Genomic DNA, 115343 nt, shown 5'->3' on the forward strand with positions numbered 1-115343 from the left:
AGAGACTTCAAGATGACGACTTAACATAAGGATTTCCTACGGTTATACATGTTTTTATAATTCAATAGCTTACAGACTAAATCAGGGCGGCAGATAGATTGTTCAAGGTCTAAAAGACAGTTTTTAACAGACAACAGCTACTTTGCTTAAACAGCGGCTGCACAACAATACACTCACTAGCTACACTTCAATACACTGAGCTCACTATCACGTTTTACGACAGTGCCTATTCATATCAACATGATAGGCGACTATAGTCAATCTATTAAAACGTACTAAAATGTATCAATACATACAAATATGACAAGTTAGGAGGTGTGATTCACCTGCTCTGGCCTTATATTGCATTGCATTGAATTGGTTAATTTAAGAGTAATAATATTGCTAGTAAAAACAGGGTTATTTCATACAAAAAACTTACCGAAACGCAAGGTTTTTGTCGAAATTCAGATAAAGATTAGGAATGAAATGAATACGTAACGACTAGCTATCTAATAGCGACCGATATGGCTGACACTATTTAAAAGAGGGTCATAGCGATTGAGTGCAGTTGTCTGTGTGATGGCTCACGCGATACACTGCAACTCTTCATTATGACACTTTTACAATGGAGTGACTACAATACTAATATGAGGATGTTCTTGATAAATATCAAGTATAAACAATGACATACGGAACATTATGCTTGTTTATCTTATACCATCTCCAAAAGTTAGAGTAGCGCGGGAAACTTATGCAAGTACCACTCCTAGTAGGCTTAGCAAGTTTGACAAATTTAATTGCACTTTTTGGGTTTAGTATTAGACAGTACGAGGAGATGATGAGTATAGACTTAAAGCAGTAGGGTCTTTAATCTTACTCGCCTTGATGAGGTTCTATTTGCGTCAGTAATGGATAGCCTTCACGATGCGCTAGGCTGTTTACTTTTTTGGCTTTAGTTTCGGCGATGTCTTTAGGGTAAATACCAGCAATACCTTTACTACTATTATGAATGGTCAACATAATCTCAACAGCTGTGTCGATATTATGACGAAACTCTGACTGCAGGATATATACCACAAATTCCATTGGCGTGTAGTTGTCATTATACATAACGACCGCATACATGGGCGGTTTTGCTATTTCAGGCTCTGCAACCAATACATCGGCTTGCGGACTGGTATCAGCATCGGTATCACTGTCGTGGGCACGATGATCCATTGGTAAGCTTGCTGGCATACTTGGAAAGTGCCAATCAGAAACCGTAGGTTCGGCATGCGTTAATTTTTGTTTCATGGTCATAGTTAAAATAATTTTAAAAGATAAATAGGAGTATAAAATATAAGATAAGTCGTTAGATTGAAACCAAAGCGCTTAAGGTTAAGTGGTGCTTAAGACTTAGTAGTGCTTAAGATTTAACAGTACTTAATTTTCAATAGCACTTATGGCTGAATCGGACTTTGATCAACTTCGGGCAAATCTAGAATTGACAACGGCATACTATCTACCATATCACCAAGTGTCCAATCATAGAGCTGCTCAACTTCCTGATCATCTGCTTCTAGATTGAGCTTAACTTGCAGCGGTTTGAAGCCAGTAGGCATTACAAAGCGTCCACGAATACGTACGATACCCTCAATGGCATAATATGCAGAATCCAATGGTACCTCTACGAAACTCTCTTTATTTTGCAGAGTCAAAGTCACCTTTAAATTCTTAGCAGCGCCATCCTCACTAAGCATTCCTACATCAAAACCGTATTCAAAGGCGTTTTCAGGTAAAGGTTCAATTTTGGCACCGAGTACTTGTAACTCCATGCCACCTTGCTCAGCAATAATCTTGGCATATAACTCATTGAGCTGTGAGACTTGCTGGCTCTCAACTTTCAGCGCTTGCTGATTGCTACGTAGCTCATCTAAGTTTGCCAAGCCAATCGCCAACTCTTGCTTGGCAGTCTCTACCTGATTGGTCAAAACTTTATTGCTAATACGTAAATCTTTGAGCTCATTAGTGGCTTGCTCATTATTGATGGCTGCTTGCTTGGTCTCTGTTTGTAATGCGTAGTAGCCACGTTGATAGCCAAGCTTGTGCCCTAATGTAATAGCCACTATCGCTGTGACTAACACAGCTACCGCAAACAAGGCGAGTAATAGTGTCGAGGCACCTTGCTGATTATGATAAATAATTGGACTGTTTTTTAAGTGGCTTTTTATGTGGTAGATCCTATCAATGGTTGGCTGCAGCGTATGCTGAGATTCGACTTCAATAAATACAGATGCAAAAGCGTGGCATGACAAACATGCTGGCTGCGAGCGCAAGCGGAGAGCAGTTTTAACACGCATTTATGCAATATCTCTTAACAGTAAAGACAAGATATTATAACGGAATTTAAAGTCAATACCTAGCACGGGGCTGTAAGCAGAATGACTTAACGGTAAAGGTTCTGTAATAACCATATCTATCATAACAATCCCTGTAACCACTATAATAACAATCATAGTCAGCGACACAGTCATGCGTTAAGAGTAAACACTGAGCACTAAGACATTAAGGGACAATCGGCGCAGCATTTAATCCAAGCGTTTCGTCAAGGCCAAACATTACGTTCATGTTTTGTACCGCTTGCCCTGCCGCCCCTTTTACCAAGTTATCCTGTACCACCATGACAGTCAACTCACCGCGCGCATTATCTTGATGCAAAGCTATACGTAAACGATTGCTGGCACGCACACTGCGCGTATCAGGGTAGATGCCTTGCGGTAGAATATCAATAAAAGGCTCTCCCGCATAGCTGGTCTCAAACGCTTGCTGCCAATCAATAGCACTGCCCTCTTCAGTGAGTGCCATATGGATAGAGCTAAACATACCACGAATCATCGGTACTAAGTGCGGTAAAAAACGAATTTTTTGATCGAACTGACTATTGAGTAGCTGCTCAATGCCTTGCTCAATCTCAGGCAAATGGCGATGTCCTTGAACGCCATAAGCTTTGAAATTATCAGTCGTTTCGGCATAGTTGAGTGCCAAACTTGCCTGACGACCAGCGCCCGATACTCCTGACTTGGCATCAATCACGATACGCGATTCAATTAAGCGTGTCGCTTGCTTATTTTGCATCTCAATGATGGGCTTCAATCCGAGTATGGCTGTGGTTGGATAGCAGCCAGGGTTGCCCACGACTAAAGCATCGGCAAGCTGCTCACGATTAACCTCAGTTAGACCGTATACCGCTGTCTTTAGCAGCTCTGGGCAGCTATGTGGCTGCTGATACCACGCTTCAAACTCCGTCAACGATTGCAGGCGAAAATCAGCCGCCAAATCCACTACCTTAACACCCGCTTGGGTTAAAGCTTCCGCTTGCTTCATCGCAACCCCATGCGGTGTGGCAAAAAATACCACGTCACACTTTTGCAGGGCCGATAGCGTCTCATCACCCAAGTCGCTAAACACAATATCTGAGATACCGCGCAAACTGGGGAATATCTCATCAGCACGAGTGCCTGCTTCACTTCGCGACGTTAGTAAATCGATGGACACCTCAGGATGAGCGGAGAGTAGACGAATGAGCTCAATACCCGTATAGCCCGTACCGCCAACGATAGCTGCTGAAATCATAAGATGTCCTTTTACTAATGTGTCATTAAGTGTAGCACTTTAAATATAGCATTAAAGTCTAGTGGTTTTGCAGTGTCTGCCTGGCTATGATCGACAATGTTTAAAGTTGATAATCATGCACAGCATCGATAAATACTTTCGCGCGATCAGGATTGACCCACTGAGTAATACCATGACCCAAGTTTGCCACATAGCCAGTCTTTTGACCGTCAGCATAAGCACCGTCAAGCATCAGTTTCACTTCTGAGCGAATGGTCTCTGGTGAACCATAAAGTGTGGCTGGATCTAAGTTCCCTTGAATGGCTTTATTACGCTGTATCTTTTTATGCTGCTTAGTTAGACTACGCTGACTTTCTGTCAAAACTTGGCGTGCACGATCTAGCGGCATAGTCCAGTCTAGACCCAACGCATCCGCTTCACTGTCTGCTTGAATATCAAGCCAGAGACCACCGCCTTTGGTGAATAAAACCACAGGTATCTCTGGATGACGTACCTTCAGCTCCGCAACGATACGCTTGTTATAAGCATGCGAGAAGTCAACAAACTGACGATGTGCTAACGCCCCACCCCAGCTATCAAATATCTGTAATATTTGAGCGCCAGCAAGCACCTGCGCATCTAGATAATCAATCACAGCAACGGTCAGTTTGTCTAACAACTGATGTAAAAACTCAGGATTGCTATATAAGAAGCCTTTGGTATAACGATAGTCCTTTGAGCTGCCACCTTCAATCATGTAAGTCGCCAGTGTCCATGGACTACCGGAGAAACCGAATAAAGGTACTTGACCGTTCAAAGCTTTACGGATGCTGGTCACCGCGCGCATGACGTAATCAAGAGAGTCATTAACATCGAGCACTGGTAGCCTATCAAGGTCTGCCTGCTCACGGATAGGATACTTGAACTTAGGCCCTTCGCCTGTCTCAAAGTATAACCCCAATCCCATCGCATCAGGAATAGTCAAAATATCACTAAACAAGATAGCCGCGTCTAAATCCATACGACGTAATGGCTGTAACGTCACCTCTGTGGCACGAGCCGTGTCTTTACACAAGCTCATAAAATCACCAGCCTCTGCACGCGTGGCTTTATATTCTGGTAAATAACGCCCAGCTTGGCGCATCATCCACACTGGCGTGGTATCTATCGGCTCAAAACGCAGGGCACGCAACAGTCTATCGTTTTTTAAAGGCGCAAAATTATGCTGGATTGGGGTGGTATTATCTGAAGCGCTCATGCACAAATCTCCAAAATGCTACAATGTTCATTGCTGTCATTGTCAAAAATAAGGATGGATAAAAAGAAATTGAAACAGGTCATAAATATAATAGAACGCTATAGCATTCAAGCTTATAGACGATTACTGCCATTAAAGGAAAGCCCGTTATGACAGTAATATTAAAAGTGAGTGGTACTTATCATAATTAACAATTAAAAACTAACTCAGTACGAACGTATGATTCAGTACAAGCTTAGCCAATCTCACTCATATTTCATAGACTGGCTATGTATCAAAAAACCCATGTATCAAGAAATCTATGCTTCTCGTTACTTAGCTTGCTTCGTACCTGTTCTGCTCGCTGATTTGCAATCAGCTTGCTGTATCAAAGAAAGACTTTATACAGACAATGCCAAGTTATCACGGTGTACCATGACCACGCGTTCTTCATTACCGCCAAGAATCTTATCAAATTGTGCGGTACGCTCACGAGCCACACGGCGAGCATCATGGGATGAAAAGTTCACTTGGCCGATGGCTAACCGCTCACCAGTATCTTGATGGACGATTTCTACCACATCACCTTCATCAAAGTCGCCGCGCACTTCTACTACTCCAACTGGCAATAAGCTCTTATTCAGTTCAGTCAGCGCTTTGGCGGCGCCAGCATCGACTATCAATGTACCAGACATGCGTAAATGTGCGGCAATCCACTGTTTGCGGGCAATGATTTTATCCTGCTCATTTGTGGTTAATAGCGTACCTACCGCTTCTCCAGACACCACACGAGTGATGACGTCATCAATAGCGCCACTGACTATCACCGTCGGACATCCACCCATAGCGGCTAGACGACCTGCACGGATTTTGGTCAACATCCCGCCACGTCCTAACTTGCCGCCATCACCAGCAATATCAAACAAATAGTCTGCCATTGCGCGCTCTTGGCGAATCATTTTTGCATTAGGATTATCACGAGGGTTGTCAGTAAACACACCTTCTTGGTCAGTCAAAATAATATACAAGTCAGCATGGACCATGGCTGCTGCCATTGCGCCTAACGTATCATTATCACCAAATTTAATTTCATCAATCGTAATCGTGTCGTTTTCATTAATAACTGGCAGCACACGCCATTCTAATAACTGTGTCAATGCGCTTGCTGTGTTCAAGTAACGACTACGGTTTGATAAATCATCGTGCGTCAATAGCAACTGAGAGCTTTGGACGCCATGTTGAATCAAAGCTGACCACCACGTCTCAATCAAACCCATCTGTCCGATAGAAGCACAAGCTTGTAGCGCAGCGAGCTTTTTGGGACGCTCTTCTAAATTCATACGCACCACACCTTCAGCGACGGCGCCTGAAGAAACCAACAGCACCTCCATTCCCTGATTGTGTAGTTTTGCGATTTGTTTCGCCCACCCGTAAATGGCAGTTCGATCGAGCCCGCGACCATTATTGGTTAATAACGATGAGCCGATCTTGACAATCACACGCTGAATATCAAAGTTACGGTCTTGCTTAATAAACCTTGCTTCTTCGGTCGTTTGTTCCATGTCACCTGCCATAAAAACTCCTGTCTGTTACGGATTGAGTATTGAGTATTGAGTATAGAAAATAAGTATTTTTAAATAAGCGGCCTATAGTCCTGCTATGAAGGGTTGCTTCTGTTTGCAACTAAGGAACATACACTACTTCGACATCGCTGTCATCATCGTCATCAAAGCTATCATCATCAGCCAAATCTAAACCTTCACGCTGTGCTCTACGGGCTGCGCGGTAAGCTTCGCGCTGGGCTTCAGTATTGCGGCGAACTTCTGCCTCTAGACGCTCAAAACTCTCTTTCTGCGCTTCTGCGAAAATCGGATCTTCTTCTTCACGCTCACGCTCGCGCTCGATCTCATTCATGAGATGGTACTTGACTGCATCGACGCCTTCGCCAGTCAATGTCGAGGTACGAAATACCATACCTGTCCAACCAAGCTCTGCAACGATATGTGTGCATATCGCATTTAAATCTTCATCAACAATTTGATCGATTTTATTCAGCACTAAAATCTGTGGCAAACTGGCCAACTCAGGTGAAAAGCGCTCTAACTCATTTAGGATGACGCGAGCGTTTTCTACTGGATCACTACCATCAATAGGTTTTATATCAACGATATGCAATAGACGACGAGTACGAGCCACGTGTTTTAAAAAGCGGATACCGAGACCTGCGCCTTCAGATGCGCCTTCAATCAAGCCTGGTATATCAGCCATGACAAACGAGCGGTGGACACCGACATCAACCACACCTAGATTGGGCACTAAAGTTGTGAATGGATAATCAGCTACCTTAGGCCTGGCCGCAGAGACTTGGCGGATAAAGGTAGATTTACCAGCATTAGGCAGGCCTATTAAGCCCACATCAGCGACTACTTTTAGCTCAAACTTCAGTACTTTTAGCTCACCTTCAAAGCCTGATGTTGCCTTGCGCGGTGCTTGGTTGGTTGAGCTTTTGAAATGAGTATTACCCAAACCACCATCACCGCCTTTGGCGACTAAGAAGGTCTGGCCTATCTCAGTCAAATCACCGATGACTTCATCTGTTTCGGTATCGATAATAGTGGTACCAATAGGCACGGGTAAAAAGATATCCTCAGAGCCCTTGCCCGAACAGTTTCTGCTTTGTCCGTTTTCGCCGCGGCGCGCGTCATAACGGCGGGTATAGCGATAGTCGACTAAGGTATTGGTATTGTCGTCAGCAATGACATAAACATCACCGCCACTACCACCATCACCGCCATCAGGACCACCACGTGGGACGTATTTTTCTCGGCGAAAACTGGCGATTCCGTTACCACCGTCACCTGCTTTTACCGTTACGACGGCTTCATCAATAAATCGCATGCTACGTTCCTTAATTGACAGTCAATGACTGTTTTCATTTTTTGCGCGTGTAAGTTATTACTAATAAGGTTAAAACTAAAAGTCTCTTCGGGCGTATTAAACACTCGCAAATACGCACTGATAAAGACTGTTTTTTTAATACTCACAAATAGTCTAATACGCTCTATTTCTGACTGCTATTATTATAAAAGCAATGCTCGCTCAATTCTATAACACTCGCTCACTTTTAATAGCTTATACCATTTCCAAAATTAGAGTAACGAGAAAAACCTGCGCAAGTACTACTCCTAGTAGGCTTAGCAAGTTTGACAAAGTTAATCACACTTTTTGGGTTTGGTATTATTGTCATAGATTACTTTTATAGTAATAGTAGCCATCCTTATGTCAACAACACCCGATGACCAAATGGACTATCGGGTGCGGTGTAAGTGACATTCAGTATTCTTAACTGACTTAAACTCAAAGTTAGCTAGGCGGGTATTATGCAGGAATCTGAGTGTAGTTAATACCAGCCATCTGCGCCGCTAAGCGTAGTACTTGAGTACTATAGCCAACTTCATTGTCATACCAGATATAGACAGTGGCATGATTGTCAGTGACGATAGTGGCCTGCGCATCTACGATACCGACGTGCTTGGTGCCAACAAAGTCAGTAGACACGGCTTCCGTAGAGTCCGTGTAAGCAATCTGCGACTGCCAAGTGCTACTATTGGCCATTTTGCGCATGAACTCATTCAACGCATCAGCACTTTCTGGTGCTCTTTTCAGATTCAAGTTCAGAATCGCTAAGCTCACATTTGGCGTTGGCACACGAATCGCATTACCCGTTAGCTTACCGCTCAGCTCAGGCAGTGCTTTACCCACTGCTTTGGCAGCGCCAGTACTGGTGATAACCATGTTTAGTACCGCACTACGACCACGGCGATCGGCTTTATGATAGTTATCAATCAGATTTTGATCGTTGGTAAAGGCATGAATCGTCTCTACATGACCATTTTCGATACCATATTCATCATGCAATACTTTTAGCGACGGCGTGATGGCGTTGGTCGTACAACTAGCAGCACTGACGATGGTATCATCACCAATAGTGTCATTGTTGACACCATATACGACGTTTTTAATCTCGCCACCAGCAGGCGCTGTTAGCAATACTTTCTGTACGCCTTTAGCTTGTAAGTGTTTGCCAAGACCAGCTTCATCTTTCCAGATACCCGTATTATCAACGATCAAGGCATTATCGATGCCATAAGCAGTATAGTCGATTTCGCTTGGGTCATTGGCATAGATAATCTGTACAAAACGGCCGTTAATAATCATGCCGTTATTTTCTTCGTCAATACTGACATCGCCTGTAAAGCTGCCATGAATCGAGTCACGCTCAAGTAACGAGGCACGCTTCGCTAAGTCACCCGCTGCAGCAGGACGTACTACGATGGCTTTTAGTTGTAAACCTTTGGCACTCGACGCTTGTGACAATAGCAGACGGGTCAAAATACGGCCGATACGGCCAAAACCATATAGTACGACATCAGTGGCACCATTGATGGCTTTTTTGTCAGTGTTGATGGCTTGTAAGGCAGCTTGAATATCACTGTCATTAGCAATCAGCTGACCCACATCGACACGCGCCGCCTGAATATCGCTGCTAGCAGCTAAGGCTTTTACCATCGCTAAAGTATCTGCTATCGCGATAGGCTGTGCATCGGTGTCGCGTAAAGCAGCTTTTTGATGCAATGCCAGTACCTGACCGACTGAAGTGGTATCTAATGTTTCACCGAACAAAGTAACTTGGACATCTTGCTCATTATATAGTTTATTCAACAGCCCAATCAGCTCAATCGCTTGTTGTTCTTGATTGTTGTAGTTGCTTAAATGGTCTTGATGCAATTGGCGTAAGGTATCAGCTTGGCTCACGAGAAACATCCTTATGGTCAGTAAAATATAATAAATTGAAGGTGATGACGTATAAAAACAGAAGTATTAAGAACGCTAAATATAAGAAACTTAAACAAGAAACTGAGGTTAATCGCTATTTTTGCAAGGTAACGACTACAATTTAGTGGCACAGTGCTTATCAGGACGATTAATGACTGTCAATTCTAGCTCAAAACGTCCGATTTTGCCAGTGATAACCATTATTACTAACGTTTGCCCCTCATAGATTATCATTTTGAATGAAAAACGACCTTTATAACGATTAAAGGTAGCTTAGTCAGCTTTGAGATTATGTAAGGGCCGTGCATGAATTGAAAAGCCTCGTCTCTTATTAATAGACCAATGCAATGTTAAGGAATCAGTTTCACTGTTTGCTTGGCATGAGTGGTCTGCTTAAATTCTTTTAAACCATAGCCTTGTTGCTGGGCAATTTGACGATATTTTGCATATGTTTTTTGAGAGATATTGGGTGAGCGTGCAAGCAGCCACAAGTAGTCTTTATCAGGCGTACCTACTAATGCTGTTTGATAGCTTGGATCATGCGCTAGCACCCAGTAGTCTGCGCGGCCTACAGGCAACCAACGAATCCACGACGGCAAAAAGGTAACTTTCAATTTACTACCAGTGTCATCAACAGGTTTTGCGAGCCCTTCAGCGTCGATAGCTTTGCCATCTTCTCCCATACATTCATTGAGTACAGTAATGCCTGAACCGTCTGCTTTTTCAGTATAAGTAGCCGTCACATCGCTGGCACATTTACGCTGAAAATACATAGGCAAACGCCCAATCTCATACCAAGTACCTGCGTACTTTTTGAGATCAATGCTATCGACCGTAGTCGGCTCATCGGCTGACTTGTGAATAATCGTTGACGGCTCGACTTCTATCGTCTCTGTCGTTGTTTTATCTGCTTGTGTTTTGTTGATAGGCATAGCTTGCGGGGCAGCATAAGCAGAAATCGCTGCTAGCGGGACGATAATCGCCAAGGCAATCGCAGTATGTTTGACAAGGCTATTCATAAATACACGCTCTGGAATTTCGCTACTTTGCATAGTGGCCATAGATGTCTCTTTTTTAGGGATTGGTTTTTTATGAGTATCCTTACTAATAGCCAAAGTTTGATCCGTTACGGCATCAGATTGAGACAGTTTTTCAGTCAAGGTAGGCTTGTTATCTATGATACTTTTAGGCATTGCGCGCATTTTTTTGTAGCCATTATCAATGGATCCAACTTTCGAATGCACACTGATATCTTCGCTTTCACGACTCTCAGCACTATTGTGTGAGCGCTTATAATCGAGCTCATTATTAGTCATTATTTCGTCGCTTGAGGACATGGACAAAGCCTTATAGCTGTAGTCGGCATCATTACTGGCATAACCTGTGCTTACATAATCTGAGTTACTGGCTGCTTTGTTTTGAGTGCTAGTCACATAATGACTGCTTGATTGATGACTCTTTTTGGTTTGGGAACAGACTGGCTGTAAGTCAGAGTTTCCCAACGTAAATAACTCATTGGGTTTCATATTGGTTTTCATAAGACTACCGTTGATATGTAGATTATTCTTACTAAATAGTTAGAGTTAGCAAATATAGAGCCAGTCATGTTTTAACTTCAACCAAATACAGGCGCTAATATGCACCTTTTAGTTGATACTTGTTTGTATTTAATAAAGCCTATGTATGACTTTTAGCAAGGTACGAATACTCATCTTTTCCTGGTGATTGTTACCGTCCACCGTCCAAAATTTTTGGAAGTTCATCAGATAAACTAAGGTCATGAGTCAATTATAAAAATTACAATGCAAAAGAAGTTGATGGCTTGAGTACTGGCTCATATTGGCTTTGGATTTTCTTACTGTATATTAGTGATATGACTGATATTAGAACAGTGTGGCAATGTAGGAAAACGCAACCGTTTGTAAGTATTGCTCTCTTTATGCATCGAATCAAATACATAGTTACCAAAAGACTAAGTAATGAAGGCTAGCCGACGCGTTATCTTTGCAAAAACTGTCGAATACCTGCAATGCTTGTCGCACCTTTTTGCTTGGCATGCTGCAGCAATTTGGGAGACAAACCGCCTAAACCAATAACAGGAATATCGGCAAGCTCCGCTAACTCTGACCATTGCTGCCAACCAAGTGGCGCAGCGTCTGGATGGGTTTGAGTTGCCAATACGGGGGATAAAAACATGCCCACTACTGGTGGCAATTGCTGTTGTACACGCTCAGCGGCAAGCTGATTGGCGGCATGAATGCTATCTACATCATGACAACTGACTATCATTGGGTGGCTTGATGATAATAATTGCAGATTTTTAGATAGCTCCTGTGACTTGTTTTGAGAACTGTCTTTTACCTCTGCATACCATTGCATCAAAGCGCTGTGCGTCAAATGTCTGGCGACGACTTGAGAATTAGTAATCGAATTAGGCACACCTGACTTATTCAGCAAAGAATCATGAGCCACAGAATGGTTCGGCAATATCATGTGCACATCTGGACGTAACTGCATTAGCTGCTCGGCAATAGCCTCTGAGTCTAACGCCTTCGCTCGAATGTATACCCACGCATCTGTTACTAGGTTCTTTTGATGATACTCAAGCCATGCGGCAGTAGCATCAGAATAGCCATCAAAATGTGCCAGTGGGTAAGTCACGGTTATCAGGGGCGGTAGCTGCAACCATGCAAGAATGGTTTGGTTGGCAGCGGGCAAACGATAGTTCCCTGCCAGTAAGTCAGGTTTGTTTACCCACGTCAGAGCCTGCCCTTCTAGCCCGTACTGACAGTGCCTATGCTGATCATACTGCTCCGCTGTAAGCTCAATATCGTAAACCTGCAATGATACCTGCTTGTCACCATAATCATGATGCAGACGCCCAAGCTTTACGAGGGTATTAGCATGAATATCGATACCTGTCTCTTCTTTCACTTCACGTATGAGTGCTTGTTTTACCGTTTCACCAGCATCAATCTTACCACCGACAAACTCGTAACGATTGCCTTGATGTTGTTCAGTACTACGAAATCCAAGTAAATACTGCTGCTGATAATGAATAACTGCAACCGCGACATTGACGATATTTACTTGTTTATTTGTTTGTTGTTGGTCTGAGCTTCTAAGCATCACAATTCCTCTATTTTTTGTATCCAAGGCACAAGTTTACATAATAGATAATATTTATTTTACAAATTCGCTTGCAAAACCTATCGATGTAAATGATAATTATTATCGTTAATAGCTTATTTACCGTTTCACTCTACTTTAGCAAAAGGATTTTACTATGAGCTTAGTCATTTCTCGATTTCTTAACCAACGTGAAAACCGCCTCCCTACTCTGCAATCGCAGCATCTGTTTGCCCTTACCAAAGAAGTGCGTATCGAGCACGAAGGTGAAGAATATCGCTTGCGTCTCACGCGTAATAATCGCTTAATTTTAACCAAATAGCTTATTTTGGCTAAAATACAAATGGGGCGTGTCACCAATTAGTACATATAAATGATGACACGCCCTAGATATCGTTCGTTAAATGTAAAAATGTTATGGTTTTAAAGGCGCTACTGGTATAAATTTTACTTGCGTGCTGTTATCACAGAGGCTGCGCAACTTCAAAAGAAAGCATCCCAGTAGCGCTATGAAATTTTTAAACTGTATCGATTATATAAAAGCTTATTTTTTAATGGAGACCAATAAAAACGCCTTTATGAAAAGGCGTTTTTTAATAGATGATATTTACTAATCGATACTCATCATTAGAAGCTGTCTTTAGAACTGCCAACTATAGACTACGTCAACTGCATTTTCAGCAGCAGAAGTCGCTTCAACGTAGATGCGGCGTGTGAGCTGATAACGGATAGACAAGCTGTTTTGGGCGTTGAATACACCGACACCATAGCGTATATACAGATCAGGCGTGACGTAACCAGTGACGTTGACATTTGTATCTTCGCTATTACCTGATGCATCAACCGTTAAGCTTTGCAGGCCAAAAACTTGGCCGATTTGATTGGTTAGGCTACGCGTACCACTCAAACCGAAACTCAATCCAGCAGCGGCTAGATTATTGGTGACCTGAGATTTAAAGCCTTGTTCACTGATCTGGGTGGCACCGGTATTGTTAAGACGACCTGTCACCAAAGCGTTCATTGCTTGCTGCTGGGTAAGACCTGCATTATTAAAGACAATGATATTTGGGTTTTCAGTATCGCCTTTGACTCGTAGACCCACGGTTTTACCATCGATGGTTTTGACCGCCTCAATACTGAGATTAGGTTTCATCACGTCGCCATTAAAGCGCACTTGCCCATAATTTAGCTCTAAGTTCTGGCCAAAAGCGTCCACAGTAGTACGACGTGATACCTGTATCACCCCTTTGGCACGCATCACACCAGTACCGTTTTGGGTGATATTTAACGCCCCTGCTAAAGGAAGTACCGCGCCAAAGCCGCGGAAGTTCACATCATCCCCTAAGTCGATACCGATATCAGCATTGATCGACCAAGGCTTTGAGATGGCTAAAACTTCGTCAATATTACCAATCAAACGCCTATCGAGCACGACGGCATCTTCGGTCTGGGTGATAATGTCTTCACTGGCCTCAGGAGGACGTATGGTCGCTGATGGTACGCTGATTGCACCTTCAATATTGACATAACGGTCGCCTGGACGCACGATGATATCAATATCAGGATTGACCTCGGCCAATAATAGTGGCGGCTGAGTTAAGACCAGCCTATCCCCAATGATACTCAGCTTCGCTTGTAGTTTTTGTTGCCAATCAACCGTACCCGTTAGCTTACCGACACCCGAACCACTATTGAACTGACCATCAATGGTCGCTTGCGTGCCGCGAATTTTGGCCGCTATGTTAAGATTTGACAGATTGACTGGCAAATCAAGCATCGCGACGCGCCCCTTAGCAAGATTTACGTCACCATAAAACTGCGGCTTTTCAAGCGTACCACCAAGACCTCCTGCCATGGTGATATTGCCTTCAAGCGCGCGCATACCTGGAAAAAAAGGTTTGAAAACAGCGAGATTGAGCTCATTCAAAACCAAAGCACCTGATATTGGCTTAGGGGTTTTGTACGGATCAACGATGACTTCTGCATAGCCACGAGCACCGCGTCCAGTATTAATGTCTGCACGTAGTTTCAGACCTTCCGGTACTGACAATGCAATGAGAGACACGCGCTCATACGGGAAGGTGACAGGTGCCATATCACCTTCTTGAATCAGACCAATTTTACCATTGTCTGAATACAAGGTGGTATTAATAGTAGGCGGACGACCACGTTGCCAGCCCACAACGGCCTTACCATTAATGGTGCCATGCCAGTCGATATCTTTAGGTAAAAACACTGAAAACAGCGATGTATCTAGCTTTTGTAAAGCGATATCCACTTGACCACTGGCCGCAGAAGCGATGAGGTTCTCACGCAGACAAAGCTTGCCAGTTTGATCAGCCGCTTGCCAACAATGCGCTGCTAGCTGTACCTTTAGATCACTGCTGCCGCTATTTTGCGGTTTTGGTAGATTTACAATCAACTGCGCAGGCTGGAGTTGATTCAAAGTAGCATATTGTGATTTTACGCGGCCTTTGCCGATCACACCTGACCAACTGAGCTGGTCACGATTAAAACCACCTTTTAGCCGTGCTGAGATGTCTAATTGCTTATTGGCCACTTCAAGATCAAGCACATGAGATTGCTCAGTACCATTAAAGGAAGCATTAACATTTTTAAAGCTTTGACCAGCCGCATCCAAGCCTTCGGCGCTGATGATTAACTGACTGGGGCTATTGGCCAAGTTTACTAACTTGCCGCGCACACGACCCTCGCGCAAAATAAACCCAGGTAAAGCTATACGCTCGCCCACTAAATCAATATAGATCGTCGGCAACGCTTGACCTGCGGGCTGCGATAAAGTCGCACCACCTGTCACCTGACCAGCAAGCTTGTCTGAGAGCTGATCGAGACTGGTAATATTGATCTTAGCTTGCAGCTGCTGGGCATTGCCATCAGCAGTCAGATAATTATCTCCCCAACGTAGCACCAGATTGTCAGCATTCAGACTATCGATGAGCGCATTCACTTGTTGATACTGCGCTTCCGCATCTTGAGCCTTTAAACGCTGAAAGTAGCTGGCCAGATCTTCTGGTAAATGTAGCTTGGCTGCCAAACTGCCTTTCGCACTTAACGGCTGACCTTTTAGCGTTCCATTTAGATTGATTTGTTTTAGGTTAATGACTTGCTGCGCTTTACCCCAACGACCATCGGTATTTAAAGTGCCCGTAATCATACTTGGGGTGTCTTTTAGGAAATACCCTAAATTAAAGCGATCCATCACGGCACTGATGTCCCACGCAATGCCTTGACGCACATCAACAGTTCCTTTGGCATCAATACTACCGGCTGTGCCCACATGACGTAAACGCTTGATACGAATCAGCTGCGAGTCGCCACTCGCATCAATGGTCAGTTTACCCGCAGGTAGCTGCTCGGCATCAAGTACACCATCGAAATCCACCGCAAAATGCTGTAACGTGCCAGCCGCATTTGGGCGATCTTTGGGCGCAGGTTGCCATTGACCGCTGGTGTTTAAGTCACCTGTAAGAATGGCTGGGTTGTTCGGTAAAAAATATCCCAAGTCAAATTTGTCAAAGCGCCCTGTTACCGTCCAACCGATGTCTTGACGTAGATCAATCACCCCTTTTGCCGCAACAGCACCTGCCTCGCCGGCATAATCTAGCTTGCGTACGTTAATGAGCTTTGGCGTACCAGCAGCATCGATCGAAAGCCGACCATCAGGGACATCGGCCGTATCAAGCTGACCATTAAAACGTACATCAAATACCGACAGCTCACCCCCGACGATATCCACGCTAGCATCACCGCCACCCGCAATACCAATCTCGCGACCCTCTTGCGTCGCATCAAGCTGTGCCTGTAGATCAGTATTATTTAAATTAATAATATGACGTTGACCTTTGACGCCATTTTTTGTGATATTGAGCAGACGGCCGTTGGCACTGAGACTGCCTGTTAGACGCTCAAGTGGTAAGTCGCTACGGTACTGTTTGGGCAATAAACCATTGGTACGCGCATTGATCTGCCACGTGAGTGGTCGCTGCTTGGTCGCCAGCTGTATCTGACCTTTGCCCGATAGGTCGCCGACAACCCCTTTGTAGTTAAGGGCATTTATGTCGATGACGTTGCCAGCTTTACGCACACGCACATCATAGTTGCCTTTGGGTGCTGCATTTAGCTCATTGATCAGCGCATTGGCATCGACAGACAGGCGCGAGCCACGCACGATGACATCAGCCTGTCCGCGCGGACTATCAATGTTGCCAATATCAGGTACATTGCGGCGAATAAGGTTTTGCCATCTGGCATCAACATACCAAGGCGCAGTTTGGGCAGACTTAGGGGATACCTTGCCACGCACGATATTTGCATTGACGTGCTCGCCATCACGCTGACGTAAGTCAGCATCGATTTGTACGTTGCCAGCAAGGTTTTGCTGTTGATAGTGCAGCGACAGTCTGCCGTTTAGCGTTTGCGGTGCATAAGCCTTAAAATCAGCATAGTCATCAGGAATGGCGCGGCGCACATCAAAGTTACTACCTGTTGCTCGCACTTTGGCATCAAAGCTATCTTGCCAGTCTAAAATACCTTGCAGCAACAAACGTCCAGCAGGAACATCTGCGTTTAAACGATCTATGCGTAGTTGGCTATTGGCAATGATGCCGCGACCTTGATAGTGGCCTGAAGGGATGTCTTTGGCGGTCAGCTCAGTATTGATACGCAGGCGTATCTCAGAGATAACCCCAGTTGCAGTAGCCATGCCATCTTGTAGATGTATATTTTGGTCTTCAGCATAGGGAATGAGGACATCTTTCCACTGCAATTTGGCTTGAAACGGTGCATTTTTATCCAATCCTTGTACGACAAACTCACCACGCACATCGCCTTCATTATAACGACTACGGACTTTACCGACCGTACGCTTCAGACTGCCAGTTGCGGTAATATTGAGTGGATCGACATAGGCTTTTTCTAAGGCGCTGACTTCAACGATGGCTGAAGCATCTAGCGGATAGTCCCCTTGCAGATCTATGTTGCCTTTCAGGGCGCTCACTTTGACAATATCTGCATAGCGCAAATCACCACGGCCAACCGTCACTTTACTACCCACCCACGTTAGATCACGAGCAGCGATATCATGCACGACTACTGGCTCTTTCGTGACTTGCTTATAAACAATACGTTTTATTTTGGCTTGATCAAAACGCAAGTTAACGGGCAGTTGCAGAGTTTTATAATCAAAAGGCTCGCCCGTTGGCGGAGTATTGTTGATGATTTCTATACGTTGGATATCTGCATCACGCAGATGCACTTCTTTGGCAAACACCGCGCGCCAGCCTATTTTGACATACGCTTTGTCCACCAGTATCTGCAGATCTTCGGTCGCCTGAATATCTATGTCACTTACCCAAATACCATCACGCAGGTTGCCCTCACCATATTTGAGCTCAATGCCTGTCTCAGCGCCGACTTTTTCTAAGAGAAACTTGGTACCTGACTCTGTTCCCGCCATATAAAAGAATATGGCAAACATAATCAGCAAAACGATGAGGATCAATACCAATAATTTGAGCACAAAAGACAACGGATACCAACGGCGTACCGCGCGGGCATCTCTTTGAGCAGGATCTTCATCCGATGGATGGTCAGGCGGGGTTTTTTTGGTCAACATGACACTCAACTACGTTAAAAAATCATTACCAGCAATCGGCAAAATTAATAGATACGGCTTACTCATCTTCTTTTTAGGACTGTTTGTTTCGCACTGTCTGTTTGGCTTTATCTTTTGTAGTACTGTATGAAAGCATTATAAAGGCGAGCCGATAAAGAAGTGTAGTCTAACTGGAATACTGTCTTCTGTCACGCCAGCCGCGACATCGACACGTACCACACCTACAGGCGATGCCCAGCGAATACCGACGCCAACGCCGACCTTAGTATCAGCGTTAAAGTCCTTGTCATAGGCGTTACCCACATCAGTAAACACCGCTCCACGAAAACCAGGTATAAATTCATAGTTGTATTCAGCGCTGCCGACGGCCAGTATTTGCCCACCCGTTAGATAACCCTTGTCTAATGGCGATAAACTCTCATAGTCATAACCACGAATACTTTGATCACCACCCGCAAAAAAGCGTAATTTATAAGGCACTTCGTAGAAATCATCTGCCCAAAGATATCCGGTATCTAAACTCCCAAGCACTTGATGTTTATTTGAGTCTCCAAAACTATAAATACCACTGACACCTGCCCGAGCGATCGCCATATCAGTATCACTCAGTGCGCTATCCGTACCCGCTTCAACACCATAATATTGGCGTATACCACGAGTTGGGTTGGTCGCATTGTCAACGTCCGTCTTACTGACACCATAGCCAAATAACAAGGCTTTTTGCTTGGGTCTGGACGAGGTGAAACGCACAGGGAGATCGTCTAGATCAGCTGCATCGACGCCTGTCTCAAGCTCATCTAAGCGATAACGCACAGAGTAGCTACGATTCCAACCACTGTCGCGGCGAATGTTGCGTGCCAATCCTGCTTTTAGCGTCTTGGTAGACAGATCGAAGTTTCCTTCTCCTTGGTCAATCACTTCTTCTTCATAAGTCAAACTGGCATCCAACTTATCATTCAGCGGATGCTTCCATGGACGACTGCCATAGACGGTCACGTTTTTATTAATCCGTGATATGGCTGTTTCTGCTCCAGCTTGATAGCCTTTACGGTTGATGAGATTGTAGTCTATTTTTGCGGTCGCTCGAGTACCAGTATCGGTACCATAACCGATACCGACTTGGGCATCACGTGGCTTTTCAGCTGAGACATAAACATACAGCGGCACTTTTTTATTCTCTTGCACTTGCTGCGGTGTTTTACGTCCCTCTAGTGTTGGCGCGACAAAATCCTCATCATTGATGACACTTTCTTCTTCAGGGAATATTTTTTGCGCCAGATTGCTGATGGAATTACTAATCTTACCTAAGATACTATCTACGGCTTCTGGTGGCTTTTCGTCGAGCACTCGGTCGTTTGGCAAAGTACTTAAACGCTCTGCTTTTGCTTTAACAGCCAGCAGCTTATCCTCTGTCTCCTGATCGACCTCAAACTCAATGGGAGCCACATCTGCTGCATCTACGGTCGCACCACTATTGGCATTGACAGCATCATCAGCACTGTCAATATCACTATCGTTTGACACACTACTGCCGCGCTCATTAGCATTGACTATAGCATCATCTGCATTAGTATCGACATCGTCATCCATTAAATCGCTATCATCAAAATCCACCGAGGTATTATCAAATGCTAAAGTACTGCTTTCGCTACTTTCATCGGGTGGCAATATGGACTCAACGTTGACAGTATTAAAATAACGGGTCGCTGATAAGTCATTACTAAACTTGGTAACAGCCGGACGATAAAACGGATCTCCTGCTTCAAAGCCTATCAACTGCTTTAAGACTGTGGTTTCAACAGGAAGCTTGGCAGGGTCGCGCGTCAATGTGCCCGACTCCTTATCGTAAGTAAAAAACACCACCTCATCAAACTCATAACGATCGCCAGTATTGTAAACCAGTGACACATCAGCTGTATTGTCTGGCAAGATAATATCGACGGATTTGTTTAACCAATATTGATCGAAGTACCCATAAGTATTACTCAGAGACTCTAGCGCAGCTTTACTGTTTTTATAGACACGATGGTTAAATACGTCGCCTTCTTGCGGTGGCAAGTCTTTTTCAAGTGCTTGGAACTCAGGTTGCTCAATACCCTCACCGCGAATATCTAAAATACGACTATCTACACGTACAGGCTCGCCAAGCTCTTCAATAATCACTTCAATGGTATCAGCAGTTGGTTGCCGCAGACGTAAAGTCACATCATAGTATCCCACTGCACGCGCCGCATCTAATGCCGTTTGGCGCAAGCGTGGCAAGGCAGCGGTAAAGTCCTCAACCGCTTGCACACTCGTATCGTCGAGCGCTGCTTTGATATTATTAATCGGCTGAATATCTTTATCAGCTTTGATTAGCTTTGGCTGTGCATTGACTGCATCATCGGCAGGCGCTTGCTGCAAATAAACCGTTGTCTCTACGTTAGGTATCGCCATAACGCCGCCGTTAAACAGACGATTATATAACCCTTCGACTAGTCCACCACCATTACGCGCTACAGATTTGGGTTTCGAGGCTTGCTCTATACTTTCGGTGACAGCCTCGGTCTCGGTAGACGCTTGATATTCAGGTAAATAATCTTCAGGATTTAGAGGGTCAGCATTCTCGCGCTCAATATTTTCTATAGGCAACTTACCAGCATTCGCTTGAGCTTTGATATCAGCGGTACTGTCGTCAGCACCAGTCACCGTATCAGGTTCTTGCTGTGCCAATACTTGTGCAGGCGCTTGGTCTGCATCACCACTGCCCACAGAGTCACTGACGTTAATTGGCCGTGACATAATTTCGGCAGCTTCAGCGCGGTCAGCAGCATCTTGTTCACGCCCCAGGGTCTCAAGGTTGGTCGGCGCTGGTAAATTGGCCGCATCTAATGCTGGATCCAAGCCAATAGGAAGTTGAGTACTGTCTAAAGTGGCAACTGGATTATCAAAGGACTCGTCAAAATCCGAATCCTTGTTATTGCTTTGAGCACTGCTCTGATTATTTTGCGCATCCAATGCCGCAAGCTCACGATCAATCTGCTCAGGCGTCATCATCTGATACCCTTGCTGCTGTACAGTCTCTGCTTGCTCGAGCAAACTGTCATCAGCAGCGTTAGATTGCAGCGTTTCTTTCTCATCTGCGCGGTTCAAATCATTAGCTTTATCAGCAGCAACCTTAACTGATGCAGGAGCCTTTAATAAGCTGCCTAGGCTTTGTTTACTATAGTCATCTAGTACCGATTGATCGACAATGCCTTGTTCTACTGCTTGTTTTAGGCGCAGCGCATCCAACGCGGCATCAAGTTGCGTGTCCTCACCAGCCATCAGCGCATTGTATTTGGATAAGCTAGAAAGCTTGGCAGAGCCATCAGCCGTTGGACTGACTTCTTCAGCCATAGCAGGGAATGCAACGCCAAAACCAACCAAGGTAGTCGCCAGCGCGGTGAAAAGCGCAGAACGGGTAAAATGAGTACGCGGCAACTCTAAGCAGCGGCGCGGGAGCGTTGAGGGCTGATGTTTCATCATACTTATTTCCTATCACCTCACGCGGCATACTCATACTGACGATAGTATCGTCTGGACTTACCGGTGATTATACTTATATATAGTAGTTAAACGAATAGTAGTTAAACGAACGGATCTCACCATACCATATTCATTACCCAACAACTTTGAGGTAATTCAGTGAAAATTGCAAATCATAGCTTAGTTAATTATCGAATCATAGCATCTAGCGCATGTATTTCTAGCGCAGCCTTGCTATTATACGGTCTAAAAACAATAAAACCTATCTTATATTTTGATAAGTTTTTGATAGTATTCATAATTATATATAGATATCAATGAGTTTGATCGCTTATATCTACTCTTGTTATTTTGCATTAGACGCTGGCCAATTGTAGGAGCTCACATGGCAAATCAGTTTCAGTTATTCAAGCGTCGCCGCTTTAGCGCTATGTTTTTCACCCAGTTTTTGGGTGCCTTTAACGACAATATTTTTAAGCAAGCGCTGATTTTAGTATTGACCTATACCGCCGCCAGTCAAATCGGTGTCGAAGTAAGCATCCTCAACAACTTAGCAGCCATGCTGTTTATTTTGCCGTACTTTTTATTTTCAGCATTGGCTGGACAAATCGCCGATAAGTATGAAAAGTCCAAACTGACTCGCCTTACTAAGCTGCTTGAGCTGACGATCATGAGCGTGGCTGCGGTGGGCTTTGTGTTTGAGTGGTATGCGTTATTGTTCGTGGCGTTATTTCTCATGGGCACTCACTCTACCTTTTTTGGTCCCATTAAATATGCCTACCTGCCGCAAGCAATGAAAAAGGATGAGCTGGTCGGTGCGAATGGTTTGTTCCAAATGGGTACATCTTTAGCGATCTTGATAGGTATGATTGTCGCAGGATTATTGACCCAACTACCACAATCTCTATATTGGATCAGCGCAACAGTGGTAATCATCGCTTTGTTAGGCTATGTGGCTACTCGCTATATTCCGATCACGCCAGCGATGCAGCCTGACCTAAAGATCAACTGGAATATTTTTACCACCAGTATGGCCACCGTGCGCTATTTGTATTCTTTGCCGTTTTTGTTTTTTATCATTTTGGGCAATAGCTGGTTCTGGTTTTATGGGGCGACATTTTTGACCCAGACCCCTGAGTTTAGTAAGGTTATTTTAAATGGCGATGAGTCGGTGGTTATTTTCTTATTAACCCTATTTTCTGTTGGGGTTTCTATTGGCTCACTGCTGTGTAAGTCTTTGACCAGAAATAGAGTTAGCTTGCGACTATTGCCCTTCGGTATCGCTGGCTTGAGTATTTTTGCTATTGATCTGTATTTTTCTTTGTCAGGGTTAGACATCGCGATCAATGCCGACGCTTTATTTGGCATAGGCGAATTATTCAAAGTTACTGGCAGCTGGCGAGTGTTTGCGGATTTATTCTTTTTAGGATTCAGTGGTGGCCTGTACATCGTCCCGCTATATGCTTCTATGCAAGCTTATGCACCCAAAAGTCATCGTGCACGTATCGTTGGTGCTAACAATATTTTTAATGCTATTTTTATGGTCACCTCAGCTGTTTTTGCGATTGTGATATTAAATACTCTAAAGCTATCGCTGCCGCAGTTGTTTTTGGTCACTGGCGTACTCAACATTGCTTTTGGTATATTTTTATATATCAAATTGAATAAGCATGTTATGCAAGCTGTGATTCAAACTGATGATGAACCCCATGAAAAACAAAGTTAGGATGTGTTGAGGATTCATAAATAAGTAGCCGTACTGCTAGAGCAGATTTATTCATGCCGACGCGCGGCATTGTTTGCTATAGTAATGAGTGATTATAAAACCTCTATAAACACCTTGAGCAGATAACGTTATATCAGGAGCTAACTTGGGAATGCGTTCCTTATCCAAGATTGATCATTTGTTACTTGGCGTCGACCAGGCGCTACGAGCCGTCGTTCCACACTCAAACCCTAGTACGCGCCCGCTTCCTGTCAGTGATGATACTATCCCTGAGCTGAGTATCACAGAATCTCGACATGTAGCAGGACTGATGCGTATTAACCATACGGGTGAGGTATGCGCGCAGGGCCTATATCATGGGCAGGCATTTACCGCCAAAGGTGACGATGTAAAACAAGCCATGCAACAGTCGGCCGCAGAAGAAGTCGATCATCTAGTCTGGTGTGAGACACGCCTGCAAGAACTAGGCAGCCATCCAAGCATATTCACACCGCTCTGGTATGGGATGTCGTTTGGGCTTGGCGCTGTCGCTGGCGCCATTTCTAATGAATTTAGCTTAGGCTTCGTCGCTGAAACCGAAGCGCAAGTCAGTGAACATTTACAAGATCATATCGGTCAGCTGCCTGCGCAAGATAAACGCTCACGCGAGATACTGGCGCAGATGGATATTGAGGAGCTGCATCACCGCGAGTTGGCACTCGAAAATGGCGGTGCAGAATTGTCACCACTGGTGCGCCACACGATGCGCTGGATGGCCAATCGCATGAAGGCGACGGCTTATCACTTATAAAGCGTATTTGATAAAGAATCATTTATAAAAAAACCATTTATCAATAAATAGTAGCGTATAGAAAAATGATATATTTAATTTACTCTAAGAGTTACTCATTAAAATATGATTTAAGCATATGACCTAAGCCGAGTACTTTCTATGATTTAAGTGGCTGCAAAGTACTGAGACTCTAATAGCTGATGCTAACCCGTAGGGTTTTTAACAATCCTACTACTGAGAAGCCCGATGCTAATTTGCTACGGTATCAAAATTAGGGCGTGTGTGAGACTATCCAACACGTCCTTATAAACGACATACTGTTTGATTGACGCCTATTAACTGAAGTTTTTGCATTCTGTCTATGCAGCACTGATTATATTTTTATACTACTATTTATTTTATTCTATATACCATAACTTATTAATAACCAAGGTAACGACTGCCATGAGCCAACCCAACAACAACCATACTAAGCATTACAAGTCTGCAACTCTGACTGCTCTAGCAGCGGCCTGCGCCATGATGTTCGCCGCACCTGCCATCGCTGCTACGGATACAACTGACGCCTCTAGCGCTAGTGCTCCTAGTGCCATTGACTCAAGCAAGCGTGTCATTCGCCGTGCTCAGCCGACCAGTAGCGTACAACCAGCAGTACAGCAAAATGCTGCATCAGCAACGGCCGAACAGGCTGCTCAAGCGACTGCTAACGCGCCTACCGCATCAGAATCTACCAGAGCAACACGCGTTTATGAGCGTGGCCCTATTACTGCCACTGGTATTGATATTAGCAGCGGCCAGCTGGCCAATATCCCAGCGCCACAAGTACAAGTGTCAAGTGTCAGCTTTGTACCGACGCTACTGATTCCGCAAACAACAGCCGTTGGCACCGACAAACTTGATGTCAGCTTACTAGATGACTTTATCAAAGAAGTTTCACCCAATGCTCGCCATTACCCACCAAACTTCCCTAACCGCTCACAGCGTCATTATGCTCGTGAAAAAATCAAAGTATTAGCAGAGTGGATTGAGCCATATGCCAGTGCACCAAGTGCGTCTTTTGATGTACTTTTACGTGCCGCAAAGCTTAATGGCATGGGTCGTAACTTAGATTTGGGCTCAGACTTTGCAGTGCGCGGCGGCAGTTATGTCGATCGCGCTATCAAACTACAGCCAGACAGCGGCGAAGCAAACTTCTTATACGGTATGATGCTTGCTGAAGGCGGTGGCTTTAAAGAAGGCAAAAAATATCTAGATAAAGCAGCCAGCCTTGGCTATACGGAAGCAGAACAAAGCTTAGCGCAGTCGGACTTATTAAGTGATCGTCGTAACGAAGCCTTAGAGCGTCTCCGTCGTCTAGAGCAGCAAGTACCAGACAATTCGGTTATTCGTCAACAGATTAAGCTTATCGAAGAGGGAAAATATTATATTTGGGATTTACCAGCACCTAATATCAATATCAAACCAACGATCTAGTCTTGATCTTATGACTTATCAGTAAATCGTTCAGTCAAAACTACTTTTAAAAGCGCGTTTATTTTATCGTGATATGACATCAGCGGTAAAACAAACGCGCTTTTTTGTGGCGCTGTTTTATTAACCGTGTCGGTAACGCTTATTTGTGAATCGCTCAATACGACCTAGGGCGTGTCCTCAATTCAATCGATAGTCATCTAAATGGGCTAAAAATGGCTAAATGTTGCCAAACAGCGGCAAATAGCTGGTTAATATCTCGATATTATCTGTGCTATTTTTCTTGTTTGCCTGTCATTTATCTCATTTTTATCACCATTTTTAAAATGAGAACACGCCCTAGTGTAATTCTAAAAGTTACGCTAAACTTACAAACATATAACAATGCAGTATTGGGGTAATTAAAAGGACTTAATGCCATGTTTTACTTGTTAGGTCACTACTCATTTTAAGTGACTTACTATTTTAAGTCATTTTTTGATCCATGCCATTACCTAAATCATTGCTACTTACCGAGGCCACTTATGCTTGCCAAGCACACCGCAGTTGCGGCGATGAATATGAAGAAAAGATCCACGTCCATTGCAGCACTTACAGCATTGGTAGCGACTATGATATTACTCCCTGCTTGTAGCACTGTTTCAGTCAACAAGCAGTCTCAAGCAAAGACCCTTACGGCTCAACGTGGAAACATTGTCACCGAAAACGAACTCAGTAGTGCGACCGCTTCGACATTATTATCTGCAGGGCTTAATGAGCAAGCTTGTATACAGAATTTTGACTTGTGCTTAACCCAATTGACAGACAGCATGCTCAATAAGCACTATAGATCTGCGCTGGCTATTTTTTCTGAGCTGCATTATGCCAAAGCACGCCAGTTAGCAAACTCGCAAGATTGCCAGATAGCATTATTACGCCCGCCTCTTGATCCTTATTATGCCAACGCGCCTTTAAGCGCTGAAGAGGAAGCGGCGCAAAAAGAAAATACCAGTGCTTGCCTTATCAGCTATCAAACCCGACTATTTGATGCCATCAAATCCAGTTATGCCTATCTGTTTTTCAATAGCTTAGCTCATGACTTTGAAGGTGCTGCTACCGACAAAACTGTCGCCCGTCAGACGCATCGTATTCCAACCGATATCGACATTCAAACCCAAGATATCTACAATGCTGCTAGCAATGACATCATCACCCAGTTGTATGAATCTGCAGATCGCTCAGATAAGCTAATGGGAGATACACAAAAGCAGTACTTAGCGATCAATGACCATATTGACGACAGCAATGAAGCAGCCATTACCAATCTAGCACCGCTAAAAGGCAAACTTACTGATCAAATCAAGGTCATGAATATGACCATCGATAATTATGATCTCAATATCTATCTGCCTAATGAAAACAACTACTTGCAAAATGCTCGTAAACAGACCTCTGCCCTCGCTGATTTGACGTCGACATACGAGTTGCGTCTATCAGGCCTAAACTCTGTCAGTAAGCGTCCAGGATTGGGAGTGAGCTTGGTGGCATCACTGAATGATCGCTACACCACTACGATTCGCCAACTTTTGGCCTCATCCTTATCAGGTAGGCTGTCCAAAACATCTCACAACGACAGTATGGATGACCGTGAGCCTAGCACCCGCATCTATCCAACGGGTCATCTACTGATGACTGGACTGGTAAAGCCCGCTGGTGACAGTGTACTGGAGGTGCTCAGTAGCCGTCAGCTTGATGTAAACCTATACAACCCTTATCGTACTGATAATGTGAATATCCTCGGAAACAACTACCCACTCGCTGCTAACTTTTCTGCAGGGTATGGGCTATGGTTGGCAGAAAACCAGCTCGATGGCGCTGGCTATTTAAACTTAATCACGCGCCAGCCAGAAGCCAACCTGCCTAGGCTATTCATGCTTGAGCCTTATGATCCCGACAAGCGCGTGCTGATCATGCTCCATGGACTGGCCTCCAGTCCTGCAACTTGGGTAAACTTGACCAACGATATTCTCAACGATGATACCTTGCGTGATAACTATCAAGTGTGGCAAATATTTTATCCAACCAACCTCCCCATTTTAGAGAACCGCTATCAAATTCAAGGTCTGATTAATAGCGCCTATGAGCAGACTGATCCCAAGGGACAAAATCGCGCCAGTAAAAACAGCGTAATTATCAGTCACAGTATGGGCGCGCTCATTGCCCGCATGATGCTGTCTGACGACAACCTGCTCGATGACCTCGATAGGCTTGATGACCAAAACCTACTCTCGAGTAATGAGAAGTATCAAATTCGTCAAGCGCTCAAACAATCTTTTGGCGAACAACAGCTAAAAGCGCGTTTCGAGCTACAGACCTTACCACAAGTAGATACCGCCGTATTTTTGTCCGCGCCGTTTCGAGGGACAGATTATGCAGATCGTTGGTTCACGCGTGCGCTGCGCCGCATTGTTTACTTACCAGTGGGGCTAGTAAAAACAGTCACTGACAATCTGGCAACCATTGCCACTCAAGGTGAGCTAGCAGCGAGTCCTCTTGGGGCTTTATATCTGCAAAACGGTGCCAGCCAGCTAAGTGATAAGTCGTCATTTATCCAGCTGACTAAAGACATCACCATTAATGATCGCATTATCTATCATTCCATCATTGCGAATAACGACGCAGACATCACCCAAGGGTTAGCACAAATGCAGCCGGGTGGTGCCAAAATCGATTTATCTAGGGCATCTACCGCTACTGAAAGTGCTGCGAATACTACTGCTAGAGAGGACGCAATGAAGAATGAGCCATTGTTTGCAGCAGTATCAGTAGATGATGATATTAGCCAAGCGCTAACCGAAAGCTTATCAGATGGTATCGTACCTTATACTAGTGCTCACCTCGATGGCGCAGCATCTGAGACAGTCATTAATGGCGGACATAGTATTCAAACCAACCCACAAACCATCCTTACTCTGCGCCGCATCTTGCATCAGCAGCTACAGCAATAATCTTGGTAAAATTAATGAAGCTCTCTTCAATGACGGCTACATATCAACAAAAAACCTATCTATCAGCCTCCAATAGTCTCTATTTCCATACATTATTAATACATAATAATGTATGGAATATCTCATGATTTATTCTCGTCTATAGCTCCCAAACGCCCGTCATTATTAACGATTGATGGTCATGAGGCTGTCATGAGCCATTGCTTGCACGTCATTATCTTGAAGCGCATAATATTTAAACAATCAATGAGCTAAGATATTGATTTGATAGACAAATAATAGGTGGTTTGTAAGGATATAAATCACCTTAATAAGATCGAAGCAGTTTTGACGATGGCTTATTTTTAAATAAGATAAGTTTAATTTAAAATCCCTGCCGCTAACTAAAACTTGGCTATTGCCCGCGATATTGGTCTGAACCATTGCGGACAGTTACTTGGGCGTATCATGGAAGTCAGCGCTATTCAGCTAACAGATAAAGGTAAGCGCTTATGTTCGCTACATTTATGATAGACCAGCTCGATGCGTTAATGCTTGCGCGCATCCAGTTCGCTTTTGTTATCTCATGGCATATCATCTTTCCAGCCTTTACTATCGGTCTTGCCAGTTGGCTGACCGTTCTTGAGTTCCGTTGGCTCAAAACAGGCGACGCCATTTATGCCGAAGTATATAAACACTGGGTCAAAATCTTTGCCGTGGCTTTCGGAATGGGCGTCGTATCTGGCATCGTGATGTCCTATCAATTTGGTACCAACTGGGCTGTGTTTTCTGATAAAGCCGGTAACGTCTTAGGCCCGCTACTCGCTTATGAAGTATTGACCGCGTTTTTCTTAGAAGCATCGTTTTTGGGTATTATGCTGTTTGGTTGGGGGCGTGTAAGCAAACGCATGCACTTTGCTTCGACAGCGATCGTCGCTATCGGTACGCTGATATCAGGATTTTGGATTTTAGCGGCCAATAGTTTCATGCAAACACCGCAAGGCTTTATGATTGGTGCTGATGGCCTGCTCTATCCGACCAACTGGCTTGAAATCATCTTTAATCCCTCTTTCCCTTATCGTTATGCACACATGATAACGGCAGCGTTTTTGACCACTGCTTTTGTCATTGGCGGCATTGGTGCTTACTACCTGCAGTCCAAACGACATACTGAACATCGACAGCATGGGCGTGTGATGTTAGGTATGGCGATGATAATGGCAATCTTTGTCGCGCCAGCACAGGTGTTGATTGGTGATGGACATGGTTTAAACACCTTAGAACATCAACCAGCCAAAGTGGCAGCAATGGAAGGCATTTGGGAAGACGAACGCGGTGCCGCGCTACGTCTCTTTGCGGTTCCTGACCAAGACAATCAAACCAATAAATACGAAGTCAGCATCCCCTATGTGTCAGGGTTGATTTTAACTCATTCATTTGATGGTGAGGTAAAAGGTCTCAAAAACTGGGCGCCAGAAGACCAACCACCTGTTGCTATTGTGTTTTGGGCATTTCGTATCATGGTCGGTATTGGCATGCTAATGGTCTTAGTTGGGCTGTTCAGCCTGTATAAATACTTCAAAAAACAACAGTTTAATCCCGAGAGTAAAACCTTTCACCGTACTTGGATGTTGATGACACCGCTTGGCTTTGTCGCTTTATTGGCTGGTTGGTTCGTCACAGAAGTAGGCCGTCAACCCTACACCGTCTATGGTGTGATTCGTACTGCTGAAAGCATATCACCCGTTGCAGCACAGCAGGTGGCAACCACGCTAATCGGTTTTATTGTGCTGTATATCTTCGTCTTTGGTGCAGGGAGCTTTTATATCCTACGTTTGATCGCTCAGGGACCACAGCCATTCGAAGATCCAGCGGATGACAACTTCTATGAGCACTCTGTCACTGAGGGTCAAGGACGTACGCTTAGTGGTGACAGCCTTGCCAGTGAAAAAGTGCAGGAACAAGATGGTTCTGAAGATCTCGATAAGCCTGCAAATGACGTCGAAGATGGAGGGTTGCGCTAATGTTTAACTACGGTGATGTATTAGACTTACCCTTAATTTGGGGCGGACTTATCGCTCTTTCTGTGTTTATTTATGTGCTACTTGATGGCTTTGATTTGGGCTGTGGCATCTTGTTTCCCTTTGCCGGCTCAGATAAAAACCGTAGCCGCATAATGAACTCTATCGCCCCATTTTGGGATGGTAACGAGACTTGGCTTGTATTGGGCGGTGGTGGACTATTCGCCGCTTTTCCAGTCGCTTATGGCATCATTATGAGCGGGCTGTATTTGCCTGTGACTTTCATGCTATTCGGTCTTATCATGCGCGGGGTGGCGTTTGAGTTTCGCTTTAAGTCCTCTGCACGACGTTATGTGTGGGATGGTTTCTTTTTTGTAGGTTCTGTGGTGGCTACTTTTTCTCAAGGCATCATGCTCGGAGCGCTCGTGCAAGGCTTAGAAGCTAGCAATCGCCTTTATACGGGCGGCCCTTTTGATTGGCTCTCTCCATTTGCCATTATGTGCGGGTTTGCTCTAATCATTGGCTACGCGCTGCTTGGCTCTACTTGGCTTATTATCAAAACGGAGCACTCACTACAAGTTTGGGCGCGCAAAGTCTCTGGTTGGATGCTCTCAGCATTAATCGCGGCGATGATTGCTGTCCCGATATCTATGTATTTTTTAGATATCGATGCGCTCGAAGGTTGGTTCAGTCTGCCAGGCCTATTGTATTTAGCCCCCATGCCGCTCATTGTGCTATTACTATTCTTCCTCATGCGTAAAGACCTAACCACTGAGCGTGAATACCGTCCTTTCTTGTTGACCGTTGCTCTGTTTTTGATGGGCTATATTGGGGTTTGTGCCGCTATTTTCCCTTATATCGTACCCTATCAGATGACGATTTATGAGGCTGCTGCTGCTGACACTTCATTGTCCTTTATGCTGATTGGTGCGTTGATTATGCTGCCGATTATCTTAAGTTATACCGCTTTTGCGTATTACACATTCAAGGGTAAAACAGATCATGAGCATATGTATTAAGGATTAGGAAAAAATTAACAAGATTAATAGCTACTTTATATATCGTCAGTAGTGACACTTAGCAAAAGTAAAAAGCGTATTGCTACACAGTAGGAGCGATCATGAAAAAGCTCAGTAAGAAACAATCGCAATGGGCATGGTTCGTTGGCCTATATATAGCAGGATTTCTGGTTGTTTTTATCATCGCACAGTTAATTAAGCTGGCGATGGGGGTCTAATACCCTCTTATACACTGCTATTTATCCATTACCATATAATAAAAAAGCAGCGCCGATTAATCGGCGCTGCTTTTTTTATTAGGCTACGTATATAGATTGATTGAGCTATAGTCAGAGTAAAGTAACATCGATACACTTGTTCATGCTACTGGTATAAATTTTACTTGCGTGCTGTATCCACAGAGGCTGCGCAAAATTTATACCAGTAGTACTTTAACGCTTTTAAAATCTTTCGACTATATTACTTTAACCTAGGCACCCTGATGATTATCAACGCCATTGCTCTTGATAAACTCATTAACCTGCTCTAAACGTTCGGGTGTGCCGACGACTATCCAGTTATCTTTAATCACTTCAGCGGTAATTTGAAATTTCATCATCGCCTGCTTAAGGAGCGGCGCCAAGGCGGCAGGTTGACCTTGTACCAATCCGTCGACTAGTTGTGGTGACATGACGCTGATACCTGCGAAGGTAAATTTATCTGCCTCGGCAACAGCTTGTTCGCTAGCCAAGCCATTATTAATCGCAAAATCGCCACCGCTGTTATGCGTCGGATTATCAATCAATAACAGATGCGCAAGCTGATCGTTACCCAGCTTATAGTTTTGCAGCTTGGTAAAATCATACGTCGTCCAGACATCGGAATTCACTAAGATAAAGGGGGCATCTTTTAGCTTGCCTGTCTGTAAGGCTTGGAATATTCCGCCTGCCGTCTCTAAAGGTTCGTCATCTTCAACTGACCAGTGCAAATTGACACCGTACTGTGTGCCATCGCCCAGTGATGTCATCAGCTTGTCAGCAAGCCATGACGCATTTATCGTAATATCAGTGACACCTGCAACTTGTAACGCTTTGATGTGCCACACAATCAATGGCTGCCCGCCTACTTCTACCAAAGGCTTCGGCGTCTCAAGCGTGAGCGGACGTAAGCGTGTGCCCTTGCCTGCTGCCAAGATCATTGCTTGCGTAATCGTCGATATGGACATGAAGAGACACGCTCCTTTTTAACAGTATTTAGATGGTTTTTAAGTAGTTTTTAAGTAGTTTTTAAGTACTAAGTTCAACTTATCATCATTTATATTGATGAGAATTTATTTTGATAAGCAGGTAACACAGTCTCTTGTAGCCATTGATTGAAGGGTAGCACTGCTTGCTTTATATCTTGACTACCCTGCTCAGCAAGCCAATTTAATTCAAACATCAAATCACGCATGACTTTGGGTATATCGGCCAAATAGCGATCCTTCCCATCACGCTCAGATAAGCGAATAAAAATTCCTAATACCTTTAAATGACGCTGGACACCCATCACATTCATATCGTTTGCAAACTGCTCTACATTATCCACTGTGGCCAAGTCTGCCTGCTTTTGCAGTTGCCAAAACTCACGAGCCCACTCGGAGACTTGGCTTTCAGGCCAATCAACATAGGCATCTCGCACCAATGACACCAAGTCATAAGTATACGCACCTATCACAGCGTCTTGAAAGTCTATCACTCCTAAACGTGAGTTGTCTGCCTGATCTTGCATCAAATTACGACTGTGATAATCACGATGGACGACAACTTGCGGCTGCGCCAAGATAGCATCAATCAGTGCTGACTTCAGATTTTCCCACAGCGAGTCTGCAAATTTGACTCCGATAAAAGGTATGAACCAATCACGGAACAAGTCCATCTCACGATTTAGTATTACCGTATCATAGTCTGGTAGTTGATGCTCTACGCGTGCCAGCTGTACAGGAGTTTTTTGCAGCTCAATCAGGGTCTGCATCGCCAATTGATAGTAGTCATTGACTGCTGCGGCTGGAGCATCGACCAATAAGTGAGCGAACTCTATGGCACCAAAGTCTTGCAGCACTAAAAAACCTTGCGTCACATCTTGGCATATAAGCTCTGGCACATTGACTGCTGGCGCCATCAGCTTAGTGACATTGATAAATTGTTGCATTGCATCTTGTTCATCAGCGGAATCCATGACAATATAGCGCGCCGATGGCTCTATATCTGCGCTATTATCAAACAATTGTATGCGATGATATCTTCGGGCACTGGCATCACCCGGTAGACTATCTAGCTTAAACGTTTGATCTGCAAACTGATGTTGTAACCAGCTCTCTAGCTGCTGCTGGCGAGTATTTACACTGGTATTATCTTGGGACTGTAAGGTAATATTATCTGTCATAAGAGGCATCGCAGGTCAACGGTAAATGAATTTAAAATTCGGTGCTAATAAAAGATAAAGGTAGAATACGGTCATCATAAATCTTAAGCTAATCTAAGCTATCCAAAATAACCTAGATTCATATAACTTAAGCTCATATAACTTAAGTTGACACAGCTTAGGTTTTTATAATTTAGCTTTGTATAACTTAGATCTACATCGTTTTAATTTACATCGTTTTAATTTATATAATAATGACGGCAAATACTTGCTAAAATGCTATCGGGACTTTATCTCCCTTAATAACTTTTATCGACGCCGCTGCGCATGAGCGTACAGAAACATCACGCTAGCGCATAAAAATTGTTCAATAGTGTAGCTGATTTGGTTTTTTTTGACTATGATAAGTCGTCAATATATGTAATATCGACAGATATTTGTGACCATATTATCGTATAGTGGTATTTTAATATCATTCATCATGGCTGACATACATACGAGCAAACCCAATATCGCGAACCAATAGGCTCTACAATCATAGGTGTGCCCTTGTTATATTCTCCGCTTTACCAAAGCATTCGTTTGATTTTATTTGGTGCTTTAAGCTTGACTGGCTTAGCTGTGAGTAATGCTGCGATAGCGGACACTCAATCGCAGACAGCCACGCCTTTAGTCGCTGACAGTCCTGATATCCTAAACAGTACGCCGACCAGTGTTAGTAACACTGACACGAGCAGCATGCCTATTGATCAAACAGCCCTTGCAACTGGTACCACAGATATTCGCATCACACGCTCTGTAACTCCTAGTGTCAATAATACAAATAGAGTCAAAAAGTTAAATTCAAATTCAAGCCGCGATACAGCGTTTGATCAGACAGCTCTCAATCAAGTTGGTATGAATCGAAGCAGAGTTAGCAGTGCTGGTTCTCAGCAAGTCATTAACCGCCCTACCATCACAGATGTAGCAGACAGTACTGATATAGATAGTGCTGATAGCTCTTATACAGACAACACTGAAATAGATCTTTTTGTCCATGACGCAGTTGCAACTTCTGAAACTCCAGTCACCACAATTACTGACAGCGCTGTAAACTCCGAAGCCTTAGTAACTGAAAACCTAATCTCACAATTAGACGATGCTGATGATAAAAACGACTTAACGCGTGCTGAGCAAGGCATAGCAACAGATCCTGCACTTGATAGCAGTCGCCTTGATGTCAGTGATGAAAGTATTCAAGAAAGCTTAATGCTTTTGGCAGAGTTTTACCAGTTGAAACCCGATAGCGATACCTCTCCAGCAAAAGATACTGATGACGTTGTGAGTGATGGACAACTCTCAATAGACAACAGCCTATCACCCGATCTAACACCTATAGATATCCCACAAGCCAGCAACAGACCTATACGCCAGCTTGGCACTGACTTAAATCTATTACCACATAGCGTAGACAGCTCTCAGCGCTGCGAAGGTCAATGGGTTTATCCTCAGCGTAATCCCAACTATCAACGTGCCAGCAATGAAGCAGGCTATCAGACTAAAAGCGGCACTGATAATAGTCAGGCGCCTTTATTTGCAGAGTCTGATTATGGCTATTATGATAATGTAGATTATGCTGAACTTTCAGGTAACGTCATCCTGAATCAGGGTACTCAGCATATCGAGGCTGATAAAATTGTACTGGATTTGACCAATGGCATCGCTGGCGCACAAGGCAAGGTGATGTTTACCGATCAAGCGATTGGCAATAACAACACAGCTGCAATGCAAGGCCAAGGTAATACAGATTCTCTTACCGAAAAAGCTTCACAAGGTGGACTGATTGGCGTCGCTGATAGCTTGGCTTATAGTACTGAGTCTGGACAAACCACAGCTTATGGCGTGGCTTTTGCCAGTGTACCACTGCAGTCGCACGGTTATGCCAAGCGCCTAAACCGTCCTAACGAGAGTCAGTATGAGCTGGACGAAGTGATGTTCAGTACCTGTCCACCGACCAATCGCAAGTGGCAATTTGATGCCAAAAGTATTGATTTAGACACGGACACCGGACGCGGAAAAGCTTACGACACGACTTTCCGTATTGCTGATGTTCCTGTGTTTTACTTACCTTACTTCAACTTCCCAATTGATAGTCGCCGTAGTAGTGGGTTTTTGTTGCCTAGTGCCAGCATCGATAGCGAAAGTGGCCTTGAAGTCGACATCCCTTATTATTTCAACTTGGCACCCAACTATGATGCCACACTGAACACGCATATTTATACCAATCGTAACCCTATGCTTTCAGGGGAGTTCCGCTATTTAACTGAAGAGTACGGTGGCGGTATATTTAATGGTTCATACTTGCCAAATGACAAACAATATAATGATGAAGACCGAAGTAGCTTATTTCATGATCACTATTGGTCATCAAACAGCATCCCGCGCTTAAGTGGTGATGCTAAATATAGCTATGTATCTGATGCCAATTACCTCGATGATTTTGACACGCTTGGCTTATCTGACAGCACACTGAACTTACCCAGACGCGCTCGTCTTAACTATTACAATGATTACATCACTGGTGACTTAAAACTCGAGACCTTCCAAACTCTTGATGGGTTTACCAGTACTGGCGAGGCGCTAAAAGATAAAGACAAGCCTTATTCACGCTTACCTCAATTAGAGTTGAGCTATCGCCTACCTTGGGTAGAAAAATTCGACATCACTGGTGTCCATGATTCTGCTTATTTCAAAAAGTCTATCGACGATGGCTCGGAGGCAGAAAAAAGTGGTGTACGCGTTTATAACAAACTCAGCGCCAGCTACCCTATTGAGTCTTCGTGGGGATATATCAAGCCTAAGGTTGGTTTACAGCATCTATATACCTCATATGATCAAGACAGCTTGGCAGATAACTTGTTGAGTGAAGATGACGGTAGTCAGTCGGTGTTTGTGCCACAAGCCAGTATCGATGCAGGTCTTAACCTCTACAAAGCAGGCTCACCATTTGGCGCATTTGATGACACGATGGGCGGCTATCAGATATTGAGCCCGAGACTTAAATATACTTACTCACCGTTTGAAGACCAAAACGAGCTGCCAAACTTTAACACTCGCATTGCTTCTATCAACTATGAGCAGCTTTTTTCAGACAGCTGGTTCTTAGGTCATGACCGCTTGCAAGACTTACACGCCTTCACTCCGGGCATTAACTATCGTTACATCGACGCAACGGGCGTGACACGTTTTGATGGTAGCATTGCAGAGCAATTTTATATCGATGATGGACGTGTCACCCTTGATGATCAACAATCGATTTTTAATAGCTCATCATCAGGCATGGTATGGGATGCCAGTACTCAACCTTATAATAATGTCTGGGTTGATGTGAGCGGTGCACTCACCAATAGTTACGATTTGAATTATGTCACGACTGAGCTGCGCTATCAGCCGTCAGACAACAGCTTATTTAACGTCGGCTTCGTCAAGCGTATGCGTGATGACAATACCAATCAGTTGCCACTATCTGCGTTTACCGCCTCTGCGATCTTCCCCTTTAACAACAACTGGCGAGTATTAGCACAGGGACAGTACGACTATAATAGTGATAAAATGCTCGATGCACTGGTTGGCATAGATTACGAAGATTGCTGTATTGGTTTTGCCGTATATGGTCGTCGTTACTATAATGACCTCAATACCAGAGACAAGCCAACACAAGCAATAATGGCTGAAATCAGATTAAATGGTCTGGGCAGTAGCAATAGCCGTTTAACCCGACTGCTTGCAGATAAAGTACTCGGTTTTGAACCAGTACAAACCGCATGGAAAGAGTAGTAACAGCTTTGCGAAGATATCTGCTTAAGAGTCAAAAAACGTATTTAGGCTATGTTATCAACGCCTATCGAACAATCACTTAATAACATTATAGGCAAGATTATCCAGTAGCTGATTATTTATACTAAAATCATGCATAATATACTGGATAAAATTGGCCAAACACTATCCGATGCGATGACATTGATGAGGAGCATCATGAGATTTTTTTCTTTACGTCAAACCAGCCGTGCTGTATTAGTTTCTATGGGTATGAGTGCAGGCCTTGCGCTTAGCTTCAACGCTCAAGCGGCAACAACGACAGAGCCTATAACCACACAAGAAATGGGTTCGACCGCTAGCCAAGATAATAGCGCTCGGTTAACACCCGCTAATAGTACCGACGGCATCATCGCACTAGTCAACGATAATGCCATCTTAAAAAGCGATTTAGTTGCTGCTATCACGCAAACTCAAGCACGCGCGCAAGCAGCTGGTGAGCCAATTCCCAATTCAGCTCAACTGCAGTCTGACGTGTTAAATGCACTCGTTTTACGTGAGCTACAACTGTCACTGGTCAATCGGGTGGGACTCAAACCCGATGAAGCGGCTATCAATCAACGCTTAGCACAAATCGCACAAGCTGAAGGGCTCAGTAGCATTGCAGCCCTACAGCAGCGATTGGATAGCGAGCAAACTGGTAGCTATGCCGATTTACGGGCAAAACTGATCGAAGACGCTGCTATTCAGGCACTACAACAACGCCAAATTGCCAATCGTGTGCGCATCAGCGAGCAAGATATTGATGCGTTTTTAGCCTCACCTGAAGCCAAGCGCTTAAACCAAAGTGAATATCAAACCATTCACGTCCGCGTGCCTTATGTAGATGATTACAGTCGTCTATCAGAAGCGCAGCGTACGCAAGCGCTGACAGTCGCTCAAGGGTTACGTACACGCCTACAGGCACCTAACGTAGATGTTGAAGCAGCTATGAATGCCTCTCAAGGTAGCTACCCTATTCCGCTACAAGGCGGCGATATGGGATTTCATAAGGCTGCTGCCCTTCCAACCGAACTATCAAGTGAGATCGTCAAGCTTGATGTGGGCGCTGTGAGTGAACCGCTCATCACTCCTGAAGGCATTGATATCATCAAGCTTGCTAACAAAAAAGCCAGTGATACCATGATCATCCCGCAGTGGCATACACGTCATATCTTGATTAAGGTCGACGAGCTACAAACTGATGCACTCGCCGAACAAAAAGTGAACGACCTATATGAGCAGCTACGTCAAGGTGCTGACTTCGCAGGCTTAGCAGCCACTTACTCTGATGACCCAGGCTCTGCAGGGCGTGGTGGTGATCTTGAGTGGGTCAGTGAAGAAGACATGGTCGGTCCATTTGAAGCAGTCATGAAAAATACCAGCGTAGGGGACTATTCTGCACCGTTTAAGACTCAGTTTGGTTGGCACATCCTCAAAGTTGAAGGCAAGCGTCAACATGATGTCAGCGAACAATATCGCCGTAATATGGCACGTCAGGCGCTGTATCAACGCCTCGCGCCACAAGCGCAAGAAGACTGGTTACAAGAGCTACATGCCGGCGCTTATATCCAAGTACTTGCACCCTAAGCAAACTGTCTAAAAATAACTTATATAAACAATTAGATTAAATGAAGGGGATACGCACTGCGTATCCCCTTTTTAGTTTTGAAAACATAGGAATATTGAACTTTATACCACCCAGAATTGCCTTCTTAATAACCGCCTTATTCCATTTCCAAAAATCAGAGTAACACGGAAAACTTGCGCAAGCACTACAGCTAGTAGGCTTAGAAAGTTTGACAAAGTTAATCGCGCTTTTTGGGTTTTGTATTAGTTACAAACTACTGCTAAGACATTCATATTATAGTTCTTTGCGGTGTAATGGACAAAATTCATGCTAAAAAGTAGAAGGTAGTCGCTAATGGACATAATTCATGCTATTTGCGTGACTTTGAGAGTAAAAAGTCTTTAATAAACCGTAACTTACGGTGCTCATTTAAGCCATGATGACTGTGTAATTGCCGCTTGAGCTTACTAAATAAACCTTCAAGCGTATTGGTTGTATTTGGTATATCTAAGTGCTCATATTCTTGATAAGTAAACAACCAATCACTGTTGGTTCGCAGGCTACGATAAGCACTTCTAAGACGCTTATGCGTGTACCAAGTTCTACCCGTATCCTCATTGGTACTACGTTCACTGAGATAGGCTTCGTAAGTCAGGTACCAGTGATCTAAGCACTTTATGAACGCGGCTTTATCAAGCTGTGTTAGGGTCAAAGTAAGCTGCCTAAGCTCAATGCTAGCGATATTCTTAGGGCGACGAGTCAGGTAGCGAGTCACTATTTGTATCTGATGAAACTGGCACATCTGACAAGGAGTACTGGTAAATAGCGTTCTAAGTCCTCGTCTACCATCACAGGTGATGCTTTGTATATCAATGCCTAGCACCTTTAAGTAATCAATCCCTTGCTTATAGGCACTATTGGTTTCATGACTGACTATAGCGTAATGGAGAACCATTCTAGTGGTGTTGTCCATAAATACCATGAGACCAAACCCACGGCCAAAATAGGTCGTGTCCATGATGATATTAGCACGCTTAGGTCGTTTGATTTGGTACTCAATACTCACTTTGTCTAAGCGTCTTTGAATGGTTTTAAGACTACAGTGGTACTTGTCAGCCAGTTGTTTATACGTCTGTTTCCCTTGCGTATATTCAGTCCAAAGCATTTGGTTATTGAGTCTTGTGCCCCCTAAAAACTGCCGTTTGCAAGATAGGCATTGGTACTGTTGTTTGCCTAGTTTGCGTCCATTCTTTTTAGTGTGTTTATTACTACAAAAAGGGCAGTTTTTTGATTCATAGCGTTGATTCCTTGCAAATATAGACAGTATATAGCGTTAGACCCTACACCAGCATGAATTTTGTCCATTACACCTTCTTTGCTTAATATCATATTTATGGATAAAGAAAAATTATATAGATATATTCGTAAAAACATATATAATACATATAATCATCTTCACTCAACTTTTGGTTGGTTATATTATGAAGTTCAGAAAAGACATTAATGGCATAAGAGCCTTGGCGGTCATTGCTGTTGTATTATTCCATCTCAATACCGCTTGGATGCCAGGTGGTTTTGCTGGTGTTGATGTCTTTTTTGTTATTTCAGGCTTCTTAATGACTGGAATAGTATTTAGAGGAATAGAACAAGAAAATTTCTCTATTTTAAAATTCTATGTCGCTCGTGCTAATAGAATTATTCCTGCCTTAGCACTACTGTGCTTAGTATTATTAGCTTTTGGTTGGTTCTATCTATCACCTTTAGAATATAAGGCCTTAGGAAAACATGCTGCTAGTAGTGTTACTTTTTTATCCAATATTGCATATTGGAGAGAGGCTGGCTACTTTGACGCTGCTTCTCATGAAAAATGGCTTTTACATACTTGGTCACTCTCAGTTGAGTGGCAATTTTACATCCTCTATCCTTTAATTCTTGTCGCTATGCGCAAGTTTATGTCTATCAAGACGATGAAGATGATGCTAGTAATAGGAACAATACTAGGCTTTATTTTCTGTGTTATTGCAACTTATAGATGGCCTAATCCCTCTTACTATCTATTGCCTACTAGAGCTTGGGAGATGATGATTGGCGGTGTCGCTTATCTTTATCCTTTTACATTACAGGAAAACAGAAAAAAGTTGGTAGAAAAGATAGGCTTAGTCTTAATTATTACCTCCTATTTTTTAATATCAGCAAAGAATCCATGGCCAGGTTATTTAGCCATATTTCCTGTCGTGGGTTCGTTCCTGATCATTCAAGCCCATCGTGACGATAGCTTCATTACAGGCAATATCGTTTTTCAAAAGTTAGGGTCTTGGTCTTATTCTATATATCTTTGGCACTGGCCTTTTGTGGTAGCTATCTACACATTCTCACTACCCAAATATTATATTTATCCAGGCATGGCGCTGTGCATATTACTGGGCTTCTTAAGCTATAAATATGTTGAAAAAATAAAATTTAGCAATAATTTTTCTAGTTTCTTTAGCTACTTCAAAAGCAAACCGACTTATATTGCAGGATTTGTAGGATTACTAGGCAGCATGTTATTTATGAAAACTGATGCCATTACCCCTTTGCGTCTAACGGCAGAGCAAATATCAATCATAGAGCAACAACAGCTAGACCCCAGAACTGAAGTATGTGGAAAAGTTGAAAACGGCGTTTCTCCCAGCTGTATCTATGGCGAAGGGCCAGTAAAAGCAATCGTCATTGGGGATAGTCATTCACAAGTTCAGAACGTTGCTATTGGCAATAGAGCTTCTCTTGCGGGTGGAAGCATTTTGAGCCTAGGGCTTTCGGCATGTCCTACAATAAGAGGGCTTTACTGGGTAGATGAAAACGGACAAAACCCAGATTATAATTGTGGACAATTAGTAGAGAACGCTATTAATCTTGTAGCGAAAGACTATCCAGACATTCCTGTCATCATCATTAGCAGAACATCCCTTTATTTTCATAGTTACAATGAGCATAAAGATTTTCATTTAGATCCACCAACCCATTTTGTCGATCAAATATTTCCTGAGCGAAATGAAGAGTACCATAACAATTTAAGTGAACATATGATTAGTAGTGTTTGTGAATTTAAGCAGACTAATCCTGTTTACCTTGTAAGACCTACTCCTGAAATGCTACAAAATGTCCCACTAACGATGCTTAAGTCTTTTATGTTCAGTGATAAAATTGAATCCATAAAAATAAAGCTTGAAGATTATGATCAGCGCCATCAAGTCGCTTATAAAATGCAAGATAAAGCAGCCAAGCAATGTGGTGCTGAAATACTAAATCCCATTCCACACCTCTGTGATAGTGAGTATTGTTATGGTGATAGAAATGGGATCCCACTTTATAATGACGACGATCATCTTAGTAGCTATGGCGCAGAGGTCATCTCTCCTATATATGACGTGGTTTTCGAAACAACATAATCATTAACTTGAATGGTTATAAGGACACTATCTAAAGATAGTGTCCTTTTTTATTGTTCGGAATAAAATAATAGCGCATGAGTGTAGTAGGCATAGTTAGCAATACTTATACCAAACCCAACAATTAAAGTTGCGCCCAGGTACGAGCAGTTAACGACCGAATTCTTTGTGGCTGTTTAAGCAAATTATTCCAAGCCAAGCAAGTGGCATCGACAATAGCCTCATAACTGTCATAACAACGATTAGATAGCTCATTTTGCTTAAGGTCTGCCATACTCTCTCAGAGGGATTGGGCTCAGGTGAATAAGGCGGTAGTTTAAGCATAGTGACATTAGCCTGATTCAAGCTTGGTTGATGCCATAATGCGCCGTCCATCACCACCACCGCATGACGTCCTTTTGGAACGGCTTTACTAATCTCTTGCATATGCAATAACATGGTGTGTTTATTAACGAAAGGCAGTACTAAGCCGACAGCCTTCTTTGTCGCTGGACAAAAGGCACCAAACAGATAAGCGGAATGAAACTGTTGCTGCTTGATCAGTCGAGGTCGCCCACCGCGGTAATGCCAAACTCTGGTCAATGAGCCTTGTTGTCCTATTCGAGTTTCATCTTGAAACCAGATATCCACTTGATCTAGGCTCACATCAGTAGGCAGTGACGCCTTAACCTGTGCTATAAAGTTTTTTAAAAGCGTCTTGAGCTTGTGGGTCGGCTTTTGGATGCTGACTACGAGCACTTATCCAACTCATATCAATACGCTTGAGTAGCTCGTAGATACCGTTAACGGTGTAGTGAGCGTTGTAGTGTTCTTTAGCCAATTGCTGAATGTCTTTGCGGTTAGACGACCGCCAGCGCGCTTTTCTTGTTCAGAGACTATCATGGCTTTAAAAGCGGCTGTGTCTGCTTCTGGCGATTTGCTGCGACGACCTCGACGATGACGATCGTAGAGACTCTCAAGTCCTCGTTCATAATATCGCTTCAATGTCCGTCTGGCAGTTTCAGGATGTATGCAGAGGTCTTTGGCAATATCGTTGGTGGCTTTGCCTATACTATATTGGTATAAGATGAGCAGGCGTAGTCGGGCTCTGGGATTGCGCTCAGTCTTTGAGTGTTTGCCAAAGTCATGGTCTTCTAGGTTATGTATTGGTATAGTCATAAGTGGATTATACTATATATTTTGGGTTTGGTATTACCTATTAATTCACAGCTCAAGAAGACTGTAACTCATTTAACAGACAAATAAAAACCCGAACCTAGGGCGATTGGTTCGGGTTTAGGGCGCTTCGTGTTATTATTATTATCTCTTCCGTGCTGACTTATCCTAAGTCATAAACAATAACCTATAAGACAGTGGGCTGACCTGTGCTTGTATGGTTACTGCCTCAACACTGCATCCATGCCTATCCTTGTGTTGATGATGCTATTGTATGCCGATCATCAGCGGGTAGCTAGACGCCAAAAGCACTATTGTTTGTACGCTTTTGCTTACATTCGTATATATGATTTTAATGGCCACCAAAAGATAATTCCAATGTCCATATTATTCACAAACACTCTGTTCCTCTGCATGCTCTTTTGAGACTTTACGCCCTTCTTCTTTACCTTCTTGGATTTTATTTTCTGTTTCTTTAAAGTCCTCGGATTGCACTGCAGGCGCATTTTGTTCCTGTTTGCTTGCTTCTTCTGGCTCATACTGCAAAGTAGTCAATACAGGAAAGTGATCGGAACCAATGGACGGTAAACGCTCGATATCAACAACGGTAAAACAAGCACTGTGAAAAAGGTGATCCAATGCCCAGCGTAAAAACGGATATTTGACATGAAAAGTATTGATAAAGTGTCTGCCAACACGTGGATCTAACAGTCCTGATATACGTTGAAAGCGGCGGGTAGTCTTCGACCAAGCCACATCATTCAGATCTCCTGCCAGTATCGCCGTTTGCTCATTTTCTTTGATATGCTTTCCCACCATTAATAGCTCAGCATCACGCGTGGTCGATTTATCCGCTTCGGTCGGGCTTGGCGGCATTGGGTGCAAACAATACAACCAAATCACACGGCCATTTTCCAAGCGTAGCTGAGTATGAATCGAAGGTATGTCATCAATCATTAGATTTTTAACAGTAGGATCTATCAACTCAAGTTTTGAATATAAATGCATACCGTAGAGGTTATCCAATGGCACTTTAACCGTATAAGGATAATCTGACTCAATTTCATTCAGCGCATCCTGCCATTTTTCATCTGATTCGAGTGTGATTAGAATATCAGGCTGCTTGTTCTTTACTAACTTGATGAGTTTATGAGTCTCATCATTGGGAGTTAACACATTTGAAACCATTATTTTTAACTGATACGCTTCTCCCTCGGGCATTTTTTTAGCATTCTGAACTTCTTTTTTCCACAGCTTTGTATAAGGCAGCACCATTCTTAGCTGAAACGCTAAAGTGATATTTAGAGCTGCGAACAGCAGCCACTGCCCCATTTGCCATTCTGACCAAAAAGCCAACATACCAATCCAAGCAATAATACCAAGCACCATTATCTGAATACGTGGAAAGTCAACACCGCGTACCCACCAGTGATCAAGAGGCAACCAACCCCAGACGGTCACAAAAGCTATTAACCCTGCCAATAACTGCACACCATAATACAATAGGGAAATACCCATAAGTTTCATTAACCGTTTATTAAATAAATTATGAGCAGATAAGAGTCTTCATCTTCATTTAGGTAAATAAGTTCTATATTATATTACCTCATCCGAAATAACTGTTTACTTTAACATTTCGTAGCGAAGGCGCATACTGTGCACTATAAATCTCCATACATCTCTTCTAAAAAATTACAAACTGAATTCTTAAATTATACTGCCTGCGTTATTTTTATATAAGTCATCACAAAGCATTAGGCTCAATTAACGAAGTAAATAACCAAAAGTTATGCTAAGCATAGGTAATAGTGTGTTAAAAACAGCTAAAATTATCTAAAACACCTTGCTTTTCAAGCATATTCACGGCATTGTTATCGGTTGGCAGTGCTACAAATAATTGTTAAAAGGATTAAATTTCATGAGTAATTTAACGGTAGGCTTGGTAGGTTGGCGCGGAATGGTAGGATCAGTACTAACACAGCGTATGCGCGAAGAAAAAGACTTCGACGGCATCACACCTGTATTTTTTTCAACCAGTAATGCAGGCGGCGATGCACCAAACTTTGATGGTATTAAGCCCAGCCAACTTAAAGACGCTCATGATATAGAAGCGCTCGCTGCTTGTGATGTGATTATTACCTGTCAAGGTGGCGACTATACGTCGAAAGTACACCAACCATTACGTGATGGTGGCTGGGACGGCTACTGGATTGATGCGGCAAGCACCCTACGCATGGAAGATGACAGTATCATCATTCTTGATCCAGTTAATCGTAATGTTATTGATAGCGCCCTTGCCAACGGTAAAAAAGACTTTATCGGCGGTAACTGTACCGTGTCGCTCATGATGATGGCGATTGGTGAGCTGTTTAATAGAGGCTGGGTTGAGTGGGTTAGCGCCATGACTTACCAAGCAGCTAGTGGCTCTGGTGCAAACAATATGCGCGAGCTTATCAATGGCATGGGCGTACTACGTGACGCAGTAGCAGACGAGCTCGCCAATCCAGCCAGTGCGATATTAGATATTGATAAAAAAATCGCCCAGACTCAGCGTTCAGATGACTTTCCTAAGCAGTACTTTGGTGTGCCACTAGCAGGTAGTTTGATCCCTTATATCGACTCACAGCTAGGGAACAAACAGTCGCGTGAAGAGTGGAAAGGTGGCGTTGAAACCAATAAGATTCTTGGTAACTCTGCAGACAATACCATTCCTATCGACGGCATGTGTGTCCGTATCGGTGCGATGCGTTGTCACGCACAAGGCTTAACCATCAAGCTAAAAAAAGATATTCCGCTAGAAGAAATCGAAGCAGCACTAAAAAATAGCGGTAATGAGTGGTTAGACTTGGTCGAAGACGATAAAGAAGCCACTATGAATCGCCTAACGCCAGTGGCCGTGACAGGGACATTAACAATTGCTCTTGGTCGTCTACGTAAGCTTAATATGGGTGGTGAGTACTTAGGTGCGTTTACGGTTGGTGATCAGCTATTGTGGGGCGCTGCTGAGCCGTTACGCCGCATGCTAAACATTATCCGCGCGCAAAACAGCTAAACTTATTCATATAAAATTTAAGCAAAAAAAGACAGCTTAAGCTGTCTTTTTTTTATACATTATTTCTGCTCATATCGAATCATCACCTCATTACGACGCATAAAAGGCAAAGTCCAAGGCGGATTATAACGTGCCAGCTCAGGCATACCTATAATCTTTAAGTTTTGACCTTGCATCCAAGACTGCAGCGCCTCAGTTTTTTCAGCGACCTTATTGCTCCCTGCCAGTCCCGAAAACTTAATCACACCATAAGTCTGCACAGGCAACTCAGTAATCGTGATGTCTGGGTTATTGGGCTTCGGCAGCGATTGCATTGTATATTGACTGGGCATAGTAAATTGTACGCGCCACCTCCCATCGGCTTGTTGCATACTCACTGGTGCAGTCATGGCAATTTTCTCTGACTCGTCACTGTCTTTATTTTCTTCAGAAGACATGGCTTCAGGTTGCATCATTACAGGTGCAGTCATACTGATTTTACTACTCTTGCCACCTGGCGCGGTATTATTACCAAAGATATAGTCCGCTAAGATCTTAAACCCTTTACGACTGGCAGCATCTTGATCGCCTGTGACCCAAGTCTGAGCCACAATCTGTCCATCATAGCGACGCAGCTCAAAATCATCCGTTTGCGACAAAATCGTATAGTTAGGTTCTTCGGTCGCCATAGCAACTCCTGATATTAATAATGAGCTGCCAAGTAATAGATAAACTGCCGTTTTCATAAACCGTCTCCATAGCCAGACAACGTTATTAAATAGTTGGTTATCTTTCAATGATACACATCCTATATACCACTTTCTAGCTTATCAATCCGTAATGCCTTATGTCTGTGTGTTTTAGTGTAGAAATCTCATTATCAGTCAATATAAGATATAAACTGAGTAACATAAGCGCTTATATACAGCATCTATTATTCCGATAGCCATACCTCACCCAATAAAGTCGCAAAAATGCTATAATCAGCAACATTTTCATAGCTCAGATAGCGATTATTATATGCAATTTATCCTCCATAAAACCGCAAGCGGTGAGACACGCGCACGACGCGGTACCGTCCACCTTAATCATGGCGATGTGCAAACCCCTGCTTTTATGCCAGTAGGGACTTACGGAACCGTTAAAGGTATGCTGCCACGTGATATTGAAGACATCGGTGCTGATATCATCTTGGGCAACACTTTCCATTTATGGCTACGTCCAGGCTCTGAAATTATTGATAAATTTGGCGGTCTGCACAAGTTTATGCATTGGGATAAACCAATCTTGACAGATTCAGGTGGCTTTCAGGTGTTTAGCTTGGGCGCAATGCGTAAAATCACTGAAGAAGGAGTGAATTTCAAATCTCCGATTGATGGTGCCAAAGTGTTTTTATCACCCGAAAAATCGATGCAAATTCAGTACAGCCTAAACTCAGATATCGTCATGCAGTTCGATGAGTGTACGCCCTATCCTGCGACACATGACGAGGCCAAAAAATCTTTAGAGCTATCACTACGCTGGGGACAGCGCTGTCTTGATGAGCATCAAAAGCTTGGCAGCAGCAATGCCTTATTTGGCATCATTCAAGGCAGTATGTATGCTGACTTGCGTCAACAGTCGCTTGAGGGTTTACTTGAGATTGGCTTTGATGGTTACGCGATTGGCGGCCTATCAGTCGGCGAACCTAAAGATGAGATGATGGATGTTTTGGATTATATTCCTCACGCCATGCCTGCGGACAAGCCACGCTATTTGATGGGTGTTGGTAAGCCTGAAGACATCATCGAAGCCGTGCGTCGCGGTGTCGATATGTTTGATTGTGTCATGCCAACTCGTAATGCGCGTAACGGCCATTACTTCGTTACTGGTGATGCCGATAATGCGGGTGTAGTACGCATACGCAACAGTCAATACCGAGAAGATGAAGGCCCACTAGATCCAGAGTGCGACTGCTACACTTGCCAAAATTTTAGCCGTGCTTATCTATATCATCTAAATAAGTGTAAAGAAATGCTTGGAGCACAGTTAGCAACCATTCATAACTTGCGCTATTATCAACGTTTGATGCAAGGTATTAGAGACGCTATTGAACAAGATAGGTTCGATGAGTTTGTCAGCGAGTTTTATAGCAAGCGTGGACAAACGGTTCCTGAGTTAAATTTACGTTAGTCGCTTTCAACACTGACTTATAGGTTTAGATACAAGTTAAAGGGAATGCAAAAAGGGCTTAAGAATTATCTTAAGCCCTTTTTATTACCTATCAATTCTTAGAATTGAGCAGTTAGCTGCTATTAATAGGTATCTGTATTAGCTCATCAATGTGGTAATAAAGACGACAATTACTGCGATTGGAGCAACAAACTTAGCGATAATCTGCCAAACCTGCCAAGCGCCGTCAGACAATCCAAGCTCTTCTTGGATGCTACGCTGATCCATTCTCCAAGCAAGGAAAATAATCGCTGCAAGACCCGTCAATGGTAAGATGAACTTACTGGTAATCTTATCTAATGCATCAAAGATACCATTACCCATGATGGTAAAATCGCTCCATAAGTTGAACGATAATAGAGCTGCAATACCCAATAGCCAAATCACAGTACTAGCAGCGATAGTTGAAACCGTACGACTCATCGGGGTACGCTCTTCCAAAAACTCAACGGTTGGCTCCAGTAGAGAGATCGATGACGTTATCGCAGCAAAGGTAATGAGTAAGAAGAATAACGTACCTATAATACTACCCGCTCCCATACTACCAAAGGCAATCGGTAAGCTTACAAAAATGAGACCTGGACCTGAAGCAGGATCAAGACCATTACTAAAGATAATTGGGAAGATGGCCAGACCAGCAGCCAATGCAATGACTGTATCTAAGATAACGACTGTTCGCGCTGTCTTAAGCAGGTTTACTTCACGGCCCAAATACGAGCCATAAGCAACCATGATACCCATACCAATAGACAGCGTAAAGAACGCATGACCCAGTGCAGCAAGCATCACATCAGCCGTGAGCTTGCTAAGGTCTGGAGCGAATAGATAAGCAACGGCTTCACCAAAGCCGCCATTCATAACGTTGTAACCAACAATCACAAATAGAATAATACCTAATAGTGGCATCAAAATTTTGGCTGTTTTTTCAATACCACTAGTCACACCAATACCAACGATGATAGCCGTGATGACCATAAAGACAGTATGCCAGATGGTTAATGTGCCTGCTGATGCTAGCATTGCATCAAAAGTTGCGGCAACAGAGTCGCTACCTTGACCTGAAAAACTACCTGTACCGACTTTTGTAATATAGTTAAGAGCCCAACCGCCAATCACACTATAAAAAGAGAGAATTAAAAAGCCGCCCAATATACCTGAAGCACCAACAATACCCCAACTACGTGATTTACCTTCACTGGCTGCAACATCAGCATAACTGTTTACAGGGTTTTTTTGTCCACGGCGACCGATTAACCATTCAGCGACCAAGATTGGGAAACCAACCAGCGCGATACAAAATAAATAAGCAATAACAAAAGCGGAACCCCCACTTTCACCGACCATATATGGGAACTTCCAAATATTTCCTAAGCCTACTGCCGATCCTACTGCTGCCAGCACAAAGCCAAAGCTTGAGCCCCACTGCGCATGTTCTTTTTTATTGGTAGCCATTTTTCTATCCTCGTGCTTCAATTAACATTGTCTATAACCATCCCTGATTATCCTAAATAGCATCATAATATTATGAGGCTATTCAAATTACGCATCAATGTGACGCGCTCAGCAACATTAAGAAAGAATTGTTTACAATATCGTAGACGCTAAGTTTCTGCTAAGCAACCTAAAAAGTCAAGCAGTCATAAACATAAAAAGCCATAACAATTAGTTATGGCTCAATGAAATACTAAAGATATTAACAACTATTTATGCGCTAAACAGAACTATTAAAAACATCTGTTTGGAGAAACTAGCGCACTACACCCCTCGCGCTATTCTCCAACGAATCAATCAATAGTTGAATTTTGGGCTCTTTGAACAGCAAATCTTCTTGTAATATAATAAGTGCTTGTGCGGTGGTCATGCCAGACCTAAATACCGTTAAGTACCCTTTACGCAGAATCTCAATAGTGTCAGCAGACCATTTTCTTCGGCGCATACCCTCAATATTTAGACCATGAGCACGGGCAGGATTACCCGATACCATAGTGAACGCTGCCACATCCTTCAAGATTAAACTGCCACCACCGACCAAGCTATAATCATCGACACGGCAAAACTGATGAATACCTGAGTTGCCACCGATAATGGTATGATCGCCTATGATGACATGACCTGCAATACCAACATTATTTGCCACAACGTTATGATCACCAATCACACAATCATGGGCTACATGGGTATTGACCATCAATAAATTATGACTGCCTATCTTAGTGACGCCCTCATCTTGCGCGGTGCCACGATGCAAACTGCAGGCTTCGCGAATGGTATTGTGATCACCAATCTCAAGCCAAGTGCGCTCACCAGCGTACTTTAAGTCTTGCGGATCTTCGCCAATGCTAGCAAATTGATAAATTTGATTGTGCTTACCGATACGGGTTAGCCTGGTTACAACGACATGCCGATGCAATACAGTGTGTGCCCCTATCGTCACCTCATCACCGACGATACAGTACGGCCCGATAACTGCGGTTTCATCAATCGTAGCAGACGGTGAAACCAGCGCTGTGGGATGGATCTGACTCATAATGCAGGCCTTTGTATCATTTGGTGCAAATAAATTTCAAAACAGGACTTTAAAATAAGCTCAGCTGTTTCATTTTTAATAATACTAATCATTATAAATGTTTTGACAATCAACGTATGGCTAATCAGTACTTCTCAGTCACTTATTGCTCTTGCCGAGCAATCATCACTTGCGCACTGGCCGCCAATTCATCGCCAACATGTACAGTACAATCAAACTTATAGATACCATGACGCTGCATCACTGTTTTGGCTCGAATGATCAGCTGATCACCAGGTATGACACGGCGCTTGAAACGCACCTTATCAACGCCAGCAAATAGATATAAGTAACCATCTTCTGCAGTCAATCCTGCACTAATAAAGCCTAACACCCCAGAGACCTGAGCCATCGATTCAACCATCAAGACTCCTGGCATAATAGGTTCATCAGGAAAGTGACCATTAAAGAACTCTTCATTGATAGTCACATTTTTGATACCGGTAATACACTCACCTGGCTTACATGCTGTAATTCTATCCACTAACATAAAAGGATAGCGATGCGGCAGATAGTGCTTAAGCGTATGGTAAGTTAGTGGTAGTGTCAGACCTTGTTCAGATAATGATTGAATGTCTGCATCAGTGAGAGTGTCGATATCGATAGCGCTCATAACGGGGCTTCCTTGCTTTTGTTGGGTGCTGTTTGCAATGTTTTGTAGTAGCTTTGATAGTAAGTATTACAGTGACTATATCTTAGATAACGTAATTTTAGATAACGTGTTTGGCTTACGTTTAATCAGGTTGTCTTTGGCTCAACCTTAATAGCATTATCCGTTGCCCAGCTGACGAAAGCGCACAGCAGCGCGACGCCACTTGGCTGTTGGCATCGCAGCTGTTCCTGATGAGTAAGAACCAGCCGTTTTGATAGATTTTGTTACCATCGTCATGCCTGATAAAGTGACATCATCGGCAATCTCAATATGGCCAGTAATTCCGACAGCACCACCAATAATGCAGCGCTTGCCAATGGTAGTGCTGCCAGCGATACCCGTTTGCGCAGCGATCGCCGTGCCATCACCAATCCGTACATTATGGGCAACTTGCACTAAGTTATCAATAATTACATGATGACCGATAACAGTATCATCAATAGCGCCGCGATCAATGCAGGTGTTGCTACCGATGCGCACGTGATTACCGATAATCACACGCCCAAGCTGGGCAATTCGCTCCCAACCACTGCTACTAGGATCTCGGGTTGGCGCAAAGCCAAAGCCCTCAGCACCGATACTAACCCCTGCATGCAGTCTAACATAATCACCAATAATACAATCATGACCAACGACAACTTGTGACTTGAGTACACTATCAGCACCGATATGGGTACGATCACCAACGACCACATGCGAATCAAGGAAGCTATTTGCACCTATATGTACATGCTCACCGATGACACAAAAAGGCCCAATGGTCACGTTGGCAGCTATCACTGCACTCTCCGCAATGACTGCTGTCGGGTGAATACCTTGTTTAGATAGCTGTGGCGCAAAGAGCTGGCTGCCGCTAGCATAGGCTAAATAAGGCGTTGCTACGACTAGCGCCAACGTTGTTGACGGTACTTGCTCACGATATTGTTCGGTGACCAATACTGCACCAGCATGGCTGCTTTTGAGACTAGAGATATAGTGTGGATCTGCCAAAAAACTCAGCTGCTTACTAGCAGCATCGTTTAAACCACCAACACCTTCTAAAGTCTGAGATAGCTGCGCAGCATTCAGCTCAGCTTTATTCAATACTGGCTGACGCTGCTCAATTTGGGAAATAAGTTGCTCAATCGTTATCATAATAAAGCTAATATAACCAATAGACATAAAAATGGCACCAAGCTCAAGTCTCAGCTTGGTGACCAGTTTAAATAAGATTTATAGAGTGACTTTAATATTTACCTATATTTAAAATATTTAATCCAAATATAAAGTCACTCTAGGATAATGACCTAACTCTTAAATAATGGTTTAACTACTATTAGAAGGTACTACCAATCTGGAACTGCACCTTCTCAGTCTCGTCATTTTCTTTATCACCAATAGGTACTGCATAGCTAAGCGAAATCGGTCCAATCGGTGTATACCAAGTAATACCCGCACCCGCACTGAAACGGAAGTCATTATCCTGCGTTAATAGTTTTACAGGACCTCGGCTACTACCATCTGGATTAAGATAAGCAGCCTCTTTACCAGTCTCAGGATTGATAAAAGTACGATCTTCTTTATCGGTGGTATCGAACACTTGACCACCTTCAGCGAACAGTACTGGACGTACTTGATCTGCCCAGTCGCCTTTAAAGGGCATTGGTAAAATCAGCTCAGTACCAAAAGTGACCAAAGCATTACCACCAATATCTTCTTTTTGAACACGATCAATACCATTAACAGCATCGTAATAAGCTGCAGATCTAGGACCAAGGGTCGATGATTCATAACCACGTACCGAACCATAGCCACCAGCATAGAAGTTTTCATAAAATGGTAAATCATTACCATAACCCAGCTTGGTATAGCCACGAGCTATCACATCTTTGTAGATGGGCTTATATACGTTACCACGATAGATCAGCTTTTGATAACTGGCATCACCGAAGCCTAAGGTAGCATCAACAGTATGACTCATACCCTTGGTCGGAAACACGGGACGATCCAAGGTGCTGTAATCCCACCCTAATAGAAGATTATAGGTATTATAATCATTTTTAAAGCTACCTCTACCTGGTATTACCTTGCCAGTATTTTCATCTTTATAGTATGTTACTACTCCACCATCATCGATAATCTGCTGAACGTTGGACACTCCAAGCCAGCGCCCACCACGTACAGTAGTGTTATCGAAGTTCACCCCTGCACTGACGCGCTTGGTTTCATCCACAGGATAGCTGTAGTTCAGCGTCGCGCCGTAAGAGTCAGTGACATAGTTACTAACGTTTCGATCATCGTATTTAGTCTCACGATAATAGGCACTGATTCCTTGTGATACGCCGTTCTCAGTAAAGTAAGGGTCGGTATAACCTAAGCTATATGAATCACGCGTTTCTGAGCGTGACAGTGCCGCTTTGACACGGTTACCCGTACCCATAAAGTTATTTTGCGTCAGATCCAGCTGGAAAGTCACACCACCACTCTGTGAGTAACCAGCAGCAATGGTCGAGCTACCAGAAGGCTGCTCTTCAACCACATAGTTGACGTCAACTAGATCTGGCTGATTAGGTACTGGCTTCACATCTACGTTTACCGCTTTAAAAAAACCTGTACGCATCAAACGCGTACGTGACAGCTGTATTTTATCATTAGAAGCAAGCGCGCCCTCTAATTGACGCATCTCACGGCGCAACACTTCATCCTGGGTTTTTATGTTGCCATTAAAGTTGATACGGCGTACATAAATTGGACGCGCAGGGTCAATATAGTAATCAACATCGACGACTCTGGTCTCATCATCGATACGTGGGACAGGGCGTACTTGGGCTAGATAGTAACCCTCATTGCCATAGCGGCTTTTTAGGGCTGCCGTTGTGGCATCTAGCTTAGCTTGTGAATACTGCTCATTGGGGCCAAAGGTAACAAGCTCTTTGAGCTCATTGGTATCAAATTTTGGGTCGCCTAAGAAGCTGGTCTCACCAAATTGATATTGCTCACCTTCGCTGACACTGACTTCGATAAACACACTGCGCTTATCTTCACTGATATTGAGTACCGCATTATCAACTGCAAAGCGTACGTAGCCATCGTTTTGATAGAGCGCAGTTAAATTCTCTAAACTGGCCGCTAGCTTTTCTTTAGCGTAGCGATCAGACTTAGAAAGCAGACGCGTCCAAGATGATTCTTTTACCGCAAAGACATCTCTAATATCATCATCACTAAAGTGTTTATTACCGATGATATTAATATCGACAACTTTGGCTGGCTTACCTTCGATAAAACGCACGTCCAGTTTGACGCGGTTGCCATCCAGCAAGGTTTGATCGACTTCGATATTACTGTTGTAATAACCTTGGCTGATATATTGCTGCTGCAGCTCATTCGCGACACCTTGCAGCGTCGACTGCTTGAGCACATCTCCTACAGATAGGCCAGCATTTGCCAGACCTTCTGTTAATCCTTCTTTAGGAATGAGCTTATTGCCCTCAAAGTTGACTTCAGCAATGATAGGCCGCTCGACCACGTCAAAGCGCAGCTTACCGCCCTCAATACGACTTTGGATATTGGCAAAGTTGTCCGTGGCATACAAGGCTTTGATACTGGCTGCAAGGCTGCTATCAGTGACCGTATCACCTACCGTAACTGGCAATACTGGATAGAGGCTATCAGGGGTTAGGCGTTGTAAGCCAGTAAAACCAATATCGGTGACCACAAAATCTGCGGCCTGTGCCGAAACACTCATCATCGCTACAACTAACGGCAACCCAGCCGCGCTCATAAATAAAGGCGTACGCATAAACACTATCCGTCAATAAAAAACTTGCTTAAGTTAAGTTAAAAAGCATAATTTGTCTAGCCCAATCGCAATTATTGCGCAGTCGGCGACTTAATTTTGGGATGACTCAGGACACTTTATATAAAATGCATTATAAAATAAACTAAAAAATACTATTAGTATAGTAGTAATAGCGCTGTTAACGTATCGCCATATTGCTATAAGAACTGAAGCTCGTTTCCCGCTTAGGCGTTATTGTATCGCACCTTACTCTATAAGTGACACCGCTTTCATCTAAAATAGCCGACTAATATCATTACCAATCGCTAACACCATGAAACTTAGCAGTAAGAGTAAACCGATATTCAAACCGACTATCTGAACCCTTTCTGATAAAGGTTTTCCGCGGATAAGCTCAATCACATAATAAACAATATGACCACCATCCAACACAGGAATAGGCAATAAGTTTAATACAGCAAGGCTCAAACTGATCAAACCTGCTGTAGATAATACCATCTCCCAACTGATATCGAAGCTTTGTTTGGCAACTTTGGCAATAGTAATTGGGCCTGATAGATTATCAAGACCTATCATACCAGAGAGCATTTTGCCCATTGAACTGACCGTCATAACCGCCAATTGCTCAGTTTTTTCAAATGACTTAATCAGCGCCTCACCAGGACCATACACGACTGTCGTCTTATACTCATCAGGTATGACAATTTCAGATTGCTCCACCATAGCACCGATCTGACCATAAGTATTACCTAGATTGTCTTTTTTGCCTTGAGGCATGATCTGTAGCTGTACAGGCTTGTTATCACGTAATACCGTAAAATCTAACAGCACCTCAGGGTTATCACGAATGATGCGTGTCACGCTGATCCAGTCTGTCACTGCTGTGTCGTTAATCGCAGTAATACGATCGCCCACTTCTAACCCTTGACGAATGGCTGCGCCATCAGCTGACAACTCACCAACCACGGGCGCGATTTGTGGTTGCCATGGCAACATACCAAAGCTTGTCAACGCGTCCTTACCTTGCGCATCGCCTTGCATAAAGTTAGTGACTGGCGCTTGGTAGGTTTTTGCAGTAGCAGCCTCTTGCTCAGATGACTGCAGAGTGATGCTGATATTATCTGTTTCACCCATGCGCCCTGCTAAGCGATAATTGACCCCTTCCCACGTCTGCACATCATGGCCATCAATCGCTACGATTTTATCACCCACAGGCAGCTGTGCCATCGCCGCTGGTGACTCTGGCAGCACTTGCCCAACCTTGGTCGCTAACTGCTCAGATGGGGTCATAAATAACACCCAAAACAGTGCAATCGCAATAACAAAGTTCATGATAGGGCCAGCAGCGACGATCGCGATTTTTTTCAGTGGATGCTGACGATTAAAGGCCAAATGCTGCTCATCTTCTGCCACTTCCCCTTCACGCTCATCGAGCATTTTGACATAACCACCAAACGGTAGCATTGAGAGCCGATAGTCGGTGCCTGTTTTTTTGCTTGTCCAGCCCGTCAGCTTAGGGCCAAAGCCTATAGAATACGTCAATACTTTTACACCGCACAAACGCGCCACGATATAGTGGCCCCATTCATGCAATGCAATCAGAGGGCCTAATACAAAAATCGCTGCTAATAGCGTTAGTAAAAACGTCATTACCTTCTCTCGCTTAGGTTACTTTTACTTAAGGTGCCATACATCTGATATTTCGCTTAGTTTGTTTACGCCATTTTTGCGATAAACGCACTGGTGTAGCGCCGCGCTTCATGATCAATGGATAAAATATCGCCTATATCTGCACTTGCGTCTAACAATGGCACCTTTACTTGCGTCAACGCCTGCTCATTGATATCAGCAATGTCCGTTAAACGGATCTGTCCAGCCAAAAACGCAGCGACTGCAATCTCATTGGCGGCATTGAGTACAATGGTCGCCTGCGTACCTGCTTGCATCGCTTGACGTGCAAGACGCAGACAGGCGAATTTTTGTAAGTCTGGTTTAATAAACTCAAGGTCGTTTAGCGCAAATAAGTCTAATGGCTGTGAGCCACTATCAATACGATTGGGATAGCTTAAGGCATGAGCAATGGGCGTTTTCATGTCTGGGCTGCCAAGCTGCGCTAAGAAGCTACCATCGCTATATTCTACCATTGAGTGAATGATACTTTGTGGATGAATGACCACATTTATCTTGTTTTCTGGTAGATCAAATAAATGACACGCTTCTATTAGCTCTAACCCCTTATTCATCATCGTTGCTGAATCGACCGATATCTTTTGTCCCATTGACCAGTTAGGATGTTTGACCGCTTCTGCGACTCCTGCCTGCTGCATCTGGGCAAATGACTGCTGTAAAAACGGCCCGCCAGAAGCGGTTAGCCATAACTTACGTACACCGTGGCTTGGTTCATGAATCTGGGTGTTATTTTGCTGAATGGCAGCTGGCAAGCACTGAAAAATAGCATTGTGTTCAGAGTCAATTGGCAGCAGGGTTGCATTGTGGGATTTGACCGCTGCGATCATCACTTGACCTGCCATGACGAGCGCTTCTTTATTGGCCAGTAAGATACGCTTGCCTGCCCTAGCTGCGGCTAATGTCGAGGGCAATCCTGCTGCGCCAACGATTGCGGCGACCACAGTATCAACCTGTGAATCTGTGGCTATATCTACTAAACCCTCAGCACCGCCCACCACATCAATAGTTAAACCAATATCACTAAGCCTTTTTGCAAAACCATCGACATCAGCACTCGGCACACAAACACGCGTCGGCTCAAATTGCTGGCATAGCGCCAATAGCTTATCTAGGCGCTGGTATCCTGATAAAGCATAGACATCATAATCATGCGGATGCGCTGCTAAGATTGATAAGGTGCTATCCCCAATAGAGCCCGTTGCGCCAAGTACGGCAATGCGTTGCGTCATAACCATTAATGCCCATTTATCGTGTTAACGTTTGTGTTATTAAAAAACCATCGTGAAAAAGGTGCCATCAAAAAGACAGCGTAAACATAAAGAAATAAAGAAAGAGAAAAATCAGAAATGCTACATCAGCGCTAGTAAACAACTGACGTAGCCAAATATAGAATAGAGAATAGAGATCTGCAAATAGGCTAAAGGGTTTAACTCCTTAATTAGGGCGTGTTGAACATTCAACCCACCTTAAGTGTTTGATAAAGCATTTAAGCGACGATTAAGCCCAAATACTGCAAGCCCCAAAACCCTAGCGCAAATATCGGGGTGGCAGATAATAACGAATCAATGCGATCAAGGATACCACCGTGCCCTGGCAAGATAGTCCCTGAATCTTTGACGCCAGCGCGGCGCTTGAGCATCGACTCAAATAAATCGCCAAGTACCGAGGCCAAAATCGTCAGCGCCGAGAGTGCCACAAAGGCGACCAATGCTGTACCAGTGAGTTGTAGCTTAAAGACACTGATGACCACGACGACCAGTAGACCAGTTACTAAGCCGCCCGCCAAACCTTCCATGCTTTTATTGGGGGAGACGTTGGGCGCCATTTTACGCCGTCCAAGCTTGCGTCCGACAAAGTAAGCGCCACTGTCTGCACACCATACCAGTAAGAACAAATACATCAGCCACCATGCCGACAGCTGCCATAAATAAAACATGGCCGTAATGGATGCGGTTAATATCACTACACCCATTAGCCCAAGCTTTTTGCCGTACCAGTTCGTATGCGTTGGGAACTTACCCACCCAAGAGAGCGCCATTAGCCAGATGACCAAAGATGCCACCCACCAAAATAACCAAGTGACTTTGAACATTAAGGATATAAGCGTGATTGCTAATACCATTAGCACAAAGACTGCAGGCTGACGCCATTTTGGCATCAGTTTGGTCCATTCATGCGCGGCTATGGTGACTCCTATTGCCAATAGCGGTGCAAAGAAGATGGGCGTTTGACTCGCAAATAGTGCAATACCAACAATAATAATTAAAATAATTGCTGTTTTAATCCGTTGCCACATACCAATCCGGCCTTATAATAATAAATATCTGCTTAATACTACATTATATTAGTTAATCCGTGTGCATTAACTACCGTGTTCCTTGCGCCTCAATCTGCTCACTGGTTTTACCAAAACGGCGCTGGCGCTGAGCAAACTCTTTTATCATTTGTGCAAGCTCATCTGCGCTAAAGTCTGGCCACAAGGTTTGGGTAAAAAACAGCTCAGCATACGCAGATTGCCACAATAAAAAGTTAGAGATACGATACTCACCACCTGTTCTTATGAGCATATCCACAGCAGGCTCATCGGCTAGCTGTACATACTGACTAAGCAACTCTTTGTCTATCTCTTCAGCCCGTAAATCACCTGCTTGTACCTGCTGCGCCAATTGTTGAGCGGCATGTGCAATATCCCACTGTCCACCGTAACTGATCGCAATCACCAGCGTCATGGCTTCAAAATGAGCAGTTTTGGCTTCTGCATCTAGCATCAGCGCTTGCAAGTCATCGTCAAGCTGACTGCGATCACCAATGAAGCGGAGCCGAATACGATACTTATTCATTCGCGGCATCTGCTCATGGATGGTTGAGGTCAGTAGCCGCATCAGTAAAGCCACTTCATTGGGTGGACGTAGCCAGTTTTCACTTGAAAATGCAAATACGGTCAGCACTTCAACCCCAGCGTCGAGACAATACTCAACGATAGGATCTAGTGCATCTTTGCCTGCGATATGACCCTCGCCGCGGCCAAGACCTTTGGCTTTGCCATAACGATTATTACCATCCATGATAATAGCGATATGACGAGGAATAAGATCAGTCGGCGATGATAAGGATGTAGGCATGGACTATACTGCTTATTATGAAAGTAAATTTATCAGCGAGATTGGCTCAAAAACCGGCTTAAAAGAATGTGCTTTTATCACATAGTTGTTTCAATATAAAAGAGGATAAAAAAGCCCCTGCAGATGTATAAATAACACTCCAAGTGAGAGTCAAGACTAACGCTGTCACTCTTTTATAGTAGATTGACTACATATAGTAATAAACAGCCAATAGTGGTCCACTATTGGCTGTTAGCTTGAAACCATGATGAAAAGCAGTATTAAAACTGTTGCTAATTACACTTCCATTAGCTCTGTTTCTTTGTTATTCAATCTTCTATCAATGGTTTCGATGAACTTGTCGGTAATCTTTTGAATATCATCACTAGCGCGACGCTCATCATCTTCTGAAATTTCTTTTTCTTTGGCCAGATCTTTAATATCATTCATCATATCACGGCGAATATTACGAATAGAAACACGGCTGTTTTCAGCTTCAGCGCGCGCAAGCTTTTGCATATCGCGGCGGGTTTCTTCAGTCAAAGCTGGCATCGGTACACGAATCACGTCGGCACTCATCGGGTTGAGACCCAAATCTGCTTCACGAATGGCTTTGTCTATCGCCTGCACCATAGTACGCTCAAATGGCTGTACCAATAACGTGCGCGAATCTTCAACGTTGATACTCGCTACTTGGTTAAGCGGTGTATCTGCACCATAATAGCTCACCATGACGCCTGAAAGCATTCCTGGGTGTGCACGGCCTGTACGAACCTTACTAAAGGTGTTTTCAAGCGCCTCTAAGGTCTTTTCCATACGTGCTTCGCCGTCTTTCTTAATCTCATTAATCATTATGTGTCCTTATTTATCGATACCGATAATACTCAATGTTATATAGATGGTTATTAGCTATTAATATACTATGATTGCTACTCATCAGCTTGCAAGCCAACATGTTCCGTTAATGGTAAACGCGCGTTCCTTCATTTTCGCCCATCACGACATTTAATAAAGCGTTGGGCTTCGTCATATCAAATACTTGCAGGGGTACGTTATGTTCACGACATAGCGCAATGGCCGTCAAGTCCATGACGCCAAGCTTTTGCTCAAGTACTTCATCAAAGGTCAAACCGTCATATTTTACAGCATCACTATGTAAACTTGGATCTTTATCATAAACGCCATCCACTTTAGTCGCTTTAAGGATAAGACCAGCTTCAATCTCAATGCCGCGCAAACAAGCCGCGGTATCAGTTGTAAAGAACGGATTACCCGTACCAGCGACAAAGATGCAAACCTCGCCATTTTTGAGGTAACGAATCGCATTTCGGCTGCTATAACTTTCGGTTACTTCACCGATCGGCAATGCTGACATCAGACGCGTTTTGATATTGCGGCGCTCCAGAGCATCACGCATTGCAAGGCCATTCATAACCGTCGCTAGCATACCCATTTGATCGCCAGTGACACGGCCAACCAAGCCTTCTTTTTGTAGCTGTGCACCGCGATATAAATTACCACCGCCAACGACGATACCAACCTGAACCCCAAGACCACGCAAGTGCGCGATTGACAAACTCATCTTGTCGAGCACTTCTGTATCGATACCCATATCCTTGCCACCTGCCAAGGCCTCGCCAGAAAGTTTGAGCAAAATACGGGAGAAACGAGGGTTTTTATCAGACATGATGGCACCTTTTTTATCGTTAAATGACGGTTATAACCAATAGGATCGGAGCACAGATGAAAACATGCAGTCCAAAATAAACAAGCAGGTCGTGTTCGATAATTCGACCATGACCAAATTGCGCTAATTGTAGCAAAAACTGCCCACTATTGGGCAATTTTCATCAGTAATGAATGATGAGTTTTCATCTGCTCGTTTATTGACTAACGATATCTGACTGTTTTTTTTGCGTTTGATTAACCATGATAGCTGGCAAACAAATCATACTCACTAGCATCGTCGATAGTCACAGTTAAGAATTCCCCGACCTTTACTCTAGCAGTGATATCGTCAACATAGACATGACCATCAATCTCTGGTGCATCAGCATAGCTACGGCAAATAGCGATATTTTCGTCATAATCAATTTCATCAACCAAGACGGTTAACGTTTTGCCGATTTTCTCTTGCAATTTTTGTGCTGAGATGTCTTGTTGTAACGTCATCAAACGCTCATAACGCGCCTGCTTAACGTCTTCAGGTACATGATTTGGCAACTCATTGGCAACCGCACCTTCCACTTCTGAATAAGTAAATGCGCCAACGCGATCAAGGCGTGCTTCAACTAGCCAATCAAGTAAGCATTGGAAGTCTTCTTCCGTCTCACCAGGGAAGCCGACAACGAAGGTCGAGCGAATGACAATATCAGGGCAAATCTCACGCCAGGCTTTAATACGTGCTAAGGTGTTTTCGCTATGCGCTGGACGCTTCATCGCTTTTAGGATGCGATGGCTGGCATGTTGAAAGGGGATGTCGAGATAAGGCAGGAGTTTCTTTTCGCCCATGAGTTCAACGACCTTATCCACGTGTGGATACGGATACACATAATGTAGACGCACCCAAATGCCCAAGTCGTTCAATGCTTGGCATAAGTCATAAAACTTTGACTTCAGTGGCATGCCGTTCCAAAAGCTGGTCTTATACTTGAGATCTAGCCCATAAGCAGAGGTATCTTGCGAGATGATCAGTAGCTCTTTCACGCCAGCGTTCTTAAGCGCCATAGCTTCATTCATCACATTATCAATCGGACGTGAGACCAGATCACCGCGCAAACTTGGAATAATGCAGAAAGTACAACGATGATTGCACCCTTCTGATATTTTTAGATACGCATAATGACTTGGGGTCAACTTGACACCCGCCTCATTAATCAAATCTATTTTTGGGTCGTAGTTTGCATCTAGGCTACGATTTGGCTTAGGGACATGTTGTGCAACCGCCGTAATCACTTCATCATAAGCATGCGCGCCCGTCACTGCTAGCACTGCTGGGTGCATTTCACGAATTTTATCCGCCTCTTTACCCAAGCAGCCCGTCACAATCACTTTTCCGTTTTTGCTGATGGCTTCACCGATAGCATCCAATGACTCCTGTACTGCTGATTCAATAAAGCCGCAAGTATTGACCACGACCAAGTCCGCACCATTATAGTCGCTGGCTACTTGATAGCCATCACGGCTTAGCTCAGTGATAATGCGCTCACTATCGACAAGTGCTTTTGGACAACCTAGCGACACAAATCCAATCTTGGGTGCTGCGTCTACTGGCGCATTAGCTGATACCACATGGCTACTTTGCTCAATGCTACGGTTTTGATTGTGGTTGGCTTTATGGTGGCTGTTGTTCATAGAATTGGGTTGAACACTGCCCATTGAGCTTTGAGCAGATGTTACTGCTGGCTTGGCAGGATCAAAAACTGAGACAGTACTTTTTGCTTCAGTAGATGTTGGCAATGAAGTGGTAATAGTCGTGTTAACTGACTCGGTAGAAGTTTTGGGCATGGCTGACCTTGCTAGAGAAAAATTGGCTGTGCGCATTGTACGTTTTTTTTGTGATAATCACCAGTTTTGCCGCGCTATAGTGTTGATTTATGGTTAAATATTCACTTAAACGCAATTTGCGACTAGGCTTCTTATACTTATGACCTCTCCTACAACCCGTCACAGCACACCAGACTTAGCTTTCATCTCGCAACATTTGTATACCGCCATCCTATGGGTCGATAATGATCTTAGGGTTACATGGCTCAATGCTCAAGCCGAACAGCTATTAGCAATCAGTCGTGAGCGGCTATTAGGTCAGTCAGTACTCACCTTACTTGCTCCTGAAGAATTGAGCAATGGTTTAACTGGCAAATTAAATAATAAAGAAAGTGCTGCGTTAAAAACTGACTATTCAGAAAGTGCTGCTGTACATAACGAAATGAATAGTAGCTTAAAAAATGATAAAGAAAAAACGCCTCCAAACTGCCCTCTCACCGAGCGTTTCAGTCAGGCTCAAAAATTCCAGCAACCTTTTATCGACCATGATCATAGTATAAAGCGACACCCAAGCAGCGGTGCAGCAGTGTCAATCGACTATAGCGTAACGCCTGTTACTTATCAGCAGCAGGCTTATTTTATTATTGAAATGTGGGGTAAAGACCGTCAAAGCCGTATCTCAGAAGAACAACGGCAACAGCAGCAATATGAGGTCGCCCGTCATATGCTGCGTTCGGTCGCCCATGAGGTAAAAAACCCATTAGCAGGGATTCGCGGTGCTGCGCAATTATTACAAAGGCAATTTATCAAATTTAGTGACATCTTTACTCTTAGCAACCATAATCCAGTCCTTACTAATATTACCGAACCAACTAGTGATAAAACCCTGATAAAAACCGCTGAAAAGCTGCGTAGCTACACCGATATTATCATCTCAGAGACCGACCGCTTGACCCAGCTCGTTGGCCAACTTCTTGGTTCCAACCAACTGCCAAATTGGCAAGCGGTCAATATTCATGAGCCACTAGAGCATGTTTTATCTTTAGTAGCTCATCAATATCCGCAAGTCACTTTAATAAGAGATTACGACTTATCTTTACCTGAGCTGGATGCGGATAAAGATCAGTTGATCCAAATATTTTTAAACCTAGTGAACAATGCTTGTGAAGCGATGACTGACTATCAACAAACGCTCAAAACAACAAACACTACCGCTCAAGCACTAAATGCACAGCCAGACAGCCATTATAAGCCGCACTTGCACATTCAAACGCGCGTTGCCTTTCAGCATACCATCGGCAGTCAGCAACATAGACAAATGCTACAAGTCGCCATCACCGATAATGGCCCAGGGATTGATCCTGCACTCATTGGACAAGTATTTTTCCCAATGGTCACCAGCCGTGCCTCAGGCACAGGACTAGGGTTGTCTATCGTTCAAGATATCATCAGCCGCCATCATGGTATGATTGAGGTCAGCTCCATTCAACTTGAAAACTCTAGTCAGAATAGGCAAACGCACTTTACGCTGTATTTGCCTTTTAGACAGCCAGCGCTTAACACGTAAAAATCACAGCTAAACAAAAAAACGATCTGAAACACTTGCTCATTAGGCCTGATATATGACTGAATATAACGAAAACCCTGCGACTTTATGGCTAATTGATGACGATGCGGCATTGCGATTAGTGCTAGCCGACACCTTTGAAGATGCTGGTTTTACTGTAATTAGCTTTACCCAAGCACAGGCAGCTTGGACGCAGCTCAATGATGTCTTACAGCACGAATCAGCGACGCAGCTGCCTGATGTGATATTGACTGACATCCGTATGCCGATGATGGATGGCTTATCCTTTAGTGAATGGGTGCAGAAGCACTTCCCTCAACTGCCTATCGTTATTATGACTGCCCACTCAGACCTCACCTCTGCTATCAGTAGCTATCAGACAGGGGCATTTGAATATCTACCCAAACCCTTTGATCTAGATGATGCGGTTGCGACGATTTATAAGGCCATCAATTATCAGCCGGACTTACAAACAAGTGACAAGCAAGCCGAAACCGATGTCATAGCTCAGGCAGAAAAAGATCGCAAGCTGAATCCAAAAGCAAAACCAACCAATAGCTCTGACCATGCGATTGAAGATAAGAATTCAATAAAAGATAAAACGACTAAGAGTACTAACAATAACCCCAACGGCATTATTGGACAGTCGCAGGCCATGCAAACGGTCTTTCGAGCAATTGGAAGATTGGCACACTCTCCTATCACTGTTCTCATTACTGGTGAATCTGGAACTGGCAAAGAGCTGGTCGCCAGTGCCTTACATCAGCACTCACCAAGGCAGCAAGAGCCCTTTATCGCGCTCAATATGGCGGCCATTCCACATGACTTAATTGAGTCTGAGCTATTCGGGCACGAAAAAGGCGCTTTTACAGGCGCTACTACGCGCAGGCAAGGCCGCTTTGAGCAAGCAGACGGCGGTACGCTATTTTTAGATGAAATCGGTGATATGCCCTTTAGTACGCAGACCCGCCTGCTACGAGTACTGGCAAATGGTGAGTTCTATCGAGTTGGTGGTCAACAGCCCATCAAGGTTGATGTGCGTATCATCGCGGCCACTCATCAAAACCTAGAGCATCTCGTACAGCAAGGAAAGTTCCGCGAAGATTTATTTTATCGTCTCAACGTTATTCGTCTGCCTTTACCACCGCTACGCGCTCGCCGTGAGGACATTCCCGCACTTAGCATTCACTTTATGCAGCGCGCCGCTGAGCAAATGAACACCGCACCCAAACAGCTACATCCTGAAGCGCTACGTCTCATGCAAACCTTTGACTGGCGAGGCAACGTGCGCCAACTCGAAAACGTCTGCTTATGGCTGACGGTCATGGCAACGGGAGATACGGTCTTGATTGAAGACTTGCCACCTGAGCTATTGGCTAATACCCATCATCCTTTACAGCAACTTTCTGACCAACAATTATCTTTACAGCAGCAATCAGATCAGCCTTATGATGACTCTTATCATCATGACCTAATGCAGCCGTTAGAGTCTATCTCCCACTCGGTTGCTGCATTAACGTGGCAAGAAGCGCTGGCTATCTGGGCGACAGAATCGCTACAAGCAGGCGCAACCGATATCTTACAAACAGCGACACCTGAGTTTGAACGTGTACTACTCAATGCAGCACTGACTCACAGTGGCGGTAAAAAGATTGCCGCAGCCAATCTATTAGGCTGGGGACGCAACACCTTAACCCGTAAATTACAGCAACTAGATATTGACTTATCAAACAAACAATCAGATAAATAAGTAAGAGCTTTATTTGATATGAAAAAGCTCTTTTAAAAAATTCATAAATATCATGTACTTATATAGGATAATGCAAAAATTAACGATTAGTTTGAAATTAAACGCAAAAAGGGCTTGCCAAACCCCTGAAACCCTATATAATAGCCAACCACTGAGACGCACTACCGAATCAGTTATTTATCTTGATGGTGTTTGAATTTAAACGCTTTTGATGATAGAGTAACGAAAATGGGGATGTGGCGGAATTGGTAGACGCACCAGATTTAGGTTCTGGCGCCGAAAGGTGTGAGAGTTCGAGTCTCTCCATCCCCACCATTTTCGGATAGTTCATCTTAGACCAAATATTAAAACCCACTAGTTAGTGGGTTTTTTATTGCCTAAAATTTGAGTGGTTTGTTATCGTTGATTCACTTTAAAACGGATATAGTGCTAAAACTCTAGTTAGTCTTACTTTACTCAGTATTAAAGGCTGTCTAACACCTGGACTGGAAACGTAACCACATCAAAGGCTAATGCAAACGGTAATAAGACCAGCTTCTCGGCACCACTTCTACCACTACGAGAGACCTCTTTCTGCGTTGACTCGCTATAAAAACTTACAGTATAAGGTTTTGTCAGCGCTTTATATTTGGCTTGTATCAAGTTCAAATTACTAACCTGTGGGTAGATGGCACCTTTGATCGGAACACTAAAACAGAACCGCTGAGCGTTGATGCGCTGATCACTAGCCGTGGTACATTCTTTACCGCCGTTTTGTAAAAAGAACTGATAATCAGACCGCTCAAACTCATCTTTGAGTTTTGCATAAGACAACTTCATCTCACCTTGAAAATATCCGTCATTTTTTGGCGAGTAAAAGCTCATCTCGTTATCGACCTGAATATTCTTTGGTGTCAGATTGGTGAGTAAACTCACCATCTCCGTCCCGCCCTGAGTCAGTACATAACTGTTTTTTTCACCCACAATGACCATCGTACTGTTTGGCATATTGGCTATCGGCTGTGCTGGACGACCAAAGGCAACAATTTGATCTTCAGATAGAATTTGCTTTACTGTCTTTGAGCTGACCTGTCTGTCACTACTCTCTAACAATGAGCTGGTCGCACAGCCTGAAACGGCTATCATCGCAGCCATTGAAGCACCAACGACAAATGACTGCACAAATGGCTTTGATATGAGAGGCTTGGTACTTTTTACCTCGCCACTCTCATTGCGTGCTTTATTATTATCAGCAACATTATTGCTACCTCTTGTCATAATCAACTTTCCTTGTATACAGTATTTAATTAGCTCACTAGTTACTCGTCCACCTACAAGAGCATATTAGAGTAAGCAGAGATTGTTTCACTCATTATTGCCATCTAACAATTATCATGTCATTTATGATGATAGCGTAATTAATATAAAAATCATACAGCCGCTTATCTTTGGCAAAATCATCAGACATAAAAAAACCTCAAGTAAATCAATACTTGAGGCGAAATTTAGTTAAGTAATAAAACATATTTAGCGATGGTTTGCTTGTTTTATACAAAGACTTTTATTTGATGTCAGCATCCGTTAGACCTAATGCATCATCGATACGGTTTTTGATAGACAAGATTGCAGGATCTTGCTCTACTAGCTTGTCACCGACCACATAGCGAACCAATTTAAGCGCTTCGATACGTTTGTCCTTGGTTGTTAATAGTTTGCTTAAGGACTGTATAGAGTCATCTTCCGCAAAACGCACGATAATCGTCTGAGTATGTATCATAGATGCCAAATCAGCTTTTAATATATTGGCAAACGGCTCTCGCTGAGTAAGCACTTCCGTCAATCGCATCAGCTGATCACGATCTATATTGTTATCAGCAACAATATTACCTAAGATCAGCATCCGTACTACCGCTTCATTAAAACCGCCTTTGGTGATTTTGGCTAATGCCTCATCTACTGTTGGCAAATCCTGCAACTCGTCTTTATCTAAAAGACGACGCGAGCCTACGGCTTTACCATACTGACGGAACCACGGCATTGACCATATACTAAAGAACAGGCTCTCAGTATATCGACCATGCCAATCTCGCCAAAAATCAAGTGTCATTCTCGTACTGTCCATAAACATCTTTTCTATCTGCAAGAAAAGATTGTCCTGCTGAAGAGATTCAATGGCTGGTAGTCTCACTCTGCCATAAAAATCAGATGGATCGTACGATTCTTTGTTGGCTTGTACAGGAACGAAACTTTCACTTTGGTTTTTTTCGATATTACCCGTGATCATTTGGTTCAATTGACTGGCCGCAACTGCTAATGGGTTTTTGCTACTCCATGTACTTCTCTGGAGCCTCAGCGGATGCATGGTGCGCAGAAACTGAGCAGAAGTCTCATTACTCATGGCTTTGACCAATGGACGCAAATTATGCTCATAAGCTTGCGTCTGAGACATAGAGTAGCGATGTACCGCCTTAAATGCCTCCTCATCCGTACGATTTGCCCCTATCGCTTCACTCAAATCTTCGAAGGTTCGACGCTTTAAGTCAACCGTAAAGGTTTTTTCTTTGCCAGACCCTTCATAGTTGTCAATTTCCATCTCATACAAACCAGGTGGTAAAACTTCAATCATATCCATGATTGAGGCAATACCTGTATGCTCATTATTAGCAATTTTTGAGCTGACAAAGATACCCAAATGACCTACTTGTTCATGAATCATATAGATGATGCGTTGACCGCACACTTCTACATCTTTTTCATCACTATAGGCATCCAAAATCCAAGACAATGCCTGTTGCGGTGGGGTAATATCATCACCATGTGAGGCAAAAGCTATAATCGGCGCTTTGATATGACGCAAGTCAATATTCACGCCTTTTTCTAGCTGGGCAGTATTTCGAGCAATACGATTACCAATGAAGATGTTTTCTACAATCCACTGAATCTCTTGCTCATTCATTAAGAAAAAGCCACCCCACCAGCGCTCAAAATCAAGAAAACGCTGACGGTTGGCCTGTGGGTTTTTGTACAAGTCGTAATATTTACCCACATAGTTCCGATAAGGAGTCATCTGTTCAAAATTATGAACAAGCGCTGCTCCATCAAACACCCCATTGTTCATATCAGCACTAAGCATGGATAACCACGTACCGCCATTGACCCCTGCTTTATAACGCATTGGGTTAACGCCAACCTCTCCACTCCACGCAGATACAGGCGCACCGTTTAGGATAATAGGGCCCTTTATGTCTGCATTAGTTGCGGCCAATATAAGTGCAGCCCAGCCACCCTGACAGTTACCAATGATGACAGGCGCATCTGAATCTGGATGTCTTTTTGCTACTTCACGGGCGAACTTCCCTTCCGCATATGTAACGTCAGCAATGGTCTGTGTCGGCTCTGGCAGACGCTTAAACGCCACAAAGTACACAGGGTGACCCTGATTGAGTGCAACACCGACCTGACTTTCATGTTTAAAGCCACCGATACCAGCACCATGCCCCGCTCTAGGATCGATAATGATATAAGGACGCTTACTATCGTTAGTGATGATCCCTGCAGGTGGAACGATTCTCAGCAATACATAGTTACAAGGGCGTTCAAATTCGCTCGCATCCATGATTACGTCATAGTCATAGTCTAACACTGGTGGGCAACCAGCACTTTCATGTTCAAGAAAGACATCGCCGCGCTCTCTGAGTACATCGACTGTTTGCAACAGGCGCTTACTACTATCTGTGCTATAACTCAGCCACTCTTTCCATAATCTGTCAGGTGTATAGGCTTTTTTAAAGCTATCAGTAATGTCCTTAGTGTTTTGACTCAGCGTTTGCACATTTTCTTGTATTTGCTGATGGTTTTGCTGTTGATGTCTTGAAGTGACATCCAATATCAAACTACTACTTTCTGCTTTGTAGCGATTGCGCAGAGAGTATTCGTCGATAGTACTTTCACTCTTGTAAAATTGATGCTTTAGCATATCTTGAAGATTTGGTATCGAACCTGTGACTCTATGACGTGGGTTTTTGCGGCTTAACCAAACTTCGGCTTTGTCTGAATGCTCAATATTTTCTTCGATGATATCTGACATAGGTTTTTCCAGTTTTGATTTGAGAGTGGTACTTCATATTAAGTATATATTGGTTTCAATCTTGAGATTTAATACTAAATATTAATACAAACGTTTAGATATTGAAAATGGTTTAGATATTGAAAATTGTAGTGATAGGTCAAAAAGGGGCTATTTACCGCCCCTTTTTAATAGTAAATAAAATGAATAATACACGCTAAATACTAGCCGCATTTAGAGCTTCATCGGCTCTAACCTTCACATACTCTCCAGGCGCGTCACTCAGTACTTGCCAGTCTTTACCCTTATGATCGATACCAGGTTGTCTACTATCTACCTTACCTGCGCTATGTTTTTTGATCCATTCTCTCCAATGTAGCCACCAGCTCTTATCATGCTTTTGGGCATTGGCATACCATTCATCAGGGTCTGCGACATAATCTTCATTGGTATAAAAACCGTATTTACCTGTAGGTGGGTTAATGATACCGGCAATGTGCCCTGATTCACCAAGCACAAAAGTCACGTCACCGCCAAGCACTTGCGTGGATGGATAACTTCCCTTCCACTTAGCGATATGATCTTGCAAGGTTGCTATAACATAGATTGGGGTCTTCACTTTTGATAGATCAATCTTAATACCATCAAACTCAAGCTCACCTTTTTGGATCAGCTTATTACCTTGATACAGCTCACGTAATATAAAGCGGTGTGAGGCGGCAGTTACGTTGGTAGCATCAGAGTTCCAATACAAGAGATCAAAAGGCATAGGGCGCTCACCTTTTAGATAGTTTTGTATATAATAGTTCCAATAGAGGCTATTTTCACGTAGCAAACTAAAAGCCAAACCCATCATACGCCCATCGAGAACCCCTTGTTTATCTTCTACTTCCTCAAGGGTATTGATCATACGCTCATCGATAAACACTCCAATCTCGCCTGGATCGCTAAAGTCAAATAACGTTGCCCAAAAGGTAGCACTAGCGATACGATCAGCTTGATCATTTTCGTTTAACCAAGATAGGGTCAGTGCCAGTAGATCACCACCGATACAATAACCGATGGTATTGGCATCAGGCTCACCAGTAATCTCTTTGACAACGTCCAAAGCAGTCAATAAGCCCTCGTGCATATAGGTTTCCATACCCACATCCTTATAGGCAGGAGTAGGATTGACCCATGACATAATAAACACACTATGCCCTTCCTCTAGTGCCCAGCGTATATAAGAGTTTTTTTCCTTAAGATCCATGATATAAAACTTATTAATCCATGGCGGCACGATCAATAAAGGACGCTTATTCACTTTGTCTGTGGTCGGGGTATATTGAATCAGCTCAAATATGCGATTGCGGAATACCACTTTGCCAGGTGTGGTGGCGATATTCTCTCCAAGCTCAAAAGCATCATTATCCGTCATACTGATGCTAAGCATCTGTGAGCTATTTTCCATATCTTCAGTCAGCTGCTTGAGACCTCTGACTAGGTTTTGTCCCTTAGACTCCATGGTCAAGCGCAGCAATTCAGGGTTGCTCCATAGGAAATTACTTGGTGCAATGGCATTTAGAAGCTGACGAGTAAAAAAGGACAGACGTTGTCGGGTTTTCTCATCCACACCTTCAGTATCATCAATGGTTTGCATGATATTGTTGACGGTCAAAAGGTAGCTTTGTTTTAGGTAATCAAACATAGGGTTGTTTGACCAATCTTCATCGGTAAAGCGTCTATCACCTCTTTCTGGCGTGATCACAGGATCTGTTTGATTGCCTGAGGCTTTCATTAAAGCTTGTTGATACAATTCAAACTGTTGCTTCCAAAGCTTTGCTTGCTGCTCAGCTAACACTGTAGGACTTTCTTCTGTCACACCAGTGGTAAAATGTTGCCAGCCATCTATTAGATTCAGCATCACTGATTGACTGATCTCATTACTTTGATCTTGACCAACTCGCTTCAAGCTTTCCATCAAAAATCTTTGAGTCATTTGAGTAAAATCAGCCATAGGGTTGCCACTACTTTCCTGAGTGTCATCTTGCTGATGTGACTCTTGTGTAGACACACTTTGAGTACTATTCGGCGCCATCATATTACTAAAACGATCAACTGATTCTTGCCACAGTTTCATGTTTTCTGCAAATAGGTTTGAAGCTTGGCTAGACTTGTTGGCTTGATTAAATAAAGATTTGTTTACCTGATTGACTTGATTCAACTGATCCAAATAGTATTGGCCGAAGCTACTAAAGTCAAAAACACTATTAGTGTTGTCTTGGATATTGTCTTGATTATCTGCTTCGCTTGATGATTTATTGGTTTGCTGATCATCCTTGTCAGAGCGCTTATTATCCATATTGGTATCCATAGTTATATCTGATTTGTCATTCATATTTGGTCTATACAAAGTATAAGCACATTAATAATGCTAACACAATAAAAAAGGTGGGAAAGAACGCTCTAACCCACCCCTTAGGTATTATGTAAGTCTATTAACTACCCAGTTTTTCAACTACATAGTATCTACCAATTGAGTATCAACAAGATTATTTACAAACAGTCAGTCTTATTGATAATCACTTTAGTCATAGCTACTTACTTAGTCGTCGTTTTTGCAGTACTACTAGTACCAGTCTTGGTATTTGTAGCAGGTTTTGCAGCTTGCTGAGTAGACTTTGCAGCTTGCTGAGTCGCTTGTTGGGTATTCTTCGTAGCTTGCTCAGCGGCCTTAGTCGCTGCTGCAGTTGCTTGCTCTGCGGCTTTTTTAGCTGCTGCAGTCGCTTGCTCTGCAGCCTTAGTGGCTTGTTCAGCGGCTTTCGTAACTTGCTCAGTCGCTTTTTCAGCCATTTTATTCATATTTTCAGTATATTCTTGAGTTTTTTTCTTGGCTTGATCAGTGGCTTTTTGCATATTAGCTTGTACTTGTTCATTGGTCTCACCATGAACTTCACTCAAAACCTTCATGACTTCTTCTTGCATGTTATTGCCAAGTTCTGTCATACGCTTAGCATCTGCTAGCATTTGCTGGCTAATAACATTAAGCATTTCAGCTTGCTTGCTATTGAATTCTTTCGCTGATTCTGGTGAGTCAATTCCAGCAACTTGACGCATGTTTTCTAGACCCATCTCTGAGTAAGATTTAATAGTATTAAGTGAAAACTCAGTCATAGTTTCAGCATTTTTCAAGAATGCTTGATTAAGCTTTGTCCAAGGTTCAAACATTTTTTGCGTGTTTTCGTTGAACTGATTGATAAAATCCTGAGGATTCGATTGTGACATAAATTGCTCCGTATGCGGATGATTGGTGTGTAGGGGATTGAGATGACATTATAATGCCATTCAAATCATAATGTTACTTAGTAATGTAACAAATATAACTTAATTAATGCTGAGTTCAAATTATTCAAACTAAGACATGTACTGACCACCGTTGACTGATATGGTTTCTCCTGTGACAAATATGGCTTCGTCACTGATAAGATACATACAAGCAGCAGCAATTTCGTTTGCACTTGCCAAACGATTCATTGGAATGGTTTCTTTGATCTTATCCATAATATGCTCAGGTACTGTCTCTACCATAGGGGTGTGAGTGTAACCAGGAGCAACTACGTTAGCGGTTATAGATGAAGGCGCGCCTTCATAGGCTAGAGCTTTAGTAAACCCGATGATTCCTGCTTTGGCAGCAGAGTAATTGGTCTGACCATATTGACCACGCAGACCATTAATAGAGCTGATATTGACGATACGCCCTGTTTTTTGTTGCAGCATTTTTGAAAATACAGGGTGAACGATTGTATAAAGAGAAGTTAAGTTGGTATCAATTACCTGTTTCCACTGCGTGTAGCTCATCTTTTTAAAGCTACTATCACGAGTGATACCAGCACTGTTTATCAAGGCATAAACGTTGTCATACTTATCTAATGTTTTTTGAATAGCGGCCATAGCTGTTTCGTGATCGCTTAGATCTACAGCAAGAAACTCAAAGTTATTTTGATCGAATCCGTTATCATCGCACCATTTTTTAGTACGCTCTGGATCGTCATTACTCAACGTTGCAATAACGTGATAGCCCTTCGCCACCAACTTATCACAAATAGCCGTACCGATTCCACCAAGTGCGCCAGTTACCATAGCGACTTTCTTATCTGATGTATTTGATTGTGACATAGATAATCCTCTAATTAATTTATAAATCCATTTATCTTTCTATTATTACATTTTTTTCATGACGAAAGTATACTAAATTGGTAACAAATTAAGAGGTTTTTACCATATAAGTCGATTATTAGAAATATAACGAACAAAAGATTGGTTCCCATGCAGTAAACTAACACTTGGGTGACACAATGCTTTATTGTAAAAAATACGCTTGGTAAATAAATCGCTGAGAAAATTAGATTGAAGGCTAGATTTTAATCAAATTCCAATTTATTAAATCGTAGTAGTAAATAATTATTGATAAACTCAAGTAGCAATTCGAACAGCTTTTATGCTAGGCAGGCACTTATCAGTAACAGAAGGGCTTAAATAGAAATTAATAGACACAAAAAAACCCCAAACAAGCTAATGTTTGAGGCGAAACTTGCTTAAACTCGAAAGTCTAAATTCGTTTTAAATATGGCGCAGCGGACGGGACTCGAACCCGCGACCCCCGGCGTGACAGGCCGGTATTCTAACCAACTGAACTACCGCTGCTTAGGTCGTCTTTAGCGTTTTGCTCTTTATAACCAGAGCCCACTTCGCTAAATGAGTGGTGGGTGATGACGGATTCGAACCGCCGACATTCTGCGTGTAAGGCAGACGCTCTACCAACTGAGCTAATCACCCTGAGAAGCGTTAAAAAATTGCACTGCAATTTTAGCTTCGCAAGAGAATTTTTCTTAAAGGGAAATTCTAAAAGCTTTGATATTCAAAGTTGTCACCCTTTGAAAAGCTCTTAACAGAAGATAGCTCACTAAAGCCTCGCTCTGTGGGTGTGTATTATATACATTTACACATGCCTGTCAAACGGTATTTTGCCTTTTTAGGCTTATTTTTTACTTTATTACTCATTATCTCGACAAGCATTTGTTTTTATTGACTTTATATTTTACGTACTATTACAGCTATAATGCTATTTAACAACTCAAACTACTTGATAGCTAATAATGCGCGCTCAATGTCGGATGCCATAGACTCTGGTTTAGTCGTTGGCGCATAGCGTTCAAGTACGTGCCCATCGTCACCCACTAAAAACTTAGTAAAGTTCCATTTGATACCATCAGTAAGTACACCGCCCTTCTGCTCTTTTAGCCAATCAAAGATAGGATGGGCGTCTTTACCATTGACGTCTACTTTAGTCATCATTGGAAAGCTCACACCATAGTTCTTTTGACAAAAATTACCAATCTCCTCATTACTACCAGGATCTTGGTTACCAAACTGGTTGCAAGGAAAGCCAATGACCATAAGCCCTCGATCTTTATATTGTTGATACAAAGTCTCCAAACCTGCAAACTGCGGCGTAAAACCACACTTACTAGCTGTGTTGACTATCAACAATACTTTGCCTTGATAATCAGTAAAGTCTTGCTGCGTACCATCCATACGCTCTGCTGTAAAATCATAAATACTGCTCATCGGCTTTCCTTATCTTATTGTATTAGAGTCTGTATAGAGCCCACCATAACTCTGACAGCTACTTTTAATAGCTACTTAGCCGTCTTATCCAAATCGATAGCAACCGAGTTGATACAGTAGCGCATACCAGTAGTCTCGCGTGGACCATCAGGGAAGACATGTCCTAAATGCGCATCACAGTTACTACAGGTCACTTCAGTACGGCGCATGCCTAGCGAGTCATCAACATGCTCATCAATGGCGCTGTTATCTATGCCCTGATCAAAACTTGGCCAACCGCAGCCCGCATCAAACTTGCTTGCTGAGTCAAATAACTTTGCACCGCAGCCTTTGCAGCGATAAACACCGTCATCATTAATATCATTATAAACGCCCGTAAAAGGACGTTCTGTGCCCTTCTCTCGCATGACGCGATACTCATCGGCGCTGAGACGCTCTTTCCAGTCAGCTTCGGTTAATTGTGCGACTTCTTCGGCACTCAACTGATTGTCTTGCATGGTTTATCCTTTATAAGCTTATTGTGTAGATAAGATATGGGAATACTCGCTAAAGATGCAAGAGTGAGTGATTCATCTTTACCAAACTTACACGTGAAAACAGGTCCTATGATTTTGATAAGGAAAAATAAGAATAGAATTGCAAGCATATCTTGCAATAAATCATAAATAGCACTTGCAGCTTAGTTATGAATGCAATAAAATCTTGCATTAAGTATTTAATATTATCTTCTGATATTTTCAACACTGTCTATAGCATAGAAAAACAAAAGGCCTAAATGGTTATGATTGATAATAAAGACAAGTTGGCACAAGCTGAACGCTTGGTACAGCTGCGTCGCGACAAAGGCATGACTGCTGAGCAACTGGCACAGGCCATGACCCAAGCTGGTGCTAAGGTCAGTCGCGGTGCTATCTCTAATTGGGAGCGCGGTACTAATGGTATCGTTTCCTCAAAGCTGCCAACGCTTGCACGCATCTTGGGATGCAGTGAAGGTTATTTACTGCGTGGCGACATTATAAATGATAATAGCCATAAGACAGTAGACGCTTCCACAGACAAACAAACTCTAACCACCGACCACAACCAAGACTCAAAAAACAAAACGACTATGGGTAGCAATACTATGGCTTCACTAAAAAAATCCGCCAAATTACAAAACGTCTGCTATGACATTCGTGGCCCTTTACTAAAAGCGGCGACCCAAATGGAAGCAGAGGGTCAACGTATCATCAAGCTAAATGTCGGTAACCCTGCTCCCTTTGGTCTGGATGCGCCACATGAAATCTTGCGTGATGTATCAATGAACCTATCTGAGGCAACTGGCTATTCAGACTCACAAGGTGTTTTTTCAGCGCGCAAAGCTGTATTGCAATATTATCAGTCAAAAGGCTTGCTCTCTGCTGTAGACGTACGTGATGTGTATTTGGGCAATGGGGTTTCTGAGCTGATTGTCATGACCATGCAAGCGCTGATGGACGATGGTGATGAGGTTCTGATTCCAATGCCAGACTATCCTCTGTGGACAGCAGCAGCGAACTTGGCCGGTGGTACAGCGGTGCACTATCGCTGTAATGAAGAAGACAACTGGCACCCTGATATCGAAGACATCAAATCCAAGATTACCAGCAAGACCAAAGGCATTGTGGTTATCAATCCCAACAACCCAACAGGCGCACTATACTCAAACGACATCCTTAAGCAGATCATCGAAGTCGCTAAAGAGCATGACTTAGTTCTAGTGGCAGATGAGATCTATGATCGCGTGTTGTATGATGAGGCGGTGCATACACCAATGAGCACATTAACTGATGAGGTCTTGGTTTTAACTTACAATGGTCTATCCAAGTCTCATCGAATCGCCGGATTCCGTGCTGGCTGGCTCATGGTATCGGGTAAGAAACAACATGCTGCAGATTTCATCGAAGGCTTAGACATGCTCGCTTCTATGCGCCTGTGCGCCAACGTCCCTGCGCAGTATGCCATTCAAACGGCTATGGGTGGCTACCAAAGTATGCAAGCGCTCACTGCGGAATCTGGACGTCTATACAAGCAGCGTGAAATGGCAGTTTCTCGTCTGAATGCTATCCCTGGTATCTCATGTACCCTGCCCCAAGGCGCGTTTTATTGTTTTCCAAAAATAGATCTTGAGATTTACCCCATCGAAGATGACATGCAGTTTATGATGGATCTTTTAATCGATGAAAAAGTACTGATGGTGCAGGGATCGGGCTTTAATTGGAACGCCCCTGATCACTTCCGCGTGGTATTTTTACCCAACCTTCATGATTTAGAAGATGCGATGGATCGCTTGGATCGTTTCTTTGCAAAAAAACGCCAACAGTTTGGCACAGATGACATTGTAAATACCTCATCTAAAAACACTTTATCTGCAGACGTCAACGCTTTAGAGGCCTAATACCAAACCCAAAAGTGCGATTAACTTTGTCAAACTTGCTAACCCTACTAGGAGTAGTGCTTGCACAAGTTTTTCGTGCTACTCTAATTTTTGGAAATGGTATAATTGCTAATCAACTTGGCTTTAGACAAAAAATAGACAAAAAAACGCTTATCGGCATCAAGTCGATAAGCGTTTTTTTAGCAGTCGCTTAAATAACAATAATCTTGAAAGCTAAGACCTCAATTTTAGTGTTCTAGAATATCTTTGTTAAAACAAAGAAGCTTAATGCTGACATACTCGCTGCCGCAGGCAATGTAATCACCCATGCCAGACCAATAGGTTTCATCAGCTTCCAGTTAGTATTTCTATTGACGATACCAATACCCAGTACCGCTCCTACTAGAGTATGCGTGCTCGATACAGGTAACCCCATCGTTGATGCGCCCATAACGACAGCCGCAGCCGCAAGCTCAGCTGAAAAACCAGACGCTGGATGCATCTTTGCCAAGTTAGTACCAACGGTTTGAATGACCTCCTTACCAATGAAACAAAGACCGACGATGAGCGCCACCAAACGTTAGCATGACTGCTGGAGGCACCGCTGCTTCTGAAGATATTTGATTGGTACGAATGACATCCATAATCGCTGCAAAAGGGCCTACTGCGTTAGCGATGTCGTTTGAACCATGACTAAAGGCAAAAGCGGATGCCGTAAATACCTGCATCCAACTGAACAGGATAAAGTTGGCTTTGGTCAGATCTTCTTTGTGTTTACCACGAATACTTTTGGTATAGATAAAGGTAGCCAGCCACACTAAGGCACCAACCATCCCCATGAATAAAAAACCATGTAAGGTTGTAAAGTTATCATTGACGTTTTTCAGGCCTTTGAAAACGACCAATGACGTCATGACCACACCGCCCATAGCGGCAATGATAGGGACCCACTGTTTAATCGCTTTTAGAGTATCTAGATTGCTACGCTCCCGATCAATGGTGTACAGGTTTTTGTAGTAGTCAGTTTCTAAGTCTTCAAGCTTACAGTCATCATCTTTATAAATATCCTGATCACGTAGCATGGCAGATGTATAGGATAGCTGCTCTGATTCTGATAGCGCCTCAAAAAATACTTTATGCTCTTCTTTTACAGTCTTTTTATTGGCTTTTAGTACAACAATCTTTGCTTCTGCTTTATCATTATAATTGATGATATTCTTTTTGATTTGTCCGTAGAGTATGAACGAGAGTATGCCGCCTAGTAATGGTGATAGTACCCAAGAAATGGCAATCTTGCCCACAGTGCCCCAGTCTACTGTTGATAGTGCCATTTCGGTACCACCTAAAGTGATGCCTAATACAATAGAGCTGCCTACCACACCGCCAATAATAGAGTGGGTGGTAGAGACAGGCAGTCCCTTACGTGTGGCAAACAGCAGCCAAAATGCTGCGGCTATCAAAGCAGAAAGCATCACATAGATAAACTGATTGGGCGTCACAGCTAAACCGTCCAAATCAACGATACCACTACGGATAGTATCTGTGACCTCGCCACCAGCGAGCACTGCACCTGATACCTCAAATATTGCAGCCACACCAAGTGCCTGCGGAATAGTCAGCGTTCCTGCACCTACCGAGGTGCCAAAAGAGTTAGCAACATCATTGCCGCCGATGTTGAATGCCATAAAGACACCAAAGGCTGTGGCAACGATAAATAGAGTGGTCTGCTGACGCATGGTGTAGTCAAGACCCCACCATAAAAAATAAGCTGTCATTACAATCAGTAAAGTGGCAAAAAATAGATTGATTCTCATAGTGCCAACTTTCTTGGTCGGCTCTTTAGAACTGCTAATAATACCCATAGATTGATACGCCCTGCGTAAGCTGGTTAAAGATATTTACGATTGATAAGGTTGCGATGTTACTAGGTATAGCAAGCCAATGAAATGGCAGCGCACACGCAACGTAATTTTTTGAATACATATGCAAATATTATTTGCATATACTCTGAAAGCACTAAGAAATTATTAAGTCTTCACTTATCCTGATGTCGTTATCAGTATGAATGCACTGCAAAAACGACATTCATTAACATACTATTAAGCCGCAAGTGAGAGCGCTAAATCATTTGATTAAAGCATCTTGCGGCCTAAATATTTGATTCTAATAGTCTAATGGTGATTATACTGCTCAAAACAGCTGTGACCAAGTAACGAAACAATGCAATACTGAAACTGCGCCCTTACTTTATGGCCTATCTGACTGCGCTTACTCATGCCCATATTGCAAGTGCTAAGCTGACCTTTACAACCACTCGCCCATTATATTAAATAATTGAGGATAATGCATGATGATACTGCGAGATTTGTAACTGCAAAGATAAGTTTCAGCAGCAAGCAAGAACAACATTATCAAGATTTTAAGTTTGTTAAATAAATAGAGAGCTTATTTAGGTAATAAGCTCTCTATTTAATATCCGCCTATTATGGTTATTCATAGCGGATTGTCAAAGACAAACTGTGTTATCTGACAATATTTGCGCGATTTATATTCAGCAGTACATCCCATATCACAAATAATACTCAGCATGACTGTGTATAGTCATCATAAGTACTTTTTTAACTGCTCGATAGCATGATCCAGCACTGCCAAACGCGCACTGCGCTTATCGTTAGTAGCGATGACACACCAAGGTGCCGATTCTGTATCAGTATGCGCCAACATATCTGCCGCCGCTTGTACATAGTCTGACCACTTATCACGGTTGCGCCAATCATCATCAGTTAATTTAAATTGCTTATGTGGCGTCTCTTGTCTTTCTTCAAAGCGCTCTAGTTGCTCTTTTTTATCAATAGCAAGCCAATACTTAATCACCACCGTCCCTGCTGTTGTTAATTCTGACTCAAAACGATTGATTTCATCATAAGCACGTTGCCATTCAGCTTCAGATATCAATTGCTCAATACGCTCAACCAAAACCCTGCCATACCAAGTACGGTCAAAGATGGCGATGCGACTCATACGATCTTCTCTTTCATTCGGTAATCGCGTCCAAAATCGCCACAGATACGGATGCTGCAGCTCATATAGCATTGGCGCACCAATATTATAAACTTGGTACTCACGTGGATCGAGAGGCGCTACCAGTCTTTTAATAGCGCCACCCTTGCCAGCAGCGTCCATACCTTCAAAGGCAAACACCACATGACGACCCTGACGTGCGCGCAGCAGCTCTGCTAGCTTGGCTTGTTTTTTGGCCAGCTGTGCACGGTAATCTGACTTATCCATATCAGGATCATCGATATCTATGAGCTCATAAGGTATCTTTACAGATTTGAACCCTTGCTTGCTATCGTTGTTTTTTTCGTTATCGTCCTCTTTATCGATGTTATTAGCCATATCAGAGTGATTGTTTGCAGAAGCTCTACTACTGACCAGTGCTTTTTGCATGGCTTGTAGTACTTGGTGACCAAAGTTGGTCGCCGCTTGCGTCTTGTCACTGCCATCTATGATGACCCAATCACCTTGCTGCCGCAATAACTCCGTTGCCACCTGATTGAACTGCGCCAATGTTTCAGTATCACTCCAATCAATTTGGTATAAATAGTCAGGATCATCTTCTTCATCTTTTAAACGTGCCTGCAAGACATCCGCATCAACGTGGAACCAACATTTAAGCACTTTAGTCTGATTGGCCGCGAGGTCTTGCTCAAACACTTTTAGCTCTGTTAATTGCTGCTGCAAATAATCTTGCCATTTACCAGTCGGTAATTGACGCGTGGATTTTGCTTTACCATTTTTTTTACGCTTATCTTTTTTCTCACTCGTCGCCAATTGCATGACATTGTAGAGCAAGTCTGCATACCAGTTGCCAAAATACACCATCACATCCCCATGACGCGGTATGGCTTTGGTATGTGCTTGCCAAATAGGTTGATATGCAAGCGGTGGGTGACCAACTGTCGCCTCAACCTTTAGTAGTCGCGGATCAACCCATTGCCTTAATTGCTTGACCGCCGTGCCCTTGCCTGCCTGCTCCATACCATTGACGAGTACCAATAGTCCTGTTGGCTTGTTGATGGTCGACGGCTCTTGCTGACGTGTCGCGCGTAAAGCATATTGAGCCGTCACTAACGCCAATCTAAGCTCGTCCTTATCCAAAGAAAACTGACTCAACAAGTTAGGTGTCAAACGCTCACTGACGACTTGCTCATCAAATTGCGCGCTTACGGTCTGTAATGTCTTATTTTTAGGCATACTTTGACTCCGTTTTATTTTTATAAAAAGTTTAGGGTCTATTGACCATTCAAATGTGGTACTGGCGGTGTGTAACCGTTTGCTATTTGTATTTTGCTTTATTTTCTTTTAAGGTGGCGTACTATAATAGCACTGAAGCATAGATTCGTTTTACTAGATATAGATTACTATCGATGATACGCTTAACTCTTAGGCTCGATAGTAGTGAAACAACTTTGAGTTTGTAAGTTTATACTAACTGTAAAGCTATAATAAATTAAGCTCTATTATTTTATTGTGCTCTGCCTAAAACACCCCCACCTTTATCTATTTAGGATTATCCGTCATGTCTGCATTATCTGAACTACAACAACACTTAGCGCGCTATTGGGCGCTGCCCTCTCATGAAAACGCTGAATTAAAGGCCAAGCTTGATGAGGTACAGGCATGGCAGCGCGCTCGTATTCAACAGACCCATAAAGATGTTTTTGAACAGAAAAAAAACAAGCCAATGGCGAACTACTTTCTCACTCAACTGTATGGTGGTGATGAGTTTAAGTTATTAGCCAAACAGTTAGAGCGTATCCTACCCAAAGCCAAAAGGCTTGAGAGCCTGACTAAAGAGTCAGTATTACAGACGGGCAGCATGGCCATTCAAGCAGCTATCTTAGCAATTGAATTAGACATGCATCTGGCGCAGTGGTTTATCGATCAAAAGTTAGAAGTAAACGAAGAAAACATGCTTGCCGCCTATCGTGCGGTAGATGAGGCAGGTGCACGCCGCACGCAAATCAACAACCTAAAAGACGTCTGCTATCGCACAGACAAATACCTTAACTCATTTATATTACGTAAAGTATTTTCGCTGACTAAAGGTACTGCTTACCGTCATAACTTCCAGCCTTTATATGACTTCATTGATGCCGGCTTTGTGGCAATGAAACCTCTTGATAGTGTCGCAAGTTTCATCGAACCTTTCTGTGAGCGTGAACTCATGATTATAGATCAAGTCCACAGTACGGATAATGACGGTAATAAATCAGCGTTTGATGTATCATAGAGCTCATCATAAGCATTGCTCTAAACACTCGCACTGCTCTAAGCATTCATAGTTACGTAGTGATACCTGATCACTCGTAACAGCAGGCTTAGATAATCATAAAAGCAAGTAACAGGATACCTCTATGACCGACAACTCAAACACTGATGTAGCACCTAACAAAGCAGCTGCAAACCAGCATCTACAAGACAAGCTGGTTGAAGACAGTATTACCAACAATCAAAAAATCACTGCAAAGGTAAAAGCAAGTCATAACGCTGAGTTTACTCAAGTGCAGGACTTGCCAACAGGAACTCCTCAAGGTCAACAAACGACTATGTCAAATAACAACGCCAACGCAAGTATCACGTCAGCATCAGATAAAGCACAAACACTGAAACAAACAGCCTTCAATCAGCGTGATGATATCAACAATCCTCACACCCTTGAGACCGATGGCGCAGAAGAAACCCATTTCGGCTATAAGACGGTCAAAAAAGCTGAAAAACAAGCCCGCGTGGCAGACGTTTTTACTTCAGTTGCTAAGAAGTATGACATCATGAACGACTTGATGTCTTTTGGTATTCACCGCCTATGGAAGCGTTTTGCCATTAGCCTGTCAGGCGTACGCGCTGGTCAGCATGTGCTTGATATTGCTGGCGGTACGGGTGATTTAGCCAAAGTATTTAGCCGTGAAGTGGGTCGTAATGGTCATGTAGTCTTGTCAGATATCAACGCCGCTATGTTAGAAGTTGGCCGTGAGCGTTTGATTAACGCGGGCTGCAACAACGTTGACTTTGTCCTAGCCAATGCCGAAACGCTTGCCCCCTTCGAAGATGAAAGCTTTGATCTGGTGACGATTAGCTTTGGCTTACGTAACGTCACTGATAAAGATGCGGCTCTACGCTCAATGTATCGTGTGCTAAAGCCAGGCGGTCGCTTGCTAATCCTTGAATTCTCAAAACCTATATTTGAGCCGTTATCCAAAGCTTATGACTTGTATTCATTTACTGCCCTACCGCTTATGGGCAAGCTTGTTGCCAACGATGCAGAGAGCTATCAATATCTGGCTGAGTCGATTCGCATGCATCCTGATCAGCAAACCTTGAAGCAAATGATGGAGCAAGCAGGCTTTGAAAATTGTGACTATCACAATTTGACGGCTGGTATCGTTGCTGTGCATCGCGGCTTTAAAGCTTAATTGGTTCTGCTTAATTAGTTGTTCTTAGTTATGAGCTTGAAAACCGAACAATCAAGCTCGCAACGCAGACTCGTTATAAGAATAACCCCTTTAAAAAAGTGAGAGTATTATGCTAACTGTATTACTTTTGGCCAGTGCCGAAAAGCTGATTAATATGGCTATTGCTAGTGATGAGATTACGAGAGCTGGATTGAAACCGCTTGCTGGTAAAGTACTGCGGTTTAATATGACGATGCCTGAAGTACACTTAGATGTTTTATTCAATGATGAGCATCTGCGTTTTGAGCCTCTCACTGCCAATACTGTATTTGAGCCACGCGGACAAAGCTTTCGAGGGCATAGTGATGAACGCCAACAAGCAGATATAGACATGGCGCGTATTGGTCACAGTACTCCAGACTGCACCATCAGTGTCGAAAACCCTGCTCAGCTACTCAATCTGATGCGCGGTGCTGAAGGCAACCTGCCCATTACGGGCGACTATAAAGTGCTGATGCAGCTTAAGCAATTGGTTGCAGGGTTTGATCCTGATATTGCTGGTCAGCTTGAGCCTTTCATTGGCAAACCAACGGCAAGCCAGTTGCAGCTCCTGATATCGCAGCTAAAAGGCAGCTTTCGCCATACTGCCAAGCGCGCTTTTGATGATGTGAGCGATTGGGCCAACGATATTGCTGGCAATAGCGAGCCTGATCCTGCGGAAAAAGCAGAAGCAGATAGTCTTAAGCAGCAAATTCTTAAGTTGCGTGCTGATGTCGAGCGCGAAGAGGCACGGTTGGCTGCGATTAAAGCTGAACAAGCGCGTTTGCTGCATATGCAAAACCAGCAATAGTCAGTCGACAAGCGTTCCACCTATTTCCGTCTTTTTGTAGAGTATTTATCACCCATGCTATTATCTCATCGTGCTCGTTTATTTGAGCTTTGGCGCATTGCGGCAAGCTATCGTATTGATACCCATCTGCCCCTTGATGAAGCTCCGCAGTTACAGCCTATCGCACGTATGATTCGTCTGCACCCTGCTGCTTGGGGTAAAAAGCATCAACCCAACGCTATTAAATATGCACTTGAAGACATGGGTACGCTATTTTTAAAGCTCGGACAGCTGCTGTCTACTCGTCGCGATTTGGTAATCCCAGAAATCATCGAGCAATTGATTCAACTGCAGGATAAGGTAAAGCCCTTTGACGCTGATATTGCCATCGCTCAAATCCAAGACCCAAAACACGGTCTTGGCCAGTCTATCGAGACGTTGTTTGCACGCTTTGATGTCAAACCTTTAGCTGCTGCCTCCATTGCCCAAGTGCATACTGCCGCATTGACGGATGGCCGTGAAGTCGTGGTTAAGGTAGTACGCCCTGATATTCGCGCCACTATTATCTCTGACTTTGAACTGCTACGTGAGCTTGCCAGCTGGGCATCAGCACGTATAGAGGCGGCACGCGCCATACATATCATTGATATCGTCGAAGACTATCGGCAAGTCATGCTCAATGAGCTGGATTTGACCTTAGAAGCTGACAATACCACGCAAATGCGCAATAACTTCTTGGGCTCAGCATTGATGTATGTGCCTGAAGTCTATGACGCGTCAAAAAACGTCATGGTGATGGAGCGTATTCAGGGTGTACCAATCTCACAGATTGAGATATTTGATCAGCTTGGCTATGACCGAGCGGCACTTGCAGAAAAAGGCTTAACGATTTTCTTCACCCAAGTATTCCGTGATAACTTCTTTCATGCCGACATGCATCCGGGTAATGTCTTCGTTGAAACGCCCCCTGTCAAAACACTCAGTGCAGATACGCCCCCTGTCGATCTGGGTTACGAGCCACGCTATATCGGTCTTGATTGTGCCATTATGGGTACCTTGTCCAATGATGATCAGATGATTGTGGCGCGAATGCTTTTGGCAGTGATGAATAATAACTTTACTACGATGGTTGATATCGTAAGCCGCGCGGGATGGATACCACCGAATTCAGACAAGCATGCATTAATGCGTGATATGAAACGTACCGTCGGCCCAATGCTACAAAAATCTATCAACGAAATCGATTTTGCTGGCGTCTTGATGCAAATACTGGACATTGCGCGTCGTCATCACATGAGTATCCCGCCACAGCTTATGCTACTACTCAAAACCTTAGTACACGTTGAGGGTTTGGGCCGCGAGTTATATCCTGACTTAGACATTTGGTCACTTGCCAAACCTATCCTAAGCGGCTGGATTAAAGAGCAGCTCGATCCTATGCGTAACTTGCAACAACTACGTACGCAGCTTCCAGAGATTTTACTATCCACGACTGACATCCCTAAACTACTGGATCAAGGCTTGCAAAGCTTAGCCTCTCAAGGCTCACGTCAGGACAGCCAGCTGCGGGAGATGCAACAAATACGCGCAGATATGCTGAATGATCGTCGCCGTGACTGGTTAGCTTTAGCAGGTTTTGGCGTCAGTATCGCTATCGCTACTCAAGTCGGTTGGTTTGCACCGATCTTTTATATCATAGCGATGTTGGCTGTTGTCTGGCGTATCTTGGCGTAACCCTCATTAGGAGTTTTTTATGTCTATTTCCGACGTGCGCATTGCCCCTCTCACAAACGAGCCTTCTGTAAATAACAATCAAAAAGACAACTCTGATACATGCAATCATGATGCTGCCATCAAAGCACTACAAGCACAGTTTGGTGGCAAGCTAAGTACCAACTTGACCGTACGTGAGCAGCATGGTCATACCATGACTTGGCTTACCAATCAGCCACCAGATGCTGTACTAACCGCGCAGAACAAGCACGATGTTGCACAGGCGGTAGCGATTTGCAATCAATACAAAATGCCAGTCATTGCTTTTGGTGTTGGTTCATCCTTAGAAGGTCAGCTAAATGCGCCTTATGGTGGCCTGTGTATTGACATGCACGAGCTCGATGCTATCGTGCAGGTGAATAATGAAGATCTTACGGTAACGGTACAACCTGGTGTCACGCGTGAACAGCTCAATCACTATTTGCGTGATACCGGATTGTTTTTCCCGATAGATCCAGGTGCCAATGCCAGTATCGGCGGCATGGTTGCTACTCGCGCTTCAGGTACCAACGCAGTACGCTATGGCACCATGAAAGATGTGGTACTTGCGCTCGAAGTCGTAACAGCGAGCGGAGATATTATTCGTACGGGGACGCGGGCAAAAAAATCTGCTGCAGGTTATGACTTAACCCGCTTAATGATTGGCTCTGAAGGCACGCTGGGTATCGTAACCGAGGTGACGCTGAAACTGTTCGGCATCAACGAATGTATCGGTAGTGGACTTTGTCATTTCCCGACGATTGAAGATGCCTGTCAGGCGGTGATGCTCACCATTCAGATGTGCTTACCTATTGCGCGTATTGAGCTGCTTGATGCACTGCAAGTCAAAGCCTGCAACCAATATGCAAATCTTGATTTGGTCGAGACACCGACGCTGTTTGTGGAATTTCATGGTACTGAAGCAGGCGTGTGTGAACAAGCACAAACATTTACCGATATTATCGAAGAGTTTGGTGGTACGGACTTTGTGTGGGATACCAATGAGGCCGAGCGCAAGCGTCTCTGGCAAGCGCGGCACAATGCTTATCATGCCAGCTCTGCGCTACGTCCAGAAGCAAAAGCACTATCGACGGATGCCTGTGTGCCTATTTCACGCTTAGCAGAGTGCGTCAGTGCCACGGCCAAAGACATTGAAGATGCTGGTATGATTGGCCCTATCGTCGGTCATGTTGGTGACGGGAACTTTCATGTTTTACTCTTGGTAGATACAGATAATCCTGAAGAGGTTGCCAAGGCTGAAGATATTATCGGTCGCTTAGCCATCCGCGCCATTGAGATGGATGGTACGTGTACGGGTGAGCATGGTATCGGTCAAGGCAAGCAAAAATATATGCAGCAAGAGCATGGTAATGCCTTAGGAATGATGCAAGCCATCAAGTCTGCGCTTGATCCTAATAACATCTTAAACCCTGGTAAAATATGGCCTTAGCGTAGGTTTGATGATAAATAAAGTAATAGATAAACACATACTAAAAAAGCGCTTCTTTTACGAGGCGCTTTTTTGATTGAAACCATCTATCACAACTTTTCCAAATAATTAGAGTAGCAAGAAAAACCAGTGTAAATACTATGTTTTGTAGACTAAACGAGTTTGACATAGCCAGTCGTATTTTTTAGGTTTGGTATTGATAGTCGAACTACATCTGATCAATCGCCATCTGTGTCAATACGCGTCCACGAGCGGTACGCAACACATAACCTTGCTGTATAAGATACGGCTCGATTACATCTTCCAGCGTGCCGCGATCTTCTGCCATGGCCGCTGCTACCGCTTCAACACCTGCTGGGCCACCATCAAAACGCTCATGCAGGATTTCAATATAGCGTCTATCCAGATGATCCAAACCCCGTCTATCAACCGCCAGCATATCGAGTGCACTGGCAGCAATAACACCATTGATACTCCCATCTCCTCTTACTTCAGCGTAATCACGTACACGGCGCAGCAAACGATTGGCAATCCGTGGCGTGCCGCGAGCACGGCGCGCAATCTCTACCGCACCATCTTCAGTCATCGTCACTCGCATCAGACGCGCTGCGCGCCTAACAATGGTGGTCAGATCGGCAATATTATAAAACTCAAGACGCTGGACGATACCAAAGCGATCACGCAGTGGTGAAGTCAGCAGCCCTGCCCGCGTGGTCGCAGCCACCAAAGTAAAGGGCGGCAAATCAAGCTTAATAGAGCGCGCTGCAGGCCCCTCACCAATCATGATATCCAGCTGAAAGTCTTCCATGGCTGGATAGAGTATCTCTTCAATGACGGGACTCAAACGGTGAATCTCATCAATAAATAAGACATCGCCCGCCTCTAAGTTGGTCAACATCGCGGCCAAATCGCCGGCACGCTCAAGCACAGGCCCAGACGTTGAACGCAGATTACCGCCCATCTCACGCGCGATAATATTGGCAAGGGTTGTTTTACCCAGTCCAGGAGGACCAAAAATCAGCGTATGATCCAGCGCCTCATCACGGCCTCGCGCTGCACCGATAAAAACTTCCATTTGCTCACGAACTACCGGCTGACCGATATACTCGGACAGTAATGCGGGGCGAATATTGGCTTCCGGAGCATCATCTGCTCCTTCTAGCGGATTAATCAAGCGGTCTTGCATCATATCTCTTATCATTATTTAAAAGTAATAAATAGCATAACTAAGCACAGCTGATAAGTCATGCACAAATATAGTAAAGTAACACTTAGAAATAAAATAAGCGACAACCAGTGTCGCTTATTTACTATTACTTAAAAACCAATCAAACACTCAGTCAGCATCAGCCATATTAAAAGCCTGATAATTGCTGCAGCGTCGCTTTTAGCAAGCTTTGCGTATCTTCAAAGACATCGCCGTTACGCTTCGCGGCTTTGATTGCTTGTTGAGCTTCTTTTTCTTTATAGCCCAAGCTAATCAAAGCACCTTCTACTTCAGCGATGACACTGCCTTCATGAGAGACTGCTACTGGCTGACTGGTAAGCTCTAAACCACTACTATCCACTTCGATATTCTTCAACTTATCTTTTAGCTCAATAAGTAGACGCTGTGCGGTTTTTTTACCGATGCCAGGTATACGCGTCAGTGCCGTCTCTGAATCTTGTTCAACATGCATCTTTAGCTCGGCAGGCGACATGGCAGACAGCATGGCCAATGCCATTTTGGCACCAACACCATTAATCTTAATCAACTGCCGAAAAACATCACGCTCTTTACGGTCGATAAACCCATACAGCAGCTGCGCATCCTCGCGCACATGAAAATGCGTCCAAATACTGGCTTGCTGCTCAAGCTGTAATTGACAAAATGACGGTAAAGGCAGCTCAATATCATAGCCTACGCCAGAGGCAGTCATAACACAGGCCGTTGGCGCCATCAAATACTGCACCTGACCAGTAATCAGTCCTATCATCACTCATCCTCTCTTATAACTATGAATTAAGCTGCTTTTCTAAAGTTCAATAATTACTGAGCTGCAATCAACACGCTAAGCGATTGAATGACTCAACTTATTGATAAAAATCAACCATTGCCTCAAGACTAATCGGGCGAATCTTATGTGCTTGACCTGCAGAACCAAATGCTTCAAAGCGGTTGCTACAGATATCTGACATCGCTACCATAGAAGCTTTGAAGTATTTGCGTGGATCAAACTCACTAGGGTTTTGTGCAAGATACTGACGGATAGCACCCGTTGACGCCAAACGTAAGTCAGTATCGATGTTTACTTTACGTACACCATGCTTAATCGCTTCAACGATTTGCTCAACAGGTACACCATAAGTCTCACCAATATCACCGCCATTTTCATTAATGACTTTTAGCCATTCTTGCGGTACTGATGAAGAGCCATGCATGACAAGATGTGTATTAGGAATACGGGCATGAATCTCTTTGACACGCTCAATAGATAAAATATCACCTGTCGGTGGACGCGTGAATTTGTAAGCGCCATGACTGGTACCAATAGCAATCGCTAACGCATCAACATTGGTATCTTTTACGAACTGCTCGGCTTCATCAGCACTGGTCAATAACTGCTCACGATCAAGCACCCCTTCTGCACCAGAGCCATCTTCTTCACCGGCCATACCAGTTTCAAGGCTACCCAAACAGCCGATCTCGCCTTCTACAGACACGCCACAAGCATGGGCCAATTTGACAACTTCGCGGGTAACACTGGCATTATAATCATAGTCCATCGGTGTTTTACCATCTTCACCGAGCGAGCCGTCCATCATCACTGATGAAAAACCCTGCTGAATTGAGCGCTGGCAGATAGCTGGTGACATACCATGGTCTTGGTGCATAACCACTGGAATGTGTGGCCATTCTTCAATCGCAGCGGTGATTAAATGACGCAAAAATGCCGAGCCTGCATATTTGCGCGCTCCAGCGCTGGCTTGCACGATGACAGGTGAGTCACAAGCATCCGCAGCCATCATGATTGCGCGCATTTGCTCTAGATTATTCACATTATATGCAGGAACACCGTAGCTGTGCTCAGCGGCATGATCTAAAAGTTGACGTAAAGAGATTAAAGCCATAAAACGCTCTCAAGTTGGAATGAAACAGGATGATATGAATAAATAAGGATGAAAGTTGCTATAAATACATACCCAGATCTATTACGCAGTGATTATAGCAAATATTCCCTTGCTCTCGTAGCTGTTAGCACGGTATTTAAAAACCGCCTACGTATACGCATGACAAATCTTAGAACTTCCTGTATTTAGAACTCACTGTATAAGTGACCCTTTATAATGAAATAAGAACCCCGATCAAATAAGACAGTCAAAAAAAAGCCTTGGCGATAACCAAGGCTTTTTAACTATATTCAAGGCTTATATGCAATTTTTATTAGCTCACAATTAACACGTTGATAGCTAATTAATTACTACATTAAAATCTATACGATCACTGTCTACCTAAAGATATGGTAGTAGCAAATTAGTACTGTTGATCTTCAGCAACTTCTGCATTTGCTTCAGCATCGGCAGCGACATCAGACGCACCGTCAGCAACTGCATTTGCACCATCAGCAACTGCTGAGGCAGTACCAGCAACCGCTTTATTAGCGCCTTCTGTGATGGCTTCACCTGCATTGGCGGCAGCATCAGTAGCAGCGGCACCAGCAGTCTCTGCGCTATCAGCTAGCTCAGCACCTGCGTCTTGAGCAGCAGCTTCAGCTTCTGCAGCCGCGGCTTCTGTCTCTTGAGCAGCAGCGTCAGTATTGGCAGCAATATCTTCGCCAGCTGACTCAACAGTAGCTTCAGCTTGATCTTCAGTTTGTTGGCTACAGGCAGTAACTGCGAAAGTACCAGCAAGAATACTAGCAAGTAACAAATGACGTTTTAACATAATAAACCTCTTGTGAATGATGCATATCAAAGTACATAGTGGCGCTATTTTATAGATAGCAAATAAGACATGCAATAATAATTTGTAGCAAGTTAACAAATAACAACTACTTGATAATAGTCATCAACCATCAACTGTACAGCTGTATAACGAATATAATATCACCTATAGACTATAGCAGTTATAGTTTGCGTTTTGTACGGATAATGTTACCGAATTGTATTTCAGGCTTCAATCTCCAATGCCGCCACTGCTGGCAATACCTTACCTTCGACAAATTCTAAGAAGGCGCCACCGCCTGTCGACATATAGCTCACTCCGTCAGAAACTTGATATTTATCAATGGCAGCCAAAGTATCACCGCCACCAGCAATCGAAAACCCTGTACTGTCTCGTACCGCTGTTGCCAAGATTTCGGTGCCAGCACCAAACGCATCTACTTCGAACACACCAACTGGTCCATTCCACAAGATGGTCTTGGCATTCATGATAGCCTCGGCCAATTGTTTCGCACTCTCTGCAGCAATATCTAAGATCATATCGTCAGCACCAATGTCACTTACAGCTTTGACAGTGGCTTTGGCTTGTTGCAATGAGCCTGTAAAATCGTCAAAGCTGATATCATTCTTATCGGCAACAACAACATACTCAGGCAGAAGAATATTGGTTTTACTCATAATGTCACGAGCAGTATCCACTAGGTCCGCTTCATATAAAGACGAACCCACATCATGCCCTTGTGCCGCCAAGAAAGTATTGGCGATACCGCCGCCTACGATAATCTGAGTGCACACTTCAGCCAGGCTATGCAGCACTTCAAGCTTGGTAGATACTTTTGAGCCACCAACGATGGCTAGCATAGGCTGCGCTGGCGTCTCAAGAGCTAGGCTCAATGCGTCAAGCTCTGCGGCAAGCAAAGGCCCAGCGCAGACTGTCTTGTCCGCTTGGCGCATCGCTTGGGTAACCCCTTCTGTGGAAGCCTGTGCACGATGAGCGGTACCAAAAGCATCCATCACAAATACATCACATAAGTCAGCATAAGCTTTTGCTAGCGTGGCATCATTGTTTTTTTCACCCTTGTTGAAGCGTACATTCTCTAACAGTACCACTTCCCCAGCTTTGATATCGACACCTGCACTCAGATAATCACCGCTAAGCCTCACTGGGTTTTTTATTTGCTCAGCCAGCTCGTTTGTTAGATACTCAGCAACAGGAGCAAGCGAATATCTCGCTTCCGCAGAGCCTTCTGTCGGACGACCTAAGTGTGAGCAGACAATCACGGCAGCGCCTTTATCTAGCGCCATCTTGATAGTTGGAAGACTTGCTTTCAGACGTGCATCGCTTGCTACTTTGCCATCTTTAATAGGTACATTGAGGTCTTCACGAATCAGTACCACTTTATCCGTTAAAGTCAGCTCACTCATACGCAGAAAATTCATTGTCAGTCCCACTCCTATGTCTATATATCGATTACTGAGTTTGTTTACGAAACTTGATAGCTGCCATAGTGTATAAATTAGCGCTGGCGCATTTTAAGCAAGAGTTTAGCATAACGTCAACTTTTCAATAAGACTATTCGCTAGCGATTCATGCATGCTACTAGCCACTATAGCCAAATATCATCAGTATTTATGATAAAGCCTAGGATATCCATTAGTGAATTTATATTTTCTATGATTATTTACCGTTTATCGGAATGGTATAAATACCAAATAATCAATAAAAGCGATAATGAATCCATTAACATTTGGTGGTGGCGTACTACCCATATCCAGACTATGATAAGAGTAGTAAACAATAACAACACCCAATAGCGACCCCACCATAATGAGATAAAAAAATCTTTATAAAATAGTGGATCAGCTATATTAGGAGACAATAATGAGTATTGATTTTAAGGTTGCTAAGCAAGAGTTGCTAAAATTAAAAGAAGAGTTTCAAACTCGCATCGATAAAATTGAAGATCATATCCAACATCCACAAGATGACCTAAATGAGCATTGGGACGATCAAGCGATTTCTTATCGTCAAAATGAAATGCGAAAGACCTTGTTAGGAGAAGCCCGCCAAAGTCTTATCTATGTTGAAAATGCATTGAATCGTATTGAAAACGGCACCTACGGGGAATGTGAAGTATGCGGTGAAGACATAGAGATCAAACGCTTAGAAGCGTTACCGTATGCCACCTTATGTATGGATCATGCTAAGTAAGTCTTTGTTCTTTGTGCGCATGACCTATAGTTAGGCTCGCACATCAAAGCTTAATTCTCCTCAATTAATTACCTTCATTAGGCAGGCATTTACCAGTTGGTCAGTGCCTGTTGCCATTCATAGCAACGCTTTTCTACTGAATCTATTGGTAAGTCCATAATATCTCCTACCACTGCTATATAAACCAATGGCAACCCCTTTAACTGACTGATATTCTCAGCGGTTAGTCCACCAATCACACATATATCAATATTTTGCTGACACCCTTCTGCTAACTGTTGATAAGAAACTGTATGGGCATGAGGTTTGGTAGATGAGGCAAATACAGCGCCCATTGCTGCATAAGTCGCTCCTGCCTGTTTTGCCTCTTTTACTAGCGCTACATCGCCATGGCAAGTGCGACCGATAATCTGATCAGGCGTTAACGTCTGTTTTGCCTCATCAATATCACCATCACCTTGACCTAAATGCACACCAACACCAAGTTTGCTAGCAAGCGCTATGTCATCATTGATAACGACTGGAACTTTATATTGCTGGGCTAATGCCACTATTTCCTTTGCTTCCTCATAAAGCTTTGCCTCACCGTTTGACTGTGCCAACACTTGCTTGCGTCTGATTTGTAGCAGCCCAATCACTCCTGTTGCCAAAGCAATTTTCAACTTACGATAAAGCAATTCAAACTCATCATCATTCGTCAGCAAATACAGCGTAGGCACCGTTGTTTTTATCATAGTAGATGTTTCTGGTATGGTAGATGCTTTAGTCATATCAACCCCTGCAACGAAATAAGAATAAAAAAAGGCCGTTATCTTAAATAACGACCCTTTAAACTTTTTACAAAGTTGTCATATATAAAGACATATAAACAACCTAAGTATTATCAGCTACTAATCTATACTGTACGGCGAGTAGCAAGGCTGGTTAAGATGTTTTTCGCATCGCCCCAACGTGTTGCTGAACTATTAGCACCTAAGATAACGATAATAGCAGGACGGTTGTTCACACGTGTCTCCATAACCACACTACGACCTGCTTCGTTAATGAAGCCTGTCTTCGAAATGCCGATTGGATAATCACCTGCTCTCACAAGGCTACTGGTATTACTGGCTTTATAAGTACGGTTGCCGCTTGAGTAGTTGGCAACAAAAAAGTCATAGCTTTTAGTAGTAGAGAAACGACGAATCACGTCATACTCACCTGCAGCACGTACCAGCTTTACCAAATCATTCGGCGATGAAACGTTACGCTTATCAAGGCCTGTCGGATCACCGAAATATGCTGTTGTCATGCCTATTTCTTGGGCTTTGCGGTTCATGGCACGCATAAAGGCAGCATAACCACCTGGATAGTTACGCGCTAAGCTTTTTGCCGCAGGGTTCTCTGATTTCATCAAGGACATGAGCAAAAGCTCAGCACGGTTCATGCGATCACCTGATTTCAAGCGCGAACTGGCACGTTTAGGGCCAACAAAATCTTCTGGATCTAAGGTGATTTCTTCACGCATATCAAGCCCACTATCTAGTACAACCATAGCAGTCAGTATCTTAGTAATACTTGCGATAGGGCGTGCAATATCTGCATCTTTTTCATAGATAGATTCGCCCGTTTGTGCATCGACTACCACCACACTACGTGAGTTGGTGCTAATCGGGATCATGTCACTGCTACCAAAGCTACCGCGATAGGTCGTATTGTAGTTGTTATTGCTGCTACCGAAGCTATTAGCATTAGTCAGGTTAGTAGTACCATAACCATTATCGATTTTTTTGATGGTAGAGCCAGTGTTCGTGTTAGCGCTGTACATAATATTACGTGCTTCTGATAGGCTATCAGCACCACCCCAGCCTATACGTGCATTAGAGTTTGAGCTGTTATTGATACTCAGCGCAGCTTGTGCAACACTGCCCAAACTCAAAGAAATCATGGCAGCAACTAACTGCTGTTTGGTTAATGGTAAATGTTTCATTATTCCCCCTGCTATTGCTATCGCGTCAGTGACTAAAGACTATACACGATTCACACGCGTAGTGTTTCTAGATATGTTTGTAGGTGTTCATATAGAGTTATTGTACATTTAGTGTATCATGGTTTGCATTTAAGTTTAATCTATCAGCTTGACTTCACAAGTTTTTTTGAAGATTGTTAATCTTTACTACATTCGCTTTAGCCTTGTGTAATATTGATTAACATTTGAGCAATATCGCCTATTTATATCTTACTTTCTCAGATTTTTCTGACATCAGCAAGTAATATATGAATTATTTTATGATTAAATTAGCAGTCTCATCACGCAAACCTTAAGCTTAAGATCTGTCAAACACATCCTAATATGCTATAAATAGCAGTTTTTTGTTATGAAGATAAAACTGTTATATAAATTAAAACGCACTACTGGTATAAAACTACAACCCTATCAAAGTATTAATAATAAATATTAATTTTAAAGATGTTAGGGTGTTCCTGACGAGTATCAATCTATCAAATGGCAAAGAGCACAACTATGATTCGAGTATTAGTAGTAGATGATCACGATTTAGTACGTATGGGTATCAGTCGCATGCTGGCTGACAGTGCCGATATAGAAGTTGTCGGTGAGGCTGATAGTGGTGATATGGCATTAAAACTTGCCAAGCAGCTTAGCCCTGATGTCGTATTACTCGATGTCAATATGCCTAACATTGGTGGCCTGGAAGCCACCAAACGCCTTGTTCAATTAGACATGGGTATCAAGATTTTGGCAGTGAGTAGCATGTCAGCACAACCCTATCCTTCGATGCTCCTTAAAGCTGGGGTGAATGGTTACATTACCAAAGGTACACCGCTTGATGAGATGATACTTGGTATCAAAAAGATATACCAAGGCGGGCGCTATTTTAGCCAAGATGTCGCTGAGCAACTGGCAGAAGTATTATTATCAGACAATGCCGCATCCCCTTTTGATTTACTCAGTGATCGCGAAAAACAAGTGGCCATGATGGTGGTTAATTGCCAAAGCCCACAACAAATCGCAGATCAGTTATTTGTCAGTGTTAAGACTATTAACACCTATCGCTACCGTATTTATGAAAAAGTCGGCGTCGATAGCGATGTCAAGCTGACTCATCTGGCCATACGCCACGGCCTAATACAACCCTAGACTTCTACCTACTCTTACCAAAGAATGGATGCTTAAAATAATTGATGCTCAATAGTGCTTAATTAACACTGAATATCGGTACTTGCTAGACACACCACATTTATTAGTCGATATTTTTCGGCTAAAATGGCTTTTATACTCTCTTATACATATATATTTTGATATAATCCAGTCCGCTATAAACCCATATTTATTTAGCCAACCCTATACTGGTCGTTTTATGAAACCTGCTTCTAAAAAAATTGCAGCTATCGTTAAGTTGCTACAACAAGGTGATACCTTACCTGTAGAACAGTTGCGTAAACTTGGGCTTATTTATAGCGCTTATCGACTATTAGTCAGCGCCTTTTTTTTATTGATGGTATATGTTTCTGCCACAGCAGATGCCAGTCAACTTTTACCCAGTTTGGTTCAGCAGACTGCACTTGCATTTTACTTACTCATCAGTCTGATTTTATTTGGCCTGTTTTATGTAACGACTAAGCAGCAAAGACAACAATTAGCGCTGGGCTTAGTGCTCGATGTGGTCATACTGAGCCTATTGCTCTATACCAATGGTGCACCAGACTTACAATTGACCATGCTGTACATGGTTGTAGTCGCCGCGAGCTTTATGTTGTTGCGCGGCCCGCAAGCGTTAGCGATTACCCTATTAGCGATTATATTTGTCATTTATCAACAGTTTTTTTATGCGATTGCCAATAGCTTGAGTTTCACCAATTTAGGTGATGCTTTACTGATGTCAGCCAGCTTTTTGGCGGTTGGTTTTCTAAGTTGGTCGATCTCACAGCGCTTGGTGCAGGTCGAAAACTTTGCCATACGGCAAGCAGATGAAGTAGAACGATTGAATGCGATTAACCAAGAAGTGATCAGTCATATGCTAAATGGTGTGATGGTCATCGACCAGCAGCATATTGTGTTAGCCAATCATGCAACTTACCACCTACTTGGCATGACTGAAGTACAAGAACCCACCTCTGAAATCACGCCAGCTAATACTGATAGATATTCACATGAGCGCAATAGCCTTAAACAGCGGCAACGAAAATTTAAGAATCATCATAATCCGTTGACTGACTTTCAGCAGCAGCTTGCACTTCATCATGGTCAACTGCTCAGGAGCTGTCTATCTGTTGACACTGAACAGACGCACAGCTTCATTTATGAGCTACCCCACACAGTGGATGCGTCAGTTGTCGCTAAACTAAGGGTACAAGTGATTCCATTAAAAGATCATAGCCAGCTGGTACTGTTTGAAGATTTACGTCGTGAGCAGGCCAATGCCCAACAATTAAAACTGGCTTATTTGGGTCAATTGACAGCCAGCATCGCTCATGAAATCCGCAATCCATTGGCAGCTATTTCACAAGCCAGCCAACTACTTATGGAAGATATCTTTGATAGCTCAAACGCTACTGATAGCGACCATCTTAGTTCCGATAATAAAGAGCAACAATTACAGATAGGCACTGAAGTGGATACAACGGGCAATTATGAGTTGTATCAGATGATATTTGAGCAGACTAAGCGCGTCAACCGCATTATCGAAGACGTACTAAAGCTCTCGCGACAACAACCTCCAAGTAAAGAAGATATTACCTTAGCCACTTGGATACCACAGCTGTTAGAAAACCACTTTCGTGGTCATGATGTCTTTTTGCACACATACAAAAACCCAGTCATAGAATTCGATACCCATCAGCTAGAACAGATTTTAATCAATCTTATAAACAATGGTTTGTTTTATAGTAGCCGCTCCCAACCACATGCCTATGTTGAGGTCGAGATTTACTGTATCCATGGCGATGTTATAATTGATATATTAGATGACGGTAAGGGCGTAGCAGCAAACGATATCGAGCATCTGTTCGATCCGTTTTTTACCACGGATAAAAATGGTACTGGATTAGGATTGTATTTATCTCAAGCATTTAGTGAGGCTAATCATGCTAGACTTCTGTATGTAGATCAACACGAAAAAACTTGTTTTCGATTGATCATACCAGCTGTTTCTTGCTCTGACACATGACCAAAAATATTGTCTTAATCAAAAGAAGTTAAATAAAAAACCAATATTTGGTTCACAACTACCAACTTGAGTACATATGAGGTGATATATGACAGCAACCGCACTGGTCGTCGATGATGAAGTGGATTTATGCCGGCTCATGCAAATCACCCTCACAAAAATGGGTATCAAAAGTGATGTCGCTTATACTTTATCGCAAGCCAAATCCTACTGGGATGATAACGATTATGATTTTTGCTTAACTGATTTAAAACTGCCTGATGGTTCGGGATTAGAGTTAGTAAAATATATCAGCAACAGCTCAGACACGCCGGTTGCAGTCATCACCGCTCATGGCAGTATGGACTTAGCGATTGAGGCACTCAAACTCGGTGCTTTTGATTTTGTCAATAAACCACTCGAGCTGCCACGCTTACGACAGCTGGTTGAAAATGCGCTCAAAGTTGTGCAGCAAGACAAGAGCACCCAAACACCAGATGAACGCACCCCAGAGCAAAATCTGTTAGACAGTCGCTTGATTGGTGACTCTTCAGTAATGCAGACGCTGAAAAAGACTATCGTTAAATTGGCACGCTCACAAGCACCCGTGTTTTTGTCAGGTGCTTCAGGGACAGGTAAAGAGGTAGTCGCAAGACTCATCCATGACTTAAGTCCACGCCGTGATGGTAGCTTCGTGCCAGTGAACTGTGGTGCCATCCCCTCAGAGCTGATGGAGTCAGAGTTCTTCGGTCATAAAAAAGGCAGCTTTACTGGAGCGGTCACTGACAAACAAGGTCTATTTCAGCAGGCCAGCGGCGGTACGTTATTCCTAGATGAAGTAGCAGACTTACCGCTTGCCATGCAAGTGAAACTGCTACGTGCCATTCAAGAAAAAACCGTCCGCGCTATTGGTGATACCAAAGAGATACCTGTCGATATTCGTATTTTGTCAGCCACTCACAAAGATTTGAATGATTTGGTAGAATGTGGCGAGTTTCGACAGGATTTGTACTATCGCATCAATGTCATTGAATTAAAATTACCAACGCTGAAGGCTCGGCGTGAAGACATACCCGTGTTAGCCAAGCACTTCTTAGCTCAGATAACCAACGAGTGGCAGTTGGACAGTCCGCCACAGTTAACGGATACTGCCTGCGAGCGCTTACAACATCATGAGTTCTCTGGTAACGTTCGTGAGCTGCGGAATATACTTGAGAGAGCCATAACCTTAGCAGAGACATCAATCATTGATAGTGAGCATCTAGGTCTACCAGATGTCAGCGATGATATTGCCAATAAACAGCCTGTAGAAACGCTTGAAAATTCAGACAGAGCTTCAGAAAACAATCGCCAAAGCCCTGTGATGGCAAGTGACCAAGCACAAGCTAACAATCCAAACATCAGGCATTCCACCAACAATCTACATCCTTATCGTACTCACAACCAGCAGTACAATATATCCGCTATCCAAGCATCCAGTGCCCATGCAACACATCGTAAGCAACCATCACTCAATAGTGATACTGCTAATCAACAACCTTCAGCAGGCAGTCCTGAGGTCAAACTGCCACAGCAAGGCTTAGAAGCGTATCTTCAAGAGCAAGAAAAACGCCTGATCATAAAAGCCCTTAAAGAGACAGAAGGTAATAAGACTCAAGCTGCAGAGCTATTAGGCACGACTTTTCGCTCACTGCGCTATCGCATGAAAAAGCTCGAAATTGATGAAGACTAAAATAGAGAACAAGAGACAAATGAACAAAGGCGAAGCTTAGCTTAGACGAGTGTGCTTGGTGGTGCTATAGAAACGATGACATAAAACATTGCCGAGCATACTCTATTTAGCAATATATTCTTTATTAACATAGTCTTTAGCACTATTTTACTTAGTGCTATTTTCTCTAACAGTTCCGACAGCATCTTGCTCTAGCTGACTTTTTAGTACAAAGCGAATCCCCGAAGAGTTTACTTGCTGACTTAATATTTCAAGCGCCTGCTGCTCCCACGTAGTCTCATTACCAGATAATATAACATCAGGCTGTACACCGATTTTATCAATATCTTTACCTGTTGCCGTTAGATAGTGCGCTACCGTTAGCTTGATTGCTTGCTCATCATTGAGTGGCAATACAGACTGTACCGACCCTTTACCATAGCTTACCTCACCGACGATAGCCGCACGCTTTTGGGTCTGCAGACTACTTGCCACGACCTCTGCTGCTGATGCAGAGTAGCGGTTTTGCAAAATTACGACAGGCAAGGGTTTTAATAGCGCATTGCCTTGAGTAGACAATACACGCAATGGTTTTTGGCGGCTTTCTACCTGCACCACATCCGTATCGGTCATAAACAAGCTTGCGACCTTCACAGCTGACGTCAAAACCCCACCTGGATTATCACGTAAATCAAGCAGTATCCCTGCAACGGGCGCATCAAGGCTGGTTAAGCTTTGCAAGATTTGTTCGCGGCTATTATCTTGAAAAGCAGGCAGCTTAATAACAGCCATCTTATCGACGAGGCGTATGCCAATAGTCTGCGGATGGCTGTTATTACGTTGTAAAGTCACTGTATGTTTGCGTCGGCCAGCTTTAGAGGTAACAAGGTCTACTTGTGTGCCAGCGATACCGTTGAGAAGCTGCTTAACATCATTAGACTGCTTGTATTCATCAAGCTTAAACTCATCAATCTGATGTAAGTAATCACCGACGGCAATACCCTTAGTATCCGCAGGAGAGTCCGCTATTACTTGTGTCACTACCCAGTAACCCACCTCGGGCTGATACTCAGCTTGTAGACCGATATCACCCACATCTCCTTGAGTAAACGCGCGCAGGTTCTCATAAGCCTCAGCATCTAGAAACTCAGCATGACTATCAAGCTTGGTCAGCATACCGCTCATCGCATTGTTAAAAAGCTCTTCATCATTGACTGGATCAATATATTCTCGGCGCACCAAATCTACTGCCGCCACAAACGTCTTTAGAGTCTCAGGGGAGATGGCGCTCAAAGACACCTGTGCTACTTCGTCTGGGATATCCGAATAAACCTCATCTGACTCATCCAACGCTGAAGGATCGCCTTGGGCATCAATATCATCATCCGTCCAATTGTCCGTTTCATCTGCAGCACTCAACATATCTAGATCAGATAAGTCATCAGCTTCATTGCCTACGGGAATCTCATCATCCCTGAGATCGATAAGCTGCATATTTGCGGTAGGACTTTTGAGGTTCGCCTTGGCTGGCTCAAGATTGGCAGCCTGTGCGTAAAGGCTGATACTGCCTAACCCCAATAACCCCAGCAGACCTATCTTAACTGCGGCCTTAAAGACCTTAGGCTTTATTGTTGCTGCCACAATTGGCTTGGCAAGTACTTTAAAGGCTGATAAACGCATAGGAGGACTCGTATCGAAGAATAAAATCATGCAGGGTTATTATAAGGTTTTTATAGGGTTATAATACCATTTACAAAAATCAGAGTAACGCGGAAAACTTGTGCAAGTACTACGCCTAGTAGGCTTAGCAAGTTTGACAAAGTTAATCGCACTTTTTGGGTTTGGTATAAGATAGCACTAAGCTTATGTGAAGCACCACCCTATTGTTACAAAGCCATTATCAACAAATACCACATGTAAAAAAAGGAAGAATAGTTAATACCCTTCCTTTTTTATAAATTACCAGTAGAAATAACTTAAAGCTACTTCATGCACAAATGATGAGGCAAGCGCTAAGAGGCAGGAACTAATAAGTTCTGACCCGTCATTTCAGCGGGTGGATTGATATCCATCAACGCCAAAATAGTAGGGGCAACATCACTCAGTTTGCCACCGCTGCGCACGGTTACTTCTTTTTCACCAACATAAATCAAAGGCACATGCTCGGTCGTATGCTGGGTATGCACCTGGCCACTTTCATAATCTTGCATCTGTTCGCAATTACCATGATCGGCGGTGATAAGCATGTCACCACCAGCTGCACGTACCGCGGTCTCAATACGTCCAACACAGATATCTAGTGCCTCTACTGCTTGCACAGCCGCATCAAAGATACCAGTATGGCCAACCATATCACCGTTCGCGTAATTCACTATTAGCACGTCGTATTTTGCCGACTCAATAGCAGCGACCAGTTTATCCGTCACTTCAGGAGCGCTCATCTCAGGCTGTAAATCATAAGTCGCCACATCTGGAGATGGCACCAGAATGCGGGTTTCGCCTTCATACTCTTCTTCGCGGCCGCCACTGAAGAAAAACGTCACATGCGCATATTTTTCAGTTTCGGCAATACGCAGCTGAGTCTTTCCTGAATCCTGTAAGAACTCACCCAATGTATTGCTCAATGATGCTGGATAATAAGCCGTACTGGTTTTAGGATTGTCAGCCAAAACATCTGAGTACTTGGTCAACATTACAAAGGCAGCAAGCTTTGGCTGCTTATGACGAGCAAAGCCTGAGAATTCATGATCCGGCAACACAAAAGCTTGAGCCAACTCACGGGCGCGGTCAGCACGGAAATTCATAAAAATCAGTGCATCGTTATCATCAACGGTATAAGGCACTTCATCACGGCCGATTACTGTCGTTGGACTAACAAACTCATCGGTTTCACGTGCTTTGTAAGCCGCTTGGACAGCGCCATCTGCACGGGTTGCTAAGCGATCAGCCGTACCTTCGGTAATCAGCTCATAAGCCTTCTGTACTCGATCCCAACGATTATCACGATCCATTGCATAGTAGCGACCAATAATACTGGCAATCTGCACTCGGCCACCTTCATAGTGAGCATTGAGTTTTCCAATGTGATCTTTTAAACGATTGATATATTTGTCAGCAGATTTCGGTGGTGTGTCTCGACCATCCAAAAAGCAATGAACAAAGACGTTTCTGGCACCATGTACCAAAGCTGAGTGGCACATCGCTTCGATATGATCTTGATGTGAGTGCACGCCACCATCAGACAATAGTCCCATGATATGTACGTTGCCGCCTAAGTCGTTAGCAGCCTTTACAGCATCAACTAAGGCTTCGTTTTTATAAAACTCACGATTGGCAATTTCACTGGAGATACGAGTAGAGTCTTGGTATAGCACTCGACCTGCTCCTAAATTCATATGTCCAACTTCTGAGTTGCCAAACTGTCCCTCTGGTAAGCCAACATCTTCGCCTGACGCTGATATCAGTCCATGCGGATACTGTTGGTAAATCTTATCTAAATTTGGAGTATTAGCAGCGGCAATGGCATTATCCTTTTCATCTTCACGATGCCCAAAGCCATCTAGTATCATTAACACATGGGGTGTTTTTTTATTTTGCTTATTGTTAAGCTGTGCCTGACTGTCGTCATTATTCTCTGATTGTTGCTGCTTATTGGTCATAGATTACCGCTCCTCAAGTGGATGAACGCCTATCGTACTAAATTTAAGGTGTTGAACGCCCTCTATCTTACCACATATCTCAAAATAGCTGAAAACTCAACACTTTTTAGCACTATTAAGGCTCTTTCTTAAAACAATTAAACTGTGAATCAGACTTGCAATCACCAATATCATTGGTTAAGATGAAACTATTCTGAAGTGTTGGCTAGTAGATGTTTATTCCCTGAGCCGATAATGCTTTACCAGGATACGCTACCTATTGCTTCATTGTGTATGCCTGCACTGCTTGCAGTGTATCAGGAAACCTGCAGAGGCGATGACGTATCCGCCCTGAACTTCACGGTTCATGGGTCACCATCTTACGGCGGCACTTCGGTTGTTAAATTCGGTTTTTAGCCTTGTGGCTATTACCAACAAAAAGCCCCTTTTGTCATCGACGAGAGGGGCTTTTTTTATGCCGATTTACTAGGTATGCCGAACTCTTAGATCGATTGAGGTATAAGCTGCCAGAGCTTTTGCTCTCATTAGGTAATAGCAACCTCGGCACACGCTGCATTATCATTTGATCACTCAAAATAATGCAACCACTGACACTCATGGCAAACCATCACTCAGTAATCGCATTATCTAAACACTGTCTAAACTTATAATTTACTCATCATTGGCTGACTTGGTAATCTTCTTCACATCTTTAGGGATGGTTTTGGCGGTACCATCAACGGTGGTGTGCTGCTTGTAAACATCGCCAAATGGGTTTTGTTGTTGCTGACCAAATGGGTTTTGCCCATTCATGCCACCTGCACCGCCAAACGGGTTTTGACCACCCATACCGCCTGCACCGCCGAATGGGTTTTGTCCGCCCATTTGCCCACCCATCTGTTTGGCCATCATCTCCATCATTTTTTGCTGATTGTTCATGACATAATTGTTGGCCATGTCTTTCAGCTTCTTTTGCACGGGTGGTAAAACCACAAGCAGCGCCAACAGATCGCTAATCACGCCTGGAATCAGTAGCAAAATACCCGCCACTGCCATAGCGACACTTTTGATCATGGTAGATTCTTGCGGGCGCATTGCAGGGTTCATCATGCCGCCAGCTTTCATCTGCTGCGCCATAGGATTGAGGGCAACCATACCTTTGCGAATCAGCGAGAGTCCGATAACAGCGGCGATAATAAACCACATAAATACCCACCAGCCGCTGACAAACTGCGCTATCAAATACCACAGCAGCATCTCAATAATAAACCAAACAATGGCAATACCGACTATCTGACCCATAAAGTGTCGTCCTATATATTAAAAACTGAAGAAATTAAATGCTATGCAAATTAAATTGGTTAACTTGTCATGTATATGGGGATGGCTTGCTATACTATCAAACTTAAGATTGATTTTTAAGTAATATGGAACACTATGGCAATTATTATTGGGATTGATCCCGGCTCTCGCATGACGGGTTATGGGATTGTTCAGCAAACGGGTGATAAGCTCACCTTTATCGATGCAGGCACTATTCGTACCGACACCAAAGAGATGCCCGAACGCCTTAAGCGTATTTTTAATGGCTTGACCCGCATTACTCAGTACCATTTAAAATATGCTGACGAACCTATCCATACGGCTATTGAACAGGTATTTATGGCAGAGAACCCCGATTCAGCGCTTAAGCTCGGACAAGCCCGAGGTGCGGCAATAGCTGCCATGGTTGCGCTTGACTTAGAAGTCTCAGAATATACGGCGCGGCAGATCAAACAGTCTGTGTGTGGTTATGGTGCTGCTGCCAAAGAACAAGTACAAGAAATGGTTTGCCGTATCTTGTCTTTGGATGTGGTACCACAGCAGGATGCCGCTGATGGCCTAGCCTGCGCTATTTGCCATGCACACTCAAGCCACTCTATGAATAAACTGCTCCTTAATAGTGGCACACGTGGGCGCGGATCCTCTAAGAAAAAAGGTCGCTGGCGCTTAACAGAAGAGGATTTGGGTAATTTACGCTAACACTCATATTAAAAACGAGCCAGCAAAATTTCACCAAAAACAACACTTACAAATAACGTTGGTTAAAAAACCAATCCTTCAAAAGCCATTCAAGTAAAAAGAGCACGTATCATTGAACTATCATGCGTGCTGTTTTTTATCGTACAAAATGTATGGTGTGTTGACTTACTCAGCAACCGCACTCTCGATAACGGTATCTAAGACATAAGCATACTCGCCAGCTGAGCCCTCAACTACCGCATTATTGCTATCTAACTTATAACGCTGTAAACGTAATACCTGATCATGCTCTGCGTCATGCTGGTAACCATCGATTGTTCCGACGAACTCTGTCCACTCACCTTCGCTCGTTTCTATGCCCTGATCATCATAAGTAATCGGCTTGACCTGTAAGCATGACTGCGTATCATCACTGCCACAAGGCTTGGTTTCAGAGCTTACTGCCCAAAATATCGTTTTGCCTTTGGTGTTATATTTTGCTTGAGGAGTCAGCACTCCCTGCCATACCAAGGTGGCTGCCTCATTAATGACCTGGGTAAGCATTGGCAGCGTGCTTTCCGCTAGACTCAACTGGCTCTCACCCTGCATTAGCTTATTAAGCTCATCCTCAGCTTGGTTGAGATCTTCACACAGCATTTTTGTGCTCATACTACCGTCAATTAGCATGGTGTGACCTTGCAGTTGATACGCAGCACTCATCATATTACACCCAACACTATAACTGACAGTATTCTGACCTTGACGATGATTGAAATTCAAAGTGACCTGATCTTTGATATCAAGCAGTGACGTCAGCGGCTGATTATTACTGTCTGCTGCGGTAGCTAAAGTCCAGCGATAACGGACAAGATTATCAATCATTTGCTCCTCAGCACTCATCTTATCAGCAATAGAAGCTGTTTCTGCTATCTGCTCAGTCTGCACAGATTTATCTGTAGCATCCGTTGTCTGCTCCCCTACCTGTGTATCATTGGTGGTCGAATTACCACTACAGGCACTCAAAGCCATGCTCGTCGCTAACAGACTGGGCAGCAATGCCAGCTTCAAAAATGATTTCATAATTACACCTATTTTGTTGCAAATCTCTCAGTGCCTCACTTGAGGCTAATTATTATTTTTATTATCTTTAGTAGAAAGTCGATCTGCTGTGTTATAAACACCTAAACTATGTATATAGTAGATTCAATTTAAAAATACTACAGTGCTACTGGGATGCTTTCTTTTAAAATACAGTTAAGTTTACTTACTATAACCTTCAAGTTTTTATATTTTGTAATAAAGTGTTGAGTTTCATTATTCGATAATTTGACCCATAAGTTGTCAGCTATATCTTTCCTACACTCTCCTATGGTCCAAAAAACGATGGGTAGTTGGTTACCTCAACCACCCACCATATAGAACCACATTCTATATCACTTATTTAGTCGAGCTATCACTGACTGGTCTCTGTAGACTCAGCTTTTGCCATTTTTTGAATACTAAAACGCTCATTCATCATCTGATAGAAACGCGCCAGATTTTCACCTTGCTCAGTCGGTTTAACCTTTAGCAACTTACCAAAGTCCAATCCCAAATAGAGCACAATATCAGCGAAGCTTAATTGTTCGCCCACCAAGTATTCACGACCTTCTAAGGCCTTTTCAAAATAAGGCAATGCTTTTACAGCGCGAGCGATAGACGGAGCGACAAACTCTGGTACTTGCTCAACGCGCTCGGCCTTTGAGGGATGACTGTGCTGGAATGCCAACATCAAGTTATATAAAACTTCAAATTCAGCAACACGGCGCATGGAGCAGACCTGCGCACGCTGCACCACATCGTTACCCATCACCGAGCGTTCACCGTAAACGCGATCAAGGTACTCACACACAGCCTGTGAGTCATTCAATATAGTGCCATCATCCAACTTCAAGACTGGTACTGTCTGCATTGGGTTCATCTGAGTAAACTCATCTGACATTTGCTCATTGGCAGCAAAATCAATGTCTACCACATTAACATCATCCATATCATCGACATCGATGCCTTTGGATGCTAATAAAATAAGCACTTTGCGTGGGTTGGGTGCAGTACGGGTTACGTATAGTGTTTTCATGGCAAACTCCTTGTAAGAAAAATCAAACAGCGACTCAGCGCTGATAATTTCTAGCTGATAATTTCTAATTGCGACTATTTTTATGGCTATTATATTTGAAAGTATAACGTGTCGTTGTAGCGATGCTCAATACAATTATGAGCCCGACTCTTATCATAATAGCAAAACCCTATCAAAGCTTGTTAAGAGAATAGTAAAAAGCCCCACAACTTTAAGTTATGGGGCTCTCATTTGTATAAACGTTTATATAAATTTGAGACACGAGCAATAATGCTCATTTCTATCCAACAAATAAAGCTTATTTATTTGGTGCAGGTGTCGTGCGTAAATAAGGCTTAATTTCTGTATGACCTTTAGGATATTTGGCAGGAATATCTTCATTTTTCACACTTGGTGGAATAATAACGTCGTCCCCATCTTTCCAATCAACTGGTGTCGCAACGTTATATTCATCAGACAATTGCAGGGCATCGATGACACGAATAATCTCATCAAAGTTACGACCTGTGCTGGCAGGATAAGTCAACGTTAGACGGATTTTTTTGTTTGGATCAATAATAAATACACTACGCACTGTATGGGTACTGTCTGCATTTGGGTGCATCATGTCATACAATTCAGCGACCTCTTTGTTTGGATCAGCGATGATTGGGAAGTTTAGCTCAGTACCTTGAGTCTCACCAATGTCTTTTGCCCAAGCATGGTGGTCATCTATACCGTCAACTGAGATACAAATTGGCTTCACACCACGCTTCTGGAACTCACCATTAAGGGCAGCGGCACGGCCAAGCTCAGTCGTACATACTGGCGTAAAGTCTGCTGGATGTGAGAAGAAAACAACCCAGTTATCACCTGCCCACTCGTGGAAGTTAATATCACCGTCTGTTGTTGCAGCGTCAAAGTTTGGTGCAGTATCACCTAAACGTAAATGTGCCATGCTTAACTCCTTGTTTATAAAACTTTAGTTATAAAAACCATTATATAGGGCGTGTTTAAATGTAATCACACGCTTTATTTGTTATCAACGCACTCAGATAGTAGCAAACAAATCAGAGCACGTCAGCAAAAAATCCATTCTATCTTAGCAAATTGGTTATGAATGTCTTGTGAGAGATTGTAATGCGCTTATTCCATTTACACATAACTCGCTTATGAAAATTCACTCTGCAAATCCAAGGTAGACTCTTTGCCTAGACTATCATAGTGTTCATCTAGAAAAGCCTTGGCAGATGCGCGACCGATATCACGCAGTTGTGTTAGAAACAACCATTCAGTATTCACTTTGCTGGACGCTGACAATGGATTGATCTGTTCAGTGGCTTCGATACGATGCACCAGTATTTCCGAATAGCGATTTGTATCCAGCTTATCCTCGCGCAGTTGACGGGTCACAAAGTCAATGGCTCGCAGCTCTCTTAGCAAAGATGAGTTAAACGAAATTTCATTGATTCGATTCTGTATTTCCTGCGCACTTTTTGGGGTCTCGTTACGCTCAATTGGGTTGATTTGAACGATTATGGCATCTCTGGACTTGGTAGTATCAAACAACGGATACAGAGGTGGGTTACCCACATAACCCCCATCCCAATACGGCACGCCATCAATCTCAACCGCCTGAAAATAAGTAGGCAGACACGCTGAAGCCAAAAGCATGTCGGCGGTCAGCTCTTCGCGGTTGAATACTTTTATTTTACCCGTGTGCACGTTGGTTGCTGCCACAAATAGCTTTAACGCGCTGCACGCTCTGACCTTTTCAAAGTCGATGGTAGATTCAACCAACTCAAGTAGCGGGTTGATATTTAGCGGGTTGGTGTCATAAGGCGAAGCCACTCGGCTAAACAGGTCGAGCATTAGGTAAGCTGGTGAGTCATCCATACCCCAGTTACCGGTCAGAATACTCAAAGGACTACGCTTAATAGGACTCATCCTGCCCATATAAGCCACTTGGCGCCAAAATTGCTCAAGCGCCTCGCGGGCACCGTCTATACCGCCATCCAAATAGCCTTGTGCTAAAACGGCGGCATTCATAGCCCCAGCACTCGTCCCAGTAATACCTTCTACACTGACTCGACCATCTTCCATGAAGTAGTCCAGTACGCCCCAAGTAAAGGCACCATGCGAGCCACCACCTTGTAGTGCTAGATTGATTGATTTTTTAATCATAAATTCTGTACTCTCCTTTATATGTAGCGTTGAGATATGTCGCGTTGAGCTTGCCTGTCTCGCTTCCTGATTGATAGAGTCTGTCAGTAAGTTGTTGTTCACACACTAAGCTGGTTTATAGCTGTCACGTAAGCTGACAATTTGGTTAAATACTGGCTTGTCACTGCTATGCTCGTCGCTATCAGCGATGAAGTAACCTTCGCGCTCAAACTGAAAGCGCGTGCCAGCATCGCTATGCGCAAGCGATGGCTCAACCACTGCATTAAGCTCAGTCAATGAATTAGGATTCAATGCTTGATGGACGTCAGCGACGCTACTTGGATCCTCGACGCTAAACAACTGCTCATACATACGCACGGTCGCTGGTACGCCTTGGCTGGCCGATACCCAATGAATCACACCTTTGACCTTGCGACCTTCAGGGTTATTACCTAGTGTTGCAGGATCAATCGTTGCTTTTAGCTCAATGACATTACCATTATCATCCGTAACATGCTCAGTCACTGCCAATACATAGGTATTACGCAGACGAATCTCTGGCTTTTCTGGCGATAGGCGCTTATAACCTGCTGGCGGCTCTATCTCATAGTCGCTTTGATCAATGTATAGTGTCTCGGTGAATGGAATCTCACGCTCGCCCATATCGACGTTCGGATGGTTTGGCTGCGTGAGCCATAAAACCTGCTCAGCTTCATCAAAGCGAGCATTAACGCTATCGGCCTTTTGCGACTCCCAACTACTGACCGCATCGCTAAAGTTAGTAATCGTCACTTTTAATGGTTTTAATACTGCCATACCACGTGCGGTGGTCGACTCTAATGACTGGCGCACGCTAAACTCTAATAAGCGAAAGTCAACCACACTATCCGCTTTGGTCACGCCCACTCGATCACAAAAGTCACGTAAGCCCTCTGGGGTATAACCACGACGACGCATACCAGCAATCGTCGGCATACGTGGATCATCCCAACCACTGACGATACCTTCATCGACCAGCTGCTTGAGCTTACGCTTACTGGTCATGGTATGGTCGACATTTAAGCGCGCAAACTCATACTGATGCGGCGGCAAATCAAAGCCGATTTTTTCAACCGCCCAATCATAAAATGGACGATGATCTTCAAACTCCAGCGTACATAATGAATGAGTAATGCCTTCAACCGCATCAGAGAGCGGATGGGCAAAATCATACATGGGATAGATACACCATTTATCGCCAGTTTGATGATGCTCTTGATGCATGACGCGATAAATGACGGGGTCACGCATGTTCATATTTGGGCTTGCCATATCAATCTTGGCACGCAGCACGGCTTTGCCTTCAGCAAACTTACCCGCTTTCATATCAGCAAACAGTTTGAGGTTTTCTTCGACACTGGTATCACGCTGCGGTGACGGCTTGCCAGCTTCATTGAATGAGCCACGATTATCGCGAATCTGCTCTGGTGATTGTAAATCGACATAAGCATCACCTTGCTTGATAAGCTGAACCGCCCACTCATGGAGCTGATCAAAATAGCCTGAAGCGTAACGAGCTTCATCCGCCCATTCAAACCCAAGCCATCTCACATCGTTCTTGATATTATCGATGTAATCTTGCTTTTCTGCGGTCGGGTTGGTGTCATCAAAGCGCAAGTTACAAACACCGCCAAACTCTTTGGCAATACCAAAGTTTAGGCAAATAGATTTCACATGACCCAAGTGCAAATAGCCATTAGGCTCAGGTGGGAAACGGGTTACGATTTGTTGGTATTTTTGCGCATTGACATCATCGCGAATGATATTGCGAATAAAATCGTTT

General features: G+C 43.5%; 81 protein-coding genes, 3 tRNA genes, 1 other RNA gene and 1 pseudogene (2 of these 86 cut by a window edge). 28 read left to right on the forward strand and 58 right to left on the reverse strand.

The window, feature by feature from the left end; all coding sequences use genetic code 11:
* The 10 genes from clpA to JMX03_RS10025 form a co-directional block, all read right to left on the reverse strand.
* Window positions 1-27: the 5' portion of an ATP-dependent Clp protease ATP-binding subunit ClpA gene (gene clpA, locus JMX03_RS09980; RefSeq protein ID WP_201596512.1), read on the reverse strand. 2511 nt of this gene lie to the left of the window's left edge; the window shows 27 of its 2538 coding nt (coding positions 1-27); it begins with the start codon at window positions 25-27; its stop codon lies off the left edge, out of view.
* 828 nt (window positions 28-855) lie between these two features.
* A complete protein-coding gene (locus JMX03_RS09985; protein WP_201574236.1) occupies window positions 856-1281 on the reverse strand; it encodes an ATP-dependent Clp protease adaptor ClpS in 426 nt (141 codons plus the stop codon).
* A gap of 140 nt (window positions 1282-1421) precedes the next feature.
* Entirely contained in the window at window positions 1422-2321 is a 900-nt protein-coding gene (locus tag JMX03_RS09990) for a hypothetical protein (protein ID WP_201596514.1), read from the reverse strand.
* Window positions 2322-2526: 205 nt separating this feature from the next.
* Entirely contained in the window at window positions 2527-3594 is a 1068-nt protein-coding gene (gene argC / locus JMX03_RS09995) for an N-acetyl-gamma-glutamyl-phosphate reductase (RefSeq protein ID WP_201596516.1), read from the reverse strand.
* Between the two features lie 100 nt (window positions 3595-3694).
* Window positions 3695-4831, reverse strand: a complete 1137-nt coding sequence (hemE, locus tag JMX03_RS10000) for a uroporphyrinogen decarboxylase (RefSeq protein ID WP_201596518.1) — start codon at window positions 4829-4831, stop codon at window positions 3695-3697.
* Window positions 4832-5211: 380 nt separating this feature from the next.
* Window positions 5212-6384, reverse strand: a complete 1173-nt coding sequence (gene proB, locus JMX03_RS10005) for a glutamate 5-kinase (protein WP_201574232.1) — start codon at window positions 6382-6384, stop codon at window positions 5212-5214.
* A 109-nt stretch (window positions 6385-6493) separates the two neighbouring features.
* A complete protein-coding gene (cgtA, locus tag JMX03_RS10010) occupies window positions 6494-7708 on the reverse strand; it encodes an Obg family GTPase CgtA (protein WP_201596520.1) in 1215 nt (404 codons plus the stop codon).
* Between the two features lie 480 nt (window positions 7709-8188).
* Window positions 8189-9634 (reverse strand): glyceraldehyde-3-phosphate dehydrogenase, encoded by a 1446-nt coding sequence (locus JMX03_RS10015; protein WP_201596522.1) that lies wholly within the window; start codon window positions 9632-9634, stop codon window positions 8189-8191.
* A gap of 362 nt (window positions 9635-9996) precedes the next feature.
* Entirely contained in the window at window positions 9997-11184 is a 1188-nt protein-coding gene (locus JMX03_RS10020; RefSeq protein WP_227695591.1) for a lipocalin family protein, read from the reverse strand.
* A 460-nt stretch (window positions 11185-11644) separates the two neighbouring features.
* Complete coding sequence (locus JMX03_RS10025; protein ID WP_201596524.1) at window positions 11645-12775, reverse strand: NUDIX domain-containing protein; 1131 nt, start codon at window positions 12773-12775, stop codon at window positions 11645-11647.
* 157 nt (window positions 12776-12932) lie between these two features.
* On the opposite strand from JMX03_RS10025, the gene hemP reads away from it, so the two are divergent.
* Window positions 12933-13097, forward strand: a complete 165-nt coding sequence (gene hemP, locus JMX03_RS10030; RefSeq protein ID WP_201574229.1) for a hemin uptake protein HemP — start codon at window positions 12933-12935, stop codon at window positions 13095-13097.
* A gap of 318 nt (window positions 13098-13415) precedes the next feature.
* Here hemP and JMX03_RS10035 read toward each other — a convergent pair whose 3' ends face one another.
* Together JMX03_RS10035 and JMX03_RS10040 are read right to left on the reverse strand one after the other, a co-directional pair.
* Window positions 13416-18410 (reverse strand): translocation/assembly module TamB domain-containing protein, encoded by a 4995-nt coding sequence (locus JMX03_RS10035; RefSeq protein WP_201596526.1) that lies wholly within the window; start codon window positions 18408-18410, stop codon window positions 13416-13418.
* Window positions 18411-18545: 135 nt separating this feature from the next.
* Window positions 18546-21914: an autotransporter assembly complex protein TamA gene (locus JMX03_RS10040; RefSeq protein WP_406947747.1), complete on the reverse strand. Its 3369-nt coding sequence runs from the start codon at window positions 21912-21914 to the stop codon at window positions 18546-18548.
* A 388-nt stretch (window positions 21915-22302) separates the two neighbouring features.
* Between JMX03_RS10040 and JMX03_RS10045 the strand changes: the two genes are divergently transcribed.
* The 7 genes from JMX03_RS10045 (at window position 22303) to JMX03_RS15365 (ending at window position 32109) form a co-directional block, all read left to right on the forward strand.
* On the forward strand, window positions 22303-23643 hold the full coding sequence (locus JMX03_RS10045; RefSeq protein WP_201596530.1) for an MFS transporter: 1341 nt from the start codon (window positions 22303-22305) through the stop codon (window positions 23641-23643).
* Between the two features lie 151 nt (window positions 23644-23794).
* The gene (coq7, locus tag JMX03_RS10050; RefSeq protein WP_227695926.1) at window positions 23795-24433 is read left to right on the forward strand and encodes a 2-polyprenyl-3-methyl-6-methoxy-1,4-benzoquinone monooxygenase; all 639 of its coding nucleotides are present in this window, start codon (window positions 23795-23797) and stop codon (window positions 24431-24433) included.
* A gap of 426 nt (window positions 24434-24859) precedes the next feature.
* Window positions 24860-25888 (forward strand): tetratricopeptide repeat protein, encoded by a 1029-nt coding sequence (locus JMX03_RS10055; RefSeq protein WP_201596534.1) that lies wholly within the window; start codon window positions 24860-24862, stop codon window positions 25886-25888.
* Window positions 25889-26409: 521 nt separating this feature from the next.
* Complete coding sequence (locus JMX03_RS10060) at window positions 26410-28872, forward strand: esterase/lipase family protein (RefSeq protein WP_227695593.1); 2463 nt, start codon at window positions 26410-26412, stop codon at window positions 28870-28872.
* Window positions 28873-29363: 491 nt separating this feature from the next.
* A complete protein-coding gene (locus tag JMX03_RS10065; protein WP_227695602.1) occupies window positions 29364-30875 on the forward strand; it encodes a cytochrome ubiquinol oxidase subunit I in 1512 nt (503 codons plus the stop codon).
* Window positions 30875-31891 carry a cytochrome d ubiquinol oxidase subunit II gene (cydB, locus tag JMX03_RS10070; protein ID WP_201596536.1) on the forward strand — a complete coding sequence of 339 codons (1017 nt, stop codon included), beginning with the start codon at window positions 30875-30877 and terminating at the stop codon, window positions 31889-31891. The genes JMX03_RS10065 and cydB overlap by 1 nt, the downstream gene beginning before the upstream one ends.
* 101 nt (window positions 31892-31992) lie before the next feature.
* The gene (locus JMX03_RS15365; RefSeq protein ID WP_374220341.1) at window positions 31993-32109 is read left to right on the forward strand and encodes a DUF2474 domain-containing protein; all 117 of its coding nucleotides are present in this window, start codon (window positions 31993-31995) and stop codon (window positions 32107-32109) included.
* Between the two features lie 251 nt (window positions 32110-32360).
* On the opposite strand, the gene murU is transcribed toward JMX03_RS15365, so the two are convergent.
* Entirely contained in the window at window positions 32361-33089 is a 729-nt protein-coding gene (gene murU, locus JMX03_RS10075) for an N-acetylmuramate alpha-1-phosphate uridylyltransferase MurU (RefSeq protein WP_201598040.1), read from the reverse strand.
* Between the two features lie 95 nt (window positions 33090-33184).
* Entirely contained in the window at window positions 33185-34294 is a 1110-nt protein-coding gene (locus JMX03_RS10080; protein ID WP_201596538.1) for an aminoglycoside phosphotransferase family protein, read from the reverse strand.
* A 528-nt stretch (window positions 34295-34822) separates the two neighbouring features.
* Here JMX03_RS10080 and JMX03_RS10085 point away from each other — a divergent pair.
* Complete coding sequence (locus JMX03_RS10085) at window positions 34823-38089, forward strand: LPS-assembly protein LptD (protein WP_201596540.1); 3267 nt, start codon at window positions 34823-34825, stop codon at window positions 38087-38089.
* A 198-nt stretch (window positions 38090-38287) separates the two neighbouring features.
* Window positions 38288-39697: a peptidylprolyl isomerase gene (locus JMX03_RS10090; RefSeq protein WP_201596542.1), complete on the forward strand. Its 1410-nt coding sequence runs from the start codon at window positions 38288-38290 to the stop codon at window positions 39695-39697.
* A 350-nt stretch (window positions 39698-40047) separates the two neighbouring features.
* Here JMX03_RS10090 and JMX03_RS10095 read toward each other — a convergent pair whose 3' ends face one another.
* Window positions 40048-40995, reverse strand: coding sequence for an IS256 family transposase, variant Zn-binding type (locus JMX03_RS10095; protein WP_455233746.1), 948 nt, complete (start codon window positions 40993-40995; stop codon window positions 40048-40050).
* Window positions 40996-41158: 163 nt separating this feature from the next.
* On the opposite strand from JMX03_RS10095, the gene JMX03_RS10100 reads away from it, so the two are divergent.
* The gene (locus tag JMX03_RS10100; protein WP_201596544.1) at window positions 41159-43108 is read left to right on the forward strand and encodes an acyltransferase family protein; all 1950 of its coding nucleotides are present in this window, start codon (window positions 41159-41161) and stop codon (window positions 43106-43108) included.
* A gap of 150 nt (window positions 43109-43258) precedes the next feature.
* On the opposite strand, the gene JMX03_RS10105 is transcribed toward JMX03_RS10100, so the two are convergent.
* The 4 genes from JMX03_RS10105 to JMX03_RS10115 all read right to left on the reverse strand — a co-directional run bounded on the left by JMX03_RS10105 (window position 43259) and on the right by JMX03_RS10115 (window position 45781).
* Window positions 43259-43846, reverse strand: a complete 588-nt coding sequence (locus JMX03_RS10105; protein WP_201596546.1) for an IS630 family transposase — start codon at window positions 43844-43846, stop codon at window positions 43259-43261.
* Entirely contained in the window at window positions 43773-43928 is a 156-nt protein-coding gene (locus JMX03_RS15370) for a helix-turn-helix domain-containing protein (protein ID WP_227695617.1), read from the reverse strand. The genes JMX03_RS10105 and JMX03_RS15370 overlap by 74 nt, the downstream gene beginning before the upstream one ends.
* Complete coding sequence (locus tag JMX03_RS10110) at window positions 43856-44266, reverse strand: helix-turn-helix domain-containing protein (protein WP_201596548.1); 411 nt, start codon at window positions 44264-44266, stop codon at window positions 43856-43858. The genes JMX03_RS15370 and JMX03_RS10110 overlap by 73 nt, the downstream gene beginning before the upstream one ends.
* 384 nt (window positions 44267-44650) lie before the next feature.
* Window positions 44651-45781: an endonuclease/exonuclease/phosphatase family protein gene (locus tag JMX03_RS10115; protein WP_201596550.1), complete on the reverse strand. Its 1131-nt coding sequence runs from the start codon at window positions 45779-45781 to the stop codon at window positions 44651-44653.
* Window positions 45782-46181: 400 nt separating this feature from the next.
* On the opposite strand from JMX03_RS10115, the gene asd reads away from it, so the two are divergent.
* Window positions 46182-47315, forward strand: coding sequence for an aspartate-semialdehyde dehydrogenase (gene asd / locus JMX03_RS10120; protein ID WP_201596552.1), 1134 nt, complete (start codon window positions 46182-46184; stop codon window positions 47313-47315).
* 59 nt (window positions 47316-47374) lie between these two features.
* On the opposite strand, the gene JMX03_RS10125 is transcribed toward asd, so the two are convergent.
* Window positions 47375-48040 carry an SOUL family heme-binding protein gene (locus JMX03_RS10125; RefSeq protein ID WP_201596554.1) on the reverse strand — a complete coding sequence of 222 codons (666 nt, stop codon included), beginning with the start codon at window positions 48038-48040 and terminating at the stop codon, window positions 47375-47377.
* A 274-nt stretch (window positions 48041-48314) separates the two neighbouring features.
* On the opposite strand from JMX03_RS10125, the gene tgt reads away from it, so the two are divergent.
* Window positions 48315-49466: a tRNA guanosine(34) transglycosylase Tgt gene (tgt, locus tag JMX03_RS10130; protein ID WP_201596556.1), complete on the forward strand. Its 1152-nt coding sequence runs from the start codon at window positions 48315-48317 to the stop codon at window positions 49464-49466.
* 138 nt (window positions 49467-49604) lie between these two features.
* Here tgt and JMX03_RS10135 read toward each other — a convergent pair whose 3' ends face one another.
* The 12 genes from JMX03_RS10135 to rimO form a co-directional block, all read right to left on the reverse strand.
* Complete coding sequence (locus JMX03_RS10135) at window positions 49605-50957, reverse strand: sodium-dependent transporter (RefSeq protein WP_201596558.1); 1353 nt, start codon at window positions 50955-50957, stop codon at window positions 49605-49607.
* A gap of 295 nt (window positions 50958-51252) precedes the next feature.
* Complete coding sequence (gene lpxA / locus JMX03_RS10140; protein ID WP_201596560.1) at window positions 51253-52032, reverse strand: acyl-ACP--UDP-N-acetylglucosamine O-acyltransferase; 780 nt, start codon at window positions 52030-52032, stop codon at window positions 51253-51255.
* Window positions 52033-52174: 142 nt separating this feature from the next.
* On the reverse strand, window positions 52175-52684 hold the full coding sequence (gene fabZ, locus JMX03_RS10145) for a 3-hydroxyacyl-ACP dehydratase FabZ (protein ID WP_201574212.1): 510 nt from the start codon (window positions 52682-52684) through the stop codon (window positions 52175-52177).
* Window positions 52685-52840: 156 nt separating this feature from the next.
* Complete coding sequence (gene lpxD / locus JMX03_RS10150; protein ID WP_201598046.1) at window positions 52841-53857, reverse strand: UDP-3-O-(3-hydroxymyristoyl)glucosamine N-acyltransferase; 1017 nt, start codon at window positions 53855-53857, stop codon at window positions 52841-52843.
* Between the two features lie 181 nt (window positions 53858-54038).
* Window positions 54039-56501, reverse strand: a complete 2463-nt coding sequence (bamA, locus tag JMX03_RS10155; protein WP_201596562.1) for an outer membrane protein assembly factor BamA — start codon at window positions 56499-56501, stop codon at window positions 54039-54041.
* A gap of 273 nt (window positions 56502-56774) precedes the next feature.
* Window positions 56775-58151 (reverse strand): RIP metalloprotease RseP, encoded by a 1377-nt coding sequence (rseP, locus tag JMX03_RS10160; RefSeq protein WP_201596564.1) that lies wholly within the window; start codon window positions 58149-58151, stop codon window positions 56775-56777.
* 65 nt (window positions 58152-58216) lie between these two features.
* Entirely contained in the window at window positions 58217-59419 is a 1203-nt protein-coding gene (ispC, locus tag JMX03_RS10165) for a 1-deoxy-D-xylulose-5-phosphate reductoisomerase (protein WP_201596566.1), read from the reverse strand.
* A 257-nt stretch (window positions 59420-59676) separates the two neighbouring features.
* Window positions 59677-60486, reverse strand: a complete 810-nt coding sequence (locus tag JMX03_RS10170) for a phosphatidate cytidylyltransferase (protein WP_201596568.1) — start codon at window positions 60484-60486, stop codon at window positions 59677-59679.
* Window positions 60487-60556: 70 nt separating this feature from the next.
* Window positions 60557-61312 (reverse strand): polyprenyl diphosphate synthase, encoded by a 756-nt coding sequence (gene uppS / locus JMX03_RS10175; protein ID WP_201574207.1) that lies wholly within the window; start codon window positions 61310-61312, stop codon window positions 60557-60559.
* Between the two features lie 276 nt (window positions 61313-61588).
* Window positions 61589-62143: a ribosome recycling factor gene (gene frr, locus JMX03_RS10180; RefSeq protein WP_201574206.1), complete on the reverse strand. Its 555-nt coding sequence runs from the start codon at window positions 62141-62143 to the stop codon at window positions 61589-61591.
* Window positions 62144-62252: 109 nt separating this feature from the next.
* A complete protein-coding gene (gene pyrH / locus JMX03_RS10185; RefSeq protein WP_201574205.1) occupies window positions 62253-62978 on the reverse strand; it encodes a UMP kinase in 726 nt (241 codons plus the stop codon).
* A 236-nt stretch (window positions 62979-63214) separates the two neighbouring features.
* Window positions 63215-64798 (reverse strand): 30S ribosomal protein S12 methylthiotransferase RimO, encoded by a 1584-nt coding sequence (rimO, locus tag JMX03_RS10190; protein ID WP_201596570.1) that lies wholly within the window; start codon window positions 64796-64798, stop codon window positions 63215-63217.
* 139 nt (window positions 64799-64937) lie between these two features.
* Between rimO and JMX03_RS10195 the strand changes: the two genes are divergently transcribed.
* The 3 genes from JMX03_RS10195 to JMX03_RS10205 all read left to right on the forward strand — a co-directional run bounded on the left by JMX03_RS10195 (window position 64938) and on the right by JMX03_RS10205 (window position 68409).
* On the forward strand, window positions 64938-66344 hold the full coding sequence (locus JMX03_RS10195; protein ID WP_201596572.1) for a two-component system sensor histidine kinase NtrB: 1407 nt from the start codon (window positions 64938-64940) through the stop codon (window positions 66342-66344).
* A 55-nt stretch (window positions 66345-66399) separates the two neighbouring features.
* Window positions 66400-68094 (forward strand): sigma 54-interacting transcriptional regulator, encoded by a 1695-nt coding sequence (locus JMX03_RS10200; protein ID WP_201596574.1) that lies wholly within the window; start codon window positions 66400-66402, stop codon window positions 68092-68094.
* Between the two features lie 230 nt (window positions 68095-68324).
* Window positions 68325-68409, forward strand: a tRNA-Leu gene (locus JMX03_RS10205).
* A gap of 147 nt (window positions 68410-68556) precedes the next feature.
* On the opposite strand, the gene JMX03_RS10210 is transcribed toward JMX03_RS10205, so the two are convergent.
* The 9 genes from JMX03_RS10210 to msrB form a co-directional block, all read right to left on the reverse strand.
* Window positions 68557-69351, reverse strand: coding sequence for a YidX family protein (locus tag JMX03_RS10210; protein ID WP_406947718.1), 795 nt, complete (start codon window positions 69349-69351; stop codon window positions 68557-68559).
* A 283-nt stretch (window positions 69352-69634) separates the two neighbouring features.
* Window positions 69635-72160 carry a DUF3141 domain-containing protein gene (locus tag JMX03_RS10215; RefSeq protein ID WP_201596576.1) on the reverse strand — a complete coding sequence of 842 codons (2526 nt, stop codon included), beginning with the start codon at window positions 72158-72160 and terminating at the stop codon, window positions 69635-69637.
* Window positions 72161-72356: 196 nt separating this feature from the next.
* Window positions 72357-74519 (reverse strand): class I poly(R)-hydroxyalkanoic acid synthase, encoded by a 2163-nt coding sequence (phaC, locus tag JMX03_RS10220; RefSeq protein WP_201596578.1) that lies wholly within the window; start codon window positions 74517-74519, stop codon window positions 72357-72359.
* A gap of 203 nt (window positions 74520-74722) precedes the next feature.
* Window positions 74723-75406, reverse strand: coding sequence for a phasin family protein (locus tag JMX03_RS10225; protein WP_201596580.1), 684 nt, complete (start codon window positions 75404-75406; stop codon window positions 74723-74725).
* Between the two features lie 129 nt (window positions 75407-75535).
* Window positions 75536-76297 (reverse strand): acetoacetyl-CoA reductase, encoded by a 762-nt coding sequence (gene phbB, locus JMX03_RS10230; protein WP_201596582.1) that lies wholly within the window; start codon window positions 76295-76297, stop codon window positions 75536-75538.
* Window positions 76298-76748: 451 nt separating this feature from the next.
* Window positions 76749-76825 (reverse strand) — tRNA-Asp (locus JMX03_RS10235).
* Between the two features lie 56 nt (window positions 76826-76881).
* Window positions 76882-76957: transfer RNA gene (locus JMX03_RS10240), tRNA-Val, on the reverse strand.
* 303 nt (window positions 76958-77260) lie between these two features.
* The gene (locus JMX03_RS10245) at window positions 77261-77749 is read right to left on the reverse strand and encodes a glutathione peroxidase (RefSeq protein ID WP_201596584.1); all 489 of its coding nucleotides are present in this window, start codon (window positions 77747-77749) and stop codon (window positions 77261-77263) included.
* Window positions 77750-77820: 71 nt separating this feature from the next.
* A complete protein-coding gene (gene msrB, locus JMX03_RS10250) occupies window positions 77821-78246 on the reverse strand; it encodes a peptide-methionine (R)-S-oxide reductase MsrB (protein WP_201596586.1) in 426 nt (141 codons plus the stop codon).
* 278 nt (window positions 78247-78524) lie between these two features.
* Between msrB and JMX03_RS10255 the strand changes: the two genes are divergently transcribed.
* Window positions 78525-80165 (forward strand): aminotransferase class I/II-fold pyridoxal phosphate-dependent enzyme, encoded by a 1641-nt coding sequence (locus JMX03_RS10255; protein ID WP_406947719.1) that lies wholly within the window; start codon window positions 78525-78527, stop codon window positions 80163-80165.
* A 235-nt stretch (window positions 80166-80400) separates the two neighbouring features.
* Here the strand turns inward: JMX03_RS10255 and JMX03_RS10260 are convergent.
* A pseudogene (locus JMX03_RS10260) lies at window positions 80401-82006 on the reverse strand (inorganic phosphate transporter).
* A gap of 742 nt (window positions 82007-82748) precedes the next feature.
* Window positions 82749-84401, reverse strand: a complete 1653-nt coding sequence (locus JMX03_RS10265) for an ATPase (protein ID WP_201596590.1) — start codon at window positions 84399-84401, stop codon at window positions 82749-82751.
* A gap of 325 nt (window positions 84402-84726) precedes the next feature.
* On the opposite strand from JMX03_RS10265, the gene JMX03_RS10270 reads away from it, so the two are divergent.
* The 5 genes from JMX03_RS10270 to JMX03_RS10290 all read left to right on the forward strand — a co-directional run bounded on the left by JMX03_RS10270 (window position 84727) and on the right by JMX03_RS10290 (window position 90630).
* Window positions 84727-85440: an FFLEELY motif protein gene (locus tag JMX03_RS10270; RefSeq protein ID WP_201596592.1), complete on the forward strand. Its 714-nt coding sequence runs from the start codon at window positions 84727-84729 to the stop codon at window positions 85438-85440.
* A 124-nt stretch (window positions 85441-85564) separates the two neighbouring features.
* Window positions 85565-86620, forward strand: a complete 1056-nt coding sequence (gene ubiE / locus JMX03_RS10275; RefSeq protein WP_201596594.1) for a bifunctional demethylmenaquinone methyltransferase/2-methoxy-6-polyprenyl-1,4-benzoquinol methylase UbiE — start codon at window positions 85565-85567, stop codon at window positions 86618-86620.
* A gap of 109 nt (window positions 86621-86729) precedes the next feature.
* Entirely contained in the window at window positions 86730-87449 is a 720-nt protein-coding gene (locus JMX03_RS10280) for a ubiquinone biosynthesis accessory factor UbiJ (RefSeq protein WP_201596596.1), read from the forward strand.
* Window positions 87450-87503: 54 nt separating this feature from the next.
* Window positions 87504-89162: an ABC1 kinase family protein gene (locus JMX03_RS10285; protein ID WP_201596598.1), complete on the forward strand. Its 1659-nt coding sequence runs from the start codon at window positions 87504-87506 to the stop codon at window positions 89160-89162.
* 19 nt (window positions 89163-89181) lie between these two features.
* Window positions 89182-90630: an FAD-binding oxidoreductase gene (locus tag JMX03_RS10290; protein ID WP_201596600.1), complete on the forward strand. Its 1449-nt coding sequence runs from the start codon at window positions 89182-89184 to the stop codon at window positions 90628-90630.
* Between the two features lie 208 nt (window positions 90631-90838).
* Here JMX03_RS10290 and ruvB read toward each other — a convergent pair whose 3' ends face one another.
* The 5 genes from ruvB to JMX03_RS10315 all read right to left on the reverse strand — a co-directional run bounded on the left by ruvB (window position 90839) and on the right by JMX03_RS10315 (window position 95994).
* Window positions 90839-91816, reverse strand: coding sequence for a Holliday junction branch migration DNA helicase RuvB (gene ruvB, locus JMX03_RS10295; RefSeq protein ID WP_201577124.1), 978 nt, complete (start codon window positions 91814-91816; stop codon window positions 90839-90841).
* A 169-nt stretch (window positions 91817-91985) separates the two neighbouring features.
* Window positions 91986-92606 (reverse strand): Holliday junction branch migration protein RuvA, encoded by a 621-nt coding sequence (gene ruvA / locus JMX03_RS10300; protein ID WP_201574188.1) that lies wholly within the window; start codon window positions 92604-92606, stop codon window positions 91986-91988.
* Window positions 92607-92703: 97 nt separating this feature from the next.
* Window positions 92704-93741, reverse strand: a complete 1038-nt coding sequence (gene fba / locus JMX03_RS10305; protein ID WP_201574187.1) for a class II fructose-bisphosphate aldolase — start codon at window positions 93739-93741, stop codon at window positions 92704-92706.
* Between the two features lie 403 nt (window positions 93742-94144).
* Window positions 94145-94555, reverse strand: a complete 411-nt coding sequence (locus JMX03_RS10310) for a hypothetical protein (RefSeq protein ID WP_201574186.1) — start codon at window positions 94553-94555, stop codon at window positions 94145-94147.
* Window positions 94556-94779: 224 nt separating this feature from the next.
* Window positions 94780-95994 (reverse strand): phosphoglycerate kinase, encoded by a 1215-nt coding sequence (locus JMX03_RS10315; protein WP_201596602.1) that lies wholly within the window; start codon window positions 95992-95994, stop codon window positions 94780-94782.
* 442 nt (window positions 95995-96436) lie between these two features.
* On the opposite strand from JMX03_RS10315, the gene JMX03_RS10320 reads away from it, so the two are divergent.
* The gene (locus JMX03_RS10320; protein WP_201574184.1) at window positions 96437-96766 is read left to right on the forward strand and encodes a TraR/DksA family transcriptional regulator; all 330 of its coding nucleotides are present in this window, start codon (window positions 96437-96439) and stop codon (window positions 96764-96766) included.
* Between the two features lie 89 nt (window positions 96767-96855).
* Here JMX03_RS10320 and JMX03_RS10325 read toward each other — a convergent pair whose 3' ends face one another.
* Together JMX03_RS10325 and JMX03_RS10330 are read right to left on the reverse strand one after the other, a co-directional pair.
* Complete coding sequence (locus JMX03_RS10325; protein ID WP_227695638.1) at window positions 96856-97536, reverse strand: thiamine phosphate synthase; 681 nt, start codon at window positions 97534-97536, stop codon at window positions 96856-96858.
* Window positions 97537-97661: 125 nt separating this feature from the next.
* On the reverse strand, window positions 97662-98735 hold the full coding sequence (locus JMX03_RS10330) for a serine hydrolase (RefSeq protein WP_201574183.1): 1074 nt from the start codon (window positions 98733-98735) through the stop codon (window positions 97662-97664).
* 534 nt (window positions 98736-99269) lie between these two features.
* Between JMX03_RS10330 and JMX03_RS10335 the strand changes: the two genes are divergently transcribed.
* The 3 genes from JMX03_RS10335 to JMX03_RS10345 all read left to right on the forward strand — a co-directional run bounded on the left by JMX03_RS10335 (window position 99270) and on the right by JMX03_RS10345 (window position 103645).
* Window positions 99270-99905: a response regulator gene (locus tag JMX03_RS10335; RefSeq protein ID WP_201574182.1), complete on the forward strand. Its 636-nt coding sequence runs from the start codon at window positions 99270-99272 to the stop codon at window positions 99903-99905.
* Window positions 99906-100125: 220 nt separating this feature from the next.
* Complete coding sequence (locus JMX03_RS10340; protein WP_201596604.1) at window positions 100126-101934, forward strand: sensor histidine kinase; 1809 nt, start codon at window positions 100126-100128, stop codon at window positions 101932-101934.
* An 88-nt stretch (window positions 101935-102022) separates the two neighbouring features.
* Window positions 102023-103645: a sigma-54-dependent transcriptional regulator gene (locus JMX03_RS10345; protein WP_201596606.1), complete on the forward strand. Its 1623-nt coding sequence runs from the start codon at window positions 102023-102025 to the stop codon at window positions 103643-103645.
* Between the two features lie 147 nt (window positions 103646-103792).
* Here the strand turns inward: JMX03_RS10345 and JMX03_RS10350 are convergent, their stop codons facing one another.
* Both JMX03_RS10350 and gpmI read right to left on the reverse strand, forming a co-directional pair.
* Complete coding sequence (locus tag JMX03_RS10350) at window positions 103793-105304, reverse strand: S41 family peptidase (RefSeq protein ID WP_201596608.1); 1512 nt, start codon at window positions 105302-105304, stop codon at window positions 103793-103795.
* Between the two features lie 332 nt (window positions 105305-105636).
* Entirely contained in the window at window positions 105637-107283 is a 1647-nt protein-coding gene (gene gpmI, locus JMX03_RS10355) for a 2,3-bisphosphoglycerate-independent phosphoglycerate mutase (protein WP_201596610.1), read from the reverse strand.
* A gap of 187 nt (window positions 107284-107470) precedes the next feature.
* Between gpmI and ssrS the strand changes: the two genes are divergently transcribed.
* A non-coding RNA gene (gene ssrS / locus JMX03_RS10360) (6S RNA) lies at window positions 107471-107666 on the forward strand.
* A gap of 268 nt (window positions 107667-107934) precedes the next feature.
* Here ssrS and JMX03_RS10365 read toward each other — a convergent pair.
* The gene (locus JMX03_RS10365) at window positions 107935-108564 is read right to left on the reverse strand and encodes an FxsA family protein (protein ID WP_201574179.1); all 630 of its coding nucleotides are present in this window, start codon (window positions 108562-108564) and stop codon (window positions 107935-107937) included.
* A gap of 135 nt (window positions 108565-108699) precedes the next feature.
* On the opposite strand from JMX03_RS10365, the gene ruvC reads away from it, so the two are divergent.
* Complete coding sequence (ruvC, locus tag JMX03_RS10370; RefSeq protein WP_201574178.1) at window positions 108700-109284, forward strand: crossover junction endodeoxyribonuclease RuvC; 585 nt, start codon at window positions 108700-108702, stop codon at window positions 109282-109284.
* 165 nt (window positions 109285-109449) lie between these two features.
* On the opposite strand, the gene JMX03_RS10375 is transcribed toward ruvC, so the two are convergent.
* From JMX03_RS10375 to JMX03_RS10395, 5 genes are all read right to left on the reverse strand, one after another.
* Entirely contained in the window at window positions 109450-110343 is an 894-nt protein-coding gene (locus JMX03_RS10375; RefSeq protein WP_201596612.1) for an META domain-containing protein, read from the reverse strand.
* 373 nt (window positions 110344-110716) lie between these two features.
* Window positions 110717-111379: a glutathione S-transferase family protein gene (locus tag JMX03_RS10380; protein WP_201596614.1), complete on the reverse strand. Its 663-nt coding sequence runs from the start codon at window positions 111377-111379 to the stop codon at window positions 110717-110719.
* A 298-nt stretch (window positions 111380-111677) separates the two neighbouring features.
* Window positions 111678-112316, reverse strand: a complete 639-nt coding sequence (locus JMX03_RS10385) for a peroxiredoxin (RefSeq protein WP_201596616.1) — start codon at window positions 112314-112316, stop codon at window positions 111678-111680.
* 212 nt (window positions 112317-112528) lie between these two features.
* Window positions 112529-113542, reverse strand: a complete 1014-nt coding sequence (locus JMX03_RS10390; protein WP_201596618.1) for a patatin-like phospholipase family protein — start codon at window positions 113540-113542, stop codon at window positions 112529-112531.
* 105 nt (window positions 113543-113647) lie between these two features.
* On the reverse strand, window positions 113648-115343 hold the 3' portion of the coding sequence (locus JMX03_RS10395) for a glutamine--tRNA ligase/YqeY domain fusion protein (protein ID WP_201596620.1). 32 nt of this gene lie beyond the right edge of the window; 1696 of the gene's 1728 nt are visible here — the last part of the coding sequence; its start codon lies beyond the right edge, outside the window; the stop codon is at window positions 113648-113650.

The organism is Psychrobacter fulvigenes, assembly GCF_904846155.1.
In the GTDB taxonomy this organism is placed as follows: Bacteria; Pseudomonadota; Gammaproteobacteria; order Pseudomonadales; family Moraxellaceae; genus Psychrobacter; species Psychrobacter fulvigenes.

What these genes read in the sequence shown, in the direction of transcription:
- JMX03_RS09985 (WP_201574236.1), bottom strand. Translation starts at nt 1,281, where the DNA reads ATGACCATGAAACAAAAATTAACGCATGCCGAACCTACGGTTTCTGAT.
- JMX03_RS09990 (WP_201596514.1), bottom strand. Translation starts at nt 2,321, where the DNA reads ATGCGTGTTAAAACTGCTCTCCGCTTGCGCTCGCAGCCAGCATGTTTG.
- argC (WP_201596516.1), bottom strand. Translation starts at nt 3,594, where the DNA reads ATGATTTCAGCAGCTATCGTTGGCGGTACGGGCTATACGGGTATTGAG.
- hemE (WP_201596518.1), bottom strand. Translation starts at nt 4,831, where the DNA reads ATGAGCGCTTCAGATAATACCACCCCAATCCAGCATAATTTTGCGCCT.
- proB (WP_201574232.1), bottom strand. Translation starts at nt 6,384, where the DNA reads ATGGCAGGTGACATGGAACAAACGACCGAAGAAGCAAGGTTTATTAAG.
- cgtA (WP_201596520.1), bottom strand. Translation starts at nt 7,708, where the DNA reads ATGCGATTTATTGATGAAGCCGTCGTAACGGTAAAAGCAGGTGACGGT.
- JMX03_RS10015 (WP_201596522.1), bottom strand. Translation starts at nt 9,634, where the DNA reads ATGTTTCTCGTGAGCCAAGCTGATACCTTACGCCAATTGCATCAAGAC.
- JMX03_RS10020 (WP_227695591.1), bottom strand. Translation starts at nt 11,184, where the DNA reads ATGAAAACCAATATGAAACCCAATGAGTTATTTACGTTGGGAAACTCT.
- JMX03_RS10025 (WP_201596524.1), bottom strand. Translation starts at nt 12,775, where the DNA reads ATGCTTAGAAGCTCAGACCAACAACAAACAAATAAACAAGTAAATATC.
- hemP (WP_201574229.1), top strand. Translation starts at nt 12,933, where the DNA reads ATGAGCTTAGTCATTTCTCGATTTCTTAACCAACGTGAAAACCGCCTC.
- JMX03_RS10035 (WP_201596526.1), bottom strand. Translation starts at nt 18,410, where the DNA reads ATGTTGACCAAAAAAACCCCGCCTGACCATCCATCGGATGAAGATCCT.
- JMX03_RS10040 (WP_406947747.1), bottom strand. Translation starts at nt 21,914, where the DNA reads ATGAAACATCAGCCCTCAACGCTCCCGCGCCGCTGCTTAGAGTTGCCG.
- JMX03_RS10045 (WP_201596530.1), top strand. Translation starts at nt 22,303, where the DNA reads ATGGCAAATCAGTTTCAGTTATTCAAGCGTCGCCGCTTTAGCGCTATG.
- coq7 (WP_227695926.1), top strand. Translation starts at nt 23,795, where the DNA reads ATGCGTTCCTTATCCAAGATTGATCATTTGTTACTTGGCGTCGACCAG.
- JMX03_RS10055 (WP_201596534.1), top strand. Translation starts at nt 24,860, where the DNA reads ATGAGCCAACCCAACAACAACCATACTAAGCATTACAAGTCTGCAACT.
- JMX03_RS10060 (WP_227695593.1), top strand. Translation starts at nt 26,410, where the DNA reads ATGCTTGCCAAGCACACCGCAGTTGCGGCGATGAATATGAAGAAAAGA.
- JMX03_RS10065 (WP_227695602.1), top strand. Translation starts at nt 29,364, where the DNA reads ATGTTCGCTACATTTATGATAGACCAGCTCGATGCGTTAATGCTTGCG.
- cydB (WP_201596536.1), top strand. Translation starts at nt 30,875, where the DNA reads ATGTTTAACTACGGTGATGTATTAGACTTACCCTTAATTTGGGGCGGA.
- JMX03_RS15365 (WP_374220341.1), top strand. Translation starts at nt 31,993, where the DNA reads ATGAAAAAGCTCAGTAAGAAACAATCGCAATGGGCATGGTTCGTTGGC.
- JMX03_RS10080 (WP_201596538.1), bottom strand. Translation starts at nt 34,294, where the DNA reads ATGACAGATAATATTACCTTACAGTCCCAAGATAATACCAGTGTAAAT.
- JMX03_RS10090 (WP_201596542.1), top strand. Translation starts at nt 38,288, where the DNA reads ATGAGATTTTTTTCTTTACGTCAAACCAGCCGTGCTGTATTAGTTTCT.
- JMX03_RS10100 (WP_201596544.1), top strand. Translation starts at nt 41,159, where the DNA reads ATGAAGTTCAGAAAAGACATTAATGGCATAAGAGCCTTGGCGGTCATT.
- JMX03_RS10110 (WP_201596548.1), bottom strand. Translation starts at nt 44,266, where the DNA reads ATGACTATACCAATACATAACCTAGAAGACCATGACTTTGGCAAACAC.
- JMX03_RS10115 (WP_201596550.1), bottom strand. Translation starts at nt 45,781, where the DNA reads ATGGGTATTTCCCTATTGTATTATGGTGTGCAGTTATTGGCAGGGTTA.
- asd (WP_201596552.1), top strand. Translation starts at nt 46,182, where the DNA reads ATGAGTAATTTAACGGTAGGCTTGGTAGGTTGGCGCGGAATGGTAGGA.
- JMX03_RS10125 (WP_201596554.1), bottom strand. Translation starts at nt 48,040, where the DNA reads ATGAAAACGGCAGTTTATCTATTACTTGGCAGCTCATTATTAATATCA.
- tgt (WP_201596556.1), top strand. Translation starts at nt 48,315, where the DNA reads ATGCAATTTATCCTCCATAAAACCGCAAGCGGTGAGACACGCGCACGA.
- JMX03_RS10135 (WP_201596558.1), bottom strand. Translation starts at nt 50,957, where the DNA reads ATGGCTACCAATAAAAAAGAACATGCGCAGTGGGGCTCAAGCTTTGGC.
- lpxA (WP_201596560.1), bottom strand. Translation starts at nt 52,032, where the DNA reads ATGAGTCAGATCCATCCCACAGCGCTGGTTTCACCGTCTGCTACGATT.
- fabZ (WP_201574212.1), bottom strand. Translation starts at nt 52,684, where the DNA reads ATGAGCGCTATCGATATCGACACTCTCACTGATGCAGACATTCAATCA.
- lpxD (WP_201598046.1), bottom strand. Translation starts at nt 53,857, where the DNA reads ATGATAACGATTGAGCAACTTATTTCCCAAATTGAGCAGCGTCAGCCA.
- bamA (WP_201596562.1), bottom strand. Translation starts at nt 56,501, where the DNA reads ATGCGTACGCCTTTATTTATGAGCGCGGCTGGGTTGCCGTTAGTTGTA.
- rseP (WP_201596564.1), bottom strand. Translation starts at nt 58,151, where the DNA reads ATGACGTTTTTACTAACGCTATTAGCAGCGATTTTTGTATTAGGCCCT.
- ispC (WP_201596566.1), bottom strand. Translation starts at nt 59,419, where the DNA reads ATGACGCAACGCATTGCCGTACTTGGCGCAACGGGCTCTATTGGGGAT.
- JMX03_RS10170 (WP_201596568.1), bottom strand. Translation starts at nt 60,486, where the DNA reads ATGTGGCAACGGATTAAAACAGCAATTATTTTAATTATTATTGTTGGT.
- uppS (WP_201574207.1), bottom strand. Translation starts at nt 61,312, where the DNA reads ATGCCTACATCCTTATCATCGCCGACTGATCTTATTCCTCGTCATATC.
- frr (WP_201574206.1), bottom strand. Translation starts at nt 62,143, where the DNA reads ATGATTAATGAGATTAAGAAAGACGGCGAAGCACGTATGGAAAAGACC.
- pyrH (WP_201574205.1), bottom strand. Translation starts at nt 62,978, where the DNA reads ATGTCTGATAAAAACCCTCGTTTCTCCCGTATTTTGCTCAAACTTTCT.
- rimO (WP_201596570.1), bottom strand. Translation starts at nt 64,798, where the DNA reads ATGCCCAAAACTTCTACCGAGTCAGTTAACACGACTATTACCACTTCA.
- JMX03_RS10195 (WP_201596572.1), top strand. Translation starts at nt 64,938, where the DNA reads ATGACCTCTCCTACAACCCGTCACAGCACACCAGACTTAGCTTTCATC.
- JMX03_RS10200 (WP_201596574.1), top strand. Translation starts at nt 66,400, where the DNA reads ATGACTGAATATAACGAAAACCCTGCGACTTTATGGCTAATTGATGAC.
- JMX03_RS10210 (WP_406947718.1), bottom strand. Translation starts at nt 69,351, where the DNA reads ATGACAAGAGGTAGCAATAATGTTGCTGATAATAATAAAGCACGCAAT.
- JMX03_RS10215 (WP_201596576.1), bottom strand. Translation starts at nt 72,160, where the DNA reads ATGTCAGATATCATCGAAGAAAATATTGAGCATTCAGACAAAGCCGAA.
- phaC (WP_201596578.1), bottom strand. Translation starts at nt 74,519, where the DNA reads ATGAATGACAAATCAGATATAACTATGGATACCAATATGGATAATAAG.
- JMX03_RS10225 (WP_201596580.1), bottom strand. Translation starts at nt 75,406, where the DNA reads ATGTCACAATCGAATCCTCAGGATTTTATCAATCAGTTCAACGAAAAC.
- phbB (WP_201596582.1), bottom strand. Translation starts at nt 76,297, where the DNA reads ATGTCACAATCAAATACATCAGATAAGAAAGTCGCTATGGTAACTGGC.
- JMX03_RS10245 (WP_201596584.1), bottom strand. Translation starts at nt 77,749, where the DNA reads ATGAGCAGTATTTATGATTTTACAGCAGAGCGTATGGATGGTACGCAG.
- msrB (WP_201596586.1), bottom strand. Translation starts at nt 78,246, where the DNA reads ATGCAAGACAATCAGTTGAGTGCCGAAGAAGTCGCACAATTAACCGAA.
- JMX03_RS10255 (WP_406947719.1), top strand. Translation starts at nt 78,525, where the DNA reads ATGGTTATGATTGATAATAAAGACAAGTTGGCACAAGCTGAACGCTTG.
- JMX03_RS10265 (WP_201596590.1), bottom strand. Translation starts at nt 84,401, where the DNA reads ATGCCTAAAAATAAGACATTACAGACCGTAAGCGCGCAATTTGATGAG.
- JMX03_RS10270 (WP_201596592.1), top strand. Translation starts at nt 84,727, where the DNA reads ATGTCTGCATTATCTGAACTACAACAACACTTAGCGCGCTATTGGGCG.
- ubiE (WP_201596594.1), top strand. Translation starts at nt 85,565, where the DNA reads ATGACCGACAACTCAAACACTGATGTAGCACCTAACAAAGCAGCTGCA.
- JMX03_RS10280 (WP_201596596.1), top strand. Translation starts at nt 86,730, where the DNA reads ATGCTAACTGTATTACTTTTGGCCAGTGCCGAAAAGCTGATTAATATG.
- JMX03_RS10285 (WP_201596598.1), top strand. Translation starts at nt 87,504, where the DNA reads ATGCTATTATCTCATCGTGCTCGTTTATTTGAGCTTTGGCGCATTGCG.
- JMX03_RS10290 (WP_201596600.1), top strand. Translation starts at nt 89,182, where the DNA reads ATGTCTATTTCCGACGTGCGCATTGCCCCTCTCACAAACGAGCCTTCT.
- ruvB (WP_201577124.1), bottom strand. Translation starts at nt 91,816, where the DNA reads ATGCAAGACCGCTTGATTAATCCGCTAGAAGGAGCAGATGATGCTCCG.
- ruvA (WP_201574188.1), bottom strand. Translation starts at nt 92,606, where the DNA reads ATGATAGGACTGATTACTGGTCAGGTGCAGTATTTGATGGCGCCAACG.
- fba (WP_201574187.1), bottom strand. Translation starts at nt 93,741, where the DNA reads ATGGCTTTAATCTCTTTACGTCAACTTTTAGATCATGCCGCTGAGCAC.
- JMX03_RS10310 (WP_201574186.1), bottom strand. Translation starts at nt 94,555, where the DNA reads ATGTTAAAACGTCATTTGTTACTTGCTAGTATTCTTGCTGGTACTTTC.
- JMX03_RS10315 (WP_201596602.1), bottom strand. Translation starts at nt 95,994, where the DNA reads ATGAATTTTCTGCGTATGAGTGAGCTGACTTTAACGGATAAAGTGGTA.
- JMX03_RS10320 (WP_201574184.1), top strand. Translation starts at nt 96,437, where the DNA reads ATGAGTATTGATTTTAAGGTTGCTAAGCAAGAGTTGCTAAAATTAAAA.
- JMX03_RS10325 (WP_227695638.1), bottom strand. Translation starts at nt 97,536, where the DNA reads ATGACTAAAGCATCTACCATACCAGAAACATCTACTATGATAAAAACA.
- JMX03_RS10330 (WP_201574183.1), bottom strand. Translation starts at nt 98,735, where the DNA reads ATGAAACATTTACCATTAACCAAACAGCAGTTAGTTGCTGCCATGATT.
- JMX03_RS10335 (WP_201574182.1), top strand. Translation starts at nt 99,270, where the DNA reads ATGATTCGAGTATTAGTAGTAGATGATCACGATTTAGTACGTATGGGT.
- JMX03_RS10340 (WP_201596604.1), top strand. Translation starts at nt 100,126, where the DNA reads ATGAAACCTGCTTCTAAAAAAATTGCAGCTATCGTTAAGTTGCTACAA.
- JMX03_RS10345 (WP_201596606.1), top strand. Translation starts at nt 102,023, where the DNA reads ATGACAGCAACCGCACTGGTCGTCGATGATGAAGTGGATTTATGCCGG.
- JMX03_RS10350 (WP_201596608.1), bottom strand. Translation starts at nt 105,304, where the DNA reads ATGCGTTTATCAGCCTTTAAAGTACTTGCCAAGCCAATTGTGGCAGCA.
- gpmI (WP_201596610.1), bottom strand. Translation starts at nt 107,283, where the DNA reads ATGACCAATAAGCAGCAACAATCAGAGAATAATGACGACAGTCAGGCA.
- JMX03_RS10365 (WP_201574179.1), bottom strand. Translation starts at nt 108,564, where the DNA reads ATGGGTCAGATAGTCGGTATTGCCATTGTTTGGTTTATTATTGAGATG.
- ruvC (WP_201574178.1), top strand. Translation starts at nt 108,700, where the DNA reads ATGGCAATTATTATTGGGATTGATCCCGGCTCTCGCATGACGGGTTAT.
- JMX03_RS10375 (WP_201596612.1), bottom strand. Translation starts at nt 110,343, where the DNA reads ATGAAATCATTTTTGAAGCTGGCATTGCTGCCCAGTCTGTTAGCGACG.
- JMX03_RS10380 (WP_201596614.1), bottom strand. Translation starts at nt 111,379, where the DNA reads ATGAAAACACTATACGTAACCCGTACTGCACCCAACCCACGCAAAGTG.
- JMX03_RS10385 (WP_201596616.1), bottom strand. Translation starts at nt 112,316, where the DNA reads ATGGCACATTTACGTTTAGGTGATACTGCACCAAACTTTGACGCTGCA.
- JMX03_RS10390 (WP_201596618.1), bottom strand. Translation starts at nt 113,542, where the DNA reads ATGATTAAAAAATCAATCAATCTAGCACTACAAGGTGGTGGCTCGCAT.